Genomic DNA, 111,827 nt, shown 5'->3' on the forward strand with positions numbered 1-111,827 from the left:
TTTGTTGCTGCTCCTGGGCATCGATCCGTTCTTCGACATGGGCCGTACCGCGATCAATGTGCTGGGCAACAGCATCGCCACGGCGTCAGTGGCGAAATGGGAGGGTGACCGTGGCGCTGAAACCGAGCCAGCACCGCCTGTGGGGCGGCCAGCGGGTCCGCACATCGAACCTCTTTCCAATGCATGAAGGGAGAACATCAATGAAAACGGTCGCGTCATCGCAACTGCCTGCGCCGGGCGGGCACTACTCGCAAGGGGTCGTTGCGGGAAACCTGTTATTCGTTTCCGGGCAACTGCCTTTCGATCCTGCGTCGGGCACGTTTGCGGAAGGCATCGACGCTCAATTCCTTCAAGCCATGGCAAACGTCGAAGCGGTATTGGTTGCGGCGAATGCCACCTTGGCGAGTCTGGTAAACGTGCACATCTTCCTCTCGGATGTCGCGCACTGGACCACCGTAAACCAGCACTACGCACGGTTGCTGGGCGACCACAAACCCGCACGGGCGATCATTCCGTGCGGTGAACTTCACTACGGTGCATTGGTGGAAATCACCGCCATCGCCGAACTCATCAACCCTGCACAGGAATAGCTGCCATGAATACGATCCTTGATCCACGCCCACAACCTGTCCAGCCCTCAGCGCCGGTTGAACTGGTGTTGTTTGATTTGCTGACCGCCTTGCTGGATTCCTGGACCCTGTGGAATACCGTGGCCGGTTCTGCGGAGAGGGGGCGGACGTGGCGTATGGCCTATTTGAAAGCGACCTACGGCTGTGGCAGCTACAGGCCTTATGAAACGCTGGTTGAAGAGGCTGCCATAGAGGTCGGTTTGGGGCCGCAGGCCGCGTCGAGTCTGGAGGCGCGTTGGGGTGAGTTGCAGCCGTGGCCAGAAGCCAAGGCGGTGTTGGCCCAGCTCCAGAAGCGTTACAAGCTGGGGATCGTGACGAACTGTTCGGAGAGGCTGGGCCGGATGGCAGCGGACCTGCTGGGCGTGCCGTTTGACGTGATCATCACGTCGGAACAGGCCGGCTTCTATAAACCCGACCCGGCGCCGTATCGGCTTGCGCTGGAAGTGGCAGGCGTCGCCCCCGCCAACGCGGTCTTTGTGGCGGGTTCTGCCTACGATCTGTTTGGCACGGAAAAGGTCGGCCTGCCGACCATCTGGCACAACCGGATCGGTTTGACGGCTCCCGACGGGGCGCCCGCGCCTTTGATCACGCGGCCGACGCTGGAGACGCTGGCGTCAGATATTGCGAGCCTGGCAGGAGCGGATTAAGAACGCTACCGGGCGGCAGTGCGTGCTCGGAGCTGACGTGCGTGGCAGAGCCAGGTGGTTCGGCGAGCAAGCGCTGGTCGTTAACCGCCAATGGCCAGGCATTTTCCCGTTCCCGTCCGCTCCAGAATCCGGGTGACGTCGTTGGAAGCGACCCTGGCCAGCGGGGTCGCAGGATTAGGCATCATCATCGCGTCGGAATGGATGTGCCGCGCCTTTCTCGCGGACGGCTCACTCGTCCGACTTCTTCCGGATTACCGCCTGGACGCGGTGGACGTCCACGCGGTCTTCCTGAAAGGCCGCGTGCCGTCCAGCAAGGTGCGGATGTTCACCGAGTTTCTGATCGAGGTGCTGGCGAAGGCTTGAGGCTGACGGTCGATGGCATCGATTTCCGCAATGCGGACGCTCCATCGATCCGGATATGGGCATAACATGGCGCCATGTCATCTCTTCACTCACACGAGAACCCCTCACCATGCTGGACAGCCTCAGCGGCATCATGGCCTTCGTGCAGGTCGCGGAAACCCGGAGCTTTACCGAAGCCGCCCGTTTGATGGAGATTTCATCTTCGGCGGTAGGCAAGAGTGTGTCGCGCATGGAAGAGCGCCTGGGTGTGCGGCTGTTTCACCGCAGCACCCGCAGCGTCACCCTGACCGCCGAAGGCGAGCTGTTTCTGGAGCGCTGCAAACGCATCATTCAAGAGGCCGAGCAGGCGGAAATCGAGCTGTCGCAGTTGGCGGACGAACCGCGCGGCAAATTGCGCATCAGTGTGCCGTTGCAGAACACGCTGATCTTTCCGCTGCTGACCGGCTTCATGCAGGCGTACCCGCAAATCGAGCTGGACGTGGACCTGTCCGACCGCATGGTGGACGTGATCGAAGAAGGCTTCGATGCCGTGGTGCGCACCGGACAGCCATCAGACTCACGACTCATGGCGCGCAAGCTGGGGGAATACAAACTCGAACTGGTGGCGTCGCCGGAGTATCTCGCCCGCCGGGGCCGACCGACCCACCCGGATCAACTGCGCAATCATGCGTGCTTGCTGCATAAATTCCCTGCCAGCGGTTCTCTTGAGCGCTGGCCGGTGCGCGATCCGGACGCCGACAGCGACCCTGAACTAGGTCGGGTCATCGCCTGCACAACCACTGACGCGCTGACCCACATGGCGTTGGAAGGGCTGGGCATTGCGTGTCTGGCAGACTTCTCGACGATTCAGGCATTGCGGGACGGCAAGCTTGAACGCGTGCTGCCGGAATTCACTGATCATCGAGGCTCGCTGTGGATGCTGTGGCCGTCGAGCCGCAACGCCACGCCGAAGCTGCGGGTGTTTATCGACTATTTCAAACAGCACATCGCGACGGTGGAGCAGCCCTGACGCGACGAAAGGGGATTACAGCCGAATAGTCCGAATTGTTGTGACGGTTGGGCTGTTTATCTCGTTCGGGAAAAGCCTTGTACTACCCGCCAGTGCCCAGGCCTGAAAGCGCTGGCTTTCGGGCGGGCAAGCGTCTTTTCCCTATCCGAACGAGGCAATCATGTCCAAGCTCCATACCCCGGTCACCGTCGGCCCCTTCACGTTTTCCCACCGTGTCGTGCTGGCACCCCTGACCCGCATGCGTGCCGAAGAGGGCGCCCGTCCCGGCGCCTTGATGGCTGAGTACTACGCACAGCGCGCGTCCGAGGGCGGCTTTCTCATTGGCGAAGCGACCATCGCGGCGCCCAACGGCAACGGCTATCTCGGCGCGCCAGGCCTGTTCGATGACAGCCAGATCGCCGGCTGGAAACAGGTCACCGACGCTGTCCATGCCAAGGGCGCAAAAATCTTCCTGCAGCTCTACCACGCCGGTCGCCAGTCCAACAGCGAAGTGCAGCCCCACGGCAGCATCCCGGTCGGGCCGTCGGAAGTGCCCCACGGCGGGGTCGCTTACACCCAGGAAGGCTGGGTGCCGAACACCCCGAACCGCGCGCTGACCGTCGAGGAAATCGCTGAACTGGTCGAGAGCTTCCGCACCGCCGCCGAGCGTGGCGTGAAAGCCGGTTTTGACGGCGTCGAACTGCACGGCGCCAACGGTTATCTGGTGGATCAATTCCTTCAGGACAACAGCAACAAACGCACCGACAACTACGGCGGGTCCTTCGAAAACCGTGCGCGGTTTCTGCTGGAAGTGACGAACGCGCTGATCTCGGTCTGGGGTTCGAACCGCGTGGCCGTGCGCCTTGGCCCAAGCGGCACCTGGGGCGACATGGGCGATGCCGATCCGGAAGGCCTGTTCACTCACGTCGCCCAGCAACTGGCGCCGCTGAACCTCGCGTATCTGCACCTGATCGAGCCGCGCATCCTGGGCAACGTGGAAGATGAAAATGCTGACCCGGCTCCTGTTGCGGCACAGATGATCCGCAAGCATTTCCCGGGCGTGATCGTCGCGGCAGGCGGTTTCGACGGCGAAGGCGCCGAAGCGATCATTCGGGCGGGCGATGCGGACCTGGTGGCGTTCGGTCGCCACTTCATCGCCAACCCGGACCTGCCGGAAAGACTGCGTCTCAAACGGCCACTGAACGCCTACGACCGTCCGACCTTCTTCGGCGGCACGGAAGTCGGCTACGTCGATTACCCGTTCTACGAAGCAGCCGCGGTGGTGTGACAGCCAAGCGGTGCAATCGAGCCGACAGCGATCCTTCGCTGTCGGCTTTTTTGTGGGTACGGCCCGCGGCCAGATGCGAACTCGACTTCGACGCGACCCGCTTCTGCCCGAAGGGCGTAGGAGCAAGCTTGCTCGCGATCGGCTGCGGAGCAGTCGCAAATCCGGTGTCTGCGGTCTGTCTGGCACAACGCCCAATAAAAAGCCCGATGGCAAGCATCGGGCGTTGAGGGGGGAGGCGAGACGTCGCTTCAGTTCACAGTCACCACGATACGGCCAAGGTGCAGGTTCTTTTCCAGCTCACGGTGCGCCTCGACCATCTCGTCGAAGGTGAAGGTCTTGGCGATGACGGTGTGCAACACGCCGGACTTCAACCCCGCGAACACGTACTCGGTGGCCTTGCGTTGACGTTCCGGGTCGGTGGTGGTGCCAAACAGGTTGTAGCCGCGAATCACCGGGGTCTTGGCGATGACCGTTAGCAGCGGCAACGGCGTGATGTCTTCGCTCAAGGCGCCGTAGATGAATACGGTTCCGCCGACGCGCAAAGCCTCCAACAGTTTCGGGAAGGTGGCGCCGCCGACAGGCTCGAACACGATGTCGGCGCCGCGACCCTCGGTGATGCGGTTGACCGCGTCCACCAGGTCTTCTTCGTCGGTCACGATCACGTGGCTCGCACCGGCTGCCAGCAGTTGTTCGCGCTTGGCGCGGGTGCGGGTCAGTGCGACCGGAATGCCGCCCGCCGCCCGCACCACTTGCAAGGTGCCGAGGCCGACGGAGCTGGACGCGGCCGGTACGAGCACGACGTCGCCCGCTTTGAGCAGGTCGTTTTCGATCAGTGCGCCATAGGGCGTGATGAACACGTTCCAGATGGCCGTGGCCTGTTCGTACGACACTGATTCCGGCAGTTTGACCACGGCGTGGGCGGGCGCCAGGACTTCTTCGCCGTACATGCCGTAATCGTTCAGCGAGAAAGACGGCACTGTGCTGACCCGATCGCCGACCGCGACGTGTTTGACGTCGGCACCGACGGCCGTGACAACACCGGCCGATTCGTAGCCCAGGCGGGCGGGGAGGTGGACCGGCTCAACGTAACTGCCTTGCCGCCACATGGATTCAGCGCGGTTCAAGCCGATGGCATGAACCCGGAACAGCACTTCGGTCGCGGCCGGTGTCGGGGTTTCGATGGTTTGATAGCGCAGCACGTCAGGGCTGCCGTATTCGGTGAAATGGATGATGCGAGGCATGGGAATCTCCAGGGAAAGACAGGGGTAGGAAACAACGGTGCCCTCGGGAGCGGGCGATGACGGGAAAGGTGTGTGCCTCAGACGGCACACACCAGGGCTGCACTGCTCGACATTTTTCGTCGGATCAGCAGGTGCAGCATCAGACCGGACAACTCACAGGCTGCCGCCACCCAACCCAGCGCAGTCACCGAGGCAAAGCTCAGTGTCAGCGAACCGAGGGCAGCGCCCAGTGAAAAACCCAGGTACATGAATGAGGCGTTGAGGGACAGCGCGATGGGCGTTCCTTTGAGACCGGCGATGCCGATCAGGCCCGCTTGCTGCGCCGGGTAAAACGACCAGTGGGCAACGCCCCACACCAGCACCCCAACCACGACCGGGACCAGCGCTTGATCGGCATGAAACGTATCGACACTCACGGACAGGATCACGAACGAAGCGATCATCGCCGTCAGGCAATAGGGGATGACCCGGCGCGCGCCGAGGCGGTCTACCAGCTTGCCGCCGACGATTACACCCACGCCCGCGGCGACACCCCAGGCGAAGAACACGTACCCGACTTGCGCGCCAACCAACCGCGTCGTGTCGGTGATGAACAACGCCAAGTAGGTGTAAACGGTGTACGCACCCGTCGCCCAGAGCGTGGTCACCCATAGGCTGAGCAGAATGACCGGACGGCGGGCCGTGTCGAGTCGTTCGCGCAATGAAGCAACCGGCAAGCCCTGACCAATGGCCGCAGGCAGCCCGATGATCAGGCCAAGACTGGCCAGTGCGGACAGCGCCGCCACCCCGGCGAAGGTCATCCGCCAGCCGAGGTGTTCCCCGACGATGGCGCCCAGCGGCACCCCGAACGCGACGGCGAGGGTGATGCCGCCGTTGACGATGGCCAGTGCCGTGCCCCGTTTGTCGGGACCGGCAATCGCACCGGCCAGCGCATTGGCCCCCGGCACGAACAGCCCTGCTGTGAACGCCAGCAACACTCGGGCGATCATCAGCACCCAATAATTGGGGGCCACGAAGGCAATCAGGTTGGCCAGGGTGAAGCCAATCATCGTGACAATCATCAGCGTTCGGCGGCTGAACCGGCCCGTCAACGCCGTAAGGATCGGCGAGCTGAAGGCATACGCCAGCGCAAAGACCGTCACCAGTTGTCCGGCGGCGACGACGGTCGTCGCCAGGTCGGCGGCAATGTCTGGCAACAGCCCCGCGAGCATGAAACTCTCGGTGCCGACGGCGAAGGTGCCCAGGGCCAGCCAATACAAGGGCACGAGTGAAATCGACGGGGTACTCATCGGTGTGATCCTCCTGACAGTGAAGCGCTGATGACGCGGCGGTCAGCGCGGGGTTTGCTCAGCGGCGTATTCGGGAAAGTCGTTGTAGTCCTGGGCCGTGCCGCCCCAGAACGCATCACGCACGTAAGGTGTGAGCGGCCAGTCGTGGCGCAGGCGTTCGGGCAGGTCCGGGTTGGCGCTGAAATGACGACCGAAAGCCACCAGGTCCGCTGCGCCGGATTGCAGAATGGCTTCGGCACCCCCGCGATCAAACCCGCCGGCCGCGATGATCGGACCGTCGAAAAACGGCCGCAAAAAGGCAGCCGCCACGGGTGGTCGGTCAGGCTCGATTTCATCGGTGCCCTTGATACGCGGTTCGATGACGTGCAGGTACGCCAGGCCGTATGTGTTCAGTCGTCGCACGAAATACTCGAAAGTGGCTTCCGGGTTGCTGTCAGAAATCGAGCCCCATTGGCCGCTCGGCGACACGCGCACGCCGACCCGGTCCGCACCCCAGACCGACACCAGCGCGTTGAGCACCTGCAACGGGAAGCGCACGCGGTTTTCGAGGGAGCCTCCGTATTCGTCTGTGCGCTTGTTGGTACCGTCCTGCAGAAAGGTGTCCAGCAGATAGCCGTTGGCATTGTGCAGTTCGACGCCATCGAAGCCCGCATCCAGCGCACGTTGGGCGCTTTCTCGATAGCTTTCGATCAGCGCGGGCAACTCGTCTTTTTCGACAGCGCGGTGAGGCGAAGCTGGCACCCAACCGTCCTGAGTGAAGGCGTTGGTCTCGAACGGCACGACCGAGGGCGCAATCGGCGGCTTGCCGTTGCTCAGGTCGCTGTGGGACTGGCGGCCGTCGTGGCCGAGTTGCAAGAACACCACGCCACCTTTGGCGTGCACGGCTTCGACGATGGGTTTCCAGGCGTCGCGATGGGCGTCGGTGTAAATGCCCGGCGCGCCGAGGTAACCCCGGCTGTCCACCGAGGGGTGGGTTGATTCGACGATCAACAGGCCGCCTTGCGAGGCGCGTTGCTCGTAGTAGCGCAGCATCATACGGCTCGGGCTGTCGTCGCGGTCTGCGCGCAGTCGGGTCATGGGCGCGTGCACCACGCGATGGCTGAGGCGATGGGGGCCGACAACGGCGTCCGATAACAGCTTCAAGGGTGAAGAGGCCATGGTTGTATCTCCAGAAATGGGCTTGGCAATCAGTGATCAGGATTCAAAGGGCGAACAGGGAGCGGCGGCCGGTTTGCGACGAGGCCAGCACGCCGTCGAGCAGCTTGTGCATGCGCACGGCATCGTCGAACGTCGCGGCGGCGTGGGTGCCCTCGGCAAGGTCCTGGGCGTACACGTGGTACAGCTCGGCGAGTTCGAGCACCGAGGACGGCAGGTCTTCGGCCGTTGGAAGGCGCGAGTAGCTGGCGGGGATCGGCAACACCTCCAGCGGCAGGTGATCGCCGTGGGCGCCTTCGATCACATAGTCCTCGCCCACGCCGCCGAACGCCGAAACGTTGGTGATGCGCAAGTCACCTTCGTGACCGGTGATTTCGATCTGCACCCCCGAGCCATTGCGTTTGCCGCCTTCGATGTGAACCGAGAGCAGGGCGCCGTCCTCCAGTTGCCCGGCGAGAACCAGTTGGTCTGGCGCGGTGCCGCTCAATTGCTCACCGGTTTCCTTGATGGTGACGACGTCGAATTGGTTGACCGCCAGCGCGCTGACGTTGACCGGCCAGCCCATGGCGGTGAACAGCATGTCGAGGAAATGGCCGGCGTAGATCGACACCACGCTGGAGAAGTTCTCCACCGGTACGGTCCAGCGCAGGGCGTTCGGGCGCAGCGCCTGGAAGTAATTCATGCTGACGTGGATGCGCACCGAGCGCACTTTGCCGACGTAGCCCTGTTGCAGCAGGTCTTGCAGGTAACGGTTGTGCGGCGCGTGACGGCGCTGCAAACCGACGATGGTGCGCACACCCGCTTGCTTCGCCAGGCAGGCCAGTTCTTGCGAGACTGCGGTGCTGGTGGTCAGCGGCCATTCGCAATAGACGTTCTTGCCAGCCGCGATGGCGGCGCGCACCGCCTCTTCGTGTTGAGGGGCAATCGTCAGGACCACCACCAGATCGACCTCGGGGTGATTGACCAGCTCGTCCAGGGATTCGGCCACATGGGGAATGCCCAGGTGAGCGGCGGCGACTTGCGCACTGTCCAGACGTTGGCTGTAAACGGCAGTGATTTCATATTGAGGCAACAGCGAAAGCACGCGAACGTGGCCGTGCATGGCCCAGTTGCCAATACCGACCAGGCCGACGCGGATAGGGGAAGCAGTAGGGCGCATGACAGACTCCAGAGATTCACGGGACAGGCTTCGAAGTCTAGGGAGCGCAGGGCAGGGGAAAAACAGGCCGGATATCCGAACATTCCGGACAAAAAAGCTTTAATGGCAAAGGAGCAGAGCCAAAGCCCGTGTAGCGAGGGCACCAGCTTGCGGGGGATTTCAGCCTTTTTGTCCACTGTGTTCGGAGGCCTTGCCGGTTTTTCTCGGCACGTCGATTGCCTACCCTGAGGGCTTTCTCACCACATCGCTGGAGGCCCGCCGATGGACCTGTTTTTCGCCATGAAAGTGTTCACCCGCGTGGTGGAATCCAACAGCTTCACGCGGGCGGCGGACACGCTGCACATCCCCAAGGCGTCGGCCACCATCGTCATTCAACAGCTCGAAGCCCACTTGAAGATTCGGCTGTTGCAGCGCACCACCCGCAGCCTCGGACTGACGCCGGACGGGGCGGCGTATTACCAGCGTTGCGTACGAATTCTGGCGGACATCGAAGAGGCGGAACACGCGCTGGTCGCAAAAGCGGACACGCCGCGCGGCACGTTGCGCATCGACATGCCGACGTCGTTGGGCAAGCTGCTGGTACTGCCGGACCTTTATGCCTTCCATCAGCGCTACCCCGACATCGAGCTGATGGCGGGCTTTGGCGACAAGCCGGTGGACCTGATTCAGGACAGCGTCGATTGCGTGATTCGTGTAGGCGAACTGCCGACGTCGAACATGGTGGCGAGGCGCATTGGTTTCTATCGACCGGTCACGGTGGCCAGTCCTGATTACCTCGCACGACACGGCATGCCCACGGCGCTGGACGAGCTCAAGACCCACGTCGCGATCAATTTTTTCTGGGGGCGCCACGGCAAGCTGATGAACTTCAGTTTCACCGTCGCAGACCAGGTCGTCGAAACGCTGTTGCAGGGCAACCTGGCCGTGAACGACACCGACGTCTGGATGCAGTCCTGTCTGAGAGGGTTGGGGATCATTCAGGCGCCACGGTTCATGGCGGCGCCTTATCTGGCGTCCGGGGAGCTGGTGGAAGTATTGAACACCTACGTTCCACCGCCTTTGCCGATTTCAGTCGTCTACCCGCAAAACAGACACCTTGCACCGACGGTGAGGGTGTTTGTCGATTGGATCGCCGAGCTGTTTGCACACCATCCGCTGTTGGTGGAATGAAACATCAGTCCATGTCCACGACTTCGCTGATCTGATACACCGGCGATGCATTGGTGAAGTTGGCGATGTCGTTTTCCAGTTCCTCGCCGTGAGGCGCAATACCGGCTTGAAACGCTTCGACGGATTCACAATACAGATGGCACAGGCCGACGTATAAGGGCGCGCTGTCCGGTTCCATTCCTGACAGCCCCTTGTCGATGCTGTAGGAGATCAGGTGATCCCCCAACCGCCTTTTCACCAACGGCAGGTGCACGTCGCGGTAATAACGATGATTGAAATGAATCCCGCGTCCGGAGGGGTACATCACGCTGATCTTGATCACGTTGTCGCCTCCCCATCAGCGGCTTTTATAAATCGCAGCGAAACGCTTGGCGAAGGCTTCAATGGACGTGCCACCAAACGGCGCTTTCGTTTCGAAGAAGTGTTCGAACAACAGCCCTTTGTCCAACGTGTCGAACATCTCGACGTAGTCGTTCGCCGCGCCCTTGGCGAACCCGTAGCCCAACAGCACTTGGCGGAAGTCTTCTTTCTCGAACTTCTCCCATTTCAGACCCGGGATGCCGATTTCCTTGCCGATCAGTGCAGCAATCTCATCGGTGCCGGTGATATCGCTGATGACGTACTGGTAGCTGTGGCCCTTGAAGTTCTGGGTGGCCAGCGCCGCTGCGGCGGTACGGGCAATGTCTTCAGGGTCGACGACCGTGAAACGGCCTTGCGGGATGGCGAACATGTTGCCCATGTGCCCGGCCTTCTTGATCAGGTCGATGGACAGCAACAGGTTGCTGTAGAAGTAGCCCGTGCGCAGGCTCAATACGTTCACGCCGGAGCCCAGTGTATTCAGCACATCTTCGGCCAGGCCCATGCCGCTGATGGGGCCGGCATCCGTTTGGCGGTCGGCGCCGTAGCTGCTCAGGAAGACCACGTTTTTAACGCCGGTGGCCTCAATGGCGGCCTTGAAGTTATGGGCGTATTCGATGCTTTGTTGCTTCTGGTCCTGCGAGTTCCACATCGGCGGCAGCATCAAGTACACGCCGTCTGCACCCTTCAACGTGTCTTTCAGAAAGGCCACATCTTCCATGTCGCCAATCGCGGCATTCGCGCCTTGTTTGACCAACGCGGCGATGTTGTCAGCGTTGCGGCTGACCACACTCACGTCATGACCCGCGGCCAGAAGCAGTTCGGTCAGAGGTTTGGAGACATTGCCAGCACTGCCTGTTACGACGAATTTCATATCGAGTATCCCGTAGTGAGAGAAGAACATTGCCGTGTCCACATGAGGGAACACTGCAGGGGTGGGCCGACGATACGGGGCCGATGAACCGGGATAAATCGAGGGGCGCGGTAAACAGAATTCATTCGGGCTAAACAATGCATCGATGGGCCCGTGGGCTGGACGGCAAAGGAATAACAGACAAAAACGCCGAAGTGACCGGACTGCCGCGCCGTTTATTGCGAACAACGCTTCGGACATGCTGAAGGTTATCCACTCTGATCGATGAGGTTCACATGAACGGTCTGTTTTCAGCCTTGAAACTGCGGGGGCTCACGTTGCCCAACCGCATCGTCGTGTCACCCATGTGCCAATACTGCGCGGCCGATGGCCTGGCGAATTCCTGGCATGTCGCTCACCTCACACAACTGGCCATTTCCGGCGCCGGCATGTTGACCATCGAGTCCACAGCGGTCGAGCCTGACGGGCGAATCACCCCTGGCGACCTTGGGCTGTGGAGCGATGACACTGAAGCGGCGCTGGGCACGGTCATTCAGGCGATCCGGGATAATTCGCGGACCCCCGTTGCCCTGCAACTCGCTCACGCCGGGCGCAAGGCGTCGAGTTACGAGCCTTGGCGCGGCGGGCAGCTCATCCCGGTGTCCGAGGGTGGTTGGGAGACCGTCGCACCGTCCGCGATTCCTCATAAAGAGGGTGAAGCTGCACCGGTCGAGCTGACAAAAGCTGACATCGTGCGTCTTCGCGAAGCCTTCGTCGCCGCTACCCGGCGCGCGGCCCGCTTGGGCGTGGACGCGCTGGAGTTGCATGGTGGCCATGGCTACCTGATTCACCAGTTCTTGTCGCCGATCTCTAATCAGCGCACCGACGAATACGGCGGCTCGCTGGAAAACCGCATGCGCTTTCTGCTGGAAGTCTTCGACGCCGTGCGCGACGCCTGGCCGGACGAGCGCCCTCTGGGTGTGAAACTGTCGGCCTCCGATTGGGTGGAAGGCGGGCTGGACATCGACGCGACGGTGACCATTTCTCAAGCCCTGAAGGCACACGGTGCGGACTGGGTGGTGTCGTCGTCAGGCGGCATTTCCCCGCTGCAAAAAATCGCCCCAGCCCCCGGTTATCAGGTGCCGTTTGCCGCTCGGGTGAAGCAAGAAGCCGGGCTCGTTTCCACCGCCGTCGGCCTGATCACCGAACCGCGTCAGGCCGATGAAATCATCCGCTCGGGCGAGGCCGATCTGGTGGCCATCGCCCGCGCCATGCTCAACGACCCGCGCTGGCCATGGCGAGCGGCCGCCGAGCTGGGCGCCAAGGTGACGGCACCGCCGCAATACTGGCGAGCGCTGCCCCAAGGCCACGCCGACATTTTCGAGCACCTCGTGTTTGGCGCCCGTTGAGCGGGCGTGACACCGCGAATCAACTCTGGAGAATCCTATGAGCAGCTCTGTCAACAACAGCAACGATGGGCCAGTGGCGCTGATCACAGGCGCGCTGGCGGGTATTGGTCGAGCGACGGCCATTGCGTTCGGGCAGGCGGGCTACCGGGTGGTGATCTCGGGGCGTCGTGAAGAAGCCGGGCAAGCGTTGCTCGCGGAACTGGAAGCGCAGGGCGTGCAGGCGATCTTTCAGCGAGCCGATGTCCGTTATGAAAACGAAATCGAACGCCTCGTGGACGTGACCGTCGCCGAGTTTGGCCGACTGGACACCGCCGTCAACAACGCGGGCGTGGACGGGAAATTTGCGTCCATCCTGGAGGTCACTTCAGCGGAATACGAACAAGTGTTCGCCGCCAACGTGCTCGGCACGCTGCTGTCGATGAAGCACGAGATGCGTGTGATGCGGGCGCAAGGGTTTGGCAGCATTGTCAACCTGTCGTCGAGCATGGGCATCAAGGGCGCGCCCAATGCTTCTCTTTACGCGGGGAGCAAGCATGCGGTGGAAGGGATCACCAAATCGGTGGCCCTGGAAGCCGCGCCGTTTGGCATTCGGGTCAATGCTGTGGCACCCGGCCCCGTGCAAACCGAGATGTTCGACCGCATCACGGGTGACGAAGCGGGAAGAGAACGCATGATCGACGGCGTGCCCATGAAACGGATCGGCACACCGGAAGAAATCGCCCGCATGATCGTGTTCGTCGCCTCGGGCGCCGTGCCATTCATGACCGGCGAGATCGTGCGCGTGAACGGCGGCAAGACGGCCTGAGTGGCGATGATTTTCAAGCAGGAATAGTCGATGGCCAAGGCAGAATGGACGGTGCTGGACAGCGTCGAAAATGACGAGCGCAATCGGTGTGTCGATATTTTCGTGCGCACCGATGGTTCTTACGGGTTCGAAGAATTCCGCTTCGACCCCGAAGACGGCCAGTGGATGAAGACTCGTTACTACGCCGATCAGCGTTTTGTGGCGCTGGATCAGGTCTATTCGGAGATTGAGCGCCGAGTGCCCTGGAGCCACGGAAGACAAAGGGGTTGACTGATGTGCATATACACATATGATGAGCGTCATGAAAGAAATTACCGGCCCCGATCTCTGCCATTGCCTTGCCGTCAGGCGCAATGCGAGGTACCTCACTCGACTCTATGACCGACATCTGGCCAGGACCGATCTGTCGATCTCGCAGTTTTCGTTGTTGGCGATGCTCGTCAAACACCCGGAAATCTCCATCTCGGACCTGGCCGAGATCATGGTCATGGAACGCACGACGTTGGTAAGAGCCCTCAAACCGCTTCAAATGTCAGGATTCGTCCTCAGCCGCACGGAAGGGCCACGGTCGGCCTTGCGGCTGTTTCTCTCCGAAGACGGGAGGGCGAAATTCGAAGAGGCGCTGCCCGATTGGGACGCCGCTCAAGCCGAACTGGAAGCAGAAATGGGCCGGGAGCAAGCGGTGTCGGTTCGGGCGTCGTTATTGGTGGTCGTACCGGAGCTGTGATTTTTTTTGACTCTCTACTGTGTAATTACACACTAACCTCGCGAAGCCGCTGCTTCGCGTTTCTGAATCATCAGGAGCATCCAATGAATATCGCCGGATCAGTCGTGTTTGTAACGGGGGCCAGCCGTGGCCTGGGCCTTGCGCTTGCCAAAGTGGCGTTGGCCCAAGGGGCTTCGAAGGTTTATGCGGGTGTGCGCAACACCGAAGGGTTCGACGTGCCGGGCATCATTCCGGTCAAGGTCGATGTCACCGACGAAGCGTCGGTGCTGGCGGCCGCCGAACGGTGTCAGGACACCACGGTACTGGTGAACAATGCGGGGATTGGCGAGATTCAGGACAGTGCCCTGGCGTCGAACATGATTGAGCTGACGCGACGCATGATGGACACCAACACCTTTGGTATCGTGCGCACGGCCCAGGCCTTTGCCCCGATTCTCGCGCGCAATGACGGCGGTGCCATCGTCAACGTGTTGTCGGACGTGACGTGGTTGAGTCGGCCGATGCTGGCTGCTTACGCGGCGTCCAAGTCAGCCGCCTGGAGCGTGACCAACGCGCTGCGCCTCGAACTCACTGGCCAGAAGACTCAGGTCGTTGCCGTGCACGTGGGCTTTGTCGACACCGACCTCGTCAGAGGCTTCGATGTGCCGAAAACCGACCCCCGCGTTGTGGCTGAAGTGGTGTTCGAGGGCGTGAATGGCGGGGCGCTCGAAGTGCTCGTCGACGAAGGCACTCGACTCATCAAGTCCAGCCTGTCACTGCCTGACGCGGTGTACTTCAACCCGCAGTGACCATGAGGAAAAAGGTATGAGCGACGTCCCGTACATTCTGCTGGTGAACGCAACGGTCAAGCCTGAATACCTGACCGAGGTACTGGAAGCCGCTGCCGTGACATTGGCACACACGCTCAAAGAGCCGGGCTGTGTGGCGTTTCATCAGACTGCTTATGCGCAGGACCCCACGCATCTGTGTTTCTTTGAATACTTTGCCTCGGAAGCGGCCCATGCCGAACACATGGCGCAGCCCTATACCCAGGCCTTCATGGCGCTGCTGGACGGCAAGCTGGTGACTGCACCGGACATGCAGCGATTGACTCTGGCATACGCAGGCTGACGGGATTGGCTGGGCGTGTGATCGGACAGGCCTGTTGCCGGAGCATCAGTGGCCTGCCTGATTACAGCGTGCAATAAAACCTCGCATTGCCCGAGATTCGTTGATCACCTTATCAAGGGCGATGGGCGAACTTCTCGGGCGACTGCGTTTGTTCAAATGCTATTGATGAACCGGTAGAACATAAAATGTTTTTGTTTCAGTGGGGCTTTCGAAATTGACCACTTTAAAGGTCCGATTTCTGTTCCATTGTTTTTTCATATGGGGCTGATGATTAAAAGCCAATGGCTGACAACTCCCGCACTCACCAGTATTCGGAGGCTATTAATAATAAATGAGGAAATAATGTCCATGAGCCATAATCGTTCTCTCTGGAGCGCCTCCGTGCTCGCTGTTGCCATCGCCGCTTCATCTGCCGTTCATGCAGATCAACTCACGCGAGACAGTGGGGCCCCTGTTGGCGACAATCAAAACTCTCAAACGGCAGGCGATGCCGGTCCCGTATTACTTCAAGACTCCCACTTGATTGAAAAACTGCAGCGGTTTGATCGCGAGCGCATTCCCGAACGCGTCGTTCATGCGAGGGGCACGGGGGCCTTTGGAGACTTCGAGCCGACTGCTGATCTGCATGACCTGACCGTCGCGCAAGTCTTTCAAGCCGGCAGCAAAACGCCGGTCTTTGTGAGATTTTCAACGGTCATGGGGTATCGGGGATCGCCTGAACAAGCCCGTGATCCCCGCGGTTTCGCCGTGAAGTTCTACACCTCACAAGGTAACTGGGACATGGTCGGCATTAACTGGCCGATCTTTTTTATCCGCGATGCCATCAAATTTCCCGACTTCGTTCATGCCAACAAACCCAGCGCGGTCACCGGCGTACAAGATCCCAACCTGGCGTTTGACTTCTTCGCGCACACGCCAGAAGCCACCAATATGTTGACTCACCTTTATACCGTCGAGGGCATGCCGGATTCCTATCGTCACATGGATGGCTCGGCGGTCCATGCGTTCAAATTCATCAACGCTGATGGCGTGACCCATTATGTGAAGTTTGCCTGGAAGAGCCAGCAGGGCGTTCATGGTTTCGAACCCAAACAAATCGGTGGTTCCATTGCGAATGACTGGAACTTGATGACCAATGATTTGTATGGCGCCATCAAAAAAGGTGACTTTCCCAAATGGGATCTCTATGTCCAAGTGCTGACGCCGGGGGAGTTGGGCAAGTTTGATTTCGATGCGCTCGACGACACCAAAGTCTGGACCGGTGTGCCGGAACGAAAAGTCGGCACGCTGACGCTGAATAAAATTCCAGACAATTATTTTGAATCCACCGAAGAGTCGGCCTTTGCACCGTCACGTTTGGTCCCGGGAATTGAAGCATCCGAAGACCGCATGCTTCAGGGGCGACTGTTCGCGTATGCGGATACCCAAATGTACCGGCTCGGCGCCAATTATCAGCAACTTCCCATCAACGCGCCGAAAACACCTGTCAGCAATAACAGCCAGGACGGTGCCTTGAATGCGAGTGGTCGTAAAGGCGAGATCAACTACGAACCGTCGGGCATCAAGGAACTCAGCCAGGACCCTAAATACAAAGACGCAGCGACGCCGGTCAGTGGGGTCACTCAGCAGCGCATGACCCAGAAACCGCGAAACTTCTTCCAGGCCGGTGAGTACTACCGGGGCCTGTCCGAGAAGGACAAAGGCTTCCTGATTGAAGCCTTGAGCGCGGACCTGAACCACGTCACCAACGAGGCCAACAAGTACACGATGCTTTCGTACTTCTATAAGGCGGACGCCGGTTACGGCGGGCAGTTGGCGAAGGCGACCCACGCTGACGTCGAGCGCGTCAAGTCACTCGCAACTCGCCTGCAAGACTGAGTCGGCGTTGAGAACGGCCATCGCGTCGGGCACTGACGCGATGGTCTTGAGGAGATGATCCATGCACACCTATTCCCGTCGCCGAATCGGCTTCGTTGTTGCTGCACTGGTGCTGTTGGCGGGTCTTTCGTGGGTGGGACTGCGCGTCAGCCACCTGCTTGTGCCCGATTTCTGGCTGCCCTCGACCCCCGAGCACCTGGTCAGCGAGGAACGCCCCGTGCAGGTGAATCCGCATATCTATGATCAGCAATGGTTCGACGCCGCCCGTGCGGGGCGAACCGACATCAGCCGGGCGCTGATTGACGCCGGTTTTCCGGTGAACAGCCAGAGTGGCGAGGGTTACACCGCGCTGGTGTTGGCGACCTACCACGGACAGACCGACGAGGTCAGGTTGCTGCTCGGCGCCGCCGCCGACCCTTGTATCCCCGACCACAACGGCAACACCGCGCTGATGGGCGCGTTGTTCAAGGGAGAAATGGCCATGGCGAAGTTGCTGGTTGATCGTTGCGCCATCGATCAGACCAACAACAGCGGCCAAACCGCGCTGGCCTTCGCGGCGCTGTTCGGGCGTCTGGATTTCGTGCCCGAGTTAATCGCCCAGGGTGCCGATCTGAACCACCAGGACGCACGGGGCGAAACCGCGCTGAGTATCGTGATGGGGCAGGGCAATGAGATCGCCGCCGCTGCGTTGCGTCGCCGTGGGGCGACGGAATGAAACAACGCGTTCCCGCTCGCTCACTCCATCAGTTTTCGGCTGAATTTGGTTTCCATCACGATATGCGACGAGGTGTGCGCGACGCCCTTGATCATGTTGATCCGGATCAACTCGGCGTTGAGGTCGCTCAGGGTTGAGGTGGCCAAATGAATGATGAAGTCCGACTCCCCCGACACGGCGTAAACGGCTTGCACCGCATCCATTTTGCGCAGGGAAGTCATCACATCGGTGTAGCTCTTGTTGGTGCACGAGGTCATGGTGAAGCAGTTGATGGTCTGTTGGAGACGATCCTGGTCGATGCGCACGCTGTAGCCGGTAATGACCCCGGCTTTTTCCAGACGGGTGATGCGCTCCTGCACGGACGAGCGCGACACGCCCAGCTTGCGTGCCAACGAGGCGGTGGGTTCCCGGGCATTGGCTTGCAAAAGGCTGAGCAGTTGTCGGTCTTTGTCGGTCAGGTTGAACAGCGGACCGGGGGTAGGCGCATCCATGAAAACGTCCTTGGCCTTGCTCTGATTCAGGGGTGAGAAACCGCTTTGCGCTGTGACCGGCTTTCCTGAAAGAAATCCATGATCTTCAGCCCGGCGTAAACCGTTTGGGCCGCCGCGGGCCCGAGAGGACCACCGTTCCATTGCAGTCCGTACGCATCGAACAACCGGTAGCGATCGCTTTCGCCGCAAATGGCTTCGGCGATCACGCGTCCGCCAATGGGCGCAGTGTTCATACCATGGCCGCCGAACGAGGTACAAGCCCAGAGCCCCGTGCCCAGTGAGGCGATGTGAGGCATCTTGTGCCGGGCATAGCCCATCAGCCCCGACCAGGCTTTATCGATCTTCACCCCTTTCAACTGCGGGTAGACGTCGAGAATATCGGCCGTCAACAACTGCCCCAGGCGCTTTTCATCCTGCAGGTTTTTGGTGGTGATGCGCCCGCCCCAGAGCAAACGATCGCCATCAACGACCCGGTAATAATCGGAGGCCCGACGATTGTCGCCCACCGCATCGCGGGTGTTCACTGCTGCCGCCAACCGCGGCCCAAGGTGTTCGGTCAGGACAGCGTAGGTGGCGATGGGCAGAAACGCGCCGCGCAGCTTGCCGAACTCGGGGCCGCCATACCCGCCGCAGCAATACACCACATCGCCGCACTCGACGCTGCCCTTATCCGTGATCACCCGATGCCCGCCGTCCCGGCGCTCGACCCGGACCATCGGCGACTGTTCGTAAATCGCGCCGCCGCTGCGTTCAATGAGCCCGGCCAGGCCGAGGCAATAATTCAAGGGGTGAAAATGGAAACCGTGGGTGTCCCGAAGTGCCTGAAAGTAGCGGTCGGTTTTCAGCCGTTCACGTACCGCATCGCGATTCAGGTAGTCGAGATGAAAGTCGAAGTCCGTGGCCATTTTGTCCTGCAGTCGCCGCAGGCTGTCGGCATCGTCGTAGCGGATCACGCTCAGCTTTCCCGTCGTGGGTGAACAGCCGGGCAGGGCGTGTCGGGCGATGGTCTCACGCACGATATCGACCCCTTCCAGCGACAGTTTGAACAGCGCGGCAGCGGTGGTTTTCCCGCAGCGTCGTTCGATGGCCGACATGCCTTCGGACCAACCCTGAAGCACGAAGCCGCCATTGCGCCCTGACGCGCCCCATGCCACTCGGCCAGCGTCGAGCAACGCGACAGTCTTGCCTCGTGTCAGCAGTGCCCAGGCCGTGCTCAACCCTGCCAGCCCTGCGCCGACCACGCAGACATCGGCGCGCACGTTGCCTGACAGCGCAGGCCGCGAGGGCGTGTCCTGCATCGTCGCGGTGTAATAGTTGTTGTTATAGGTGAACATGAAAACCGTTGTCCTTTTTGCTGGGCGCAGGCGTCCAGGACGCCACGTCGAGGACGGGCGCCTGTACGGTCTGATGGGGGTTATTGCACTTGCGTGAGGTCGGCGCCGTACCATTTTTCGGACAGCTGCTTCAGCGTCCCGTCGGCTTTCATGTCGGCGACGATCTTGGTCAACGTGCTGTTGAACGCTTCATCGCCCTTGTCGACGGCAATGGCCAGCGGTTCGTAGTAAGCCGGTTTGCCCTCCACGCGCACGATGGGATAGCCGTTCTTGACCGCCGCCACGATGGTGGGCAGGGCGGACAAGGTCGCATTCAGCCGGACGCCATTGCCCATTCGCAGATCATCCAGCGGGCCCATGCTGTCGCCATAGGTTTTCACTTCACCGGGCGTGACGTCGTAGGTGAACGACGGCACGTCCGCCGCGTCGATCTTCAGGCGCCGATTGATGTAATCCTCGGACGTCGTTCCCGCTTCGACGCCGATGATCTTGCCGTTCAGGTCCGCAGCCTGGGTGCCGGCAGCATCCTTGTGCACAGCGAATACGTACGGGGTGTAGTAATAGATGGCCGGGAAATCCAGCACGCGACCGCGCTCGGTGGTCGGGGTCATGGAACCGACTGACAGGTCCCAGCGGTTCGACCAGCGCCCGGCCGTGATGACCCCGTATTCGGGAGTCACGAACTCGGCCTTGCTGCCCAACCGTTTGCCGATTTCGTTCGCCACGTCGATGTCGAAGCCTTGCAGTGTGTTGTCCGGACCGAGGAAAGACTGGGGTGGCCAGTTGGCGGCCGTGGCGACCTTGATCACCTTGGTCTGGTGAACCCGGTCGAGGGTCGCGCCTGCCCAGGCGCCTCCGGTGGCCAACATGACGGCAGTGGTGACAGCAGCGGTCGCGAAGAAACGCGTGAACGGGATCATGGGTAAGCTCCTGGTGTCCGAAATGGTTTTTGTTGTTTTCGGTGAACGTTGCAAGGTGCGGTGAAGCCTCTCAGTGGCTGAGAATCTGCGACAGAAACTCCCGGGCACGCGGGTGCTGAGGGTTGTCGAAAAAATCGGTGGGGCGGGCCTGCTCGATGATCGCGCCCTGATCCATGAAGATGATGCGATCGGCCACCCGACGGGCGAACCCCATTTCATGGGTCACGCACACCATGGTGATGCCGTCCTGGGCCAGTTCGCCCATCACATCCAGAACCTCCTTGACCATTTCCGGGTCGAGTGCCGAGGTGGGCTCGTCGAACAGCATGATGCGCGGCCGCATGCAGAGAGCCCGGGCAATGGCCACACGCTGTTGTTGACCGCCCGAGAGCTGGCCGGGGTATTTATCGGCCTGGTTCCTGATCCGCACGCGGTCGAGGTATTCATACGCCAGTTCGCGGGCTTTCGATTCGCTGAGCTTGCTCACAAGGCGCGGCCCGAGCATGAGGTTTTCCAGCACGGTCATGTGCGGGAACAGGTTGAACTGCTGAAACACCATGCCGATCTGGCGACGAATCCCCGCCACGCAGGTGGCATCGCGGGTCAGCTCGACGCCGTCGATGAACACGTGTCCTTTCTGGAAATCCTCCAACAGATTAAGACAGCGGATCAGCGTGGACTTGCCGGAGCCCGAAGGGCCGCACACCACGACGATTTCACCGGGCGCGATGTGCAGGTCGATCCCCTTGAGCACGTGAAAGTCGCCGTACCACTTGTGCATGTCCTGGATCGAGACAGCCGGATACGCCGCCGACGCGAGGGAAACGGAGGGCTGATTCATTGTCGTGCTCCTGATCAGCGATGGGCGCGGTTGAAGTGTTTTTCCATCCGTGCCTGAACCGTTTCCAGCACGATGGACAGCAGCCAATACAGCACGGCAGCGGTGATGAGCATTTCCAGGTGACGGAATTCGGCGCGGCCTTGGGTGCGGGCGAGGAACATCAGCTCCCACACCCCGATTACTGATACCAGCGAACTGTCCTTGAGCATCGAGATGAACTGATTGCCGGTCGGCGGGATGATCAGCCGCATGGATTGCGGGAGGATCACCCGGGTCATGGTCTGGAACGGCGTCAGGCCAATGGCCCGTGAAGCCTCCCACTGTCCACGGGAAATGCTGCTGATCCCCGCGCGGAAAATTTCTGTCATGTAGGCGCCGTAGCACAGCGACAGCGCGAGAATCCCCGCGGGCACTGCGCCGACCACATAGCCCAGCTGCGGGATGCCGAGGTAGATCAGGTAAATCTGAATCAGCAGCGGGACGCCGCGAAAGAACGAGGTGTAAAAACTGGCGATGGCAATGGCGAAGCCGTTGGACGACAGCCGGGCCGTGGCACCCAACAACGCCAGCACGAACGCGATGGCAATGGAAATGGCGGACACGTAGACGGTAGTGAACACCCCTTGGGTGATCATGAAGCCGACCTTGGTGGCGATGAAGCTGTAAGACAGATTGAATGTGTCGAAGAACAGCAGGAACAGCACCAGCAGCTCGCACCAGACCGTGATGATCTGCGCCCGTAGCGGAAAACGGCCGAGCATGAACAGATTCAGCATGGCGGTGAGGGTGAAGGTCCCGCCCACGGCGATGTTGCGTGCCAACGGCGATTCCAGATCGAGAACGATGGGGCCCATCAGGTGCGAGAGCCGGCTTTCGCCAACGCCGCACAGGAGGGTGATGCAGAAAATGACAGCGGCGATGGCGCCCATGAACACGATACTGTCAGTGAAACGAGCCTTGATGATGTGATCCTTGTACATCGCGTGCATGCCTCAGGGTGAACCCCATTTGTTGTTGTGGGGCCATTATGAGGGCGCGATTTGCCGGGCGGCAGCCTACGATTTAACGGTTGTCAGGCTTTGTTATCGAACAATCGCAGGTCAGACCCCTACATCTGACGGTTCGGGGTGTCATGTTGAGTGGGAAAGAGTCGCAGGCTTCACAGCGTCCCGTGTCGAATGCTCAAGCACCCGTTAGCGGGATGCCTGGATGCTCAGCGGTTCAGCACCTCCAACACCGCATCGGCGAACACGGCGGGTGCTTCTTGCGGGACGTTATGACCCACGCCCGGCAGCACCTGTCTGCGCACCTTCGCGCTGAAGCCTTTCACGGCAGCCGCGTCATCCCGCTTCGACGAGACCCCATCATCGGCCCCGCTCAGAATCACGCTCGGCACCGAAATCGGGGGCCGTTGCGCCAGTTGGCGTTCGATCTCGGCGTAACGGGGATCGCCCTCGACCAACCCGAACCGGTGGCGGTAGGAGTGGGTCACGACGTCGACAAAGTCCGGGTTGGAAAACGAATCCGCGCTCGCCTCATAGGTCCCATCGCTGAATGTCCAACTGGGCGACCACTGTTCCCACAGCAGGCGACAGAATGCTTTGCCATTGGCCTTTAGCCCGGTATATCCACGCTCGCCATGGAGGTAATACTGATACCAGAGACGATGCTCGGTCCGGGGTGAAGAGGGCGTGTTGGCGGCGGCAATGTCCTGAATGTTGTAGCCCGGATCACCGCTTACCAGGCCGATCACGCGCTCGGGCCACAACGCTGCGACGACACACGCCGCGCGGCCACCCCAGTCGTAACCCGCCAGCACCGCACGTTCGATGTTCAGCGCGTCAAGCAAGGCCAGCAAATCGGCGCCGAGGGCGGCCTGTTCACCGGAACGAAGCGTGGACCCATCGAGAAAACGCGTGGGGCCGTAGCCCCGCAAGTACGGCACGATGCAACGGCAACCCGCGTCCGCGAGCCGTTTCGCGACCTCGTCATAGGCGCGAACGTCGTAAGGAAATCCGTGCAGCAGCACCACGACTGGCCCGTCGGCAGGGCCGCTTTCGAGGTAGGCGATACTCAGCACGCCTGCTGTGATCTGTTTCATGTGTCGCTCCCATGCTCAATTGACGCGATCAGATTTCCAACATTCCAGACATTTCGGACCGCAGTATCGACCCCGAGCCCGTCTGCTCGGGGGTAATGAGTTGGTCGGTCAGCAGGTCAAAAGGCACGACCCATAAACGCAGATCTTCAGTGAAGTAAAAGGGGGCCAGTGCTTGCGTGAAGCGGTCATGTTTCGGGTAAACCAGAACCAGATCCCCCTTGCCCTCCAAATAGCGTTGACCGTAGGCGAAGAGCTGATACAGATCACTCTGTTTCAGTCCGTATTTATTGTCACGGTCGGTTTGGTCGAGCAGCTTCCATTTCGCGTCAAGCACCCACCTGACACCTTCATGTTCGAGTATGAAGTCTGGTCTGAGTTGAAACAGCGGTTGTCCCTGATGTGAGCAAAGTGAATGCCGGGCGGGCTGTGGCGTTAACCTGGCTGCTGAGGTCAGTGATCGCCTCAACACAGCTTCGAGGTAGCGCTCGAACAGTTTTTCCATAGGGAACAACACGCTGATGCCGTGCCAGTTTCCATGCACCGACAGCGGCGACAGTTCGCCCAGAATCAGTTCGCACCAAGGTTTGATTGGCGTGTAGTGCGTCATGAGTCGGTCGGTGCGCCATCGTTTAAAGTCTTGAGGGATGTTGGTGCTCGCCGGCACCTCATGCAATAGGTGGCGCAACTCGTGGGCCATCCGCCAGTTGTCCGGATCTCGCGTGTGTTCACACACCCGTTCCAATGCCTTGCTCAACAACCGATTCTCCGCGCCGTCGGGCTGAAAAGCGTCGTGGCGAATCTGGAATAGATGTTCTCGCCCAGGTTGCTGACGCATCTGCGCGACGACATTCAGCTGCCCGCGCAAAAACGGCTCCTGCGCTTCAACGGTACGGTAGTCGGAGCGCATACCACGTTTTACGAGATGATCCAGTGCCTGAAGAAACTGGCGCATCACCCACTCAGGGGTCGGAGTGTCAAACCGCTCAAGGCTGGCTGGACCCGCCTGGCGTACAGGTAAGTCCAGTGCGACTTGAATCATCTTTTGTAGCAGGCCCCGGCTTTCTTTCAGGCAATCGTCTCTTAGCCTGTGCTTGGGAAGTATTTCCAGGCGAGTACCGCAGGGTGTTTCGACCACCCCGACGTAGTTGTCCAGCCTGAGCGAGCGTTGGCCATTGCGCTGAACGAGCGATGCGCCATTTTTTTTGAAACTGGCGCTGAGTTCGCATAACCAGTCGAAGGCGCTGGGAGATACCTGCGCACGGTCGAGCGAGGGCGTTACGGGTTCGAGGGTGAGCAGTGCATGCTCACGAACGGTAATGCCGGTCACGGGTTGGGCGCTGCCGGTTCAGGCACCGACGGCAGCGGTGGAAGGCCTGCACGGATGACGCCTGTGTACGCAGAAGTTCGAGTGAACGCCTCGGGATTGGTCCGCCAAGGTCTGTTGTGATCGGACACGTCAACTTTTTCGCCGAACAATTCGCTCAGGCTGACCTTGGTCTGGTAGACGAACCGGTCTGCGTGGTCTGCTTTGCGGTGATCGTTGAGCACCCATTGAATTCGCCGCCAATCCTCGAAAAAGTATTCCTGCAACAGCGGCAGTACTTGATCACGAAAAATCGAGGCCAGACGCTCCAGCGTGGGATCCTCTTTAAGAGGCAGGAAATAGGCGTGGCCCAGGCAATGATCTCGACCCAGAAGCACTTCGATGCGCTGGTTAATCACCGACAACAGGGCCTCGACATTGACACCTGGAACGTTAGCGCTCCGCAGCAAATCGGGTTGAGGCGGCATCTCCTTGAAACTAAAACGGCGGCGTAGCGCGATATCCAACCCCGTCAATGATCGGTCGGCTGTGTTCATGGTGCCGATCAGATACACATTGGACGGGACACTGAATTGAACCTTGGAGTAGGGAAGCTGAACGTGCAACGCCTCCTTCGCCCCGGCGCGCTTTGAGGGCTCCAGCAAGGTGATCAGCTCACCGAATATACGGGAAATATTGCCGCGGTTGATTTCATCGATGATCAGCACGTGGGGTCGCGATGTTGTGGTTTGCACCATGGGAACGGAAGGCGCCGCTTCCAGTTTCACCCCTTCATCCTGAAGCGCCTGCTGTAGCGTCGGCCAGTTGATTCGGTCTAGCGGATAGACCGTTTTCTGTGTAAGACGGACGTCCCGATTGAGCGCCAGGATGTTGAAGTCAATGTGGGATGTCAGCCAGCGCACCGGGAGCACATGGACGAAGTCCTTGCGCACAGGCGCCTCGGTGTGAGGCTCGTAACGGTATTCGTCCGTAACGACGCCAACCCCGCAAATCGACGTTCTGCTTTTCAGGCAAAGCAGAATGTCCCCCGGCACGATCTCACGGCCGAACATTTTCAAGGCGCTTTGTTCATTGGTGCCTAATTCGTAGGCCGGATCGCTCAGTTTGGCCTTGCGAATGTCCCCGACCTGAGGCCAGCCGATCCGTGCCTCACCCTGATCGAAGCAATAATTGCGTGTCTCGCTGTGCCCTGCGTCGTCAATGGAGATTTTCCACACCTGCGCATGGTCACGGACGCCTACTTTATTTTCGTAGGCTTTATCTCTGACAGCATCTTCACATAGCCTGCGAAAAATGCCGGGCTCGACGTCATAGCGCACACCGCCGGTTGAGGGATCGTCGCCTTCGAGGGGCAACGCTCGTATGCCTTCGACAAAGTCTTCGTAACTGAAGCTTTGGTGAAAGGTCACGAAGCGTACCCGCTCTTCATTAGCCAGTTCATCAAAGCGCGCCTTCAGTTTTTCTCGATCACCTGCGGCGTTTTGAAGGGTGGCAGGATCCAGAATTTCCAACGCGGCTTCGATCGTCGCATGGGTTTTGCCGGTTCCTGGAGGGCCGAACAGGATCTGATTTAGAGGCGCGGGCATGATGAGGGTCTACTCGTCGTTGAAAAGCAATGGGACGGTGGAAGCCTCGGTCACATCATAGGCTCCCGCTTATCCGGACAGCTTCGGTTGAAAGACTCCGAATTAGGGCTATCACGTGATGGCATTTTCCCATCAGGTGCGTGAGAATAACTGTTGAGTATCAAGGCGACACCTCAGCCTGCGCAAGCGGCCAGCGAGGTAGCCCAGAGCGGACAGTGATCCGCTCACTCGTCTGGCCGCACACCCAATGCAACATATCGACCGAAAGCATCAATTGCGTGACGTGATGCAAGCACTTCATCCAACTCTACGAAAGGCGCCTCAGCATGGATGCAACCGAAGCTGTCGAACATTTACTGTGTGATCCAAAACTTTCAGACCTTTGTGAAATTTTGAAAATCGGTGATGACATCCTTGATGTCATCACCCTTAGCGAAAACCAGCATTCAGATTTTCTGGCCTGGATGTTTGACCCGCGTGAAGGGCATGGCCAAGGGGATCAAATACTTCGGGACCTCTTGATGAGCGCGTGTGAGGTGGCCGCTGACGTCGACTGTAGACTCGATGGTCGAGGGACTACGGCCAAATTCTTCAGCGAATGGCCACCCTCGAGAATTCGCACGGCCAGTTTTGGCAGCGTATTTACCGCTCGCGAGCTGGGTATGAAAGCATCGGAGCGGGTGGATCTGTTTGTCATCGACCCAATGAACAAGTTTGTGCTGCTCATTGAGAACAAAGCGGGTACCACGCACAGCCAGCCGCAACTCGACGGCTATCGTGCCAGTTGGCAGGAAGCGCTCGCCAATAATCCTCACCTTAAGGAATACAGCAGCGTATTCATTGCGCTCGATCGGGAGTTCGATTTCGAGGAGGGCTCCGATCGTCCATCGACCAGCTATTGGTTGCACCTCGGGTACGAATGGTTGAAGGCCTCGGCAGACAGAGCCTTGCTGCATGTGGAACGCGGCAACGCAGCGGCTCGCCTGGTCGTCAGCTACTGCAATCGTCAGACGGACTGGGAAAGCCCCACAAGTCAGCGCGCGATCAAACTTGCTGCTGAGCTCCATGGCGCACACGGGGTGGCCGTCAAGCATCTCCTCGAATCTTCTCCTGGGCGATTGGAGAAGCGCTGGGTGGAGAACCGGCTCTCAGATCACACACTATTCATGCTGCAAAACAAAGCGGCGCTCGGATTACTGCGTGATACGCAAGGAATGGCCGGCATCAAAGAAATCCTGATGTCTCGACTGCCAGGATTCAAACGCGACTACATCGGTCACGCGCGTGCCTGGCTGGATGCCTGTCCACCGGGATGGGAACGTTATACGGGCGATTATGGATGGCCTGTCTATTTCAAGGTCACTTACTCGGACGGCTCCAAGGCCAAGTACGATTTATCGCTGATCATGAACGCTGGGAATGCCAACACCGACGAAGAGGAAGCGTTGTTGAGGGAGCGGCTGCAACGGTTTGATGTCCGGTTCAACAAACACCAGGGCACTGAGCGGCGCAGAGTGTCGTTGAATAAGGACCTGACGCTCCTGGAGTTGATGACTCGCCTCGGTGAGTATTCCGCCCGCTTGATCAGCGCCTAGCAGTATTGCGAAGGGATGTCTGTCAAACTGCGCGTCGAAGCGGCGTTCGATGCGTGGGGGCGGGAAAATGCGGATTGGCTGTGGTGTGGCGAAGATAACATAAAGTTCGGCGTACGACAGGGTACTGCGCCGTTATGGCATCCCTGCAGACCAACGTTGAGTTACTGCCGTTTTACGATGCTGAGCAGCACGCTGGATTTCGATGACAGCCGTTTGGTCGCCGGGTCGAATTTCTTTCCGAGTGGCCCCCATTCGATGCGCCCCGGATCCTGAGCAACGCGCACGATGGCCAAATCGCCGCGTTCGAGATAGACAGACCGTTCGTTACCAACGATCGACTGACAGCCCAGCAACTGGGTCTCATAAGAAATGACTTTGTCGTCGCGCGCCACGTGATTAAAGAGTGCCGTGCCGACGTTGGTTAACAATGACGAGAAGGGCGGGTTGTAGGAGATGCCTGACTCCTGCGCAGCCTTGATCATCTCCTTGGCGATGGAGGCGTACTTTTTCATGTTATCCGCATCGAATTCGATCACCTCAAGCGTCAGCTTATAGTCGCTGCCGTCATAGACGTCGCTGTAGATCGGTAGGTTTGCAGCGTTAATGTCGACGTTTTTCAGCCGGGAATCCGTCATGTAAACCAGGCGGCGTTCGATAGGAGAGATGACAGTGCCAGGTTTTGACGTGTCCGCTGTCGCCGTTCCCACCTGCGCAACCGTCGCGTTGGTACCGATCTTCGTTTTGTTCACGGTCAGGAACACACCCAGCTCATTGCCAGAGTCGCTGGTGAGTTTCTCCCAAAAACCCTCGAACTCCTGATTCATTTTCAGGCTTTGCAGACGAATATCGAATTGGTCATCCTTCACGATGCAATCAGCCGTTGAAGGGGACCAGAACCGATCCTTGAATTTAGTCGTTTTTACGTCCCAATAGCGGGCCTCGGAAAACCCCACATACCGGGTGTCTTCCGTCCCAACGCTCGAACAACTCGAAATCAGTGCGAGAATGGGGATGTTCAGTGCTTTCATTGCTGCCTTCATGTGCAATTCCTCATGGTGCCGTCATGGCTTCTGAAGAATAGTCAGCTTTGCCCCACGCTGTGCCCCGTCGCCCGCGGGGCACAGAATCTTTCAGGCCGGTGAAGTCAGTCCTTGCCTCAACGCCCCAGACACACCCGCACATCCTCCAACAACCCCGGCCCCTTCGGATTCCACCCCAGCCGTTCCCGTGTCTTGGTGTTCGACGCCGACATGTCCTGTCCCGCGAAGCCCGCCATCCAGCCGAAATGCGCTGCCGCCTGTTCAGGGCTCAGGGAAACGGTCGGCACGCCCAGCCCTTCGCCAATCACCTGCGCGATGTCGCGGAAGGCAATCGTCTGTTCGGCGGTGGCGTTGTAGCGGGCGCCGGGTGCGTGTTTTTCCAGGGCCAGGCGGTAGAGGTGGGCCGTGTCCGCGAGGTGCGCGGCGGACCAGCATTCGAGCCCTTCGCCGACGTAAGCCGATACGCCTTTCTGCCGCGCAAGTTCGATGAGGTAGGTCACCAGACCCTGCTTCACCGGGTTGTGGATCTGCGACAGGCGCATGACCACCACGTTGATACCGCGCTCGCTCAGTGCGTGGCCGGCCAGTTCCGAGGCGGTGCGTGGATGGGGGTGGGCCGAGTTGAAATGGTCCTCGTCCGCAGGCTGGCCGGGGGCGGGGCAACCCATGGCGGTGCCGGAGGTGATGATCAGTGGACGTGTCGAACCTTCCAGCGCAGTGCCCAACGCCGTGATGACGCGGCCATCCTTCTGGCAATTTTCGACGAAGTGAGTGAAATCGTGATCGAAGGCGGTGTGGATCACCGCGTCGCATTGTTCGGCGCCTTTGCGCAGGCTGTCGAGGTCTTCGATGTCGCCTCGGTGAGCGACAGCGCCTACGGCACGCAACGCGCGTTCGCCCTGATCGGAGCGAGTCAGACCCAGAACGTCATGGCCTGCGTCGAGCAATTCCCGCGTGACTTGGGTGCCGATGAAACCTGTGGAGCCGGTGAGAAATACGCGCATGGGGTCACTCTCGCTTTGCTGAAAACACCAGCCTGCGCGTAGTCTGTATCCAGTTAAAGACGTGACGTTATCAGGGTATACACACTAACAGGCTCACCATGTCAGATCAGTCGGTTCAATTGCTGGGTGCGTATTTGAAGGATTGCCGGGGGCGGCTCGACCCGGCGAGTTTCGGCTTTTCCAATGCGCGCAGGCGCACGCCGGGACTGCGTCGCGAGGAAGTCGCCCAGCGCGCCAATATCAGCGCCACTTGGTACACCTGGCTGGAACAGGGCAGGGGTGGCGCGCCGTCCACCGAGGTGTTGAACCGCATCGCCCAAAGCCTGTTGATGACCGAACCCGAGCGTGAACACTTGTTCATGCTCGCGTTCGGCCACCCGCCCGAAGTGATTTACCGGGCGCCTGAAGGCGTGACGCCGCGTTTGCAGCGCCTCTTGGACACCCTTGAGTTCAGCCCCGCGATCATCAAGACGGCCACTTGGGATGTACTGGCCTGGAATCGTGCGGCGGCTGTTGTATTCACCGATTACAGCCTGCTGCCGATGAAGGAGCGCAACATTCTGCGCCTGATGTTCTGTCGGCAGGGCGTGCGCGAACGGCAGGAGGATTGGGCGAGCATGGCGCGGTTCGTGGTGGCGGCGTTTCGCGCGGATGCCATTCGTGCGGGGGCGGCGTCGGAGGTCAGCAAACTGGCAGAGGAACTGTGCGTGTTGAGCGCTGACTTTGCGCGGTTCTGGCGGGACAACGATGTGCGGGTACACGGTGAAGGCAGCAAGCGGCTGCATCATCCGACGATGGGCTTGATCGCGCTGGAGTATTCGGGATTTGCCGTGGATGGCAGGCCGGACCTCGGCATGGTTATTTACAACCCTGCCACTGCTGAGGATACCGACAAGATCCGGGTGTTACTGAAGGGGAATGATTGAGCGTCAGCTCGTGGTTTCGTCGCAACGCTTGTCGACGGATTTGACCAATACGCCGTCCTGGAAGAGTTCCAGGTGAATGTTGCACGCGGCTTCCGGTGGAATGCTCAGGCGCACGAGAGAGGTGCTGGCGCCGGTCTGGATATCGCCCTGCTGGCTGATGCTGGAGGTGCCCGCGGCGCTGCGTTGGCTGATCGCCATGCGGTAACGCAGGGTCAAGGGCGTCGGGTTTTCGATGTGCGGGCGAATCAGCACAGCCGCCCCTTCACGGTGGGTATCGATGGCGACGACCAATTGCGATAAGTCGATCATGGGTCTCACTTCTGCGTGACTGTAGCGTTCATGTTGCTGCCGAACTGCTGGACACTGACCACGCCACCAAACCCGCTTTGGGTGACGTTGGCCTGGTTGTTCTGGCCATACTGCCCGACGTACGCCTGATTATAGGCGCCGCTTTGCACGACGTTGGCCTGGTTGCCGGTGCCCACTTGCGCGATGGCCGCCTGGTTGTAGCGCCCGCTCTGCTCCAGGGTCATAACGTTGTTGTAACCGTTCTGCTGGGCATACGCGGCATTGTAGGCGCCGCTCTGGTTAATGGTCGCCGCGTTGGCCTGGCCCGTCTGGATTTCCACCAGACGCTGGCGTTGGCCACTTTGATCGACCGTGGCGCGGTTGTAGGAGCCGATCTGGCTCAGGTCAACCCGGCTGCCCGACACACCAAGGCCGGAGTAGCGGGCCTCAGACACCAGGTCGGCGGCCGAACACAGCGTACTGCCAAGGGTCAGTAAGGCAGCGAAGGTCAGCAGCGCATATTTATTGTGGTTGCGCACTTGAATCTCCCAAGAGCTTGGTCTGCTCCGCAGAGGTAATTGGCGTATTCATCGTCTGCTCGTCATACGCCTTCAGGTAGCCCGCAAGCAGGGGCTTTTTCAGGTCGTCCGGGTTTTTCAAGGACCAGCTGCCGTCGCGGGCACCTTGGGCAATCAGGTGAATCAGGCCCGCTTCGATGGCTTCACGCACGCACTGCTGAACCGGTTCGTTGCGTGAAAGGCCGGTTTCCACTTCCAGCAGGTGACGCAGCGACACGAACTTGAAGACGCCGAAATCCAGCTGGATAGAAAACACGGTCTTGGTGGTGGTGATGCTCTGGATCACGTCGCCGGTGCGGATGTCCACAGCCCGCAGGTTGATGGTCACCTGATCCTGGCGGTAAATGTCCGACGGGCCGATGCCCAGGTAACGCACGCCGAAACCGCCGGTGCGCACGTTGCTTTCGTAGGCGACGATGGCGCCTTCGATGATCATGTTGGCCGGACGCAGCGGAGGCAGTTGAGTCTGTGCCCGGTCCGATGGCTGCTCCAGCGCTCGAACGATCTTGCGTTCGGTCAGAAGGTCTTGCAGGTTTTCGCGTTCCACCGGTTTGAACCAGCGCGAATCGCGTAACGCCCCGACCAGAAGCGACGCGGCGCCCTGAGTCACTGACGTGGAAAAAGAACTGTCCGGCGAAGGCTTGTACTGGCCGGTCTGGTCACGCATGCCGTACACCGCCACTGGAATCTGACCTGCTGGAAGCGGCAGATTGGCGAGGTCACGGGTGGATTGGGTGGGCGGCGAAATGGTCGCCGGAGAAATGGTGCCCGCCGGGCGCGAAGTGGCACAACCACTCAGGACTACAGCGGCGAAAATCATCAATGAAATCGTGCGGGCGCGCATGATAAAGCTCCGAAAAAACCCGCCGGCGAACCGGCGGGTACGACCTGGATTAGTGCTGATTGATCACAACGTTGTTGTTCAGGCCGCCGGTCTGGGTGACGTTGGCGGTCAGGTAGTTGCCGGACTGAGTAACGCGAGCAGTGTTGCTGAACGCCGAAGCAGTCTGGTTGAGGTCGATCGAGTTGTGGCCGCCAGCTTGCTGAGTCAGCTCAGCCAGGTTGTTGAAGCCAGCCTGGTTGCTGAGGATGCTGTTCTCGTAGCCGTCCTGCGTGGCGACCAGGCGGTTGTTAGTACCGGTCTGGTTGCTGGTGGTGGCGTTGCCGTCACCGGTCTGGGTGATTTTCGCGGACAGATCGTAACCGTTGGTTTGATTGGCTACGACGCGGTTGTACGAACCGTTTTGGGTCGCTTGGATGCTGCCGTCGAACGAGTTTTTCTGAGTCAGCGCGCCGGTGTTGTTGCTGCCAGTCTGCGACAGTGTCGCGGAGGAACCATCAGCGACGTTCTGGTAGATCGTGCCGGTGCTGTTGTTGCCGTTCTGGGTCAGCGTGGCGTGGGTGGTCCAGGTGTCGTTCTGCAGAATCGAACCGGTGTGGCCGTTGCCGTTCTGGGTCAGGTCAGCTGTCGAGTTGCGGGTATTGTTTTCCTGGTTGGTCGTGGCCTGGTTGTAGCCGCCGTCCTGACTGATGGTGGCGGTGACTTTGTAGCTGCCAGTCTGGGTCAGGTTCGACGTGTTGTTGTTGCCGCGCTGAGTGACGGTGCCGGTGGCATCCGTGTTGTTTTTCTGAGTGACGTAGGCGCGGTTGTCATTGTTGTACTGCTTGACGGTGGCGACTGCCTTGTTATTGCCTTCCTGACGGAGCTCGGCCGTATGACCGGAACCGTCCTGGTTCAAGGTGGCGCTGTTTTGTTGGCCCAGGTTGTTTTTCTGGGAGATGTAGCCGGTGTTGTAGCTACCGTCTTGGGTCAGGGTAGCAGTCTGTTTGTTGTCCGAGTTGAAGTTGGTCTTGCCAACCTGCTCGATGGCTGCGTTGTTCTGGACACCGCCACGCTGGGTAGCGTAGGCCGTGTTGTAGGCATTGCTCTGCAGGATGGTCAGGTTGCTGTCACGGGACGCCTGAAGCACCTTGCTGGCTTCGGTACCTGCAACGTTACGGTTGCCAGTCTGGTTGAGGGTAGTGGTGGAGTTGATCGCACCGCTCTGTTCAATGTTGGCGCCGTTGAAGCTACCGTCCTGGTAGCTGTTGACGGTACCGTTGCCAGCGAAAGCTGCGCCTGAGACAGAAGCCAGTACTGCGAGGGCGATAAGGGATTTACGTGCTTGCATGATTAATTCCTTTATTCAATGTTTTAGTTGTTTCTGGGTTTTATGGCAGGCGAGCGACGCCCGCGAGTTATTGCACAAGGCACAACACGTCTTACAGGAGCGTTACAGCGAAATCGTTAGTGCTGAAGCGGTACAGCGACCGTTACTTATTGGTTGATCTGGAACGACGTACTTTGACCGGTGGTTTTATCAGTGGTGGTTATTTGCAATAAGCCTGGCGACAAGTTGACGATGGAAATCGTGAAGTCCGTGGTTTCAACGGTTCCTGGCGTCAACTTGCCGTCGGTGCCGACAATGCTTGATGTCACCGCCGATGAGACGCGGCTCAGAATCGCGCTTTGCAACATACTGTTGAACTGGTTCAGCGTGCTTTGCGTCGATCCTGAGGAAGACGACTTCTCGGTGAACTTGTTTTGCGCGTTCGCCTGGTTCAACAGCACGGGGCCGTTGAGCGGGTTGCCGCCGAAGGATGGGTTGACCGGGACATACACCAGTTCACTGGCAAGGACGCTGGCGAAGGGGCCGGACAGCGAGAGCAGACTGATGAAAGCAAGAGACAAGCGGTTCATGATTAACTCCTTTTAGATCTCATCGCGACCCATGTCAGGGTCCCCGAAGAACTGCGCCAATTGGTAGTCAAGAATGGCCTGGAACACTTGAGCCGCCACGTCTGCACCCAGTCCGGCAATCTGGCTGCGGTTCGGTGGGAGGGCCACCTGAAGCATCCGGCGATTGCCGTAGTTGATGAAAATCTGACTGCCAAGACGTGCGGTGGGGCGCTCCGTGACTGAAACCGTAAAACGACCTTCTTCATCTTTTTCGGCCCAGGCCGAGGCAAAACTGTCGTAAAACGCATGCCCGTTCTGAGTCACTGTCTGCCCGACGACCAGTCCGCCCACTTCAGCGCGATTGAGGGAGCGCTGAGAAGATAAAGCCGGTGTTGTGTTGACGCTTTCTTCGGCAAATGCCGTCGCGGCAAGGCACAGGGGAAGCACCATCATTATCCTTAAAGTGGTGTGTTTCATGGCAGGCACATACAAAGTTTGTTGGAGTTGTCACAGTGTAAATACAAATAATGGGAAAGCGCCACCACGAAACTAAAAATAATGTCATTTATTAATTGGCGTCAAAAATTAGAGTGACTAACAAGTGCGGTTAAAAAAGACTAATCGCGTCGCTAAGTTGGCGTCGGTTTTTCGTGCGGGTCCGCGTATTTTGCGGAGGCTGTCCTGCAAAGCCACAGGGAATGGCCGGTTCAGACAGCGCGCCTGAAAAAAGTATCTTCGGAGGAATAACCCACTTAAGCACGGTTATTTAAAAGCGTTGTTTTCTGTCTCTGTTCTGAGACTTTTACGGGGGTGGCGGTATAACAAAAGTTATAACTGTCAGGAGCCCCTAGGGGGCCTGAGGCGTGCGGAGCGAGGGGGGGTAGGGCATTTTTTGCCGACAAACGGCAGGGGGGGCGGCGTCTGTTTCACGCCGCCAGAATGCTTCTGATGCGTGCGGCAAGGTCGTCCATGGTGAACGGCTTGGTCAGCAAGTGCATGCCGGGCTCCAGTTGTTCTTCCCACAGCAGTGCGTTGTGCGCATAGCCGGTAATAAAAAGCACCTTCAAGTCCGGGCGCACGCTGCGTCCGGCGTCGGCCACCTGCCGACCATTGAGACCGCTTGGCAGACCCACGTCGGTCACCAGCAGGTCAATGCGTTGGTTCGATTGCAGCACCTGAAGACCTTGCGCACCGTCCTCCGCATCCAGGGCGGTGTAGCCCAGGTCTTCCAGCACTTCGGCGATCAACATGCGCACCGTCGGTTCATCGTCGATCACCAGCACGGTTTCCCCCAACCCGGCCAGTGCGCCGGACACAGCGGTCGGCGTCGACACGGTTGCAACGTTGAGCGTGGACCTCGGCAGGTAGAGGGTCATGGTGGTGCCCACGTCCATGCGCGATTCAATGTGAATGCTCCCACCGGACTGGCGCACGAACCCGTAGATCATCGACAGGCCCAGCCCGGTCCCTTTGCCAGTGGGCTTGGTGGTAAAGAAGGGGTCGAAGGCATGGGCCATCACGTCACCGCTCATGCCACTGCCGGTATCGCTGACGCTCAGCGTCAGGTATTCGCCGACGGGCAGCTCCAGGTCTGCCGCGGCCTTGGACGTCAGGTTGCGATTGCCGGTGGCGATGGTCAGCGTGCCGCCTGACACCATGGCGTCACGGGCGTTGATACAGAGGTTGAGAAGGGCGTTTTCCAGCTGGTTCGGGTCCACCTGGGTCAGCCACAGGTCAGCGGTATTCTGGATGTCGATGTGCACGGCTGGCCCGATGGTGCTGCGGATCAGCTCCAGCATGCCGTGGATCAGCGCATTGACGTCGGTGGACGTCGGCTCCAGCGTCTGACGCCGGGAGAACGCCAGCAGACGATGAGTGAGCGCGGCGGCCCGTCGCGAGGCACCCTGAGCGGCCTCGAAATAACGCTCGGTGTCATTCAACCGGCCCTGACCGATGCGCAGCCGTAGCATTTCAAGGCTGCCCATGATCCCGGTCAGCAGGTTGTTGAAGTCGTGGGCCAGGCCGCCGGTCAACTGCCCCACGGCCTCCATTTTCTGGCTCTGTCGCAGCTGTTGTTCCAGCAGCCGTTGAGCGGTCATCTCCACACCCACACCGGTGCGGCGCACGGGGTCGCCTGCGTTGTTGAAATAGGTGTGTCCTCGGGACAGCACCCAGCGAATCGCGCCGTTCGGGTGCAGGATGCGGTATTCGAGTTCCAGGTCGCCGCTGTTGACCAGGCCGCCTGCCATGGTCTTGCGCAAGGCCACCAGATCGTCGGGGTGGACGTTGGCGAGAAAGTCCGTGCGTTTGATGCCCGCCGCCCCCTGAAACGGATCGATGCCGTAGAGCTCGCTGATGCCTTCATCGCAATAGAAGCAATCGTTGGACACTTCATAGGTCCATACCCCGACCCCGCGCACGGCCGACAGGGCCAGTCGAGTGAAGTCCATGGAGTCGTACAGTGCGGTTTCGCCCTGCGCCTCGGCCGCCACGTCGCGCCGGGCCGCGTCATTGGCCTGCATGATGCGCAGGGCGGCACGTCGAGCCTCCTCGTCGGTGGCGTAATGACCCGCGCTGACCTGAGCATCGAGCAGGGCGGAAAGCGCCAGACTCAGGGCCAAGTCCTGGGGTGCGCGGTAGGACATGAAGGGTATTCTCTGCGTGGACAGTTGAGCGCGCGAGTAAATATCACACAACGTCGACCGGGAATAGCCTGTCGCCAGCCGTCGGGCGCTTTAACGTTCAGCGAGCGCCCGTTTCTCCCGGGTTTACACCGCGCGTCGCAGGCCCGACAGGAAAAACCCCTGGCGGGTTTCGAAGCCGAGCCGTTCATATAAGGAGATGGCCGAGACGTTGCTGCTCAGGACATGCAGGAACGGGATCGCGCCCCGAGAGAGAATGTCGCGGCGCAGGGCGTTCATCATGCGCCCCGCCAGTTGCCGCCCGCGATACGCCTCGTCCACGCACACGGCGCTGATTTCGGTGAAGCCATCAAGGCGCATGCGCTCACCCGCCATGGCGATCAAACGGCCATTGTCGCGAACGCCCAGATAGCGGCCCATTTCGATCGTGCGCGGACCGAACGGCCCAGGGCGGGCGCTGGCCGTGAGTTGCAGCATGTCCTGGATATCCGCCGTCCCCAGCGGTTGCAGGTCGGTGTCGTCGGAAGCCAGCGGCGCACTGGGCGCGACCATTTGCACGAGGGTGCCAATCTCGCTCGCGACGAGATTGCGCAAGGCGGGCAGCGGCGCGAGGGTTTGAATCGCCACCTGGCCGTCGTGGGGGATCAGGTCATGCAGGGTGTCGAACGCTTCGGGCGAAGGTTCGATCACCGAGGCGAAGGGCGCGACATCCGGCAAATAACGGCCACTCAGCGCGCCCCGTTCACCGAGGTGGCGCTGGAGGGTATTCAATGCATGCCAGGTGGGGTTGTCGAGCGTGGCGTAGGCGTTGTGCATGAGGAACGAGTCGTCAGGTCGGATGGGTGTGGGCCACTGTTTGTCTGTTATCAGCGGATTCGGGCAGTTTCACACCATGAAATGATAAGAGCAATCCTGTGGGAGCGAATTCAATCGCGAAGGGTGGTTACATCCACAGCATCTCCATCGCCTGACCTCTCTTTCGCGGATGAATTCGCTCCCACAGGTTTCGAGCCACGGCGCGATCAGGTGACGGCGGGGCAGCGACTTCACGGCCCCGCGCCAACAGGCCGCAACCCCAACTCATCCAGCAGCCACTTCTTGAACACTTCCGCCGCTTCATGCCGCGTCCGCCGTTTCGGGTAAACGAGGTAGTGCCCGATGTATTGAATGTCGTGGGTCACGGCGCGGAGCGGGGCGACCAGGGTGCCTTTTTCCAGTTCGGTCTGGGCCAGCAGGGTCGATTCCAGCACCACGCCCATGCCGCTGGTGGCGGCTGCGATGGCCATGATGCTGCGGTCGAAGCGCAGGGCGTAATGGTGCGGGGACATGAGGTGGTTAGCCTCGAACCAGCCTTTCCATTGCAGCATTTGCACATCGCACTGAATCAGCCGGTGTTCGTACAGGTCCTGAGGCGTGCGGATGCTGTCCGCCAGTTCAGGGCTGCACAGCGGCGTCAGGTGCTCCACGGCCAGCGGGATTTTTTCGATGAGGGTGGAGCGCGGTTCGGCGTAGACGATGTCCAGGTCGAAATCATCGTTTTCGAATTGCGCGTAATCGGTGCTGGCGGAGAACCGCAGGTCAATCGACGGGTACGCCTGCACAAACCGAGACAGGCGTGGCATCAACCATTGCATGCCGAAGCTGGGCGCGGTGTGCAGGCGTAGGGGCGGCGGTTCCTCGGTCTTGGCCAGCATGAAACCGCGCTGCATTTCGTCGAGCCCGCGCTGCACGTGTTCCATCAGCAATCGACCCTTGGGCGTCAGGTTGACTTCACGGGTGGTGCGCTCGAACAGCTGGATGTCGATGGACTCTTCCAGCTTGCGGATGGAATGACTGACCGCGCTCGGCGAAATCCCCAGCTCTTGAGCAGCCTGAATGAACGAGCCAGTGCGTCCCGCCGATTCGAAGACACGCAGGGAAGACAGGGGCACTCTGCGCAACTGCTGAATTAGTGAATTCTGTTCATTCATTGCTGTAAAAATGTCTTTTGTAGGGGCTTATTTCTCGATGTTAGCTTGATTGCAAGTCGGACGCAGGCCCTTTGATGAATTCGAAACATCAGTCGTTAGCCTGCTTCCTGCTCTGAATCGTGAACCGATAAAAATAAGCAGGCACTCATAATGACAACAACTCCTCAAGGCGCCGCCGTGGCCACGTCGCCGCTGCAGCGTGTCGCGCACCATGCGTGGCGCATCCGTCGTTTCGCCCTGCGCATGGGCGAAGTCCAGGGTCAGGGTTATGTCGGGCAGGCGCTGGGCTGGGCCGATGTTCTCGCCACCGCTTACTGCCATGCCATGAACGTCAAACCCGACGATCCGCTCTGGGAAGGCCGTGACCGCTTCCTGCTGTCCCACGGGCACTACGCAATCGCCCTCTACGCCGCGTTGATCGAGGCGCAAATCATTCCCGAGAGCGAGCTGGAAACCTACGGTTCTGATGACAGCCGCCTGCCGATGTCCGGCATGGCGAGCTACACGCCGGGCATGGAAATTTCCGGTGGTTCGCTGGGCCAGGGGCTGCCGATTGGTGTCGGCATGGCGCTGGGGCTGCGCATGAAAGGCAACCCGGCGTGGGTCTTCAACTCGATGTCCGACGGCGAACTGGACGAAGGCTCGACCTGGGAAGCCGCCATGTCTGCGGCTCACCACAAGCTGGGCAATTTGATCGCGCTGGTCGACCTCAATAAGCAGCAGGCCGACGGCAACTCCCACGAGATCCTCGATTTCGAACCCCTGGTCGACAAATGGCAGGCGTTCGGCTGGCACGTGCAACGTATCGATGGCAATGACTTGGCTGCGGTCATCGCTGCCTTTGATGAAGCCATGGCGCTTAAAGAGGCGAAACCCCGCGTGATCCTGTTCGACACCCTGATGGGCAAAGGCGTGGACTTCCTTGAAGTGCGCGAAAAGAACCACTTCATTCGCGTCGAGCCTGATGAATGGCAGGCCGCGATCAAGGTTCTGGATGCCAGCTACCAGTCCCATCTGGAATCGGAGAAACGCTGAAATGGATACGCCAACCGCAAACAAACCACGCCTCACCACCTCGGCCATGATCGCCTCGATTGCCAGCGAAGGGCAGCGCACCGAAGCCGCACCGTTCGGTCACGCATTGGTCGCTGCCGCGCAGAAAGACTCCCGCATCGTCGGCATGACCGCCGACCTGTCGAAATACACCGACTTGCACATCTTCGGTCGTGAGTTCCCCGAGCGTCACCTGCAAATGGGCATGGCCGAACAGCTGCTGATGGCCGCAGCAGGGGGCATGGCGAAAGAGGGCATGATCCCGTTCGCCACCACCTACGCGGTGTTCGCCACCCGTCGCGCCTATGACTTCATTCACCAGGTGATCGCCGAGGAAAACCTCAACGTCAAGATCTGCGCCGCGCTGCCGGGCCTGACCACCGGTTACGGCCCGAGCCACCAGGCGACCGACGATCTCGCCCTGATGCGCGCCGTCCCAGGGCTGACCGTCATCGACCCGTGCGACGCGCTGGACACCGCGCAAGCCGTGGCGGCCGTCGCCGAATACAACGGCCCGGTCTACATGCGTCTGTTGCGCGGCAAGGTGCCGATGGTGCTGGACCAGTACGACTATAAATTCGAGCTGGGCAAGGCCAAATTGCTGCGCGACGGCAAGGACGTGCTGATCATCTCCAGCGGCATCATGACCATGCGCGCCCTGGAAGTCGCCGAGCTGTTGGGCGACGGCAGCGCTGATGTGGCGGTGTTGCACGTGCCGACCATCAAGCCACTGGACGAAGCCACCATCATCGAGCAGTGCCGCCGCAGCGGGCGTCTGGTGATCGTCGCGGAAAACCACAGCACCGTCGGCGGTCTGGGGGACGCCGTGGCGCTGGCCCTGTTGAAAGCGCGGGTCAGCCCGGCGTTTCAGCAGATCGCCTTGCCGGACGCCTACCTCGACGCCGGTGCGTTGCCGACGTTGCATGACCGCTACGGGATTTCCACTCAAGTCATGGCGGCCAACATCCGCCAGTGGCTGGCATGAGGAGCGCGCAGATGAACGTTGCATTTATCGGTCTGGGCGCCATCGGCCTGCCCATGGCCCGGCAGATTCAAAAGGCGGGGCACGGCGTTGTCGGCGTCGAATTGAGCGAAGCGAACCGCGCTTTGGCGTTGACCCATGGCATTGAATCCAGTGCTGACTGGCGCGTGGCAATCGATGCCGACGTGGTGGTGGTGATGGTCGCCACCCCCGCCCAGTTGGACGCACTGGTCAGCCAGTGCACCGAACTCAAGCTCGGTCAGCATTGGGTGGTGATGAGCACGGTCGGCCCGGCCTCGGTGCGTGAGCAATCCGTGCGCTTGCTGGAAAAAGGCGTGCAGGTGGTGGACGCGCCGGTCACCGGTGGCGTGGCGCGGGCCGAAACCGGCAGTTTGCTGATTTTCGCGTCCGGCCCTCAGGCCGCTGTCGAGCGCGTCGAGCCGGTGCTGCGGAGCATGGGTGAAGTACGCGACGCGGGCACGGATGTCGGCGACGGGCAGGCGATCAAGGTCGTCAATCAGCACCTGTGTTCGGTGCACCTCGTGGCCGCCGCCGAAGCGCTCAGTCTTTCGCGTTCGCTGGGCCTGGACCCGGCGCGGGTGCTGGATCTGGTGCAAAAAGGCGCGGGCGGCTCGTGGATGTTGTCCGACCGAGGCCCGCGCATGCTCGAAGGCACCGACACCCGAGTCACCAGCATGGTCGACATCTTCGTCAAGGACAGCGGCTTGGTGGCCTCGGAAGCCGAGAGCTGTGGTGCTGTCGTGCCGTTGCTCGACATTGCCCATGCCCGTTTCAGCCAAGCCTCCCAGGCCGGGTTGGGCAAGCGGGACGACAGCCGGGTCATCGAGACCTGGGACTGACGCCCGATACAGATGTAACGACGTTCCAACACTCAGGGCAGGTTCGTGATCTGCCCGCTACAACAACAATAAAAGTTCGGAGTTTGCCATGAGCAGATCCACAGCGGCGTCAAGCCAGACAGACAGCAAAGCCGGAAAAGTCTCCTTCGCTTCCATGGTCGGTTCGGCCGTGGAAAGTTATGACTTCTTCATCTATGGCACGGCGGCGGCCGGCTGGTTTGGCCAAGTATTTTTCCACACTACCGAGCCCATCGTCGGCATCCTCGCGGCGTTCGCCACCATGGCCGTGGGTTTCTTCATGCGCCCGCTGGGCGGCTATCTGGCGGGGCATTTCGGTGATCGGCTGGGCCGCAAGACGGTGTTGCTCTGGTCGTTGCTGGCCATGGGCGGCGCGACGGTGTTGATCGGTGCGTTACCGACCTATGCGCAGGCCGGGGTCATCGCTCCGATCTTGCTGATTCTGTTGCGGATGATTCAGGGCATCGGGTTCGGTGCGGAGTGGGGCGGCGCGGTGCTGATGGCCTGTGAACATGCCCCGGCCCACCGTCGCGGTTTCTTCGGCGCGGTGCCGCAGATCGGCATCCCGCTGGGGCTGTTGATGGCCAACGGCGCGTTTCTGCTCTCGGCCGTGCTGTTCGAAGGCGACTGGGTGTGGCGCGCGCCGTTCCTGGCGTCGGTCGTGATGGTGGCCGTCGGCATGTGGATTCGTCTGAGCGTCAGTGAGTCGCCAGAGTTCGAAAAAGCCAAGGCTGAAAACACCCTGGTCAAACAGCCTGCGCTGCAAGTGATTCGCGAGGACTGGCGCAAAGTGCTGCAAATTGCGGGTCTGCGTCTGGCGGAGACCGGCGGTTATTACCTCGCGACCAGCTTCATGTTGTCGTACGTGGTCCTCTCCGGCATCGCCACCAAACAGAACGTGCTGTGGGGCACGATGATCGGCTCGGCCATCGGCCTGGGCAGCCATCTGTTCTACGGCGCGTTGAGCGACCGGATCGGGCGTAAACCGGTGTTCCTGATCGGCTCGTTGTTCACCATCGTGTTCGGCATCCCGATGTTCATGATGATCAACACCGGGATTGTGCCGCTGATCATTGTCGCGGTGGCCATGGCGTTGATCCTCAGCCACGATCCGATCTTCGCGGTCGAGGCCAGCTGGTTCACCGAGCAGTTCCCGGCCAACGTGCGGTCGTCCGGTATCTCGCTGGGCTACAACTGCGCGTCGCTGGTGGCCGGTACGCTGCCGTTCATTGCCACGGCGCTGTATTCGCAAGTGGGGTGGATGGGGCCTGCGATTCTGTTCAGTTTGCTGGGCGTGGTGTCGACGGCGTGCGCGGTGAAAATGCGGGAGACGGCACCGGCGGTGGCGAAGGATCTTCCGGTGGTCGAGCGAAGTGGAGCGGTAGCGGGGCAGGTGGCGCGGTAAGTGGCAAGGGGCCGGACCGGGAAGGGTCCGGCCTTTTGTTTTCAAGGGAGCGGCAAACGCGTTGCCCCACCGCCAATCAGAAATGCGCCGCTTATTACTGTGGGAGCAGCCGGAGGTTACGACGGCCGCGAAGGCGGGGGATCGATGACAAACCATTTGCCTGACCCACCGCCGTCGCTGCCGTCGTGCCTCCGGCGTCTCCCACAGGATTTCAGGCAACTGCAGATGCGGCGGCGGGCGCGGTTCAGAGGGAGTTCAGGCAACTCCAAATGCAGCGGCGGGCGCAGTTCACAGGGGATACAGACCACTCAAAAACCTGCGGTAGATGCAGTTCTGTGGGAGCCGGCTTGCTGGCGAATACGGTGGGTCAGTGAAGGTGTAGGTGACTGACCCAACGCTTTCGCCAGCAAGCCGGTTCCCACAAGGTTTGCATCTTTCAGGGGATGTGCATCATAGCCAGGGCGCGCACATCGCGCATGCGCGCCCCTTTCAACTCACCCATCACCAACGGCCATACCCGCGGCCATCGTCATGACGGTCATAACCCCGACCGTAATACCCACGCGGTGGCGGCGGGGCGAAGCGGCGGTATTCCACTCGCTGCACTGGCACATACGCCACCGGTTGGTAAACAGGCTGGTAGCGAGGCTGTGGGCGGTAATCACGATACTCGGGACGGTGGTGGTCATGGCCGGAACCGCTGAGCACGGTCGCCAGCACTGCACCGACTGCCGCCCCGGCGATGACGGGCACGACCACATCGCGTTCACTTGCCGACGCTGCACCCGCAGCGACCAGGCAACCGGACAGGATCAAGGCTTTAGTCATCTTCGAAATCATGGTGTCTCCTCAGGCGATGTGTTTGGGTTCGCCATGTGTGTATGAAACACCCGATCCGTGTAAACGAACGTCCAGACTCCGTAAAAATTGAGTAAAGAGTCAGGAATTACCGAGCGGCTTGCGCATGAACACCCGCGCGAAGCCTTGCTGCGTAGCCCGATGGGTTTCCCGGTAGCCGAGCTTGCTGTAGATCGCGAGGTTTTCAGTCATCAATTCGTGGGTGTACAGCCGAATCCCCAGGCAGCCCAGCGCACGGGCGTAATCTTCGCAATAGCTCATCAGCTGCTTGCCGATGCCCTGGCCCTTGCAGCGGTTGGCGACGGCGATGTTGACCAGCAACAGGTCGGTGTCTTCCGGTTGCACCACCAGCACGCCGGTGATCCCGGTGTCGTCCTCGCAGACGTACACCACGGATTCCTCGATCACCTGCGCATAATCGTCGAGCATCGGCCCCGGCTTGCGGCCAATGCGCGGGATGTAGGGCGAATAGGCCTCGTCTACCAGTGATGCAATCCCCATCGCGTCGACGGGTCGTGCCCGGCGAAGGGAAACGGAAGGTGTCGAATCAGCAAATCCCATCAGGTCATTAGCCTTTGTTTGATAAAAGCCCTGTCAGCTGTTCATCAGCTCGCGCACTCGCGACGTCAACGCGTCCACGGCAAACGGCTTAGTCAGCACCCACATGCCCGTTCCCAGATCACCATTGCCGAGGGCTGCGTTTTCCGCATAGCCGGTGATGAACAGGGTTTTCAGATCGGGCCGGACTTCCCGTCCCGCATCTGCCATTTGCCGGCCGTTCATGCCGCCCGGCAAGCCGACATCCGTGATGAGCAAGTCGATGTGCACATCCGAGCGCAACAGTTTCAGCCCCGCCACACTGTCAGCGGCCTCCATCACCGTGTAGCCCTGATCCGCAAGGACATCCATCAGCAACATGCGCACGGTCGGTTCATCGTCCACCACCAGCACGGTCTCGCTGGCTGCACAGGCAGGGCTTTGCGGATCACAGGCCTGGTTTTCTTCGGTCACCGCGTCACCGTTGTAACGGGGGAGGAAGATGCACAGCGTCGAGCCTTTCCCGACCTCCGAATACGCCCGGACCTGCCCGCCTGACTGCTTGGCGAAACCGTAGATCATCGACAGGCCCAGGCCGGTGCCTTGACCGATGGGCTTGGTGGTGAAGAAGGGGTCGAACGCCTTGGACATCACCTCGGGCGACATGCCGGTGCCGGTGTCCGTGACCGACAGCGACACGTAGGGGCCGGGCGGAATGTCGTGGGCAGCGGCGACGTCGGCGTCCAGCCACTGGTTGGAGGTTTCGAGGGTAATCGTGCCGCCTTGGGGCATGGCATCCCGGGCGTTGATGCACAGGTTCAACAGGGCGTTTTCCAGCTGGCCGGCGTCCACCCGCGTGGCCCACAGTTGCGGCGCACCGACGGTTTGCAGATGGATGGCCGGGCCGACGGTCCGCTGGATCATTTCAGTGATCCCCAATACCAGCGCGTTGACGTCCGTGGGGCGCGGGTCGAGGGTCTGGCGACGAGAGAACGCCAACAGCCGATGGGTGAGGGCGGCCGCTCTCCGGGTCGCGGCCTGGGCCGCAATGATGTATTTCTCGACGTCGTTGAAGCGGCCCTGAAGAATCCGGCTGCTCATCAGTTCCAGCGACCCGGAAATCCCGGCCAGCAGGTTGTTGAAGTCGTGGGCGATCCCGCCGGTGAGTTGGCCGACCGCCTCCATTTTCTGCGACTGCCGCAATTTTTCTTCGGCCTGCATGAGGTCGGCGGTGCGTTCGACAACCCGCTGCTCCAGTGTGTCGTTCAGCGCCCGCAATGCGGCCGTGGCTTTGTCGCGCTCGCTCTCCATCGAGCGACGCTCCTCGACGTCGATCAGCACACCGGGGAAACGCAGCGGCGTGCCGTCTTCCGCCAGCTCGACGCGGCCGTTGGCTTCAAGCCAGTAATAGACGCCGTCGGCGCGGCGCACGCGGTACTGGTGAGCGTAGGCCCCGCCCCGGGCAATCGCGGCGGTGATGGCGACCTTCAAGCCTTCCCGGTCTTCGGGGTGAACGGTGGCGATGACTTGTTCAAGGCTCAGGCCTTCCCGGCCCAGCGTGGGGTCGAGGCCGAATGCCCGGGCGAAGGCTTCGTCCACGGCAAAACGATCAGTGGGCAAGTGCCAGTGCCAGGTGCCGATGATGGCCCCGGCGGCCAACGCCAACTGCACGCGCTCGACGTTTTCCCGGGCGATGGCCTCGCTGATCGACAGGCGCTCTTGGGCACGGCGCCGCTCGGTGACGTCGCTGAAGAAGATTGCGATCTGACGTTCCGCCGGGTCCCCGACCCGAATCGCCCGCACGTCGAACCAGCGCTCGAACGCCTCGGCGTAACTCTCGAAATTGGCAGGCTCGCCCGTCTTGGCCACGTGGCCGTAGGTCTCGAACCAGAAGCGTTCGAGGTTCGGCGCGAATTCGGTGACCCATTTGCCTCGCAGGTTGACCCCTGCCTGCTGCTCGAACGCCGGGTTGGCCTCGACGAACCGGTAATCCACGGGAAGGTCGTCGGCGTCGAACTTGACCTCGACAATGGCGAAAGCGGCTTCAATGGTTTCAAGGATCGTGCTGGAGCGTTCGGCGTTCTGCCGCAACGCAGCCTCGGCGCCGCGCGCCCGCGCCAGTTCACTGCGCAGTCGTGTGACTTCAGCGGCCAACTCTTCCCGAGTCTGGTCGTTCAACGCGGCCTCCCATGACACATGGCGATTTTCCTGTGGTGATCAGTGACAGCGCACCCCGAGGCGCCATCAGATCAGAAACGGCGATAACTTGCACTAGCGCCGGGCCCCGCAGACCGTGGCCTGCGTCGATGTTTTTGGAGCGGGACGGCGGCCAGGGGTTCCTTGAAAATCTGCCATCGATCGGGCGTCAGCGATGGCGTCGTCCCCCCGAATTCCTGTACAACGTAGTCTTTATGTACAAACCACCCAAAGGCACCGAACTCCTCGCTGCTTCCGGTGCCAAACCGTCAAGCATTCCGAGTAGCAGCGATTGAATACATCCTTTAAGCCTGAAGCGTCGAACCCTTCCTCCTCGAACCCGCAGCTGGCAAAAGCCGCCACGGGCATCGAGGGGCTGGACGACATTTTATTAGGCGGCATTCCCCAAGGCCGACCGACGCTGGTGTGCGGTGCTGCGGGGTGCGGCAAGACGCTCTTCGGCATGACGTTCCTCGTGAAAGGCGTGACCGACCACGGCGAAAACGGCGTGTTCATGAGCTTCGAAGAGCGCGCCGGTGACTTGGTGCAGAACGTCGATTCCCTGGGCTTCGACCTGCAAACCCTGGTCGATGACAAGAAAATCGCCATCGACCATATCTATGTCGATCGCAGCGAAATCGAAGAAACCGGCGACTATGACCTCGAAGGCCTGTTCCTGCGCCTCGGTTACGCCATCGACAGCATCGGCGCCAAACGCGTGGTGCTCGACACCATCGAGGCGCTGTTCTCCAGTTTCAAGGACACCGCAATCCTGCGCTCTGAACTGCGCCGCCTGTTTTACTGGCTGAAGGAGCGGGGCGTCACCACCATCATCACCGGTGAACGCGGCGACGGTCAGTTGACCCGCTACGGCATTGAAGAATACGTCTCGGACTGCGTGATCTTGCTCGACAACCGCGTGGTCGACCAAATCACCACCCGGCGTCTGCGCGTCGTGAAATACCGCGGTTCGGCCCACGGCACTAACGAATACCCGTTCTTCATCGACGAGCATGGCTTCACGGTCCTGCCGATTACCGCTGCCGGTTTGAATCATCAAGCCCCTCAGGACATCGTTGCCACCGGCATTCGTGGCCTCGATTCAATGATGTCTCGCGGCGGTTATTACAAAGGCGCCAGCGTGTTGGTGTCCGGTCTGGCGGGCACCGGCAAGACCACGTTTGCCGCCAGTTTCGTCGATGCCTGCTGCGCCCGTGGCGAGCGATGCCTGTATTTTTCCTTTGAAGAATCCGCTAACCAGTTGCTGCGCAACATGCAGTCGGTGGGCGTCGATCTGGGCGGTTATCAAGACAGCGGTCTGTTGAAGATCGAATCGGCGCGGCCAAGCCTGTACGGGCTCGAAGTGCACTTGGCGCGCATGCACCGCGAGATCAAGACCTTTCAGCCTCACGCCGTTGTCATCGATCCGATTTCGGCGTTCCGTGGGCCGGAGTCCGAGGTGCACGCGACGTTGCTGCGACTGGTCGATCTGCTCAAATCCCGCGGCATCACCGCTATCTTTTGCAGCCTCGCCGATGTCGCAGTGCGCTCTCCGGGCCTTGAGCGCGAGATTTCCTCGCTGATGGACACCTGGATTTCCTTGACCAACATCGAAGCCGATGGCGAGCACAACCGCTTGCTGTTCGTGTTGAAGTCCCGGGGCATGGGCCACTCGAATCAGGTACGCGAATACCAGATCGGTCATGACGGGATCAACCTGTTGCAGCCTTATATCGGGCCGAACGGCGTGTTGACCGGCACGGCGCGGTTGCGTCAGGAAGCGTTCGAACAGCGTGCGGAAGACGCCCGGATCGAAGCGGTCGAACGGCGCAAGCGGGAGGTCATCAAAAAACGGGCTGAGCTGGAACGGCAGATCGCCGCGATGCAGGCTCAGTTGGAGACCCAGGACCTGGACGAAGCCTTCCTCGCCAGCGATGAGGCCAATCAGGCCAGCGCCGAGGACAGGACCCGCAGGACGCTGGCGTCCGTTCGGGGGTTCACCGAGTGAGTAACGACCCGCAAGCCATCGACCCCGAACAACCCGGCGACACCGGTCACTACGCGCTGCGCCTGTACGTTGCAGGTCAGACGCCGAAATCCATGATCGCGCTGAACAATCTGAAGAGGATCTGCGAAACCTACCTTGCCGGGATCTACAGCATCGAGGTCATCGATTTGCGAGAGCATCCGCAACTGGCGGCCGGTGATCAGATCCTCGCGCTGCCGACCCTCGTGCGGCATCTGCCGACGCCGCTGGTGAAAATCATCGGCGATTTGTCCAACACGGAAAAGGTACTGGTCGGACTCGATATCCGTCCTCGGCAGAACCTCGCGTGAACGGCGCACCCACGGAGGAGGAGGGGCATCTCATGCAGACGCCCGTCCAACACCTCAAGCTGTATATCTCGGGCAATACGTCCCGGTCCTCCTTTGCCGTGCATCAGCTCAAGGCCGTGTGTGAGAAGTACCTGGCAGGGCGCTATGTGCTCGAAGTCATCGACATTTATCAGGACAGCGGCGCGGCCCGGGACGACCGCATCGTCGCGGTGCCGACACTGATGAAACTCGACCCTGATTTCAGCCGTCGGTTGATCGGTGACCTGTCGGACGTGGAAAAACTGAAGCTGTTCCTGGGGATTGCCCCGGGCACTGAGAGCGCGTCTTGATCGCCCGGCCCGTCGGCATGACGGACGCCCAGTACATCGAACTCCTGAGCCGTCGCTTGCAGGAGGCCGACGATGTGCTGGAGGCGATCAGGACCGGCAGCGTCGATGCATTGTTCATTCAGGGCGAACAGGGCGAGACCGTCTACACCCTCGACAACGCTGACAAGCCCTACCGCCTGCTCGTCGAACAGATGCAGGAGGGCGCCGTGTCTATTTCCGCTGACGGCACGATCCTTTATGCCAACCAGCGCTTCAGCGAGATCATTGGCGCGCCCCTCGAACAGATCTTCGGGCATGCGTTTCAGGATTACCTGACCCGTGCCGATGCCGATCATTTCAGCGTGTACCTGTCCACGGACAGCGATAAGGCCATTCGCCGCGCCGCTTCATTCAATCGCCCCGATCAAACGGTGTTTCCCGGTCATCTGTCGTTCAGCAAACTGCCGGACGACTTCTCCGGGGAAGCGATCTTCTGCGGGGTGATCACCGACCTGACCGATCAAAAGCTGATGGAGGCCCGCCTGCATCAGTCGCAAAAAATGGAAGCACTGGGGCAGTTGACCGGTGGCCTCGCTCACGACTTCAACAACCTGTTGCAAGCCATTCAAGGCAGTTTCGACCTGATCATCCGTCGTCCGGATTCGGAGAAAGTCACGCGCTGGGCGGAAAGCGGCTTGAGGGTGGCAGACCGGGGCGCCAAGCTGACGTCGCAACTGCTGGCGTTCTCTCGCTCGCAGAAACTGGAATTGAAAGTCTGCTCGGTCAATGCCGTGATTCACGGCATGTCGGACCTGCTCATCACGACCTTGGGACAGGGCATCAAGCTGGTGTTCGAACTCGACGTGACCGACAGCCACGTCCTCACCGACCCGGTGCAGCTCGAACTGGCGATCCTCAATCTGGCGATCAATGGCCGGGATGCCATGGGCGGCTCGGGCCAATTGCTGATCGGCACGCGTCATCTGCAACGCCATGAATTCCTGTCGTCTGCATCCGGTTTTCTGGAAGTGCGCGTCGTCGATACCGGCGCGGGCATGAGCGAGCAGACGCGCCTCAACGCCTTCAACCCGTTCTTCACCACCAAGGACGTAGGGCAGGGCACAGGGCTGGGTCTGGCGCAGGTCGAGAGCATCGTGCAACAGTCCAGCGGTGCGGTCAGCATTGAATCGGAGCTGGGCAACGGCACGAGCATTTGCCTGGCCTTTCCGTGCGTGGACGACGCGAGGGTGCCTGAGGAGCACCTGCCATCGGCATTGGCCGACGCGGCAGGTGACCTGAAGATTCTGGTGGTCGATGACGATGACGAGGTGCGCCGGACCCTGGTGGACATGCTTGACATGTTGGGCCATGAGGTGGTTGAAGCCGCCAGCGGTCCCGCCGGGCTCGACGCCATCGGGCAACAGGCGTTTGACTTGGTGATTCTCGATTTCGCCATGCCTGGCATGAATGGCGCCCAAGTCGCACTGGAAATCCACCGCTTGGACGCCCTCAAGCCTATTGTGTTTGTCAGCGGCTATTCCGACACCGACCAGCTCCGGCCTGTGATGAACACCAACACCGCGCTCCTGCGCAAGCCGTTCACCCTCGACGGGTTGAAGGCCACGCTGCAGGCGATGGTGCAGCACTAAACACGTTTCGCTTTGCCTTCCAGCAACTCCGCCACCGCCGTCAACGCCATCCGGTAACCCAGCGCGCCCAGCCCGGCGATCACGCCGGTGGCGGCCTTCGACACGTACGAGTGATGCCGAAAGCTTTCGCGCTTCCAGATGTTGCTCATGTGCGCCTCGATGATCGGGCCGTCGAACGCGAGCAGGGCGTCCAGAATGGGAATCGAGCTGTAGGTCAGCCCCGCCGCGTTGATGATCACCGCGTCGGCGCGCAGACGGGCTTCCTGAATCCAGTCCACCAGCACGCCCTCGTGATTGCTCTGGCGAAACGCCAGGGTCAGGCCCAGCGCGTCGGCGTGTTTCTGGCAGCCTGCTTCGATGCTGGCGAAGCTTTCCGTGCCGTAGGTGCCGGACGTGTCCAATCCATACAGGTTGGCGTTGGGGCCGTTCAGGAAAAATACGGTGTAGGGCATGGTGGCTCCGAGGCGTTATTCAAAAGGGCGGGTGGCGCGCATGGCCGGGTGTTGGTCGAACGCGGCGAACCAGTCAGCGGTCGCAGGGTGCGCCGCTCGCCAGTCCAGGTGCGGGAAACGGAAATCCAGATAGCCGAGGCCGCAGCCCAGGGTGATCAGTCCGATGTCATCGGGGGTGCGGCTGAACTGCGCGGCGTGGGTTTCAACGTCCGCGAGGACGGCGCGGACTTTGGTCAGTTGGCCGTCGAGCCAGCGGTCCCATTGCTTGTCCGGTGGCCGTGCGATGGTCTCGTAGCGGGCGAGCAGGGTGGCGTCCAGCAAACCATCGCCCAATGCGTGTCGGGTCAGGCTGACCCAACGCCGCTGGCCGTGTTGGGGAAACAAAGTGCCCCCGGCGTGATCGTTCAGGTATTCGCAGATCACCCGGCTGTCATAGAGCGACAGGCCGTCAGCGGTTTGCAGGGCGGGTACTTTCGCCAGCGGGTTGAACACGGCGATGCGCTCATCACGATTGACCGGGTGCGCCGTCGAATCGAGGCGTTCGATCTGCCCGTCCAGCCCCAGGCAATGAGCGACCACCATCACCTTGCGCACGTAGGGCGAGGTCGAGGCGTAATACAGTTTGAACATCGGAGCCTCTCGGGTCATGACAGTGCGTCGATGATCAACAACACCTTGCCCAGATTAGCGTTGCTCTCCAGCAGCCGATGGGCCTCGGCCGCCTGATCGAGGGGCAGGCGCGCATGGATCTGCGGCCTGACCTGCCCGGACGCGAGCCAGGGCAAGACGTGCTCACGAATGCACGCGGCCAGCCGGGCTTTTTCCTCGGGGCTCTTGGGGCGCAACGTGGACGAGGTCAGGCTCAAGCCCTTGCGCATCACCGTTTGCAAGTCCACTTCCACTTTCGCGCCTTGCAGGAACGACAGGCTGACGTGGCGACCGCCCATGGCCATCGCCTGAAGATTGCGCGCCACGTAAGACCCGCCGACGTTATCGAGGACCACGTCGACGCCACGGCCCTCGGTGCAGGCTTCGATCACCGCGGCGAAATCCTCGGTGTGGCGATCCACCGCTCGCCAGACGCCCAAGGCCTCCAGCATCGCGATCTTTTGCGCGCCGCCCGCCGTGGCAATGACCCGCGCACCGGCGGCCCGGGCGCATTGCACCGCAAAACTGCCGACGCCACTGGCGGCGCCATGGATCAATACCGTGTCGCCTGCCTGCAACCGGCCCAATTCGAACAGGTTGTGCCACACCGTAAACGCGGCTTCAGGCACGCCAGCGGCATCGATCAGCGACAACTCGGCAGGAACGGGCAGGCACTGATCCGCCCGTGCGACGCACAATTCCGCGTAGCCACCGCCGTTCAACAGCGCCATGAGCCGATCCCCCACGGCCACCCCGACCACGTCACTGCCGAGCGCGACGACGGTGCCCGACACCTCCAGCCCCAGCACGTCCGTGATGCCTGGCGGGATGGGTATGCCGCTGCGTTGCATCAGGTCGGGGCGGTTCACGCCAGCGGCGGCTACTCGTATCAGCACCTCGCCAGCGCCGGGTCGAGTTAGCGGGCGCTCGATCAAGGTCAGCACCTCAGGGCCACCCGGCTCGCGGGCGATCACGGCCCGGAGCGTGTCGGGCAAGGCGTTCATGAGCGACGCTCCGTAGGACGAACGCGATGAGCGATGCAGGCAAAGGTTGTCATGGAAAATCCGAAATCAAAGAGAAGAGGGGAGTTCAGCGGCCAACGCCGTGAGCCCCTGAACGTCAAAACTCAACCCGGCCGCTGCGCCCACGGGCCAACGGCTCAGGGCGTCGTGACCCGAATGGCGCACGAACAGATTTGACCCCAGTGCTGGAACGTCCAGCTGGATATCGACATGGTCGCCGTAGACCGCATGGGCGATGACGGTAGCGCTGAGCAGGGTGTCTGGCCCCAGCGCGTCGAGGCGAATGCTCTCGGGGCGCAGAGAGATCATCAGGCGTTCGCCGACCTCGGCCTGCACCCGCTCAAATGGCACCCGCAGCAACGCACCGCCGAATGCCAGCACGGCCCCGTCGTCACGGCTTTGGTAACGCCCGGAGAGCCGGTTGATGCCATCGGCGGCAGGGTGCGTCGATGTTGCAAATGGCGTGTTGTGTGGGCTGGCCATGGGAGGCTCCGGTGGCGAGGAAACGCAGGAATCAGGCGGCGGTCCAGTCGTCCGGGATCACGGCGATGACGTCGATTTCCATCAGCCATTCCGGCTGGCCCAACCCGGAAATCACCAGGCCGGTGGAGATCGGGAACACGCCCTTGAGCCACTTGCCGACTTCGCGGTACACCGGCTCGCGGTAGCGCGGGTCGATCAGGTAGGTGGTGGTCTTGACGATGTGCGAGAGGTCCGAACCGGCCTCTTCCAGCAGTTGCTTGACGTTTTTCATCGCCTGTTCGGCCTGTGCCCGTGGGTCGCCCAGACCCACGAGATTGCCAGCAAAGTCGGTGCCGATCTGGCCCCGGACGTACACCGTGTTGCCAGCGCGCACGGCCTGGCACAGGTCGTTGTCCAGCGACTGATTGGGGTAGGTCTCTTTGGTGTTGAACATGCGGATGCGAGTGTGGGTAGGCATGGCGTAGCTCTCGTTGAAATAGCGCTCGTTGAAATAGATCGCGTGAAAACAGGTCGCGGGACAACCGTGAATGGCCCCAGCTTCACACTGCCCCCAACAGGGCGAAACCAGCATTTGCGTGGGGCAGTGATTAGGAAAAACCGAAGGGCCTGTAAACCCTTATCCGGCGCGACGTTTCGTGGGTCAGCGCCGGCCAGCCATTCAGTCTCAGGAGCGCTCGTAGGTCATGTAGCCGTTCTGCAGCACGATGTGGTCGGCGATGTATTTCGCGTCGTGCCACACGCCGTAGATGAACGAGGACGCGCGGTTCACCAGGTTCGGCAGGCCGAGGAAATAAATCCCGCTTTCCGCGCAGATGCCGCGCTTGTGGAAGGGTTCGCCCTTGTCATCGAAGGCGTTGACCTGCAACCAGCTGAAGTCGAATTTGAAACCGGTGGCCCAGAGAATCGTGGTGATGCCTGCGGCTTCCAGATCGAGGCTGAGGATCGGGTTGATCAGGCAGTCCGGGTCGGGCAGCAATTCCCAGGCGTCGGGCTCCGGCGGGAACGGCAGGCCGTTCTGTTCGATGTACGCATCGGCATCGCGCAGCACGTCGAAGTACGCGCGGTCGCCTTCGGCCACGTTGGCGGCCAGGCCTGGTTCGAAGCTCATCACGCCGTTATCAAAGGCCTTCGTCAGCCCCACCAGATTGATCCCTTGGTGCGCCAGACGACGGAAGTCCACGGTTTTGCCGCCTTCATAACCGCTGACCGCAAACGCCACGTGCTTCTTCTTCGGCGTGATCCGCACTTCGTCCCACAGGCCCAGCGCGCCCAGCCACCAGCAGTAATCGCGGCCACGGTAAGCGCGGGGAGGGCGGTAGTGTTCACCCACCGAGAGGTAGACGGTCTTGCCGGCCTTTTGCAGTTCTTCGGCGATCTGCGAGCCGGAAGCACCGGCACCCACCACCAGCACGGCACCCTCGGCCAACTGGCCCGGGTTTTTGTAGCTGGAGGAATGCAACTGCTGAACCTTGGCGGTCTCGGGCACGATGTTCGGTACGGCAGGGCGCTGGAACGGGCCGGTCGCGGCCACCACGTTGTTGGCTTCGATCACGCCTTGGGAGGTGGTCACCTTGAAGCCGGGGCGGCCGACGTGGCGCTCGACTTTCAGCACCTCGACGCCGGTGCGCACCGGGGCCTTGAGCATGGCAACGTAGTCTTCGAAATAGTCGGCCATGCGCTCTTTCGGCGGGAAGGCTTCCGGCGACACGTCGCTGAATTTCAGGCTCGGAAAACGATCGTGCCAGGCCGGGCCGTTGGCGACCAGCGAGTCCCAGCGCTCGGAGCGCCAGCGTTCAGCGATGCGGTTGCGCTCCAGGACGATGTGCGGCACTTCCATCAACGAGAGATGCTCGCTCATGGCGACACCCGCCTGGCCTGCGCCGACCACCAAGGTGTTGATTTTTTCGACTGACATGTGAACTTCCTAAAGAGAGCGACCTTGATCGGTTGGGCCGATGCCTGGGCACCGACAGCGTGTCGAGAAGGCACAGGCGCCTAGCAGACGTCGTCCATCTGCGAGGGCAGTGTGATCAAGGGGCTGTCGTATAGGAATTCTGCTTTTTGAACGTAGAGCTTAGGAAAAACCGAACCCTGCTTCGGCACCCCGCACTGGATGATGGCACTTCGTCGCATGCTGCCAGGGTCACCAATGACCCGGCATGAAGCGTGCAAATGCAGTCAGTCGAGGGGCCGCGCAATCCTGCGCCCTGTCGTCAACATCGCGGAGGGCGTGATGCTCAGTCGTATTACTCAGCGTCAGTTGGAGTACTTTGTCGCATCCGGGGAAGCGGGCAGTATCAGCGCCGCGTCGGAGCGCATTCACGTGTCGTCGCCGTCCATTTCGGCCGCCATCACCCACATGGAATCCGAGCTGGGCATTCAGTTGTTCGTCCGGCATCACGCCCAAGGCATCTCGCTGACGGCCGTGGGGCGGCAGGTGATGCAAGAGGCCAAACTCATCCTTGAACAGATGAGCAACCTTTATACGATCGCGTCGGAATCCTTGAACACCGTGCGCGGGCCATTGCGCGTCGGCTGCATGCATTCGCTGGCACCGATGATCACCCCCGAGCTGGTGTTCGGCTTTGGTCGGGCGTTTCCGGGCGTGCGCATCAGCCAGGTTGAAGGCGACCATGAACAACTGCTGGACAAGCTGCGCAGCTCTGAAATCGACATCGCGTTGACCTACGATTTGATCGCCAGTGAGGGCATCGATTTTCAACCGCTGGCGAAGCTGCCGCCGTACGTGATGGTCGGCGAACACCACCCCTTGGCCAACGTCTCAGCGGTGGGGATTCAGGACCTCGAACCCTATCCCATGGTGCTGCTGGACATTCCGTGGAGCCGGGAATATTTCCTCAGCCTGTTCATTCCCGCCGGCGTCACGCCCAACATCGTGATGCGCTCCAGCAACCTCGAAACCGTGCGCGCTTTGGTCGGCAACGGCATCGGCTACAGCATTGCAAACGCCCGGCCCAAGGGCAACATTTCCCAGGACGGCAAGCGCCTGATCCGCATCCGTCTGGCCGGTGAACAGCACGCCTTGCAGCTGGGTTACGCCACCGCCAGCAACGCTCAGCCGTCCCGCGTGGTGTCCGCCTTCATCGAGCGCTGCCGGATGTTCGTGTCGGACCAGTACATCCCCGGCATGGCCGCGCCAAGCTTCTTCGATCCCCACGCCGTGCGGGCCGCCGCCGACGCCGAGTGATCGACCGCGCACCACGGTCGATCATCCCGCGCCGCCTTCGTTGCTTCGGATTTTCTCGCCCCACTTCCAAGCCAGAAACGAATTTAACCGACGCCACCGTGCCTGCAGACTGCAGTCACAGGATGAGCCCAAGGACGATCACGGACACGCCGCACTGAAATGTGGCGCCCGCCGGAGCGCGGCCTGAGTGATGCTCCATTGCGGGGCGTTTCCGGTGCACGCTGATCGAGTGCGTTCCATCGCACATTTTTTGATCGCACGGCTGCATCGGATCTGCCTACTCACTGGTCCGGTTAATCCTAATTGACCGTTAGCGCGTCTCTCCCCGAATCTCGTTTCAACGGTGCAGCCGTGAGACGGGGTCGAGTGAGACGCCCGGTTGGACTTTCTGATTTTTTGGTAGAGCGCGGCGACGATGACATTCGACTGGAATTACATGTTTGGTTTGCTTTTCGATGCCGAGTTCTGGCGTGCGACGTGGACCGTCATCAAGCTGAGTTTCGTGACTTGGCTCGTCAGTATCGGCCTCGGATTTTTCGTGGCGCTGGCCAAGCAGTCCAAACGCCCGTTGCTCAGTGCCCCGGCCCGCGCCTACATCTGGCTGTTCCGCAGTGTGCCGCTGCTGGTGCTGCTGATCTTCGTCTACAACATCCCGCAGGCCTTTCCCGCGGCGTCAGTGGTCCTGGGCGACCCGTTCTGGGCCGGCTTGCTGGCGATGGTGATGTGTGAAACGGCATACGTGGCGGAGATTCATCGCGGCGGGTTGCTCTCGATTCACAAGGGTCAGACCGAAGCCGCACGGGCCCTCGGGCTGCGCTTTCTCGGCACCCAATGGCGGGTGGTGATTCCACAGGCATTGCGGGTCGCGTTGCCGTCGCTGGCCAATGAATACATCTCCATCGTCAAGCTCAGCTCGCTGGTGTCGGTGATCTCGTTGACCGAAATACTCATGGTCGGTCAGCGCCTGTATTCGCAGAATTTTCTGGTGATGGAAACCATGGCGGCGGTGGCGTTCTATTACGTGCTGATCGTCACCGTGTTCGACTTCCTGCTCAAGCGGCTGGAGACATACCTCGACGTCAACCAGCGCAACGTGTCCCGCGTCCCCGATGCCGCCGTGCTGGCACTCGCCACGCAGCAACGTGAAGCCGTGCAGCGACCGATCACCACGGGTTTGCAAGCTCCGGCGTTGCAGGCCAACCGGTTGCACAAGGCCTACAACAACGTCGAAGTGCTGGGGGCGGTCAGCCTGAAGATTCAGCCCGGGGAAGTGGTGTCGGTGATCGGCCCGTCCGGTTCCGGCAAGACCACGCTGATTCGCCTGCTCAATGGCCTCGAGCAGATCGACAACGGCGACATCCAGATCAACGGCCAGCCGTTCATTCACCTGAACAAACAGGGCGCGCAAAAGCCGCAATACGTGGAGCACGCCGAGCACCGGTTGAACATCGGCATGGTGTTCCAGAGCTTCAACCTGTTCCCGCACCTGACCGTGCTCGACAACCTGCTCATGGCGCCGCGTTACCACCGCCTGGGTCGTCTCGATGACCTCAAGCAGCAGGCCTATGCCTTGCTGCACAAAGTCGGGATGCTCGACCACGCCTGGAAATACCCGAGCCAGTTGTCGGGCGGTCAGCAGCAACGCGTGGCGATAGCCCGGGCCTTGATGATGCGCCCGCAAATCATGCTGTTCGACGAGCCGACCTCCGCGCTCGACCCGGAAAAAGTCAACGAGGTGCTACAGGTCATCGAAGCCCTCGCCCAGGAAGGCATCACCATGGTGATTGTCACCCATGAAATGAACTTCGCCTTCAAGGTGTCCGACCGGATCGTCTTCATGGAGAAGGGCCGCGTGGTGTGCGACGACGAGCCCCAGGTGCTGCGCAACGGCCATAACCCACGTGTCGACGCATTCCTCAAGGATGTCTCGCTGGCGTGATCCCCCCATCGTCCAAATTTGAAGAAAGGTAAGCAGATGATCGAGCAAGCGCAGATTGAGCAGTTCCACCGCGACGGCGTTCTGGTGGTGGAAGGGGTCCTCTCGGCGGAGGAAGTGGCGGCGTTGCAGCACGACTTCGACCAGTGGGTGGAGGAGAGCCGCAGCCACGAGCAGGGCTGGGGCGAAACCATCGACGGCCGGGCGCGTTTCGACCTCGAAGGCGACCACCGTGCGGATCACCCGTCGCTGCGTCGGGTCAGTTCGCCCACGGAAATTTCAGCCGCCTATTTCCAGGTCGCGCTGCAATCGCGGATGGCGCAAATCGCTGCGCAATTGATCGGTGGCAACGGCACGCGCTTTCACCACAGCAAGATCAATTCGAAGCTGCCCCACACCGCGACTCAGGTGAAGTGGCACCAGGACTTTTTGTTCACGCCCCACAGCAACGACGACATCGTCACCGCGCTGTTGATGGTCAGCGAAGTGACCCCGGAAAACGGTCCGTTGAATGTCATCCCCGGCAGCCACAAGGGGCCGCTGTGGTCCCACTGGCATGACCAGCGTTTCACGGGTGCCGTGGACGACGAGGTCGTCGATGAGCACTGCCAGACGCCCGTGGCCTGCTTCGGCCCGGCGGGTTCCGTCTGCTTCATGCACACCCGTTTGCTGCACGCTTCAAGCCCTAACGAGACCGAACTGCCGCGCACCCTGTTCATCGGTGTTTACGCCGCTGAAGACGCGCTGCCATTCGGCGAAAACCCTCTGCCCAGTGAGCACGCCGGCCTGATGGTGGCCGGTCAGGAAAGTGGCCTCGTGCGCTCCACGGCCAACCACATGCGGTTGCCGCAGAAACCCCGTGGCGCTTCTTTTTTCGTGCAACAGGCCGGGCAAGACCGAGCCACTGCCTAACTTCTCTTAACCTTGCGGGGATTCACCATGACAGCGTTGCACCAGATTGTTCGCCCTATTGCCCTGAGCCTGGTTGGCGCAGCGGTTGCGATGACCTCGTTGGCGGCCTCGGCCTTCCAGCAGGATGGCAAGATCATTGCCGGTTCCGATGTGACATTTTTCCCGTATGAGTACATGGACAACAACCGTCCTGCCGGCTTCGACATCGAGCTGATGGATGGCTTGGGCAAGGTCATGGGGCGCAAGGTGGAAACCCTCGACACGCGCTTCCCGAACCTGATCACGGGTCTCCAGGGCGGTCGTTTCGACGTTACCAACTCGTCGATGTACATCACCGGCGAGCGGGTGAAAGTCATCGACATGATCCCTTACCTGAAAAGCGGCGAGTCGATCCTGGCAGTCAAAGGCAGCGCCTATCAGCCCAAGCGTCCGGAAGACTTCTGCGGCCACAAGATCGGCTCCATGGCCGCCACCTCGTGGTTGCAGCAGATGCACAAACTCTCCGACGAGTACTGCGTGAAAAACGGCCTGCAGCCGATCGCGATCAGCGAATACGCCACCGACCCGCAGACCACTCAAGCGATGCTCGCCCACGCCGTCGAAGCGCAAATCACCGACGCCGCCGTGGCCCGTGGCGTGGTCGACAAGCTCGGCACCCGCGTGGTGATTTCCTCCGACACCCTGATCTACCCGGTGCTCAACGGCTTCGGCGTGAAGAAGGGCAACGACCAGATCAAGACGGCGTTGGTGGATGCACTGGCCAAGTACCGCGCGACCCCGGAATACGCGGCGTTGCTGAAGAAGTACAACTTCGAAGCCCCGACCGACGAAGACATCGCGGCACTGATGCCGAAACCCTGACACGAGCCTGTCGCGTGAGCCGCATCCCACGGTGCGGCCACGCCCTGTGGAGACCTGATTCATGGCGTTATCACTCGAAGAGCAGGCGCGCATCGACCTGGCCGCGACCTTTCGCATCGTCGCCCACTTGGGTATGCACGAAGCGGTTGCCAACCATTTCAGCGCCGCCGTTTCGGCCGATGGCAAGCAATTCCTGATCAACCCGAAGTGGAAACACTTCTCCCGCATTCGCGCCAGCGACCTGTTGCTGCTGAACGCCGATGACCCCGCCAGCGCCGAGCATCCCGACGTCGATTCGACCGCGTGGTCGATCCACGGACAGATTCACCAGCGCCTGCCGGAAGCCCGCGCCGTGCTGCATCTGCACCCGGTCTACACCACCGCCGTGGCTTGCCTCGCCAAGCCCCAAGTGCTGCCGATCGACCAGAACACCGCCCGCTATTTCAACCGCATCGCCGTGGACGACATGTACGGCGGCATGGCCGACACCGAAGCCGAAGGCGCACGCCTCGCCGGGCTACTCGACGGCAAACGCCGCCTGCTAATGGGCAACCACGGCGTCATGGTCATCGCCCCGAACATCGGAGAAGCATTCGACGACATCTGGACCCTGGAACGCGCCTGCCAGATCTACGTGACAGCCCTGTCCACCGGCCAGCCGCTGCGGGTACTGTCAGATGACGTGGCGGAAAAGACGGCGAAAGGCTGGGAGAAGATTACTGATTTTTCTCGGCGGCATTTTGAAGAGATGAAAGAGCTGATGATTGAGCAGGACCGCTCGTTGTTGGATTGAATCCGTGAGTGGGCGCCGGTTGCTCTTACACGGTGAACGGCGCCCAGGCGGGTTCAGGTGCTTGCCCCAGTGCGTTCGAAGTCTGCGTTCTCTTGCACCCGCCAGCCCTGAGCAATCCCGAACGCCACCTCAAACACAGTAAAGCCCAGCAGCAAAAAGCTCGCCCCATGGGCCACGGCATAGAGTTGCCACACGGCGAACAACCCGCGGGCCAGCGCATCGTAGAGGCCAACGATTCGGCTGGCATGTCTCAAGCGCCACAGGGACCAGACCACCACCACACTGCCGAGCAGATTGGCGAGCAGCATGGCCGTGACGTCCAGCGTCGGTATTGGGCGATCCAGCCCCAGCGTGTCGGACATTTTCGCAAACCCCTCGAACACCCACGTCGCCGTCCAGGGCGTCATGAAGCCTGCCGTCACCACCAAGTCATATCCGGCGCTGGCCCGGACGATCTGTTTATTGCGCTTTACGCTGACCATCGTCATCCCTCACAGTTTGAGCCCGCAGGCTAAAGCCTGGTCCTAAGTCCAGAGTCAATACGGGCGTCGAGCATCATGAGAATTGGCGAAGTGGCAGCGCTCACCGGGGTCTCGGTGGATGCGTTGCGGTTTTACGAAGAGAAGCAGTTGATCAAGCCACAACGGACGGCCAACGGTTATCGGCTGTACCCCGAGCAGACCGTGCAGTTGGTGGGGTATATCAAGCTGGCGCAGCAGTTGGGGTTTTCACTGGCAGAGATTGGTGAAAATTTGCCGCTCTTGTGGAACAGCGAGGCGGTGTCGGCGCAGGTGCTGGCGCAGCTGTTCGCCGAAAAGATCGCAGTGCTGGACGCTAGGATCGCGCAGATGAGCGTGTTGCGCGGGTTGTTGGTGGAACGGGCAGGGCAGGTGTGTCCGTTGTTGGCGTCGAACTGAGAGGGTTCTTCGGCACGCCGCGAATCCCTGTAGAAGCGAATTCATTCGCGAAAGGATTTGGCAAGCGACACATCTGCGTCGGATGTACGGCCTTCGCGAATGAATTCGCTCCCACAGGGTTATGTGGATCGTCAGGATTTTGTGAACGACGCCATGCCTCTGTAGCGGCACGGCTTGCCGGCGGTGGCGCACTCACGATCGCTGCCGCCGGCAAACAGGACGTTTACGGAATCACAACTTCGGCAATTGCCCGATCCGTCCAAACATCTCGGTCACGATCTGCAAGTCCAACAAAAACTGCTCGGTGGTCTTGAACTCGCTGTCGGTGTGGCCGGTGTATTTGACGTCGGGGCGGGCCAGGCCGAATTGCACGCCGTTGGGCAGTTCGTGGACCGAGGTCGCGCCCGCCGAAGTGCCAAACGTGTGCGGCATGTTCAGGTTTTCACTGGCCACGGTCAGCAGCGCCTTGACCCATTCGCCTTCCGGATTGCGGTACATCGGCTCGGCAATCGACACGTCGAACGCCGGAGTGATGCGCGCTTTCTCGGTCCAGGCGTCGAGTTTTTTACCGATCTCGGCCTTGAGGCTTTCCGGCGACTTGCCCTTCGGCACGCGCAGGTTGACCGCCAGTTTGAACGCTTTGTCGTCCTGCGCCACGTAGGTCAGCGAAGCCGTCAGCGGGCCCATGAACGCATCCGAGAAACCAACGCCCAATTTTTCGCCGAGATAATCCAGCCCCCAGTTGTCCGTCGCATAACGGGCCGCGTCGGTGATCGCGTTGTGTTTGAGCGCGACTTTGCCGTCGAGGCTGTTGAGGAAACCCAGCATCCGCGCCACCGGATTCACACCCGATTCTGGCTCCGATGAGTGCGCCGACACGCCGGTCACGGTCAGGCTGACACCCTTGCCCTCGACCTTGGTATTGATGTCGAAATTGCCGCCGTTGCGCTGCACGTAATCGACCCCGGCTCTTTGCAGCTCGGCTGCCAGCGCTTCGGGTGTGTCGGTGACGAAGGTGGCCACCGAGCGCGACGGAATCTGGTTCGTCGCCATGCCGCCGGTCATCGACGTCACCTCGGCGCCTTGACCTTCAGCGGCACGGCGAGGAAAGGTCGCCATGACCGTCCCGTAACCTTTCTCGGCGATCACCACCGGGTAGCTGCCGTCCAGCGCGAGGTTGTATTCCGGCACCGGGTTGCGCTCGAAATAATAGGGAATCGCGTCGCCTGCGGTTTCTTCCGTGGTGTCCACCAGCAGCTTGAACGTACGGGCCAGCGGCAGCTTTTCTTCCTTGATGATCTTCATCGCGTACAGCGCCACGACGATGCCGTTCTTGTCATCCTCGGTGCCGCGGCCATACATGCGGTCGCCGATCAGCGTGACCTTGAACGGGTCGAGGTGCGTGCCGTCTTCCAGCACCCAGTTCTCCGGGGTGACCGGCACCACGTCGGCGTGGGCGTGAATCCCGACCACGTCCTTGCCCGCACCTTCGAGGGAAATCTCGTAGACCCGGTTGTCGATGTTGCGGAAATTCAGGTGGAAGGATTCGGCGAGGCTTTTGATCTTCGCCGCGATCTCGATGAACGCGGGGTTCTCGTGCTGTGGCACGCCGTCCTGGCGAACGGTGGGGATCGCCACCAGCTCACGCAACGTCTCAGTGGCCGCCGCGCCGTATTTAACGCGGGCATACAGGCCGAGCAAACGGTGGATCTCGTTCTGCTGTTCAGCAGTCAGGGGCTTGTTGGCGAGGAACCCAGTGATGGCGGGCGTGAGTGTGTCGGTTTTTGCGAGGTCGCTCTTGCCGACACGGTCGAGGAACTGCCTGAAATCCTTGACCGATGCATCGTTGAACGAAGAGAGAATCGCGGTGCCCTGTTGGGGAGTAAGGTTGGCGAACGCGGCAGGGCTGAACGACGAAAAACTCGCCAGCACTAGCGTGGCCGCAGCCAGGTGCTTGAGGGAAACATTCATTGCGTAGGGCATTCCTTTGCAGGCGTTTTTGAGGGATTTCTGATCGCTTGATCAGAATGATCTGCACGCTAACAGCGCAGGGGAGGAGGGGAAACCTTTGTCAGCTGATGTGTCGCGATGATGAGAGGAAGTGGCGCAGATTTGAAAAAAAGCACGCTATTGGTTGGGCTGCCTCTGTAGGAGCGAATTCATTCGCGAGGGGCCGGTACGGCCGATACACAAATATCGCCTGTGCTGCCGTCTCGCGAATGAATTCGCTCCTACAGGGAGTCCGTGTATTCAAGGGCGTGCCGGGAATAAGCGATTTCCCTGTAGCAGTCCCACCGCTGTGCGATGCGATCAATCCTGTAGGAGCAGCCGGAGGTTACGACGGCCGCGAAGGCGGTGTATCAGATAGCCTGAAGCGCGCTGATACACCGCAGATCTCCTTTACTCGTTGATCCGCGGATGCTGCTGCACCAGCTCTTTACGCTTGGCTTCCAGCTCCGCGATCTGCTGATCGAGGTCTTCGATCTTCTGTTCGATGTTGTCGTGGTAGTCCTCCAGCAGCTCCTTGGCTTCTTCAAGGTTGGAGGCTGCCGGGGCTGCGCCGCGCAGGGGTTTATTGGCGGTTTCTTTCATGGTCAGGCCGGTCACCAGACCGATGACCGCGACCACCATCAGGTAGTACGCCGGCATGTACAGGTTATTGGTGGTTTCCACCAGCCAGGCGGCGAGGGTGGGGGTGACGCCCGCGATCAGCACCGAGACGTTGAAAGCACTGGCCAGCGCGCTGTAACGGATGTGCGTGGGAAACATCGCGGGGAGGGTGGACGCCATCACACCGATGAAGAAGTTGAGCACCACGGCGAGGATCAGCAGCCCGGCGAAAATCAGGCCGATCTTGCCGCTGATGATCAACATGAACGCTGGAATCGCCAGGATGAACAGCGCGATGCTGCCGACGATGATGAAGGGTTTGCGGCCGATCTTGTCGCTGATGAAACCGATCAGGGGCTGCACGAACAGCATGCCGACCATGATCGCAATGATGATCAGCACACCACGGTTTTCGCTGTAGTGCAGGTTGTGGGACAGATAGCTCGGCATGTACGTCAGTAGCATGTAGTACGTAACATTGGTCGCGACCACGATGCCGATGCAGGTCAACAGGCTACGCCAGTGCTGGACGGCGACTTCCTTGAACGAGACTTTCGGGCCGTGGGACAGGCCCTCGCGGTCACCCTGTTCGAGCTTCTCCACGTGCTGCTGGAACGCCGGGGTTTCTTCGAGGGCGTTTCGCAGGTACAGGCCGAGCATGCCCAGCGGCAGGGCGAGGAAGAACGGCAGGCGCCAGCCCCATTCCTGGAATTTGTCTTCGCCGATGACGGCGGAAATCATCACCACGATGCCCGCGCCCAGCACGAAACCGGCGATGGAACCGAAGTCCAGCCAACTGCCGAGGAAGCCGCGTTTGCGGTCGGGGGCGTACTCGGCGACGAAGATCGACGCGCCGGTGTACTCACCACCCACCGAAAAGCCTTGGGCCATTTTCGCCAGCAACAGCAGGATCGGCGCCCAGATGCCGATGGAGGCGTAAGAGGGGATCAGGCCGATGGCCGTGGTGCTGAGCGACATGATGACGATGGTCGCGGCGAGGACTTTCTGTCGGCCGTATTTGTCACCCAGTGCGCCAAAAAACAGGCCACCCAGTGGGCGAATCAGGAAGGGCACCGAGAAGGTCGCCAGCGCGGCAACCATTTGCACGCCAGGCGAGGCGCCGGGGAAAAACACTTTGCCGAGCACGTAGGCGACGAAGCCGTACACGCCGAAGTCGAACCATTCCATGGCGTTACCGAGGGCGGCTGCGGTGATCGCCTTACGCATCTTCGCGTCATCGACAATCGTGATGTCCTGCAGCCCAATCGGTTTGACTTTTTTCTTGCCTAATTTCATACGGGTCACTCAGTTGCGGAATCGGTCTAGCCTGCAGATGCCATCGTAGTGGTGGCACCGCTCTACCCGATCAGATACATGAGGACACGAAATAATTCAGCGAGGGGGGGGGATTTTTCGGAAAGCCGGTGGCAGGCGCCAACTCCTGTACCTGTGCTGCTACAGCGAGCCATGTTGTTCGAAACCTTCCTCTACACCGCGCACCCTGTGGGAGACGCCGGAGGTTACGACGGCAGCGATGGCGTCGGGACAGGGTTGAATGCATCCCCTGACACACCGCCTTCGCGGCCGTCGCACAGCTCCGGCTGCTCCCACGGGTTCGGTGTCGGCCGCAAACCGTTAGCCACTCCGCTTCCTGGAGCAGCACGGCTTGTCGACGGTTGCGTGTATGAAATCGCACCGTCGACAAGCGGCGCTGCGACACGACGCCCGCTCAACGCATCAAGGACGAATGTCAGCCTTGAACCATTTCTCGGACAGACGTTTCACGGTGCCGTCTGCGAGGGCTTCTTTCAGGGCCCCGTCGAATTTCTCGCGCAGGTCGTTATCCGCCTTGCGGAAGCCCAACGCTTCGCCCGGGCCCCAGATGTCACCACCGATTTTCGGGCCGATCATTTTCACGGCGGCGTTATCCGGGGTTTCAAGGGCGGAGGTGAAGAAGGTCACGTCGTCGAACGCGAAGTCGATGCGACCGGCGTTCAGATCAAGCAGGTGCTCAGCGGACTTGGCGTAGGTGCGAATGTCCGCCACGCCGGTGAAGTTGTCCTCGACGAATTTGGTGTACGCCGTGCCGGTCTGGATACCGAGGGTTTTGCCCTTGAGCATCACTTTCATTTTGTCGATGGCGGCTTTGTCTTTCGTCGGATCGCCGCTCAGTTTGAGCACTTCGTTGCTCGGCATGCTGGCGATGATCTTGGGATCGGCGCTGACGAACACGGCCTGGGTGTTGGCGTAAGGGATGGAGAACGCGATCTCGTTCTGACGCTCGGGGGTGATGACGATGGCGTCCATCAGCACGTCGAATTTGCCCGCGTTAAGGCCGGCGATCATGCCGTCCCAGTTTTGCGCTTGCAGCTTGCATTCGAGCTTGATGCGGGCGCAGACGTCTTTCAGCAACTCAGGCTCGAAACCGGAAATCTCACCGCTGGGCAGGGTGATGTTCCAAGGCTCATAGGCGCCCTCGGTCGCAACGCGAACCGAAGTCCATTCCTTGGCGGAAGCCGCTCCGCCGAAAACCAGGCTGCCGCCCAGTGCTGCACACGCGAGGATTTTTTTAGTGACGTTATAGGTGTGGCCCATGTGTTTCCCCATCTGGTTGAAAGGACTGGCAGGGTCAAGCTAGATCAAAAGCCGCGAATCGTCTGTTTTTATTATGCTGCTGTGTTTTCGGTATTTGGCTGGGCCGCACGCCCATAAAAACCGATCTGCTCTTCGGCGCTGAAGATCACGCCAGGCTTTTCGTAGTACGAGAACACCGCGACCATCCGTTCGCGTTGACCCTGTACCGGCGTCACCCGGTGCGCGGTATTTTTCCCACGAAACACATTGAGAGTGCCAGCGCTCAGACGCAGTTTCTGCACCTTGGGGTCGTTTCCACGCAACAAGTCGGCCACGCCGTCGTAATTGGGATCGTCCGCCGTGCGCAGGTCGGTGCGGTATTCGAACTCACCTCCGGCTTCCGGCGCCTGGAGCATCAAGGTGGTGGTGAACTCCGAACGGTCGAAGTGCCAGTTCAGGGTTTCGCCTTCGCGGTAGCTCATCACATTGACCCGCGCCAGAGGGTCGGCCATGACGTACAGCGCCGGTTTTTCCATCACCGCGCTGAGGAATGCCACCAGCGGCGGGTATTCGTAAACCTCGGTGACGACCGTGCTGGCAAGCTGATCGCCGCACAGGGTGTGGCTGACCGTCTCGACCTTTTTCAAGGCCGGGTGATCGGCGGGCAATTCCGGGATCTCCGGTTTGAAATAGATGTTGTGCGAGCGTTTGTGCGTGTGGGATTCGGCGTCCATGGTCGGTTGAATCTGCCGAGCAGCCAGTCCGACGTGTTCGTCCTGAATGAAGCCTTCAAGGCTGAACATGCCGTTGCGGGCCAGTTCGTCGCGGGCCTTGTCGACCAGCGCGGTCCATTCCTCGCTGCCGACGCGGTCGAGCGGGTAGCGCTGAAGATTGATGACGGTGTTCATGTCGGCACTCCTTGTTGAAGGGCGGCCTGTTTATGCGAGGCCGCTGAGGTATGGCCTAAAGCTAACGTGGGGAAATCTTCGCAACAACGGCAAAAATTGTTAGCCTCCCCCTAGAAAAACTTGGGGAAGACGCTCATGAAACGATTGCCACCCTTGAACGCCGTGCGCACCTTCGAAGTGGCGGCGCGATTGGCGAGCTTCGTCGCGGCCGGGAAGGAGCTCGGGGTTTCCGCCGCAGCGGTGAGCCAACAGGTGCGCCATCTGGAGGAATACTTCGGCAAGAAGCTCTTCGTGCGCAGCGGTAATCGCCTGTCGTTAACCGACGCCGGGCTGGCCATTTTTCCGCAGACCTCACGGGCGCTGGACGACATCGCTGCCATGACCGTTCGCCTCCTTGAAGGGGAAATGCGCACACGATTGATCGTCAGCGTGCCGTTCTCCCTGGCGGAGGTGTGGCTGGCGCCGAAGCTTGCGGCCTTGCTCGAAGGCTATCCGCAGTTGTCGGTGGACGTGCGGGTCGAAGACGATCCCGTGGACCTGGCCCGGCACGACGTCGATATCCGTGTCAGCTATGGCGACTATCACTACCCTGGCCTTGAAGCGATTCCCTTGGTGCACGATCACGTCGTGCCGCTGTGTGCACCGGAATGGTGGTATCGCCACGGCAACAGCGAATTCGACCTCACGCGCATTCACGAAAGCCTGTTCATTCACACGCAATGGGGGCCGAATTACGCGTCCCATCCGACGTGGAGCGACTGGTACGCCAGTGAGATCGGGCAGCCGTCGCCGGACCCGGCACTGGGCCGACGCTCCGGGCTGTCGAGCCTGTCGATCACCTTGGCAAAGCTCGGGTGCGGGATTGCGCTGGGGCAAAAGCTCATCGCCCAGCCTGATCTGGCGGCGGGGCGGTTGATCGTGTTGTCTGCGCGTTCTCTGCCGCTGGGGCACCCGTACTGCGCGTTTGTGCCGACCGAGAAACGCAAGCGAGCGAATGTGCAGAGTTTTCTGGGGCTCTTGTCTGACGCATGAGGTGATATCGAGACAACCCCGCAGGGCATCGCTTTGGCGATCCTACGTGTTACACCCTGACGCACTCCAATGGCGCCAGATGTTTCCCACCGCCCCAAACCGATGCGTCCTACGCAGCCTGAACAAAATACCCACATACCCCATTACGGAACCTTATCCCCCTTCAAACGCCTGAACAGAGGGGTTGCAACCCGATCGGCGACGATCCCAAACGATCTGGCAATCAAATTGCATATGCTTGTAAAGACAAGTATGTATGAGTTGGGGGTGTCGTCAGACACCGGACCTTGAACTGTTTGCGGCGGGAATGACGCTATGGATCTCTTACAGCTGCTCAGCTTCGGTAACGGCGGGTGGGGCGCGGCCTTGCTCAAGGCCGCAGGCATGACGGTGGTGCTGACATTGGCGGCGTTGCTGGTGGGGGCGGTGGCCGGGAGTGCCGTTGCGGCGGCCAAGCTCTCGCGCCGTCGCTCGTTGCGTTACCTCGGCGACGCTTATTCGATCCTGTTTCGCGGGATTCCCGAATTGCTGGTCATCTACCTGTTCTACTTCGGCGGCGCCACCGTGATGGGGGCCGTCAACCATTGGTTCGGCGGCGAAGGGTTCGTCGACACGCCACCGTTTCTGGTCGGCGCGCTGGCGGTCGGGCTGATCTCCGGCTCCTATCAGGCGGAAGTCTACCGGGGCGCCTACCTCGCCATTGTGAAGGGCGAACTTGAAGCCGCGCTGGCTATCGGCATGACCAAGGGCATGCGCATCCGTCGCGTGCTGATCCCGCAAGTGTGGCGTTACGCGCTGCCGGGGCTGGGCAACGTCTGGCAGATGACCCTCAAGGATTCGGCACTGATTTCGGTGATCGGCCTCGTCGAACTGATGCGCGCCAGTCAGGTGGCAGCCGGTTCCACGCGCCAATACTTCACGTTCTACATCGTCGGCGGCGCGTGTTACCTGATCCTCACCGGGCTGTCAGGACGCCTGTTCAACATTGCCGAAAACCGCGTGCAGCGCACCCAGCGCCGCAACCCGAACGCCTGAGAGGGGAACCACGATGATCGATTTTGCCTTTCTCAGTGACACGATGCTCAAGCTGCTGGCGGCGTTGCCCACCACCCTGAGCCTGTTCTTCGCCAGCCTGTCCATCGGCCTGTTGCTCGCCGTGGGCGTGGTCTCGTTGCGCGTCAGCCGCTGGCCATTTCTGAGCTACCCGGCACGCTTTTACATCTGGCTGTTTCGCGGCACGCCGCTGCTGATCCAGATGTTCCTCATCTATTACGGCCTGGGCCAGTTCTCGGCCATCCGCAGCAGCTTCATGTGGGAAATCCTGCGCTCGCCCTATGGTTGCGCGGTGGTCTCGCTGGCGATGTGCACGGCGGGTTACACCGCTGAAATCCTGCGCGGCGGACTGCTCGCCGTGCCTCAGGGCCAGATCGAAGCGGGCAAGGCCGTGGGCATGAGCCGCTGGACCTTGCTGTACCGGGTGATTGGTCCGGTCACCTTGCGTCAGGCCTTGCCGGCCTATTCGACCGAAGCGGTGTTGATGGTCAAATCCACGGCCATTGCCAGCCTGGTGACGGTGTGGGACGTGACCGGCGTCGCGCAGCAGATCATTCAGCGCACCTACCGCACGATGGAAGTGTTCCTCTGCGCGGCGGTGATTTATCTGGTGCTGAACTTCCTCATCGTTCGCTTCATGTCGTGGATCGAGTACCAACTCTCGCCGCACCTGCGCGAACGCCCTGTACAGCCGGTGGCCACCCCGGCCGCTGAAACGCCTCCATCCCTTTGAACACTGCGGAGCCCGTCATGAATTCAACCATCGAGACCGCGCTGTCGGTCACCAACATCTGCAAATCGTTCGGCTCGGTTCAGGTGCTCAAGGGGATTTCGCTGGACGCCCATCGCGGCGACGTGATTTCCATTCTGGGGGCCAGCGGCTCGGGCAAGAGCACTTTCCTGCGCTGCATCAACCTGCTGGAATCTCCTGACGAAGGCCGGATCGTGCTGGGCGGTGAAGTCATCGAGATGAAGCAGAACGGCAGCGGGCGACTGATGCCCAGCAACACCAAGCAGGTCGAGGCGATGCGCAGCAAACTGGGCATGGTCTTTCAGAGCTTCAACCTGTGGTCGCACATGACCGTGATGCAGAACATCATCGAAGGCCCGATGCGCGTGCTCAAACGCTCCCGCGCCGAGTGCGTCGAAGAAGCCGAACAACTGCTGCACAAGGTTGGCCTGTACGATCGCCGCGATTATTACCCGGCGCACCTGTCGGGCGGTCAGCAGCAACGGGTGGCGATCGCCCGCGCGCTGGCGATGAACCCGCAAGTGATGCTGTTTGACGAGCCGACTTCGGCGCTGGATCCTGAACTGGTGGGCGAGGTGTTACGGGTCATGCGCTCGCTGGCGGAGGAGGGCCGCACGATGCTGGTGGTGACCCATGAGATGGGCTTCGCTCGGCATGTGTCGAATCGTGTGGTGTTCATGGCCCAGGGCCTGATTGATGCCCAGGGCACGCCGGATGAATTGTTCGAAGGCTTGCCGACCGAGCGTTTCCGCCAGTTCGTCGCCAGCCACAACCAGCGCGCCGCCGAGTGATCGCTGCCTGGCGCCCCGCGCATTTGCTGGGGCGCCAGGAGCGCCGTAAGCTAGCGCCTTTCCCACGCGAGGCCCGGCCATGGCGACGAACATCATTACCAGAGAAGGCCACACTGCCTTGAAGGCGGAGTTGGACCATCTGTGGCGGGTGTATCGCCCGGAAATCACGCAGAAAGTGGCCTGGGCGGCGTCCCTCGGCGACCGCAGTGAAAACGCCGATTACCAATACAACAAAAAGCTGCTGCGCGAGATCGACCGCCGCGTGCGCTACCTGCGCAAGCGGCTGGAAGACGTCAAGGTCGTGGACTATTCGCCGGAACAGGAAGGGCGGGTGTTCTTCGGCGCGTGGGTCGAGATCGAGAACGACGACGGCGAAGCCAAACGCTTTCGCATCGTCGGGCATGACGAGATCTACGGGCGCCTGGATTACATCTCCATCGACGCGCCCATGGCCCGCGCGTTGTTGAAAAAGGAAGAGGGCGATGAGGTCACGGTTCAGACGCCGAGTGGCGAGGCGATCTGGTATGTGAGTGGGATCAAGTACGGCGCGGAGGGATAAAGCTGCGAACCCTTCTGACCGACTGCAGCTCGCTAACGGGTGCGGCCGCTGGCTCTTCATCGCCTGACCCACCTTCGCGAATGAATTCGCTCCCACAGGAGGTAGTGTCGCCAGGCAGTTCTGGGCCTAGCTCCTACAGATTCAATCTCGGGGCTAAGCCTGCAAAACCTCCCGCCGATACTGCCCCGGCGATTTCCCATGCACTCGCCGAAACGCCACCCCGAATGCCGCGTCGGAAAGGTAACCCAAGGACGCCGCAACGGTGGCGACACTTCCGGTGCCAGTGGCCAATCGTGCAGCGGCCACGCGCATGCGCCAGCGGGTGGCATATTCCACGGGCGGCTGGCCGACCCGGGCCTTGAACAGGGCCGCGAAGCTCGAACGCGAAAGGCAGGCGATGTCGGCCATCTCGGCCAGTTTCCAGGACTTTTCCGGGGCGTTGTGGATCGCGCGCATGACGTTGGCAATGGCCGGTTCCCGCAACCCCGCCAGCCAGGCGAGATCAGCGACGTTGGCGGTGCTGATGTGATGGCGCAGCGTGTGAACGAAGATCAGCCGCAGCAGGTCGTTGCACATCGTGTACGCCCCGGCTAGCGCCGATTGCCACTCCCGGTCCAGTTCATCCAGCAGCCAGGCGAAGGAAGATGCTCCTCCGGACTCGGCGCGGATGATGATCGCCGGTGGCAACAGCGCCAGCAAATCGCTCGCGCCGGGGCTGACCAGCGAGACGCTGCCACCCAACAGCTCCACCTCATCCCCGACGCCAAAACTCGCCGACGCACCCGACGGCCCGAAAACCTCGGACGCATTCACGGCTTCAAGTTCGGGGGCGCTCGCCAGCACGAACGGCGTGCGGGACACCACAAAACAATCCCCCGCCTGCAAGCGGCGGGGCGGCTGATCCGGCAGGCACAGCCAGCATTCGCCCCGACGCACCACGTTGAATTTCAGCTCGATGGGCCGGAAGCGCAACGCCCATTCGCCACCGGCTTGCAGCCGCACGGAACACGCCGCGCGCAGGCCCGCCAGGGAAAGGATGTCGGAGAGAGGATCGGACACGGGGCTTTGGATGATCACGACAGAAAACCGGATGATATGAACTGGTTCGTCCCGGCAGCTTAAAGAAGAATCGAGCGCTCCGATACCCACCGAGGACATACCCATGACGACCCTTCAACAACCGCTTCCTTCACCGTTCAACGCCGCGAGCACTGCCGACGACGTGATGACAGGCATCAACCTGAGCGGGCGCCTTGCCATCGTTACCGGCGGGTATTCCGGCCTGGGCTTGATCACCACGAGAAGTCTCGTAAACGCCGGGGCGCAAGTCATCGTGCCTGCCAGAGACGTCGAACGTGCCCAGGCTGCATTGGCGGGCATCAAGGGTGTCAGCGTTCAGCCCATGGACCTGATGGCCCCGGCGTCCATCCGGACCTTTTGCGAGCGCATCGTCCAGCAGGGCCAACCGCTTTCTCTGCTGATCAACTGCGCGGGCGTCATGGCATCGCCCCTTGTCCGGGACGCCGACGGCCATGAAAGCCAGTTCGCCACCAATCACCTCGGCCATTTCAGCCTGACCTGCGGCCTGTGGCCGGTGTTGAAGGCAGCAGGTTCAGCGCGGGTAGTGTCCGTTTCATCCCGAGGCCATCAGATCGCGGGCATCGATTTCGACGACATCGATTTCAACCGTCGCCCGTATGACAAGTGGGTTGCCTACGGCCAGTCAAAAACCGCTAACGCGCTGTTCGCCCTGGCGCTGGACGCTCGCAGTCGTGACCTTGGCATTCGCGCGTTTTCGCTGCACCCGGGCCAGATTCTGACCGACCTCGGGCGCCATTTGAGCCGCGCCGAGATCGACGCATTTGACGTATTCGATGAAAACGGTCAGCAGAAAATCGCCCCTGAACTCGGCCTCAAAACCCTTGAACAGGGCGCGGCGACCGGCCTGTGGTGCGCGACCAGTTCGCTGCTGGACGGCAAGGGCGGTGTGTATTGCGAAGACTGCAACATCGCGCCGGTGAACGATCCCGCGTCAGGCCGCAAAGGCGTTGCACAATGGGCGGCCGATCCCGAACTCGCTGAGCGCTTGTGGCGCGTGTCGGAGCAGTGGACAGGTGTGACGCTCTGACGCCCGACACGCGCACCTCAACGCGATTCCGGTGCCCCTCGGCCACTGTCATCCCGAGGCGTGCGGCCGAAAAACGCCTTGTACGCCCGGCTGAACGCGGCTTCGGATTCGTAGCCGATGGTGAAGCCGATTTCCCCGATGCGACTGTCGTGCCGGGCCAGCATGGTCTTGGCCAGTGTCAGCCGCCATTCGTTCTGGTAACGCAGCGGTGAGCGGCCTACCAGCGCGGTGAAGCGGTCGCAGAAACTGGAGCGCGACATACCGGCCACATCGGCGAGCGCGTCGATGCGCCACTGTTGACCGGGTTTTTCGTGAATCGCGCGAAGGGCGCGGGCGATGCGTTCATCCGACAATCCGCCGAGCCAGCCCGACGCCAGGCCTTGTTGAACCCACGTGCGCAGGATGCGAATGACCACCAGGTCGATCAGGCGCGAGATCATCAAGGCGCCGCCCGGCTGGGTGTCGTTGGCCTCCAGCAGCATGAAATACAGAATGCCTTCCGACCACGGCGCGGCGTCGGCGTGGCGGATGTGAATCAGCCACGGCATGGCGAACAGCATCGCCTGAAAGCTGCCCGCATCGAACCAGAACCGGCAAATGACCAGCGTCGCGGGGCCATCGGTGGCCGTGATGGTCAACTGCGATGGATCATGGGGCAGCAGTAGAATGTCGCCCTGTTCGACGACGATGGCCTGTCGATCCGTCCCCTCGATGCGCAACTGCCCGGTTTGCAGCACGCAGACGTGGGCACTTTTTTCATCCAGATTCAGACGTTCCCCCTGCGCCACGCTGGACGAATAGACCCGATCCCCGGTGAGGCGAATCTGCGCCAATACCTGAGACAGCAAGTCACCTGCCGCCAACCCCTCCAGTTGCATTTCCGGAAGAATGATCAAATTTTCCAGTAAATCCGTCATGTCCGTTCGACCGCGCCTTCAATAACCTGAACGCCGGAATCATAACGCTTCAGCGCCGACAAACCGAAACGCTCTCGTCGTTTTTCGGTGTCGAGCCGTTGTGCACATCATCCAACAAAACAGGACGCACCCCATGTTCGGCATTTCTCCCCTCGGCTGGGTACACACCCTCGGCAGCCTGCCCGCCATTCCGCTGGCGGCGTACATGTTCATCAAGCACGGGCGCATCGTGCCGAGGTCAGGACCGGGCCTGGCGTACTTCCTCTTCATGCTGCTCGGCGGCAGCACGGTGTTCCTCGTGGCGAAACAACCCATCAGCCCGGTGATTGGCGCAATCACGCTGGTGTTGCTGTTCGCGGGGTACGGCGTCGGCTTCGTCAGCGCACTGGGCCGGGCGCGGGTGTACCTGGAAACGGTCCTGCTGAGCCTGACGGCGTTTTTCCTCATGGTCCCCAGCGTCTCCGAGACCCTGCGCCGTGTGCCGGACGGCCATCCCATCGTCACCGACCCTGAGTCGCCGCTGCTGAAAGGCGCGCTGGGGTTCATCGCCCTTGCGTTGGTGGTGGGCGTCGTCGGGCAGATGATTCATCTGCGCCGGGAAGGCAAGCGAAACGCCCGCAGTGGCACGTCGGAGGCGAGCGGGGCGACGAAGATGTCGTGACGGGAGGTTAAGGCAGAAGCGGCGGGGCGACGTCACGCCCCGCTTGACTTATTACCCTTCGCGCAACACCGTCAACGGGCTGGCATTCAGCGCACGCCGGGTGCCGAACACGCCCGCGCCGCCGACCAGCAGGGCGCCAATCAGCGGCAACAGCAGCAGCCACGGATGCGGCGACCACTCAAGGCTGAACGCGTAGCGGTACAGGACGAAACTCACCAGCTCGCACCCCAGCGCCGCCAACACCCCGCTGACCGCACCCAACAGTCCGAACTCGATGCGCCGCGCCTTGATCAGCAACGCACGATTGGCCCCCAGCGCCCTCAGCAGCGCGCCCTGACGAATGCGCTCGTCCAGCGTGGCCTGCAACCCCGAGAACAGCACCGACAAACCCGCCGCCAACACGAACAGCAACACGTACTGCACCGCCAGCGTGACCTGATCGAGGATGCTGCGCAGCTGCTCCAGCAGCGCTTCCACTTGCAGGATCGTCACCGCCGGAAAGGCGCGGGACAGCTCGACAATCTGCTGATCGTGGCCGGGGGCGAGGTAGAAACTGGTCAGGTAGGTGGTCGGTACATCCTCCAGCGTGCCGGGCTGGAAGATCACGAAGAAGTTCGGCTGAAAAGTGTCCCAGTTGATGTCGCGCAGGCTCGTGACCTTCACCTCGTGAGTGGCGCCGCCGATGACGAAACTCAGGGTGTCGCCGAGTTTCATGTTCAGGCTCTTGGCGAGTTTGGCCTCCACCGACACGCCGGGAACGACGTCGGCAGCGGGCGGCTGATCGCCCCACCACTGGCCTTCGGTGACGCTGTTCCCTTCCGGGAGATTGGCAGACCACGTCAGGTTAAGGTCGCGCTGGGTGGCGTTCTCGCCGCGGGAGTCCTTGGTCACGAACTTGCTCACTGGCTCGCCGTTGATGCTCATCAGGCGCCCCGGAATCATCGGGTACAGCGGCGCGCTGTGGGTTGACAGCTGGCTCATGCGCTGGGCGAAGTTGTCGCGCTCGGTGGGCAGGATGTTCAGCGCGAAATAGTTCGGCGCGTCCTTGGGCAATTGGTTTTGCCACGTGTCGAGCAATTCGCCGCGCAGCAGCGCGATCAGTCCCATCGACAGCAGAATCAGACCGAACGCGAGGGATTGACCGGCCGCCGCCATCGGGTGACGCAGCAACTGGCCCAATCCCAGCCGCCACGGCAGCGAGGCATTGGCCAGCAAGCGACGCAGGCTTTGCAGCGCCAGCAACAGCACACCGCCGAGGATCGCCGCAGCGATCAGCCCACCGCCGAGCAGGGCGAAGGTCAGCACGAGATCGAGGCTCAGGCGCCACATGATCAGGCCCAGCGCCAGCAGCGCGGCGCCGTAGACCAGCCAGGTGCTCGCGGGGATCGGCAGCATGTCGCGGCGCAATACCCGCAATGGTGGCACGCGACCCAGCGCCGCCAACGGCGGCAGGGCGAAACCGGCCAGCGCGATCAACCCGGTGCTGATCCCCGCCAACGCCGGTAGCCAGCCGCCGGGTGGAACTTGCGCGGGCAGCAGGTTCTCCAGCAGGTAGAACAGGCCGAGTTGGGCGAACCAGCCGAGGAGGGCGCCCGTCACGCTGGCCACGATCCCCAGCATCGCCAATTGCAGGCTGAACAGCACCAGCGCCTCATTGCGCGAAAGACCCAGGCAGCGCAGCAAGGCACTGGCGTCGAAGCGCCGAACCGCAAAGCGCGCCGCCGACAGCGCCACCGCGACCCCGGCCAGCAACACGGCGACCAGGCTCGCCATGTTCAGGTAACGTTCGGCCTTGCCCAGCGCGCCGCCGATCTGCTGATTGCCGTCACGGGCATCGTCGATTTTCTGGTTCGGTGCCAGGTCAGGCTCGATGGACTTGCGGTACGCCGCCAGATTCTCGGGCGTGCCGCGCCACAGGTCACGGAAATTGACCCGGCTGCCCGGCTGCACGACTTTGGTGGCTTCCAGGTCGGCCATGTTGATCAGAACCCGAGGCGTCAGGCTGTAGAAATTCCCGGCGCGGTCCGGTTCGTAGGTCAGCACGCGGGTGAGTTTCAGTGTCGTGGAGCCGACATCGATGCTGTCGCCAACCTTGAGGTTCAGCGCCGCCAGGATCCGCGATTCTGCCCAGGCTTCGCCTTGCTGCGGTTCGCCGCCACTGACTTCAGGCTGATAGGGCGCTTCGGCGCTTTTCAGCTCGCCGCGCAACGGGTAGGCCGCGTCCACCGCCTTGACGCTGGCCAACTGGATGCCGTTGTCGGTGGCGACCACGCTGGAGAAGATCACGATCTGCGAATGATCCAGCTTGAGGGCAGTGCCCGCTTCGATCTGTTCGGGTTTGGCGGGGGTCGAGCCGCTGAGAATCAAGTCCGCGCCCAGGAATTCGGTGGCCCGCAACAGCATCGCGCTGTTCAGCCGTGAGCCGAAGTAACCAATGGCGGTGCTGGCGGCAACCGCAATCACCAGGGCGAAAAACAGCACCCGCAACTCCCCGGCGCGGGCGTCGCGCATCAGTTGGCGGGCCGCGAGGCTCAGCAAACGGGCAAACGGCAAGCGTGCCATCAAGGCTCCATGGGGGTGACCAGTCGGCCACCTTCAAGACGGATCAGGCGCCGGCAACGATGGGCCAGGCGTTCATCGTGGGTCACGAGCACCAGCGTGGTATTGCGTTCCTGGTTCAGTTCGAACAGCAGGTCGCTGATGCGCTCGCCAGTGTGGCTGTCGAGGTTGCCGGTGGGTTCGTCTGCGAACAGCACGTCGGGGTCGGCGGCAAAGGCGCGGGCGATGGCCACGCGTTGCTGTTCACCGCCGGACAGCTGTTTCGGGGTGTGGGTCAGGCGCTGGCCGAGACCGACCCGCTCCAGCAGGTGCCGCGCGCGTTCGCGAGCGTCTTTGCGGCCTTCCAGCTCCATCGGCAGCATGACGTTTTCCAGGGCGTTGAGGCTGTCCAGCAATTGAAAGGACTGAAACACGAACCCGACGTGCTCGGCGCGGACGCGGGCGCGCTGGTCTTCATCCAGTTCGCTGAGGTTGCGCCCGGACAGCGTCACGGCACCTGCACTGGGCAGGTCGAGACCGGCGAGCAGGCCGAGCAGGGTGGATTTGCCGGAACCGGACGCGCCAACGATGGCCAGGGTGTCGCCCTTGTTCAGTTCCAGAGAAAGTTCGTGCAGGATGGTCAAGTCACCTTCGGTGCTTGGGACCACTTTGCTGAGGTTCCGAGCACTGAGAATACTTTCGCTCATGGAGAATCCGATGCGTGCGTGGTTTTTAAGTGCTGGCCTGGGGTTGCTGCTGTTGTCTCAAGGAGCGATGGCAGGCACGGTGCTGATCGTGGGGGATAGTATCAGCGCGGCTTTCGGCCTGGATACCCGTGTGGGTTGGGTCAGCCTGCTGGAAAAGCGCCTGGCAGAGCAGGGCTACACAGATAAGGTGGTGAACGCGTCGGTCAGCGGCGACACCAGCGCCGGGGGCCAGGCGCGGCTGCCGGCGCTGCTTGCGCAGCACAAACCTGACCTGGTGATTCTCGAACTGGGCGGCAACGACGGCCTGCGCGGGCAGCCACCGGCGCAATTGCAACAGAATCTTTCGTCAATGATCGACAGTTCCCGGGCTGCCGGGGCGAAAGTGCTGCTGTTGGGTATGCAGATTCCGCCGAATTACGGGGCGCGTTACACCGAAGCGTTCAAGGCGGTGTACGGCAATCTCGCGACCGAGAAGAAAGTGGCGCTGGTGCCGTTCATGCTGGAAGGCGTGGGCGGAGTGCCGGAGTTTACTCAGGCCGATGGGCTGCACCCGGCGGCGAATGCGCAGCCGCGGTTGCTGGACAACGTCTGGGCAGAGTTGAAGCCGCTTTTGTAGTGGGCTCAGGCCCACCTCGAAAATCAACCCGCATCCGCCAAAATTAAAGGCCTCCAGCCCTTTTCCGGACGAGGCCTTTCGGCTAATGTGGCGCCCCCGATTCGGAGCCCCCCGATGCGCCGCCCTGCCTGGTCCCTGTTTGCCTATCAACTGATCGAACCCGATGAGCAACTCGACCTGTTCGCGTGCCAGGAAGTGCGTGTGCACCTGGTCGCCCGGCAACTGGAGCTGGCCGGTTCCGCCGACCGTACCCTCTGCGGCACTTTGCTCCCGGCGCAGCCGCGCTGGTCCGACGTCCAGCAGGGCATCTACCAGGACGAACGTCTATGCCCCCTGTGCCGGGCGATCATCGACGCCCAACGCCGGGGCTGGCACCCGATCTGGCCCGAGCTGGACCAGACACTCTAAATTTCGCTTCATGTTGCACACCGTCGCGCCTACTCCCGAAGGCCGTGGGGTGGGTGTACAATCGCGGCCATTCAAGCCTCCCGTTTATCCAAGGACTTCCCGGATGTTGTCGCGCATTCCAGCTTTCGCCCGCTGTCTGTCGCTTGCTGCACTGTGTGCGGCCGGCCCTGTCTCCGCTCTGGAGTTTCCGTTGCCGCCGCCCGGTGAAGACATCATCGGCCAGGTGCAAACCGTCACCGCCAAGTACGAAGACACCTTCGCCGACCTCGGCACGAAGTACGATCTGGGCTATCTGGAAATGATCGCCGCCAACCCTGGCGTCGATGCGTGGCTGCCGGGCGCGGGCACTCAGGTGATCCTGCCGACCCGCTTCATCCTGCCGCCCGGCCCGCGTGAAGGCATCGTCATCAACCTGGCCGAGTACCGTTTGTACTACTACCCGAAAGGCCGGAACGTCGTGTACACCTTCCCGCTGGGTATTGGCCGCGAGGGCTGGGGCTCGCCGGTGTCGACCACCAAAGTCACCGCCAAAACCCCGAACCCGACCTGGACCCCACCGGCGTCGGTCAAGGCCGAACACGCCGCCGACGGCGACATCCTGCCCAACGTCGTGCCGGCCGGCCCGGACAACCCGCTGGGGCCGTTCAAGTTCGGTCTGGGCTTGCCGGGTTACCTGATCCACGGGTCGAACAAGAAGTTCGGCATCGGCATGCGCACCAGCCACGGCTGCTTCCGTATGTACAACAACAACGTGCTGGAGATGGCGGACATGGTGCCGGTCGGGACCACCGTGCGCATCATGAACGAGCCGTACAAGTTCGGCATCAGCGGTGGCAAGGTCTATCTGGAAGCGCACACGCCGCTGGATGAGAGCGGTAATCCGTCGGTGGTCGACAAGCACACGGCCGTGATCAATGCCTTGCTCAAGCGCGAAGACCTGGCCAACAACCTGCGGATTCAGTGGGATTCGGTGCGTGACGTGGTGGCGGCAGAAGATGGCATGCCGGTCGAGATCGCGGTGCCGGGCGTAGCAACCCCTGCGGTGAGCCCTGCGCCGGTGACCATGCAGTAAACCGGAGCGGTCTCTGATACCCGTTCACCGGGCCTCGCGAGGCAGGGTGAACGGGTTTTTTATTGCCTGAAACATCGCCGGTGAGGGCGCCTCAAGGGACGTCAGGCAACAAAAAAGCCGATCCGAAACCGGACCGGCTTATCAATAATCCCGAGGGACTATTACTTGCGGCTTGCCTTGTCGAGCATGCGCAGAGCGCGCTCGTTGGCTTCGTCAGCAGTTTGCTGAGCTTTTTGAGCAGCAGCCAGAGCTTCATCAGCCTTGCGGTAGGCTTCGTCAGCACGGGCTTGGGAGCGAGCGGCTGCGTCTTCAGTTGCAGTCAGACGAGCTTCAGTTTCTTTGGATGCGCTGCTGCAACCGGTAGCCAGAACTGCGGCCAGGGCCAGAGCAGAGAATTTCAGAACGTTGTTCATCGTGTTCCCCTTAAAGGACTTCTATCAAAATTAGTCATCTCTCGAAAATGAGAAAATGACCGGCGTACATACTACCCATTGTTTGTAGTAAGTAAACGGACTATGCGCAAGAACCGCATAAAATTCTTTGGTTTGAACGTGTTCCGTGCAACTCCTCACGCTTTTTATACGCAAAAAATCCTTCACCGTCAGACGATTACGGTCGTGGGTGAGACCGGTTAAAACCCTCGAATCGGCGTACGTTCATGCGCGTCAAACAGGGCTGGTTACCCTGGAACAACATGACGCCCGTTCGGAATCCCGCGCCTCTCAGCCTTTTTTGTATAGACGATGATTGGCAAGAGTGCTTGTTCTGACGTGCTTTAAGTGACTCAAGCGCACCGTTAGCGTCTCAATGGACATTCGTCGGCGGCGTCAGGTTCAACCCGAGTGGTGTCAGATGTGCGGCAGTGCATATTCTCCCCATTTCCTTGAGCGGATTCAGCAATCGAGCCTACTATCTGGGGGTGCTCATTTGTTTGAGAAGCCAAAGCCTTCTCGGTGTCCAAATCAGGCACGGGGTGGCGGATCAGGCGGTTTGAAACCGTAGCGAGCGAAGACAAGACAAGGCAAAAAACGGCGGGAAACGGCCGGGGTCGCGACCGACTCTAGGTTCTAAATGAGCATTTCCCGCCGTTTTTTAACGCCGTATTGTTGAGCGCAGTAGGTTTCACCCGCCTGATAGTTCCTTCGCCGGACAAACATGGGTAAGGTAGGGGTCAAATTTTAAGACCCGCGAGGAGTAGTGATGAGCGAGGCGTTGTCCATACACCATGACAAGACCGGTCACCAGTTCGAAATCAACATCGACGGTCACCGCGCTTATCTGACGTACATGGATCTGGGGAAACAGACCCTGGACATTTATCGTACGTTCGTGCCGAACGCATTGCGGGGGCGGGGTATCGCTGCGGCGTTGACCGAAGTCGCGCTCGATTATGCCGAGAGCAACGGTTACACCGTCATTCCATCGTGCTCTTATGTCGAGCGCTATATGGAACGCAACCAGCGTCAGGCCGCGAAGATCTGACCGGTCTAAAAAACACAGCTGCAATAGAAAACGCCGAGCAAATGCTCGGCGTTGTCGTTTTCGGCCTTCGGATCAGCCGCGCTTACGGTTCGGCAACACGTCCTTGAGCTTGGCATGCATGCTGCGCAGGGTCTTCTCGGTGGTTTCCCAGTCGATACACGCGTCGGTGATCGACACGCCGTATTCCAGGTCCGCGAGGTCTTTTGGAATCGACTGCGCGCCCCATTTCAAGTGGCTTTCCACCATCAGGCCGATGATCGACTCGTTGCCTTCCAGAATCTGGTTGGCGACGTTTTCCATGACCAGCGGTTGCAGCGCCGGGTCTTTGTTGGAGTTGGCGTGGCTGGCATCGACCATGATGTTCGGCTTGATCTTCGCCTTGTTCAGCGCTTGTTCACACAGCGCGACGCTGACCGAGTCATAGTTCGGCTTGCCGTTGCCGCCGCGCAATACCACGTGGCCGTAGGCGTTGCCTTTGGTGGTGACGATGGACACGCCACCTTCCTGGTTGATGCCCAGGAAACGGTGCGGGCTGGAGACCGACTGCAGCGCGTTGATCGCCACGGTCAGGCCGCCGTCGGTGCCGTTCTTGAAGCCCACAGCCGAGGACAGGCCCGAGGCCATTTCGCGGTGCGTCTGGGATTCGGTGGTGCGGGCGCCGATGGCCGACCAGCTGATCAGGTCCTGCAGGTATTGCGGGGAGATCGGGTCCAGCGCTTCGGTTGCGGTCGGCAGGCCTTTCTCGGCCAGGTCCAGCAACAGCTGACGGCCGATGTGCAGACCGTCCTGAATCTTGAAGGAGTCGTCCAGGTACGGGTCGTTGATCAGGCCTTTCCAGCCGACGGTGGTGCGCGGCTTTTCGAAATACACGCGCATCACCAGATACAGGGTGTCGGACAGCTCGGCCGACAGAGCCTTCAGGCGCTCGGCGTATTCGTGAGCCGCCTTGATGTCATGGATCGAGCACGGCCCGATCACGATGAACAGGCGGTGGTCCTTGCCATCGAGAATGTTGCGGATAACTTCGCGGCCCTTGCTCACGGTCGCCTGCGCAGCAGGGGTGAGGGGAATTTCGCGTTTGAGCTGATCCGGAGTGATCAGTGTCTCGTTGGAGGCAACGTTGAGGTCGTCAATCGGTAAATCAGCCATCGTGTTACTCATCAGGGTCACGGTGCCAGGCGCCAAGTGTGGCGGGCCCGGCAGTATTGAGGGCAGGGGGAGCGGAACCTTAGCGCGTTAACCCGTACTTCGACAATGGGTAAACGAGGCTTTTGTCCAACGGTTCCGGGATTGTGGGCCGGAAGTTTGGAAAGGGGCACGCGGGTGCGGATATAGTGTGCGGCAGACCTGGGGGACATCGGCGTGGATCAACTGCAACTGACGGATTTTGACGTCGATCAGCAACTGCTGGCATTGCCCGGCGTCTCTTTATTGATCTTCACCAGCATCGGCTGCTCCAGCTGCCGCTGGGCGCGGCATCACCTACCTGAACTGTCACTGCCCATCGACCGGCTGTGCTGGATCGACGCGGAAGAAAACGGTGGGGCCGTGCAGCGTTACGGCGTTTTTCATCTGCCGACGCTGTTCGTCATCCGCGACGGCGAGTTTTACGGGACGTTGCGTGTCACGTTGTCCCTGGACGCCATCGTTGCCGGTCTCGAACAGGCGCTGGCGCAGGCACCGGGCGATCTGCCCTGAGTGAGTCACGGACAGAAGCAGTCATGAACATGTAGCCATCGACGAGGAAAGCATGAGCGAAACCACACAAAAGCCCCGCATCGGGATCATCGGCACCGGCGCCATCGGCGGTTTCTACGGCGTGATGCTGGCCCGCGCCGGTTTCGATGTGCATTTTTTACTGCGCAGCGAATTCAGCGCGGTGTCAGCAAACGGCCTGCGCATAGACAGCCAAGTGCACGGCCACCTGACGCTGGACAACGTTCAAGCCTATTCCTCGGCCGCCGACATGCCGCCTTGCGACTGGCTTCTGGTGGGCGCAAAGAGCACCGGCACTCACGGCGTTGCACCGGCGATTATCGAGGCGGCGGCACCTGGCGCCAAGGTGCTGATGCTGCAAAACGGCCTTGGGGTTGAAGAAGACTTACGGGCCGCGCTCCCGGACAGTCTGCACCTGCTAGGCGGCCTGTGTTTCATCTGCGTTCATCGCACGGCACCGGGCCAGATCGCTCACCAGGCGTTCGGCGCCGTCAACATCGGCTATCACAGCGGTCCAGCGCCCGACGCTAAAGCCAGCCTCGCTATCGTGCAAGACGGCGCAGCGCTGTTTCACGCTGCCGGGATCGAGTCGGTGCCCATGGACAATCTGCACAAGGCCCGCTGGCAGAAACTGGTCTGGAACGTGCCGTACAACGGGTTGTCGGTCTTGCTCAACGCAAGCACCACCCCATTGATGGCCGATCCCGACAGCCGCGTGCTGATTCAGGGGCTGATGGACGAGGTGGTCGAGGGGGCTCGGGCCTGTGGTCATGTGTTGCCGGAAGGTTACGCGCAGCAGTTGTTCAACGTGACAGGCGGGATGCCGGATTATCGCCCGAGCATGTACCACGATTTCATCGAGAAACGCCCGCTGGAGCTGGACGCGATCTACGCCAACCCGCTGGCTGCGGCGTTGGCGGCAGGGTGCGACATGCCGAAGATTCGGGCGCTGTATCACGCGCTAGGCTTCATTGACCGCGCCAACCGATAGGCCATTTTTGCCTGGTTTCGATCAGGCTAAACACTGGGTAACCTTCGATCACGCTTGGGGAACACGATGACCACCGATCTGACGCTGAAAAACGCGGGCAACAAGCTGGTCCTGGCGATTTCTTCGCGGGCGCTGTTCGACCTTCGGGAAAGCCATGCGATCTACATGACCGACGGGGTCGCCGCGTATCGCAAGTACCAGATCGATCACGAAGACGAAGTGCTGGAGCCTGGCGATGCCTTCCGGCTCGTCGAGAAACTCCTGAGCCTCAATACCCGCCTGACGCAATCCCGGGTCGAGGTGGTGCTGGTGTCGCGTAACAGTGCCGACACCGGCTTGCGCGTCTTCAACTCCATTCAGCATTACGGGCTGGACATCTCGCGGGCCGCGTTTGTCGGCGGTCGCAGCCCGTTTCCCTATCTGGCGGCCTTTGGCAGCCACCTGTTTCTTTCGACCCACGCCGAGGACGTGCGCAGCGCACTCGACGCGGGATTTGCCGCTGCAACCATTCTGTCCGGCGGTGCCCGACGCGCTGCCAGTGCCGAACTGCGGATCGCGTTCGACGGCGATGCCGTGCTGTTTTCCGACGAGTCCGAGCGCATTTATCAGTCGGGTGGGCTGCAAGCGTTTCAGGCCAGCGAGCGCGAGGCGGCGCGTTTGCCGCTGCCTGGCGGTCCCTTCAAGCCCTTTCTGGCCGCCTTGAATCTGTTGCAGCGGGAATTTCCCGAAGAGTCCTGCCCGATTCGCACGGCACTGGTCACGGCCCGGTCGGCCCCCGCCCATGAGCGGGTCATCCGCACCCTTCGCGAGTGGGACATCCGCCTGGACGAATCACTGTTTCTGGGCGGGCTGGAAAAAGCGGCCTTTCTGGAAGCCTTCGCCGCCGATGTGTTCTTCGACGACCAGCCGGGCCATTGCGAGAAGGCGAGGGAGGTGGTCGCCACTGGCCACGTGCCTCACGGCATCAGCAATGAGCTAAAACCGTGAACCTTTAGACCGGAAAGCTGTATAGAACCGGTCGAATTTCTCATGCGCTGCTACGCTGAATCATGTCTCCACCTGTCATGGTCGCCTGGAGGTCACATGATTCGCTCGATGCTGTATGCCACGGATCTCGGTCTTTACGCGCCCTACGTCCTGCAACACGCCTTGTCCCTGGCGCGAACGTTTGAGGCTGAGTTGCACGTGATTCACGTCGTTGAGCCCATGGGGCTGTTCGCCGAGTCCGTTCTGCAAAGCTACCTCGCTGAGGACGTGCTCCGGGAATTGCACAGCGAAGGCGTCAACTCTGTGATCGAGGGCATCGAGCTACGGGTGCTGGCCGGGTTTCGTGACGAACTGGGGGAAGATAATCAGGACCTGGCGTTGATTCACAGTGTGCGGGTGGTGCAAGGCGATCCGTCCAACGTCATCCTCGAACAGGCACAGCGCCTGGAAGTCGATCTGCTGGTGGTGGGCAGCCATAGCCACGGGGCTGAGGGGGACACACCGATCGGGCGCACGGCGGCGCGGGTGCTGCAACTGTCCGAAGTGCCGGTGTACATGGTGCCCATGCTGCAAAACCGCTCGGGGAGATGAGTGCGGCGTGAAATTCGTCGCGCCAATGCAAAAGCAGCGTGCCATTACTGAATAAAAGTGATAAAAAGTTCTAGCTTTGCCTTTGGGACCATTAATCCAGTTATATACCGTCGCTGATGCCCGTGGCGTCTTCCGGCTTTGAGGGATACATATGAAGCTTCAACAATTGCGCTACATCTGGGAAGTGGCGCACCACGACCTCAACGTCTCGGCGACGGCGCAGAGCTTGTACACATCGCAACCGGGCATCAGTAAGCAGATCCGGTTGCTGGAAGATGAATTGGGGGTCGAGGTTTTTGCCCGCAGCGGCAAGCACCTGACTCGCGTGACCCCGGCCGGGGAACGGATCATCACCACCGCAGGCGAGATTCTGCGCAAGGTCGAGAGCATCAAGCAGATCGCTCAGGAGTTCTCCAACGAGAAGAAAGGCACGCTGTCCATCGCCACCACCCACACCCAGGCGCGATACGCCTTGCCGCCGGTGATCAGCAATTTCATCAAGCAATACCCGGATGTCGCGCTGCACATGCACCAGGGTTCGCCGATGCAGATCGCCGAGATGGCCGCTGACGGCACCGTTGATTTCGCCATTGCTACCGAAGCGCTTGAGCTGTTCGGCGATCTGGTGATGATGCCGTGCTACACGTGGAACCGCTGCGTGGTCGTGCCGCAAGGCCACCCGCTGACCAAACTGCCGAAGCTGACCCTGGAAATCCTCGCCGAATACCCGATCGTGACCTACGTGTTCGGTTTCACTGGCCGTTCCAAGCTCGACGAAGCCTTCAGCCATCGCGGCCTGACGCCGAAGGTGGTGTTCACCGCCGCCGACGCCGACGTGATCAAAACCTACGTTCGCTTGGGCCTGGGTGTCGGGATCGTCGCCAAAATGGCCGTCGACCCGAAACTGGACAGCGACCTGGTCGTGCTCGACGCCAGCGAACTGTTCGAAGCCAGCATCACCAAGATCGGCTTCCGTCGCGGCACGTTCCTGCGCGGCTTCATGTGCGACTTCATCGAAAAGTTCGCCCCACACCTGACGCGCGACGTCATGGCCAAGGCGATCCAGTGCCACAACAAGCAAGAGCTGGAAGAGCTGTTTGAAGGGGTCGTGCTTCCCGAGCATTGAGGGCAGCGTCAAGCTGCGAGCTTCAAGCTACAAGAGAAAGCAGTCCGAGTGAGGGCTGCTTTTTTCTTGGGGCTTTAGAAACAGCGTTAACCTCAGATTGCAAAGAAAAGTGGCTTCAGTGAGGTCTGGCTTTTGCTTGCAGCTTGCAGCTCAACCCTCGCGGCTGCTCTTGATAAGGTTGCCGGAATGCAACCCGCATTCTTTCTGCGTTGCTTCTTCCCACCACCAACGCCCTTCGCGTTCGTGCTGATTCGGCAGGACAGGGCGGGTGCACGGTTCGCAGCCGATGCTGATGAAGCCGCGCTCGTGCAGGCTGTTGTACGGCAGTTCGAGCATGCGGATGTAGTTCCAGATGTCCGCGCTGCTCATCTGTGCCAGCGGGTTGAATTTGTAGAGCGGGCGCTCAGGGGTGGAGAAGGCGCTGTCGATTTCCACCACCGCCACGCTGTTGCGCGTGCTCGGGCTTTGGTCGCGACGCTGGCCGGTGGCCCAGGCCTTGACGTCGGTCAGTTTGCGGCGCAGCGGCTCGATCTTGCGCACGCCGCAGCATTCGCCATGGCCGTCTTTATAGAAGCTGAACAGGCCCTTTTCCTTGACGAACGGCTCCAGTTTTTCCCGGTCCGGCGACACGATGTCGATGGCGATGTTGTACTGCTCGCGTACCTGATCGATGAAACGGTAGGTCTCTGGGTGCAGGCGACCGGTGTCGAGGCTGAATACTTTGACGTTCTTATTGATCTTCCACGCCATGTCCACCAGCACCACGTCTTCCGCGCCGCTGAAGGAAATCCACAGCTCGTCACCGAAATGCTGGAAGGCGAATTTGAGAATGTCCTGGGCGGACTTGTTGGCGTAGGTCGCGGCGATATCGGCGACGTCGAACGGATGGCTCATCGGGCGGTTTCCTGATCAGGGAGTGGCGCTAGGGCGCTCTTGATGGCGCGAATGTTACCAAAAAGCACCGCGCAATGGCCTGAAACCTGTGTTTGCGCCGCCCTCTGCACATTGGGTCGTACGCTGTGATAGACGTCGGCGTGGCTTCGGCGGCGCTGAGTCACAGTGTTTCCAGGGTCTGGAGCAGGACCCGCACCTTGGTCATGGATTCCTGATATTCGGCCTCCCAATCCGAGTCGGCCACGATGCCGCCGCCGCCCCAGCAGGCGACCTGGCCATCTTGCGCCAGCAGGCTGCGGATGGCGATGGAGCTGTCCATCTCGCCGCGAACGTCGAGGTACAGCAGTGATCCGCAATACAGCGCCCGACGGGTCGGCTCCAGCTCATCAATGATCTGCATCGAGCGAATCTTCGGTGCACCGGTAATCGAACCTCCAGGGAAACTGCCGCCAATCAGGTCCAGCGCGTCCCGGTCGTCCGCCAGCTCGCCAGTGACCGCGCTCACCAAGTGGTGCACGTTCGGGTAGCTTTCGAGGCTGAACAACTCCGGCACCCGCACTGAACCAATGCGGCAGGTGCGCCCCAGATCGTTACGCAGCAGGTCAACGATCATCAGGTTTTCAGCACGGTCCTTCGGGCTGGCCAGCAATTCGTCGGCGTAGGCCTTGTCTTGGGCCGCGTCCTTGCCCCGAGGCCTCGTGCCTTTGATGGGCCGGGTTTCAACCTGGCGCTGACTGACCTTGACGAAGCGCTCAGGGGACAGGCTCAGCACCGCGCTTCCTTCGGGCAGGCTCAGGTAACCGGCGAATGGGGTAGGGCAGGCGACGCGCAGTGCTTGATAGGCGGCCCAGGGATCGCCGCGGTACGGGGCGCGGAAACGCTGGGCAAAGTTCACCTGGTAGCAATCCCCGGCCTCGATGTACGCGTGAATGTTGGCGATGGCCTGCTGATATTGGTCGGCGCTGGTGTCGGCGTTGAACGGGCGGGTCAGTCGAAAGGTGGCATGGTCGTTGGCCGATGGCTGTTCGAACAGGTCGATCAGACGCTGGCGTTCTTCCGCGTTCAATGAAGGGTGAAACACCAGTTGGCTGGTGCTTTGCTGGTGATCGCTGATCAATGCCCAGCCGTAGAGACCCAAGCGCGCCGACGGTAAATAAAGGTCATCGACCGCCAGGCTCGGCAAAGGCTCCAGCAAACGACCAAAATCGTAGGCCAGATAACCGATCAGTCCGCCCGCGAATGGCAATGGACTGTTTTCCGGCAACTGTGCCTCGCCAAGCGCGGCGAGTCTGTCGCGCAAGCGTTGAAGAAACGCCGTTCCACTTTCGTCCATTTCTGGCGAAAGGGTTTCGACGGGCCAGGCACTCAGGATGTCGAACCGGCCGCGATCCGCTTCGGGACGCCCGCTGTCGAGCAGTACGGCACCGGGGGCGTGGCGAACGAGAGAAAAGTACCCGGCCGGGTTAACGTGATAGGCAAGCGGGTGTACGGAACAGATTGGCATGAGAACAGAAAACAGTCGTGGCACGCGGACGGCGATTGTAGTCCTCCGGTGATCTGGCTCCTAGGGGGGTGTCGGAATTGGATGAGTGCGCGCCGTTGTCATGGCGGCGATCAACCTTTAGGGGCGAATTTATCCGCGAAAGTCGATCAGGCGATGCAGTGTGTCGGCTGGAACACCATCGCGAATGAATTCGCTCCCACAGGAAATCACTTCCGCAGAATGTCATCGGTTGCCGTCAAACGTGCCCGAACAATTCCTGCACGAACTTCACGCGTTCTTGAGGGCTGTCATGCCGCCCCTCAGCCACCAACGCTTCCAGTCGTTGTTCCACGGCCAGGGTGCGATGGGTCAAGCCGCAGTCGTTGGCGATCTGGATGTTCAGGCCGGGGCGGGCGTTGAGTTCGAGAATCAACGGGCCGCGATCCTGGTCCAGCACCATGTCCACGCCGATGTAACCCAGTCCGCACAGTTCATAGCATTCGGCGGCCAAATGCATGAAACCGTCCCAGTTCGGCAGTTGCACCCCGTCCACGGCGTTGGCGGTGTCAGGGTGTTTGCTGATGATGTTGTTCAGCCAGGTGCCGTGCAGGGTCATGCCGGTGGCGAGGTCGACACCGACGCCAATGGCGCCCTGGTGCAGGTTGGCCTTGCCGCCGGACTGCCGTGTCGGCAGGCGCAGCATGGCCATCACCGGATAGCCCATCAGCACAATGACGCGGATGTCCGGCACGCCTTCATAGCTGATGCTTTTGAAAATCGGGTCCGGCGTGACTCGGTATTCGATCAGCGCCCGGTCGCGATGACCACCCAGGGAATACAGGCCGGTGAGGATGCTGGAAATCTGGTGCTCGATTTCATCGCGACTGATGATGCGCCCCGAAATGGTCCGGAAACGCCCCTCGAAACGGTCGGCAATCACCAGAATGCCGTCACCCCCGGCCCCCTGTGCAGGTTTGATCACGAAGTCGTCGCGACCGCCAATGATGTCGTCGAGGCGGCTGATTTCCTTTTCGGTGGAAATGATCCCGTACATTTCCGGCACATGAATGCCGGCCGCGATAGCCCGTTCCTTGGTGATGATCTTGTCATCGACGATGGGGTACAGGCTGCGCTTGTTGTACTTGAGCACGTAATCGGCGTTACGCCGGTTGATGCCCATGATCCCTTTGGCTTCGAGGGCCTTCCAGGTTTTCCACCAGCCGATCATTTGGCGTTTTCCCGTTCGGCGTCTTCCTTGATGAAGGCCTTGAAGCGGATCAGTTCCGTCAGGCGATAGCCGCGATAACGACCCATCGCCAGCATGAAGCCCACCAGAATCAGCAAGATCGCCGGGAAGGTGAATACGAAGTAGATGAACTCCGGCACGCTCATGATGATGTGCGCCAGCGACGCAGCGAAGAGCGTGCCGATAGCGACTTTCATGGCGTGGCCCCCGCCGCGCTCTTCCCAGGTGATCGACAGCCGTTCGATGGTCATGGTCAGAATCACCATCGGGAACAGTGCAACCGACAGGCCGCGTTCCAGGCCAAGCTTGTGGCTCAGCAGGCTGATCGCGGCGATCAGCACCACAACGAACGTCAGCACCACGGACAACCGGGGCAGCATTTGCAGTTTCAGGTGTTCAAGGTAGGAGCGCAGCGAAAGGCCCAGAGCCGTGATGATCGTGAACAGCACGATGCCGAACCCCAGCTGCGTCTCGCGAAACGCCAGTGCGATCAGCACCGGCGTAAACGTGCCGAGTGTCTGCAGGCCGATCAGGTTGCGCAGGATCAGGATCACCAGCACGCCAATCGGGATCATCACCATGATCATGAATGTCTGCTGGGTTTGCAGCGGCAGGCCGTAGAGCGAGTATTCGAGGAAGTCGGCGTCGGTGTTCTCGTCGGTCAGCTTGGCCAGGCGGATGGCGTTCATCTCGCTGTTGTTCAGGCTGAAATTCACGGTGGCCTTTTTGCCGCCCTCGACAGTAATCAGGTTGTCATCCCCCACCCACCACAACAGGCGGTCCTGTGGCAGCCCGGCTTCACCGGTTTCCGGGTTGAAATACAGCCAGTCCTTGCCGTTGAAGCTGCGCAGCCAGAGTTCCGGCATCTGCGGCTGATCGGCCACCAGGCGAATGGTGTGGACCTTTTCCACCGGGACGTGGGCGACCGACAGCAGGATTTCGGTGATGCGGGCCTTGTTCTGGACTGACGTGTCACCGGCCAGCAGCAGCTTGACGTTGTCGTCGCTCAGATTGTTGACACGCCGAATGGCCTCGCTGACGAAGGTTTCGACGTCGGCCGAGTGTTGGCGAATGGGGGCGAGCAGGGCGTCGGCGGCGATCTTTTCCGGGCCTTCCACGGCAATGCTGTCACGGAAGATCGGGCCTTTGACCTTGGCTTTCTCACCGCTGTAGCGCTTGGTCAGCACCAGCCGGTAATACAGCGTCTGATTGCCGGTGGCGCGGCGGGCGGACCAGGTGACCTTGCGGTTGCCGTCGGCGCGGTTGACGTTCACGCCGTAATTGTTGGAGATAAAACTTTCGTTGAGGCTGATGTAATCCCGCGACAGCGGCGGAACGTACATCTGCACCTTGACCGAGTCTTTCGGGTTGGCGACGAATTCGACCTTCGCGTCGATGTTCCACAGGTCGTCGGTTTCGTCTTCGGTCACCGGGATGCCGAGCACCAATATCTGATAAGCCGTGATGGCGATGCCCAGGGTGACCAGGGTCGCGATCAGGATTTTCAGATGGAGGGTAAGAGAGCGCATGTCATTACTCTGCGGTTTGAGCATCGGTGATGCAGGCGGGTTTGCCCGCTGCATATTTAAGGCTTGGATCGACCAGCGCATCGAAGTGCTTGAGGGCTTCGGAGCCAATCAGAAGCGGGTATTGGAATGCACTTCGGTCGGTCAAGTTCACTTCTATGGTTCGCGATGCATTACCCATGCACACGTCGAGGCTGATGACGGGGCGTGAGGTGTATTTCTTTTCGTCGTCAGGGTCGACGTCACCCGCCCGGCGCTTGATCTTGCTGAGCCGTGCGAGCGGCCGTTCGATGGGGTGTTCGTGGGCGTCGTCGATGGCCAGGTAAAAGCGCACCCAGGATTCGCCGTCGCGCTTGAAACGCTTGATGTCGCGGGCACTGAGGGAGGCGGTTTTCGCGCCGGTGTCCAGTTTCGCCGCCACTTGCAGGTCGATCCCCGCCAGTTCGGCATACTCGTTCAGGCCATAAACGGTCTTGCCGGCCGCCATGCACAGATCGCTCAGGAACAGCCCCGGCAGGTACAGGCATAAAAGAAAGAGGAGAGGGTGGCGGCTCATAGGTCCTGGCGCGGTGAGGGGAAACAGGAGCGATTTGACGTCAGCTCGGGGTGTGAGTGTGTTGCGGGCCGCGGCTAGCAGGTGCGTCCGTGTGGCCCGAGACGACGGGCAGATGCGGTCGGCATTCTAGCATGAAGGTTTTATGGCGCCAGCGAAGGGCGCGCCGACAGTGATCGTAGGAGCAATCTTCATACCTGTGAGTTATGAGCGGATTGTCGACAGTCCTGAAATTGTCTTTGACGAATAGGGGTTGTTTCGATAGCTTTGGCGGCATTGAGATGAAAGGTGTCGACAATGCTGGATGCCGCTGAAGTAAACATTGCCAGTCCCGTGGATTCGGAAACGCTGTCCGAAAACGTGTTCCGCCGGATTCAGGCCGCCATCGTCAAGGGCGACATCGCCCCCGGCAGCAAGATTTCAGAGCCGGAACTCGCCCGGACGTACGGCATCAGCCGTGGCCCGTTGCGCGAAGCGATCCATCGCCTGGAAGGTCAGCGTCTGTTGGTGCGGGTGCCTCACGTCGGCGCGCGCGTCGTGTCCTTGAGCCATGCCGAGCTGGTGGAACTCTATGAAATCCGAGAATCGCTGGAAGGCATGGCCTGCCGTCTGGCGGCTGAGCGCATGACCGCCGAGGAAGTCGATGAGTTGCGCCGGGTGCTGGAGACCCACGAGCGCGATCCGGCGTATCAGGCGGGTGTCGGCTATTACCAGCAAGAAGGCGACTTCGACTTCCATTACCGGATCATTCAGGGCGCGCGTAACAGCACGCTGACCCAGATGCTCTGCGGCGAGCTCTATCAACTGGTGCGCATGTACCGCATTCAGTTCTCGACCACGCCCAATCGCCCCCGCCATGCCTTCACCGAACACCACCGCATTCTGGACGCCATCGCCGACCGTGATGGCGAACTGGCCGAACTGTTGATGCGTCGCCATATCGGCGCGTCGAAACGGAACATCGAACAGCGTTATCAAGAACACGCTCATCAAGCGACTACTGCCCGAGGTGAACAATGACTTCAAGAACGACTCCCGGCCAACGTTTCCGCGCTGCCGTGGCGAACGAGCATCCATTGCAGGTGGTAGGCGCGATCAACGCCAACCACGCGCTGCTCGCGCAACGTGCCGGGTTCAAGGCGATTTACTTGTCCGGTGGCGGCGTGGCCGCTGGCTCGCTGGGCGTGCCGGACCTGGGCATCACCGGGCTGGATGATGTGTTGACGGACGTGCGCCGCATCACCGACGTCTGCGACCTGCCGCTGCTGGTTGACGTGGACACCGGTTTCGGCGCCTCGGCGTTCAACGTGGCGCGTACCGTGAAGTCGATGATCAAGTTCGGTGCGGCGGCTATGCACATCGAGGATCAGGTGGGCGCCAAGCGCTGCGGCCATCGTCCGGGCAAGGAAATCGTTTCGCAGCAGGAAATGGTCGATCGCATCAAGGCCGCCGTCGATGCGCGGACCGACGACAGCTTCGTGATCATGGCGCGCACCGATGCGCTGGCCGTCGAAGGCCTGGAATCGGCGCTGGATCGCGCCGCCGCGTGCATCGAGGCGGGCGCTGACATGGTGTTCCCGGAAGCCATCACCGAACTGGAGATGTACAAGCTCTTCGCCTCCCGCGTGAAAGCGCCGATCCTGGCGAACATTACCGAATTCGGCGCTACGCCGCTGTTCACTACAGACGAGCTGGCCTCCGCCGAAGTGGCGCTGGTGCTGTATCCGCTGTCGGCGTTCCGGGCCATGAACAAGGCGGCGGAAAACGTCTACACCGCGATCCGCCGCGACGGTACGCAGAAAAATGTGGTCGACACCATGCAGACCCGCATGGAGCTGTATGAACGCATCGATTACCACGCTTTCGAACAGAAACTGGACGCACTGTTTGCGCAGAAGAAGGGCTGAATGCATGTCCGCATTCCTGTAGGAGTGAGCTTGCTCGCGATGGCGGTTGTGCAGTTGGCATCCATGTAACCTGCCGGGACCCCATCGCGAGCAAGCTCACTCCTACAAGGGAACGTGGTCATCAAAACGGAATTGCCGATTCCCTTAAAACGACAAGATTTGGAGAGAGCAATGGCTGAAGGAAAAGTATTGAGCGGCGCTGGCCTGCGTGGCCAGGTGGCCGGACAGACTGCCCTGTCCACCGTGGGCCAGGCCGGTGCCGGTCTGACCTACCGTGGTTATGACGTACGGGAATTGGCGGCCGACGCCCGTTTCGAAGAAGTCGCCTACCTGCTGCTGTACGGCGAGCTGCCGACCCAGAGCCAGCTCGACGGCTACCTGAGCAAACTCAAAGGGCTGCGCGATCTGCCCCAGGCGCTGAAAGAAGTGCTGGAGCGCATCCCTGCCGACGCCCACCCGATGGACGTGATGCGCACTGGTTGCTCGATGCTCGGCAACCTGGAACCGGAAACCAGCTTTGAACACCAGGTCGATTCAACTGACCGCTTACTCGCCGCATTTCCGGCGATCATGTGCTACTGGTACCGCTTCAGCCACGAAGGCAAACGCATCGACTGCGTAACCGACGAGCCTTCCATTGGCGGCCATTTCCTCAAGCTGCTGCTGGACAAGACCCCAAGCGAATTGCATCGCAAGGTCATGGACGTGTCGCTGATCCTCTACGCAGAGCACGAATTCAACGCCTCGACGTTCACCGCCCGGGTCTGTGCGTCGACCCTGTCGGACCTGTTCTCCTGCATCACCGCCGCCATCGGCACCCTGCGCGGCCCGTTGCACGGCGGCGCCAACGAAGCGGCGATGGACATGATCGAGAAGTTTTCGTCTGCCGAAGACGCGGTTCAGGGCACGTTGGGCATGCTGGCGCGCAAGGACAAGATCATGGGCTTCGGCCACGCGATCTATAAGGACAACGACCCGCGCAACGAGGTGATCAAGGGCTGGTCGAAAAAGCTCGCCGATGAAGTGGGAGACACCGTGCTGTTTCCGGTTTCCGAAGCTATCGACAAGACCATGTGGGAACAGAAGAAGCTCTTCCCGAATGCCGACTTCTACCACGCATCGGCGTACCACTTCATGGGCATTCCGACCAAGCTGTTCACGCCGATTTTCGTCTGTTCGCGCCTGACGGGCTGGGCCTCTCACGTGTTCGAACAGCGTGGCAACAACCGCATCATCCGTCCGAGCGCCGAATACATCGGCGTCGAACAGCGCAAGTTCGTGCCAATCGAACAACGCTGAGTGGTGGGAGGGCTGTACCGGATCTGGATACACCGCGGGCTCTGTAGGAGTGAGCTTGCTCGCGATGGCGTTCATCAGGTGACATCTCCGTCGCCTGGGAAAATGCCATCGCGAGCAAGCTCACTCCTACAAGGGCGGTGGGTGTCCGGATTCGGCGGGCCTGCCTCTTGAAACAAACCGTGACCGAGTCCCGACGATGAACACTGAATTCCGCAAACCGCTGCCCGGCACTTCGCTGGATTACTTCGACGCCCGCGCGGCTGTCGATGGGATCAAGCCGGGGGCCTACGCCACACTGCCGTACACCTCTCGTGTTTTGGCGGAAAACCTGGTGCGCCGCTGCGACCCGGCGACCCTCAAGGCCTCGCTGACGCAACTGATCGAACGCAAGCGCGACCTCGACTTCCCCTGGTTTCCGGCCCGCGTAGTCTGCCACGACATCCTCGGCCAGACCGCGCTGGTCGACCTCGCTGGTCTGCGCGACGCCATCGCCGACATGGGCGGCGACCCGGCGCAAGTCAACCCGGTGGTGCCGGTGCAGTTGATCGTGGACCACTCGCTGGCCGTCGAATGCGGCGGGTATGACCCGGATGCGTTCAACAAGAACCGCGCCATCGAAGACCGTCGTAACGAAGACCGTTTTCACTTCATCAACTGGACCAAGCAGGCGTTCAAGAACGTCGAAGTGATCCCGCCGGGCAACGGCATCATGCATCAGATCAACCTGGAGCGGATGTCGCCGGTGATCCAGACGCTGAATGGCGTGGCGTTCCCGGACACCCTCGTGGGCACCGACAGCCACACCCCTCACGTCGACGCGCTGGGCGTGATCGCCATCGGTGTCGGCGGATTGGAAGCTGAGAACGTGATGCTGGGCCGCGCCTCGTGGATGCGCCTGCCGGACATCATCGGCGTCGAGCTGACAGGTCGCCCGCAACCAGGCATCACCGCCACCGACGTGGTGCTGGCGCTGACCGAATACCTGCGCAAACAGAAGGTCGTCGGCGCGTACCTGGAGTTCTACGGCGAAGGCGCTCGTGCCCTGACCCTGGGGGACCGGGCGACCATTTCCAACATGGCCCCGGAATACGGTGCCACCGCTGCGATGTTCGCCATTGATCAGCAGACCATCGATTACCTGACCCTGACCGGGCGCGACGACCAGCAGGTCAAGCTGGTCGAAATCTTTGCCAGACACACCGGCCTGTGGGGCGACAGCCTGGCCTCTGCGGAGTACGAGCGCGTGCTGAGCTTCGACCTGTCCAGCGTCGTGCGTAACATGGCCGGCCCCTCGAATCCTCATGCGCGGGTCGCGACCTCCGATCTGGCGGCCAAAGGCATCGCCAGCGCCTGGGAGGAAACCCCGGGCCTGATGCCGGATGGCGCGGTGATCATTGCGGCCATCACCAGTTGCACCAACACCAGCAACCCGCGCAACGTCATCGCGGCGGGGCTACTGGCGCGCAACGCCAACAAGCTCGGCCTGGCCCGCAAGCCGTGGGTCAAATCCTCGCTGGCACCCGGCTCGAAAACCGTCGCGCTGTATCTCGACGAAGCGGGTCTGACCTCCGAACTCGAACAACTGGGTTTCGGCGTTGTGGCCTTCGCTTGCACCACCTGCAACGGCATGTCCGGCGCGCTGGACCCGGTGATCCAGCAGGAGATCATCGACCGCGACCTGTACGCCACCGCCGTGCTGTCGGGCAACCGCAACTTCGACGGGCGCATCCATCCCTACGCCAAACAGGCCTTTCTCGCCTCGCCGCCACTGGTGGTGGCCTACGCCATTGCGGGCACCATCCGCTTCGACATCGAGAAGGATGTGCTGGGCGTGGGCGCCAACGGTGAAGACATCCGCCTGAAAGACATCTGGCCGAGCGACGAGGAAATCGACGCGGTGGTCAAGGCGTCGGTCAAGCCGGAGCAGTTCCGTCAGGTCTACATCCCGATGTTCGCCATCCATGAGGACACCGGCCCCAAAGTCGATCCGCTGTACAACTGGCGCCCGGCGAGCACCTACATTCGTCGTCCACCGTACTGGGAAGGGGCGCTGGCCGGGGAGCGCACGCTCAAGGGCATGCGTCCGCTGGCCGTGTTGCCGGACAACATCACCACCGATCACCTGTCGCCGTCCAACGCGATCATGCTCGACAGCGCGGCGGGCGAATACCTGGCGCGCATGGGCCTGCCGGAAGAAGACTTCAACTCCTACGCCACGCACCGGGGTGACCACTTGACGGCCCAGCGGGCGACGTTCGCCAACCCGAAACTGTTCAACGAAATGGTCCAGGAAAACGGCAAGGTCAAGCAGGGTTCGCTGGCGCGGATCGAGCCGGAAGGCCAGGTGACCCGCATGTGGGAGGCGATCGAGACCTACATGGACCGCAAGCAGCCGCTGATCATTATCGCGGGGGCCGACTACGGTCAGGGTTCGTCCCGCGATTGGGCAGCGAAAGGCGTGCGTCTGGCGGGCGTCGAGGCCATCGTCGCCGAAGGCTTCGAGCGCATTCACCGCACCAATCTGGTGGGCATGGGCGTGCTGCCGCTGGAGTTCAAACCCGGTACCAACCGCACCACCCTGGGCATCGACGGCACCGAAACCTTCGACGTGATCGGCGAGCGTACGCCACGGGCCACGCTGATGCTGGTGATCCAGCGCAAGAATGGCGAGCGCGTGGAAGTGCCGGTCACCTGCCGACTCGATACCGGCGAAGAAGCGTCGATCTACGAGGCAGGCGGCGTATTGCAGCGCTTTGCCCAGGACTTCCTCGAATCGTCCGCAGTGGCGTGACGACCTCTGGGCGCGACCTGTGGGTCGCGCCCAGGCTTCTATAAAGGAAAGCGATTTCATGGCTCATACCGCACAAATCAAAATCCCCGCGACCTACATGCGCGGCGGCACCAGCAAAGGCGTGTTCTTCCGCTTGCAAGACCTGCCCGAAGCGGCGCAGGTGCCAGGCCCGGCCCGCGACGCGCTGCTGCTGCGCGTCATCGGCAGCCCCGATCCTTACGCCAAACAGATCGACGGCATGGGCGGCGCGACGTCGAGCACCAGCAAGACCGTAATCCTTTCGAAAAGCATCAAGGCTGATCACGACGTCGATTACCTGTTCGGTCAAGTGTCCATCGACACGCCGTTCGTGGACTGGAGCGGCAACTGCGGCAACCTGTCAGCGGCGGTCGGTCCGTTCGCGATCAGCAATGGTTTGATTGATGCCAGTCGGGTGCCGCAAAATGGCGTGGCGGTGGTGCGCATCTGGCAGGCGAACATCGGCAAGACCATCATCGCCCACGTGCCGATCACCGATGGTGCGGTGCAGGAAACCGGCGACTTCGAACTGGATGGCGTGACCTTTCCCGCCGCAGAAGTGCAGTTGGAGTTCATGGACCCGGCGGCAGAGGAAGAGGGCGCGGGGGGGGCGATGTTCCCCACTGGCAATCTGGTGGACGATCTGGAAGTGCCGGGTGTTGGCACGTTCAAGGCGACCCTGATCAACGCGGGCATCCCGACGATTTTCGTCAATGCCAGCGACATCGGCTACACCGGCACCGAGCTGCAGGACGCCATCAACAGCGATCCGCAGGCGCTCGCCCGCTTTGAAACGATCCGGGCCTACGGGGCCGTGCGCATGGGCTTGATCGCCAACGTCGAAGACGCCGCCAAACGTCAGCACACCCCCAAGGTCGCTTTTGTCGCAAAACCGAGCGAGTACGTATCGTCCAGCGGCAAGCGCGTATCGGTGGACGACACGGATTTGCTGGTCCGGGCCATGTCCATGGGCAAGCTGCACCACGCCATGATGGGGACGGCGGCGGTGGCCATTGGCACGGCGGCGGCGATTCCTGGGACGCTGGTGAACCTCGCGGCGGGCGGTGGCGAACGCAGCGCTGTCCGGTTCGGGCACCCGTCCGGCACGTTGCGAGTGGGGGCTGAGGCTGAAGTCGTCAGTGGGGAATGGTCGGTCAAAAAAGCCATCATGAGCCGCAGCGCGCGGGTGCTGATGGAGGGCTGGGTGCGCGTGCCGGGCGATTGTTTCTAGCCTCGCACGCCCTTCTTCTGTAGGAGTGAGCTTGCTCGCGATTGCGAAGTGTCAGTCAGTGTTGACGTCCATGGCCCACCGCGATCGCGAGCAAGCTCACTCCTACAGCCGTCTGAACGTCATGATGGTGGTCGCGATCTACTTGAAACGCCGCTCCACTCCTTTCTCCACCAAGACTTTCGCGGAGATTTCTTCCACCGAAAAGTGCGTGGAGTTGATGTTGGGAATGTTCTCCTTGCGGAACAGATTCTCGACTTCCCGCACCTCGAACTCGCATTGGGCAAAGCTCGAATAGCGGCTGTTGGGCTTGCGCTCGTGGCGAATGGCGGTGAGGCGGTCCGGGTCGATGGTCAGGCCGAACAGTTTGGCCCGGTGCTGTTTCAGTGCGGCAGGGAGGGTCAGCCGCTCCATGTCGTCTTCGGTCAGCGGATAGTTGGCCGCGCGGATGCCGAATTGCATGGCCATGTATAGACAGGTAGGCGTCTTCCCGCAGCGCGAAACCCCCACCAGAATGATGTCGGCCTTGTCGTAGTAATGGGTGCGGGCGCCGTCGTCGTTGTCCAGCGCGAAGTTCACCGCCTCGATCCGCTCCATGTAGTTGGAGTTGTGGCCGATGGAGTGCGATTTGCCCACCGAGTAGGAAGAGTGTGAACTAAGCTCCTGCTCCAGCGGGGCCAGGAAGGTCGAGAAGATGTCGATCATGAACCCGTCGGACGTCGCCAGGATCTCGCGAATGTCCTGGTTGACGATGGTGTCGAAGATGATCGGACGGACCTCGTCCTTCTCGGCCGCCTTGTTGATTTGCGCGACCATGGCCCGGGCTTTCTCGACGCTGTCGATGTAGGGGCGCGTGAACTTGTTGAACGTAATGTTTTCAAATTGCGCTAGCAGGCTCTGGCCAAGGGTTTCGGCAGTGATGCCGGTGCCGTCGGAGATAAAGAAAGCGGATCGTTTCATTTGCGCCTTGGGCCTTAAGCTGGTGACGATTCTTGGATATGATAGGCGGGCTTGCGTGCCTTCACTGGCCGCATTCTAACTATTTTCAGGGTCCAGACCACAAGCGCGCAGGATCCGTTTTACCTGTGGTTCCAGCGCCAACGCTTTTCCCAACAACAAATCGGTTAGTGGAGAGATCACCTTGGTAGAGTACGTAGTTTCCCTCGATAAGCTCGGCAAGCATGATGTTGAGCATGTGGGGGGCAAGAACGCATCCCTCGGCGAGATGATCAGCAACCTGGCGGGCGCAGGCGTTTCCGTCCCCGGTGGCTTCGCCACTACAGCTCAGGCCTATCGTGATTTTCTTGAGCAGAGTGGTCTGAACGATCAGATTCACGCGGCACTCGATGCCCTCGACGTCGACGACGTCAACGCACTGGCGAAAACCGGTGCGCAGATTCGTCAGTGGATCATGGAGGCTGAATTCCCCGAGAAACTCAACGCTGAAATCCGCACTGCCTTCGCTGCCCTGTCGGCAGGCAATCCGGACATCGCCGTTGCCGTGCGTTCTTCCGCCACCGCAGAAGACCTGCCTGACGCGTCCTTCGCCGGTCAGCAGGAAACCTTCCTCAACATTCGCGGCGTCGACAACGTGATCCGCGCCGCGAAAGAAGTCTTCGCGTCGCTGTTCAACGATCGCGCCATTTCCTACCGTGTCCACCAGGGTTTCGACCACAAACTGGTGGCCCTGTCCGCTGGCGTTCAGCGAATGGTGCGCTCCGAAACCGGCACTGCAGGCGTGATGTTCACCCTGGACACCGAATCCGGTTTCCGTGACGTCGTGTTCATTACCGGCGCCTACGGCCTGGGCGAAACCGTGGTACAAGGCGCGGTCAACCCGGACGAGTTCTACGTTCACAAAGGCACTCTCGAAGCCGGTCGTCCTGCGATCCTGCGCCGCAACCTGGGCAGCAAGGCCATCAAGATGATCTACGGCGAAGAAGCCAAGGCCGGGAAATCGGTCAAGGTCATCGACGTCGACGCGGCAGATCGCGCGCGCTTCTGCCTCAGCGATGAAGAAGTGAGCAACCTGGCGCGCCAGGCGATGATCATCGAGAAGCACTACCAGTGCCCGATGGACATCGAGTGGGCCAAGGACGGTGACGACGGCAAGCTCTACATCGTTCAGGCCCGTCCTGAAACCGTGAAGAGCCGCACCTCGGCCAACGTCATGGAACGCTACCTCCTGAAAGAGAAGGGCACTGTTCTGGCGGAAGGTCGCGCCATCGGCCAGCGCATCGGCGCGGGCAAGGTGCGGATCATCAAGGACGTGTCCGAGATGGACAAGGTCCAGGCCGGCGACGTGCTGGTCTCTGACATGACCGACCCGGACTGGGAACCGGTCATGAAACGCGCCAGTGCTATCGTCACCAACCGTGGCGGCCGTACCTGTCACGCGGCGATCATCGCCCGTGAACTGGGCATCCCGGCGGTCGTCGGTTGTGGCAACGCCACCGAACTGCTGAAAGATGGCCAGGGCGTGACCGTTTCCTGCGCCGAGGGCGACACCGGTTATATCTTCGAAGGCGAGCTGGGCTTCGATATCAAGCAAAGCTCCGTCGACGCCATGCCGGAACTGCCGTTCAAGATCATGATGAACGTCGGTAACCCTGATCGTGCCTTCGATTTTGCCCAGCTGCCAAATGCCGGTATTGGTCTGGCGCGTCTGGAATTCATCATCAACCGCATGATCGGCGTGCACCCCAAAGCGCTGCTGAACTACCCGAACCTGCCGCTGGACGTCAAGGAAAGCGTCGACAAGCGCATCGCCGGTTACAGCGATCCGGTCGGTTTCTATGTCGAGAAGTTGGTCGAGGGCATCAGCACGCTGGCGGCGGCTTTCTATCCGAAAAAGGTCATCGTGCGTCTGTCGGACTTCAAGTCCAACGAATACGCCAATCTCATCGGCGGCAAGTTGTACGAGCCGGAAGAAGAAAACCCGATGCTGGGCTTCCGTGGTGCTTCGCGTTACATCAGCGAAAACTTCCGAGACTGCTTCGAACTGGAATGCCGTGCCCTCAAGCGCGTGCGCAATGAGATGGGTCTAACCAACGTTGAGATCATGGTGCCATTCGTGCGCACCTTGGGCGAGGCGAGCCAGGTGGTCGATCTACTGGCCGAGAACGGTCTGGCCCGTGGCGACAATGGCGTCCGTGTGATCATGATGTGCGAGCTTCCATCGAACGCCTTGATGGCGGAGGAATTCCTCGAGTTCTTCGACGGTTTCTCCATCGGTTCCAACGACATGACTCAACTGACGCTGGGTCTGGACCGTGATTCCGGGACTATCGCGCACCTGTTCGACGAGCGTAATCCGGCGGTCAAGAAATTGCTGTCCAACGCCATTCAAGCCTGTAACAAGGCCGGCAAGTACATCGGCATCTGCGGTCAGGGCCCGTCCGATCACCCGGATCTGGCACGCTGGCTGATGGAGCAGGGCATCGAAAGCGTTTCGCTGAACCCGGATTCGGTGCTGGAGACCTGGTTCTTCCTGTCCGAAGAAGAAGCACCAAAATGAGGTAAGATGCGGGCCCGTTTCGGCGGGCCGGTCCACATGAAGAAGGGCGGTCTCGATGATTCCGCCCTTTTTTCATGACATTTTTTTCATTCGGGATTCGTCCCGGAACTTCAGCGCTGCGACAGCCTCAGCATGCTATCCCTGATGCGGCGCCATTTTCGAGTCAAGCAAACGCAATATGCAAAGCAGCAGTCTTCTCTTTCCTGTGGCCTTGATCAGTGCCGAGCGACGTGGCGATCTGATTGAGGACGTGTACCGCCTCAAACCCGGCAACAGCCTGGATTTCACGGTCGAATTGGCCGTGACGCGCCTTGGTCGGGTGGTAACGCCCGATGTGCGCGGCGTGCCGGTCATCCTGCTGCATGGCAGCTTTTCCAACCGCCGCTTCTGGTATTCGCCGAAAGGCATCGGCTTGGGCGCTCATCTGGCTCGCGCCGGGTTCGACGTATGGATTCCGGAAATGCGCGGCCATGGCTTGTCGGCCCGCAACGAGGCGTATCGCCACAACCGCGTGGCCGACTACGCTCGCTACGATCTGCCTGCCATCGCTGCCTTCGTCGCCGAACAAAGCGGTCAAGTGCCACACTGGATCGGGCACTCGCTCGGGGGCACCACGCTGGCGGCAGCCCTCGGCGGCCATTACATGGACAGCAGCCATGCCGCGTCGGTCGCATTGTTCGGCAGCCAGATCACCCGCAATTACTGGCCGCTCAAGGTCCCACCGTTGACCTGGAGCGCGCGCTTGCTGCTCAAGCGCTTCGAGCATGTGTCCGGTCCCCGCTTCAAGCGCGGTCCTGAAGACGAGCCCATGGGCGTCATTCTTGAAAGCCTGCGCTGGCACGGTCTTTTCGGCCGCTTTGGCGACAAAAAGGACGACTGGTGGTCCGGCCTTCGTCATGTCGATGTGCCGACCTTGTGCGTGGCTGCTGTCGGTGATCATCAAGACCCCGAGTGGGCCTGCCGCGAGTTGTTCGAGCAGTTCGGTTCAGAAGACAAGGCGTTTCTCCTTCTAGGACGCGAGCAGGGGTTCACCGAAGACTTCGGCCATGTGCAAATGTTAGTGAGCAAGGCTGCCCAGGCGCAGGTCTGGCCTCGGGTCGTGGAGTGGCTGAATCGTCGAATCGATGCCGTACAGCCTGAATCAACGCTGAACATGTCGGCAACTTCTTGATGAAGGAGGCGTCAGGCATTTCTATGTCGGGCGTCTGGGGCTAAGCTACACGCGGTTGAGTGGATGACCGAGGCGATGCGGTACACAGCACTCGTCGGTCAGGTTTTTGTTCTATATAAGGAAGCATTGCGATGGCGGGCGCGGTCAGACGTGCGAGCCATCCGGATCTGCCTCGGCGGGTCACCCTTGGAAACGATGCCTTCACTGACAGGAGCTTCTCATGCACTACATCACACCGGATTTGTGCGACGCCTACCCTGAGCTGGTTCAGGTGGTCGAGCCGATGTTCAGCAACTTTGGCGGTCGCGACTCTTTCGGGGGCCAGATCGTGACCCTCAAGTGTTTCGAGGATAATTCGCTGGTGCGTGAGCAGGCCGAACAGGATGGCAAAGGCAAGGTGCTGGTGGTTGATGGCGGTGGTTCGCTGCGACGCGCCTTGCTGGGTGATCTGCTCGCAGAAAAGGCCGCGAAAAACGGCTGGGAAGGCATGGTCATCTACGGCTGCGTACGTGATGTCGATGTCCTGGCACAGACCGATCTCGGTGTGCAGGCATTGGCCAGCCACCCGCTAAAGACCGACAAGCGCGGCCTCGGTGATCTGAATGTCGTCGTGAGCTTCGGCGGTGTGACGTTCCGCCCGGGTGAATACGTGTATGCCGACAACAACGGCATCATCGTCTCGCCAAGCCCGCTGACAATGCCGGACTGATCGAATTTTGATGCGGTCCACCCACGCAAGGATTGGAATGTTCGACGAAGACAACGCGCAATGGGGGCTGGTACATGCCCTGGTGCTGGACGGGAAAGGCGGTGCGCGTTCAATCGCCCGGACCGATCTGGATGGCCTGCAGTTGGAGCCTCACGAAAGCGTGTGGCTCCATTGGGATCGCAGCCATCCGCAGACTCAGACGTGGTTGCGCACGGCCAGCGGCCTCACGCCGTTCGTCTGCGACCTCATGCTTGAAGAGAACACACGGCCGCGACTCCTGCCACTGCCGGACAACGAATTGCTGCTGTTTTTAAGGGGCGTCAACCTGAACCCCGGGGCTGAGCCCGAAGACATGGTGTCGGTGCGCATCTTTGCCGAAGCGCAACGGGTCATTTCCCTGCGCCTTCGGTCGTTGCGCGCCACCGACGAAATGATCGACTTGCTCAGAGAAGGGAAGGGGCCGAAGACCGCGTCCGAACTGCTGGTGTATTTGGCTCAGTTGCTCACTGACAAGGTTCAGGCGGTGGTCAGCGAGTTGACCGAATTGGTCGACGACATGGAAGAACGCATAGACGCCGACGAACGGTACATGCCCGAACACGGCAACATGGTGCACATCCGCCGACGGGCTGCGGGCATGCGTCGTTTTCTCGCGCCGCAGCGTGAAATCTACGCACAGTTGACCCGCAGCAAGATGCCCTGGTTTGTCGAGGACGATGCTGATTACTGGAACGAGTTGAACAACAGCCTGACCCGGTATCTGGAAGAACTCGAATTGACCCGCGAGCGCGTGGGGCTGGTGCTGGAGGCCGAAGATAGACGCCTTAACGAGCGCATGAACCGGACCATGTACCGCTTCGGGATCGTCACCGGGATCTTTTTGCCGATGAGCTTTCTCACCGGTTTGTTGGGGATCAACGTGGGGGGTATTCCCGGGTCGGAGAACCCCCACGGCTTTATGCTGGCATGCGGTCTGATGGTCGTGGTCGCGGTGGGGCAAATGTGGTTGTTCAAGCGTCTGCGCTGGGTATGAGAGGGCAAAAAAAGGCGTTGATCCGGTTTCGTCGTGTGACTCGTGCAAAACTGCCTGCGTCTTCCAGTGACATCACGTGAGGTGCCCATGCACGACCCGTTTGAAGAATCACTGAGAGACATGCTCAATTCTTCGTCCTCCAGCCGGGACGATGACGCGGTGCTGGGGCGAGTTTTGAAGACAGCGAACCGCCAGGTCGGTGCCGGTGACCTGTTCGGCCTGCTCGGCCGTTGCACGCAAGCCCTGATGATTGCCGTGAACAACGGTTCGGCTCACGTTTCACCTGTTTCCCGTCGCAAGGCGACGATTGCCGGCACCCCGTTTGACGGTGCTCAAGACAAGGCTGATTGAATATGGAATTGGATCTCTGGACACAGAGCCTGGTCACCGCAATGACTGCGTTGTGGACCAAAGTCGCGAACTTCATCCCGAACCTTTTCGGGGCTCTGGTGGTTGTTCTGCTGGGTTTCGTGGTCGCCAAGCTGCTCGACACCCTGCTGTCCAAGTTGTTGGCAAAACTGGGGCTGGACCGCCTAATGGGCGGCACCGGCCTGACCAAACTGATCAGCCGCGCAGGGATTCAAGTCCCGATTTCGACGCTGATCGGAAAGATTGTGTATTGGTTCGTGCTGTTGATTTTTCTGGTGTCGGCGGCAGAATCCCTCGGCCTTGAGCGGGTCTCGGCGACACTGGACATGCTGGCGCTGTATCTGCCGAAAGTGTTCGGCGCGGCGCTGGTGTTGCTGGTGGGGGTTCTGCTGGCGCAGTTGGTCAACGGTATCGTCCGGGGCGCAGCGGAAGGCGTCGGTCTGGATTACGCGGCAGGGCTGGGGCGTATCGCCCAATGGCTGGTGATCATCATCAGCATTTCGGTGGCGATCAGCCAGCTGGAGGTGAAAACCGACCTGCTGAACCACGTCATCGTGATCGGATTGATTACCGTTGGTCTGGCCGTGGCGCTGGCCATGGGGCTGGGAAGCCGCGAAATCGCGAGCCAGATCCTGGCAGGAATTTACGTGAGAGAGTTGTATCAGGTAGGGCAACAAGTGCGTGTTGGAGAGGTCGAAGGGCAGATCGAAGAGATTGGCACGGTGAAAACCACGCTGCTGACCGAGGAAGGTGAACTGGTGTCGTTGTCGAACCGAATCCTTCTCGAACAGCGGGTGAGCAGCCGCTGAACCGGCAAATCTGCTAATGTATGCCGCCGCAAATTCCCGGAGAACCGAGACGCGGTGGACATTTACCTGACTGTCGGCACGGCCTGTTTTGAATAAACCCCAACCGCTCTCACAGCGATACGACCCCCGCGAGCTCTCCGATGAGGAGCTGGTGGCGCGCTCGCACGCCGAGTTGTTTCACGTGACTCGGGCCTACGAGGAGCTGATGCGGCGCTACCAACGGACACTTTTTAACGTCTGTGCGCGATATTTGGGGAACGATCGCGATGCTGACGATGTCTGTCAGGAGGTGATGCTTAAGGTGTTGTATGGATTGAAAAATTTCGAGGGAAAATCGAAATTCAAAACCTGGCTCTACAGCATCACGTATAACGAATGCATTACGCAGTACAGAAAGGAGCGTCGGAAGCGTCGGTTGATGGACGCTTTGAGTCTCGACCCACTCGAGGAAGCGTCTGAAGACAAGACGCCAAAACCAGAAGAAAAGGGCGGGCTCGGTCGATGGCTGGTGCACGTGAACCCGATTGACCGGGAAATCCTGGTGCTGCGATTCGTCGCAGAACTGGAATTTCAGGAGATCGCAGACATAATGCACATGGGCCTGAGTGCGACGAAAATGCGCTACAAACGAGCACTTGATAAATTACGCGAGAAATTTGCAGGCGTGACCGAAACTTAACTCGGAGCAAATATCTCTAACGAGCAGGCAAGTTCTGATAGACTTGCCGATGAGTTGTCTCCTGATAAGGGAGACCGCTTTACAATCACCAGATGGGGATTTAACGGATGAAACTGAAAAACACCTTGGGCTTGGCCATTGGTACTATTGTTGCCGCAACTTCGTTCGGCGCGCTGGCACAAGGCCAAGGCGCAGTCGAAATCGAAGGCTTCGCCAAGAAAGAACAGTTCGACAGCGCTCGTAATTTCAAAAATAACGGCAACCTGTTCGGCGGTTCTGTAGGCTACTTCCTGACTGACGACGTTGAATTGCGTCTGGGCTACGACGAAGTGCACAACGTGCGCAGCGACGATGGCAAGAACATCAAGGGCGCGAACACCGCTCTGGACGCTCTGTACCACTTCAACAACCCGGGCGACATGCTGCGTCCATACGTCTCGGCTGGTTTCTCCGATCAGAGCATCGGTCAGAACGGCAGCGGCGGTCGTAACCGTTCCACCTTCGCCAACATCGGCGGCGGTGCCAAGCTGTACTTCACTGACAACTTCTACGCCCGTGCTGGCGTTGAAGCTCAGTACAACATCGACCAGGGTGACACCGAGTGGGCGCCAAGCGTCGGTATCGGTGTGAACTTCGGCGGCGGCTCGAAGAAAGTTGAAGCAGCACCGGCTCCAGTAGCTGAAGTGTGCTCCGACAGCGACAACGACGGCGTGTGCGACAACGTCGACAAGTGCCCAGACACCCCGGCCAACGTTACCGTTGACGCCAACGGTTGCCCGGCAGTTGCCGAAGTCGTACGTGTTGAGCTGGACGTGAAATTCGACTTCGACAAGTCGGTCGTCAAGCCAAACAGCTACGGTGACATCAAAAACCTGGCTGACTTCATGAAGCAGTACCCACAAACCACCACCACTGTTGAAGGTCACACTGACTCCGTCGGTCCTGACGCTTACAACCAGAAACTGTCCGAGCGTCGTGCAAACGCCGTTAAGCAAGTTCTGGTTAACCAGTACGGTGTTGGCGCTAACCGCGTGAACTCGGTTGGCTACGGCGAATCCCGTCCAGTTGCTGACAACGCAACCGAGGCTGGCCGCGCTGTTAACCGTCGCGTAGAAGCACAAGTCGAAGCTCAAGCTAAGTAATTAGCCCCGCTTTGCAGAAGAACCCGGCCTCGGCCGGGTTTTTCTTTTCTGGAGTCTGAACGGTTTGGTATGTGGCGAATTGTCGCACCCATGTATCGGTATTGAAGCCAATGAACTGCCTGGTTAGTGGCAATTTAATAGCGGGTATTGTTGGCAAACTTCGCAAGACACCACAGTGGAAACCGCAGTGTCACCAGCAATAACAACCACACCCATGCATACACCGCGTCAACGCCATCATTCTGCAAATTGACAAAGAGCTTCACCGGGATACCCTGCGGGAAATAGGCGAACACCATCACAATGCCAAACTCGCCAATCACCCGGCCCCAAGTGATAGCAAGCCCCGTTGCCAAGGCTCGACGCGCCATCGGTAAGGTCGGCGGCAGAACGTTTCCCACCCTGTGCAGCCCTGACTGCGCGCCGCTTCATCCAGTGTTCGAGGCACGCTTGCAAAGGCTAAGTGGCCGATAACACGAAATACGCTAAACCCCATACACCTGAGCCAGCACATCGGCGAGCATCAGGCTGAAGATGATGTTCTGGCCCTGGGGATCGACGCCACCACGGCGTCTTGGCACTGGGTTGATTGCTGTCCGTTGAGCGACATAAGATCGCCCTCAGTGCTTGATCACCCAGACCCACAGCAGCATGTTCA

General features: G+C 60.7%; 113 protein-coding genes and 1 pseudogene (2 of these 114 cut by a window edge). 60 read left to right on the plus strand and 54 right to left on the minus strand.

Translation table 11 applies throughout. The features are described from left to right. The 6 genes from AAEO81_RS13915 to AAEO81_RS13940 all read left to right on the plus strand — a co-directional run. Positions 1 to 187: the end of a dicarboxylate/amino acid:cation symporter gene (locus AAEO81_RS13915; RefSeq protein ID WP_341964168.1), read on the plus strand. 1,106 nt of this gene lie to the left of the window's left edge; the window shows 187 of its 1,293 coding nt (coding positions 1,107–1,293); the start codon falls outside the window, past its left edge; it ends in the stop codon at positions 185 to 187. A 13-nt stretch (positions 188 to 200) separates the two neighbouring features. After that, positions 201 to 590, plus strand: coding sequence for a Rid family hydrolase (locus AAEO81_RS13920; protein ID WP_341964169.1), 390 nt, complete (start codon positions 201 to 203; stop codon positions 588 to 590). 5 nt (positions 591 to 595) lie between these two features. Further along, the gene (locus tag AAEO81_RS13925) at positions 596 to 1,276 is read left to right on the plus strand and encodes an HAD-IA family hydrolase (protein ID WP_341964170.1); all 681 of its coding nucleotides are present in this window, start codon (positions 596 to 598) and stop codon (positions 1,274 to 1,276) included. Between the two features lie 90 nt (positions 1,277 to 1,366). Then, positions 1,367 to 1,639, plus strand: a complete 273-nt coding sequence (locus tag AAEO81_RS13930) for a LysR substrate-binding domain-containing protein (RefSeq protein WP_341964171.1) — start codon at positions 1,367 to 1,369, stop codon at positions 1,637 to 1,639. 112 nt (positions 1,640 to 1,751) lie between these two features. Then, complete coding sequence (locus tag AAEO81_RS13935) at positions 1,752 to 2,648, plus strand: LysR family transcriptional regulator (RefSeq protein ID WP_341964532.1); 897 nt, start codon at positions 1,752 to 1,754, stop codon at positions 2,646 to 2,648. A gap of 160 nt (positions 2,649 to 2,808) precedes the next feature. Continuing rightward, positions 2,809 to 3,915: an alkene reductase gene (locus AAEO81_RS13940; RefSeq protein WP_341964172.1), complete on the plus strand. Its 1,107-nt coding sequence runs from the start codon at positions 2,809 to 2,811 to the stop codon at positions 3,913 to 3,915. Between the two features lie 248 nt (positions 3,916 to 4,163). On the opposite strand, the gene AAEO81_RS13945 is transcribed toward AAEO81_RS13940, so the two are convergent. From AAEO81_RS13945 to AAEO81_RS13960, 4 genes are all read right to left on the minus strand, one after another. Next, positions 4,164 to 5,156, minus strand: a complete 993-nt coding sequence (locus AAEO81_RS13945) for a zinc-dependent alcohol dehydrogenase family protein (protein WP_341964173.1) — start codon at positions 5,154 to 5,156, stop codon at positions 4,164 to 4,166. A gap of 77 nt (positions 5,157 to 5,233) precedes the next feature. Beyond that, complete coding sequence (locus tag AAEO81_RS13950) at positions 5,234 to 6,445, minus strand: MFS transporter (RefSeq protein WP_341964174.1); 1,212 nt, start codon at positions 6,443 to 6,445, stop codon at positions 5,234 to 5,236. A gap of 42 nt (positions 6,446 to 6,487) precedes the next feature. Next, positions 6,488 to 7,603 carry an alkene reductase gene (locus AAEO81_RS13955; protein ID WP_341964175.1) on the minus strand — a complete coding sequence of 372 codons (1,116 nt, stop codon included), beginning with the start codon at positions 7,601 to 7,603 and terminating at the stop codon, positions 6,488 to 6,490. A gap of 43 nt (positions 7,604 to 7,646) precedes the next feature. Beyond that, positions 7,647 to 8,759: a Gfo/Idh/MocA family oxidoreductase gene (locus AAEO81_RS13960; protein ID WP_341964176.1), complete on the minus strand. Its 1,113-nt coding sequence runs from the start codon at positions 8,757 to 8,759 to the stop codon at positions 7,647 to 7,649. A 261-nt stretch (positions 8,760 to 9,020) separates the two neighbouring features. Here AAEO81_RS13960 and AAEO81_RS13965 point away from each other — a divergent pair, with 261 nt between their 5' ends. Next, positions 9,021 to 9,929, plus strand: coding sequence for a LysR substrate-binding domain-containing protein (locus AAEO81_RS13965; RefSeq protein WP_341964177.1), 909 nt, complete (start codon positions 9,021 to 9,023; stop codon positions 9,927 to 9,929). Between the two features lie 4 nt (positions 9,930 to 9,933). Here AAEO81_RS13965 and AAEO81_RS13970 read toward each other — a convergent pair whose 3' ends face one another. After that, complete coding sequence (locus AAEO81_RS13970) at positions 9,934 to 10,251, minus strand: EthD family reductase (RefSeq protein WP_341964178.1); 318 nt, start codon at positions 10,249 to 10,251, stop codon at positions 9,934 to 9,936. A gap of 15 nt (positions 10,252 to 10,266) precedes the next feature. Beyond that, positions 10,267 to 11,160 (minus strand): NAD(P)H-binding protein, encoded by an 894-nt coding sequence (locus AAEO81_RS13975; protein WP_341964179.1) that lies wholly within the window; start codon positions 11,158 to 11,160, stop codon positions 10,267 to 10,269. 275 nt (positions 11,161 to 11,435) lie between these two features. Here AAEO81_RS13975 and AAEO81_RS13980 point away from each other — a divergent pair, with 275 nt between their 5' ends. The 8 genes from AAEO81_RS13980 (at position 11,436) to AAEO81_RS14015 (ending at position 17,783) form a co-directional block, all read left to right on the plus strand. Further along, positions 11,436 to 12,548, plus strand: coding sequence for an NADH:flavin oxidoreductase/NADH oxidase (locus AAEO81_RS13980; RefSeq protein ID WP_341964180.1), 1,113 nt, complete (start codon positions 11,436 to 11,438; stop codon positions 12,546 to 12,548). A 37-nt stretch (positions 12,549 to 12,585) separates the two neighbouring features. Further along, a complete protein-coding gene (locus tag AAEO81_RS13985; RefSeq protein ID WP_166595386.1) occupies positions 12,586 to 13,353 on the plus strand; it encodes a glucose 1-dehydrogenase in 768 nt (255 codons plus the stop codon). A 30-nt stretch (positions 13,354 to 13,383) separates the two neighbouring features. Then, positions 13,384 to 13,623, plus strand: coding sequence for a hypothetical protein (locus AAEO81_RS13990; protein WP_341964181.1), 240 nt, complete (start codon positions 13,384 to 13,386; stop codon positions 13,621 to 13,623). Positions 13,624 to 13,654: 31 nt separating this feature from the next. Then, positions 13,655 to 14,080, plus strand: coding sequence for a MarR family transcriptional regulator (locus AAEO81_RS13995; protein ID WP_341964182.1), 426 nt, complete (start codon positions 13,655 to 13,657; stop codon positions 14,078 to 14,080). Between the two features lie 83 nt (positions 14,081 to 14,163). Beyond that, complete coding sequence (locus AAEO81_RS14000; RefSeq protein ID WP_341964183.1) at positions 14,164 to 14,868, plus strand: SDR family oxidoreductase; 705 nt, start codon at positions 14,164 to 14,166, stop codon at positions 14,866 to 14,868. A 16-nt stretch (positions 14,869 to 14,884) separates the two neighbouring features. Further along, entirely contained in the window at positions 14,885 to 15,190 is a 306-nt protein-coding gene (locus tag AAEO81_RS14005) for a putative quinol monooxygenase (RefSeq protein WP_341964184.1), read from the plus strand. A 348-nt stretch (positions 15,191 to 15,538) separates the two neighbouring features. Then, on the plus strand, positions 15,539 to 17,068 hold the full coding sequence (locus AAEO81_RS14010; protein ID WP_341964185.1) for a catalase: 1,530 nt from the start codon (positions 15,539 to 15,541) through the stop codon (positions 17,066 to 17,068). 61 nt (positions 17,069 to 17,129) lie between these two features. Then, complete coding sequence (locus AAEO81_RS14015; protein ID WP_341964186.1) at positions 17,130 to 17,783, plus strand: ankyrin repeat domain-containing protein; 654 nt, start codon at positions 17,130 to 17,132, stop codon at positions 17,781 to 17,783. A gap of 20 nt (positions 17,784 to 17,803) precedes the next feature. Here AAEO81_RS14015 and AAEO81_RS14020 read toward each other — a convergent pair whose 3' ends face one another. From AAEO81_RS14020 to AAEO81_RS14055, 8 genes are all read right to left on the minus strand, one after another. Then, positions 17,804 to 18,274: an Lrp/AsnC family transcriptional regulator gene (locus AAEO81_RS14020; RefSeq protein ID WP_166595394.1), complete on the minus strand. Its 471-nt coding sequence runs from the start codon at positions 18,272 to 18,274 to the stop codon at positions 17,804 to 17,806. Positions 18,275 to 18,300: 26 nt separating this feature from the next. Next, on the minus strand, positions 18,301 to 19,608 hold the full coding sequence (locus AAEO81_RS14025) for an FAD-binding oxidoreductase (protein WP_341964187.1): 1,308 nt from the start codon (positions 19,606 to 19,608) through the stop codon (positions 18,301 to 18,303). 80 nt (positions 19,609 to 19,688) lie between these two features. Beyond that, on the minus strand, positions 19,689 to 20,528 hold the full coding sequence (locus AAEO81_RS14030; protein ID WP_341964188.1) for a transporter substrate-binding domain-containing protein: 840 nt from the start codon (positions 20,526 to 20,528) through the stop codon (positions 19,689 to 19,691). Between the two features lie 70 nt (positions 20,529 to 20,598). Further along, on the minus strand, positions 20,599 to 21,369 hold the full coding sequence (locus AAEO81_RS14035; RefSeq protein ID WP_341964189.1) for an amino acid ABC transporter ATP-binding protein: 771 nt from the start codon (positions 21,367 to 21,369) through the stop codon (positions 20,599 to 20,601). A 14-nt stretch (positions 21,370 to 21,383) separates the two neighbouring features. Next, positions 21,384 to 22,349, minus strand: coding sequence for an amino acid ABC transporter permease (locus tag AAEO81_RS14040; RefSeq protein ID WP_341964190.1), 966 nt, complete (start codon positions 22,347 to 22,349; stop codon positions 21,384 to 21,386). Between the two features lie 233 nt (positions 22,350 to 22,582). Further along, a complete protein-coding gene (locus AAEO81_RS14045; protein ID WP_341964191.1) occupies positions 22,583 to 23,470 on the minus strand; it encodes an alpha/beta hydrolase in 888 nt (295 codons plus the stop codon). 28 nt (positions 23,471 to 23,498) lie between these two features. Continuing rightward, on the minus strand, positions 23,499 to 24,797 hold the full coding sequence (locus AAEO81_RS14050; protein WP_341964192.1) for an McrC family protein: 1,299 nt from the start codon (positions 24,795 to 24,797) through the stop codon (positions 23,499 to 23,501). Next, on the minus strand, positions 24,794 to 26,380 hold the full coding sequence (locus AAEO81_RS14055; RefSeq protein ID WP_341964193.1) for an AAA family ATPase: 1,587 nt from the start codon (positions 26,378 to 26,380) through the stop codon (positions 24,794 to 24,796). The genes AAEO81_RS14050 and AAEO81_RS14055 overlap by 4 nt, the downstream gene beginning before the upstream one ends. A gap of 326 nt (positions 26,381 to 26,706) precedes the next feature. Here AAEO81_RS14055 and AAEO81_RS14060 point away from each other — a divergent pair, with 326 nt between their 5' ends. Beyond that, entirely contained in the window at positions 26,707 to 27,975 is a 1,269-nt protein-coding gene (locus AAEO81_RS14060; RefSeq protein WP_341964194.1) for a PD-(D/E)XK nuclease family protein, read from the plus strand. 161 nt (positions 27,976 to 28,136) lie between these two features. Here AAEO81_RS14060 and AAEO81_RS14065 read toward each other — a convergent pair whose 3' ends face one another. Further along, positions 28,137 to 29,015, minus strand: coding sequence for a hypothetical protein (locus AAEO81_RS14065; RefSeq protein WP_341964195.1), 879 nt, complete (start codon positions 29,013 to 29,015; stop codon positions 28,137 to 28,139). Positions 29,016 to 29,131: 116 nt separating this feature from the next. After that, positions 29,132 to 30,019 (minus strand): SDR family oxidoreductase, encoded by an 888-nt coding sequence (locus tag AAEO81_RS14070; RefSeq protein ID WP_341964196.1) that lies wholly within the window; start codon positions 30,017 to 30,019, stop codon positions 29,132 to 29,134. Positions 30,020 to 30,117: 98 nt separating this feature from the next. On the opposite strand from AAEO81_RS14070, the gene AAEO81_RS14075 reads away from it, so the two are divergent. Beyond that, positions 30,118 to 30,945, plus strand: coding sequence for a helix-turn-helix transcriptional regulator (locus AAEO81_RS14075; protein WP_341964197.1), 828 nt, complete (start codon positions 30,118 to 30,120; stop codon positions 30,943 to 30,945). A 3-nt stretch (positions 30,946 to 30,948) separates the two neighbouring features. Here AAEO81_RS14075 and csgH read toward each other — a convergent pair whose 3' ends face one another. From csgH to AAEO81_RS14120, 9 genes are all read right to left on the minus strand, one after another. After that, entirely contained in the window at positions 30,949 to 31,254 is a 306-nt protein-coding gene (gene csgH, locus AAEO81_RS14080) for a curli-like amyloid fiber formation chaperone CsgH (protein ID WP_341964198.1), read from the minus strand. Positions 31,255 to 31,259: 5 nt separating this feature from the next. Then, entirely contained in the window at positions 31,260 to 31,772 is a 513-nt protein-coding gene (locus AAEO81_RS14085) for a curlin-associated protein (RefSeq protein WP_341964199.1), read from the minus strand. Beyond that, entirely contained in the window at positions 31,756 to 32,655 is a 900-nt protein-coding gene (locus AAEO81_RS14090) for a CsgG/HfaB family protein (protein WP_166595403.1), read from the minus strand. Before AAEO81_RS14090 ends, AAEO81_RS14085 begins: the two co-directional genes overlap by 17 nt. A 49-nt stretch (positions 32,656 to 32,704) precedes the next feature. Beyond that, positions 32,705 to 33,982 carry a hypothetical protein gene (locus AAEO81_RS14095; protein ID WP_341964200.1) on the minus strand — a complete coding sequence of 426 codons (1,278 nt, stop codon included), beginning with the start codon at positions 33,980 to 33,982 and terminating at the stop codon, positions 32,705 to 32,707. A 146-nt stretch (positions 33,983 to 34,128) separates the two neighbouring features. After that, complete coding sequence (locus AAEO81_RS14100) at positions 34,129 to 34,551, minus strand: curli assembly protein CsgF (RefSeq protein WP_341964201.1); 423 nt, start codon at positions 34,549 to 34,551, stop codon at positions 34,129 to 34,131. Between the two features lie 12 nt (positions 34,552 to 34,563). After that, a complete protein-coding gene (locus AAEO81_RS14105; protein WP_341964202.1) occupies positions 34,564 to 34,980 on the minus strand; it encodes a CsgE family curli-type amyloid fiber assembly protein in 417 nt (138 codons plus the stop codon). A 476-nt stretch (positions 34,981 to 35,456) separates the two neighbouring features. Beyond that, a complete protein-coding gene (locus AAEO81_RS14110) occupies positions 35,457 to 37,175 on the minus strand; it encodes an ATP-binding protein (RefSeq protein WP_341964203.1) in 1,719 nt (572 codons plus the stop codon). Positions 37,176 to 37,298: 123 nt separating this feature from the next. Then, a complete protein-coding gene (locus tag AAEO81_RS14115; protein WP_341964204.1) occupies positions 37,299 to 37,988 on the minus strand; it encodes a GNAT family N-acetyltransferase in 690 nt (229 codons plus the stop codon). Positions 37,989 to 38,218: 230 nt separating this feature from the next. Then, positions 38,219 to 39,103 (minus strand): LysR substrate-binding domain-containing protein, encoded by an 885-nt coding sequence (locus tag AAEO81_RS14120; RefSeq protein WP_341964205.1) that lies wholly within the window; start codon positions 39,101 to 39,103, stop codon positions 38,219 to 38,221. 189 nt (positions 39,104 to 39,292) lie between these two features. Here AAEO81_RS14120 and AAEO81_RS14125 point away from each other — a divergent pair, with 189 nt between their 5' ends. The 4 genes from AAEO81_RS14125 to AAEO81_RS14140 all read left to right on the plus strand — a co-directional run bounded on the left by AAEO81_RS14125 (position 39,293) and on the right by AAEO81_RS14140 (position 43,460). Then, a complete protein-coding gene (locus AAEO81_RS14125; RefSeq protein ID WP_341964206.1) occupies positions 39,293 to 40,177 on the plus strand; it encodes a transketolase in 885 nt (294 codons plus the stop codon). Position 40,178: 1 nt separating this feature from the next. Then, positions 40,179 to 41,180 carry a transketolase C-terminal domain-containing protein gene (locus AAEO81_RS14130; protein ID WP_341964207.1) on the plus strand — a complete coding sequence of 334 codons (1,002 nt, stop codon included), beginning with the start codon at positions 40,179 to 40,181 and terminating at the stop codon, positions 41,178 to 41,180. A gap of 11 nt (positions 41,181 to 41,191) precedes the next feature. After that, positions 41,192 to 42,037: an NAD(P)-dependent oxidoreductase gene (locus tag AAEO81_RS14135; protein ID WP_341964208.1), complete on the plus strand. Its 846-nt coding sequence runs from the start codon at positions 41,192 to 41,194 to the stop codon at positions 42,035 to 42,037. An 88-nt stretch (positions 42,038 to 42,125) separates the two neighbouring features. After that, positions 42,126 to 43,460 carry an MFS transporter gene (locus tag AAEO81_RS14140; protein ID WP_341964209.1) on the plus strand — a complete coding sequence of 445 codons (1,335 nt, stop codon included), beginning with the start codon at positions 42,126 to 42,128 and terminating at the stop codon, positions 43,458 to 43,460. Positions 43,461 to 43,961: 501 nt separating this feature from the next. Here AAEO81_RS14140 and AAEO81_RS14145 read toward each other — a convergent pair. The 3 genes and pseudogenes from AAEO81_RS14145 to AAEO81_RS14155 form a co-directional block, all read right to left on the minus strand. Continuing rightward, complete coding sequence (locus AAEO81_RS14145; protein WP_341964210.1) at positions 43,962 to 44,300, minus strand: hypothetical protein; 339 nt, start codon at positions 44,298 to 44,300, stop codon at positions 43,962 to 43,964. 99 nt (positions 44,301 to 44,399) lie between these two features. Beyond that, on the minus strand, positions 44,400 to 44,879 hold the full coding sequence (locus AAEO81_RS14150; RefSeq protein ID WP_341964211.1) for a GNAT family N-acetyltransferase: 480 nt from the start codon (positions 44,877 to 44,879) through the stop codon (positions 44,400 to 44,402). 33 nt (positions 44,880 to 44,912) lie between these two features. Continuing rightward, positions 44,913 to 46,979: pseudogene (locus tag AAEO81_RS14155) on the minus strand (ATP-binding protein); the annotation flags it as partial. A 364-nt stretch (positions 46,980 to 47,343) separates the two neighbouring features. Between AAEO81_RS14155 and kaiC the strand changes: the two are divergent. The 4 genes from kaiC to AAEO81_RS14175 are packed head-to-tail and all read left to right on the plus strand — an operon-like array spanning position 47,344 to position 51,345. Continuing rightward, positions 47,344 to 49,059: a circadian clock protein KaiC gene (gene kaiC, locus AAEO81_RS14160; protein ID WP_341964212.1), complete on the plus strand. Its 1,716-nt coding sequence runs from the start codon at positions 47,344 to 47,346 to the stop codon at positions 49,057 to 49,059. After that, positions 49,056 to 49,388 (plus strand): circadian clock KaiB family protein, encoded by a 333-nt coding sequence (locus tag AAEO81_RS14165; RefSeq protein WP_341964213.1) that lies wholly within the window; start codon positions 49,056 to 49,058, stop codon positions 49,386 to 49,388. Before kaiC ends, AAEO81_RS14165 begins: the two co-directional genes overlap by 4 nt. A 32-nt stretch (positions 49,389 to 49,420) precedes the next feature. Beyond that, positions 49,421 to 49,717: a circadian clock KaiB family protein gene (locus AAEO81_RS14170; protein WP_166595418.1), complete on the plus strand. Its 297-nt coding sequence runs from the start codon at positions 49,421 to 49,423 to the stop codon at positions 49,715 to 49,717. 17 nt (positions 49,718 to 49,734) lie between these two features. Further along, complete coding sequence (locus AAEO81_RS14175) at positions 49,735 to 51,345, plus strand: response regulator (RefSeq protein ID WP_341964215.1); 1,611 nt, start codon at positions 49,735 to 49,737, stop codon at positions 51,343 to 51,345. Here AAEO81_RS14175 and AAEO81_RS14180 read toward each other — a convergent pair. The 6 genes from AAEO81_RS14180 to AAEO81_RS14205 form a co-directional block, all read right to left on the minus strand. Beyond that, entirely contained in the window at positions 51,342 to 51,797 is a 456-nt protein-coding gene (locus AAEO81_RS14180; RefSeq protein ID WP_341964216.1) for a type II 3-dehydroquinate dehydratase, read from the minus strand. The genes AAEO81_RS14175 and AAEO81_RS14180 overlap by 4 nt on opposite strands. A 15-nt stretch (positions 51,798 to 51,812) precedes the next feature. Further along, on the minus strand, positions 51,813 to 52,427 hold the full coding sequence (locus tag AAEO81_RS14185) for a glutathione S-transferase (protein ID WP_341964218.1): 615 nt from the start codon (positions 52,425 to 52,427) through the stop codon (positions 51,813 to 51,815). Positions 52,428 to 52,441: 14 nt separating this feature from the next. Beyond that, positions 52,442 to 53,449, minus strand: coding sequence for an NAD(P)H-quinone oxidoreductase (locus AAEO81_RS14190; protein ID WP_341964219.1), 1,008 nt, complete (start codon positions 53,447 to 53,449; stop codon positions 52,442 to 52,444). Between the two features lie 66 nt (positions 53,450 to 53,515). Next, the gene (locus AAEO81_RS14195) at positions 53,516 to 53,950 is read right to left on the minus strand and encodes a TOBE domain-containing protein (RefSeq protein ID WP_341964220.1); all 435 of its coding nucleotides are present in this window, start codon (positions 53,948 to 53,950) and stop codon (positions 53,516 to 53,518) included. Positions 53,951 to 53,981: 31 nt separating this feature from the next. Next, entirely contained in the window at positions 53,982 to 54,407 is a 426-nt protein-coding gene (locus AAEO81_RS14200; RefSeq protein ID WP_341964221.1) for a RidA family protein, read from the minus strand. A 207-nt stretch (positions 54,408 to 54,614) separates the two neighbouring features. Further along, entirely contained in the window at positions 54,615 to 55,865 is a 1,251-nt protein-coding gene (locus AAEO81_RS14205) for an NAD(P)/FAD-dependent oxidoreductase (RefSeq protein WP_341964222.1), read from the minus strand. Positions 55,866 to 56,183: 318 nt separating this feature from the next. Between AAEO81_RS14205 and AAEO81_RS14210 the strand changes: the two genes are divergently transcribed. The 5 genes from AAEO81_RS14210 to AAEO81_RS14230 all read left to right on the plus strand — a co-directional run bounded on the left by AAEO81_RS14210 (position 56,184) and on the right by AAEO81_RS14230 (position 61,660). Continuing rightward, positions 56,184 to 57,158 carry a LysR family transcriptional regulator gene (locus tag AAEO81_RS14210; protein ID WP_166595425.1) on the plus strand — a complete coding sequence of 325 codons (975 nt, stop codon included), beginning with the start codon at positions 56,184 to 56,186 and terminating at the stop codon, positions 57,156 to 57,158. Between the two features lie 415 nt (positions 57,159 to 57,573). Next, positions 57,574 to 59,097, plus strand: a complete 1,524-nt coding sequence (locus AAEO81_RS14215) for an amino acid ABC transporter permease/ATP-binding protein (RefSeq protein WP_341964223.1) — start codon at positions 57,574 to 57,576, stop codon at positions 59,095 to 59,097. Positions 59,098 to 59,133: 36 nt separating this feature from the next. Next, complete coding sequence (locus AAEO81_RS14220) at positions 59,134 to 60,006, plus strand: phytanoyl-CoA dioxygenase family protein (RefSeq protein WP_341964224.1); 873 nt, start codon at positions 59,134 to 59,136, stop codon at positions 60,004 to 60,006. A gap of 27 nt (positions 60,007 to 60,033) precedes the next feature. Then, entirely contained in the window at positions 60,034 to 60,867 is an 834-nt protein-coding gene (locus AAEO81_RS14225) for an ABC transporter substrate-binding protein (protein ID WP_166595428.1), read from the plus strand. 61 nt (positions 60,868 to 60,928) lie between these two features. Next, positions 60,929 to 61,660: a class II aldolase and adducin N-terminal domain-containing protein gene (locus tag AAEO81_RS14230; protein WP_341964225.1), complete on the plus strand. Its 732-nt coding sequence runs from the start codon at positions 60,929 to 60,931 to the stop codon at positions 61,658 to 61,660. Positions 61,661 to 61,713: 53 nt separating this feature from the next. On the opposite strand, the gene AAEO81_RS14235 is transcribed toward AAEO81_RS14230, so the two are convergent. Continuing rightward, positions 61,714 to 62,142 (minus strand): hypothetical protein, encoded by a 429-nt coding sequence (locus tag AAEO81_RS14235; RefSeq protein WP_341964226.1) that lies wholly within the window; start codon positions 62,140 to 62,142, stop codon positions 61,714 to 61,716. A gap of 75 nt (positions 62,143 to 62,217) precedes the next feature. Here AAEO81_RS14235 and AAEO81_RS14240 point away from each other — a divergent pair, with 75 nt between their 5' ends. Beyond that, positions 62,218 to 62,577 carry a MerR family transcriptional regulator gene (locus tag AAEO81_RS14240; RefSeq protein ID WP_341964227.1) on the plus strand — a complete coding sequence of 120 codons (360 nt, stop codon included), beginning with the start codon at positions 62,218 to 62,220 and terminating at the stop codon, positions 62,575 to 62,577. Positions 62,578 to 62,808: 231 nt separating this feature from the next. Here the strand turns inward: AAEO81_RS14240 and AAEO81_RS14245 are convergent, their stop codons facing one another. From AAEO81_RS14245 to AAEO81_RS14265, 5 genes are all read right to left on the minus strand, one after another. After that, entirely contained in the window at positions 62,809 to 64,548 is a 1,740-nt protein-coding gene (locus AAEO81_RS14245; RefSeq protein ID WP_341964229.1) for a dipeptidase, read from the minus strand. A 429-nt stretch (positions 64,549 to 64,977) separates the two neighbouring features. Beyond that, positions 64,978 to 66,483 carry a glycine betaine/L-proline transporter ProP gene (proP, locus tag AAEO81_RS14250; protein WP_166595443.1) on the minus strand — a complete coding sequence of 502 codons (1,506 nt, stop codon included), beginning with the start codon at positions 66,481 to 66,483 and terminating at the stop codon, positions 64,978 to 64,980. Between the two features lie 224 nt (positions 66,484 to 66,707). Next, the gene (locus AAEO81_RS14255; RefSeq protein ID WP_341964230.1) at positions 66,708 to 66,830 is read right to left on the minus strand and encodes a hypothetical protein; all 123 of its coding nucleotides are present in this window, start codon (positions 66,828 to 66,830) and stop codon (positions 66,708 to 66,710) included. Between the two features lie 94 nt (positions 66,831 to 66,924). Next, entirely contained in the window at positions 66,925 to 67,782 is an 858-nt protein-coding gene (locus AAEO81_RS14260; RefSeq protein WP_341964231.1) for a transporter substrate-binding domain-containing protein, read from the minus strand. Positions 67,783 to 67,853: 71 nt separating this feature from the next. Further along, positions 67,854 to 68,669 carry a 2OG-Fe(II) oxygenase gene (locus AAEO81_RS14265; RefSeq protein WP_341964232.1) on the minus strand — a complete coding sequence of 272 codons (816 nt, stop codon included), beginning with the start codon at positions 68,667 to 68,669 and terminating at the stop codon, positions 67,854 to 67,856. Between the two features lie 135 nt (positions 68,670 to 68,804). On the opposite strand from AAEO81_RS14265, the gene AAEO81_RS14270 reads away from it, so the two are divergent. The 5 genes from AAEO81_RS14270 (at position 68,805) to greB (ending at position 72,855) form a co-directional block, all read left to right on the plus strand. Further along, positions 68,805 to 69,701 (plus strand): LysR substrate-binding domain-containing protein, encoded by an 897-nt coding sequence (locus AAEO81_RS14270; RefSeq protein ID WP_341964233.1) that lies wholly within the window; start codon positions 68,805 to 68,807, stop codon positions 69,699 to 69,701. A gap of 315 nt (positions 69,702 to 70,016) precedes the next feature. Continuing rightward, a complete protein-coding gene (locus AAEO81_RS14275) occupies positions 70,017 to 70,736 on the plus strand; it encodes an ABC transporter permease subunit (RefSeq protein WP_341964234.1) in 720 nt (239 codons plus the stop codon). Between the two features lie 13 nt (positions 70,737 to 70,749). After that, positions 70,750 to 71,487: an ABC transporter permease gene (locus AAEO81_RS14280; protein WP_166595448.1), complete on the plus strand. Its 738-nt coding sequence runs from the start codon at positions 70,750 to 70,752 to the stop codon at positions 71,485 to 71,487. 17 nt (positions 71,488 to 71,504) lie between these two features. After that, on the plus strand, positions 71,505 to 72,296 hold the full coding sequence (locus AAEO81_RS14285; RefSeq protein ID WP_166595449.1) for an ATP-binding cassette domain-containing protein: 792 nt from the start codon (positions 71,505 to 71,507) through the stop codon (positions 72,294 to 72,296). A gap of 79 nt (positions 72,297 to 72,375) precedes the next feature. Further along, positions 72,376 to 72,855 carry a transcription elongation factor GreB gene (gene greB / locus AAEO81_RS14290; protein ID WP_341964235.1) on the plus strand — a complete coding sequence of 160 codons (480 nt, stop codon included), beginning with the start codon at positions 72,376 to 72,378 and terminating at the stop codon, positions 72,853 to 72,855. A 153-nt stretch (positions 72,856 to 73,008) separates the two neighbouring features. On the opposite strand, the gene AAEO81_RS14295 is transcribed toward greB, so the two are convergent. Next, complete coding sequence (locus tag AAEO81_RS14295; RefSeq protein WP_341964236.1) at positions 73,009 to 73,932, minus strand: AraC family transcriptional regulator; 924 nt, start codon at positions 73,930 to 73,932, stop codon at positions 73,009 to 73,011. Between the two features lie 85 nt (positions 73,933 to 74,017). Here AAEO81_RS14295 and AAEO81_RS14300 point away from each other — a divergent pair, with 85 nt between their 5' ends. Next, positions 74,018 to 74,983 (plus strand): oxidoreductase, encoded by a 966-nt coding sequence (locus tag AAEO81_RS14300; protein WP_341964237.1) that lies wholly within the window; start codon positions 74,018 to 74,020, stop codon positions 74,981 to 74,983. 17 nt (positions 74,984 to 75,000) lie between these two features. Here the strand turns inward: AAEO81_RS14300 and AAEO81_RS14305 are convergent, their stop codons facing one another. After that, positions 75,001 to 75,900 carry an AraC family transcriptional regulator gene (locus AAEO81_RS14305; protein ID WP_341964238.1) on the minus strand — a complete coding sequence of 300 codons (900 nt, stop codon included), beginning with the start codon at positions 75,898 to 75,900 and terminating at the stop codon, positions 75,001 to 75,003. 133 nt (positions 75,901 to 76,033) lie between these two features. On the opposite strand from AAEO81_RS14305, the gene AAEO81_RS14310 reads away from it, so the two are divergent. Continuing rightward, positions 76,034 to 76,561, plus strand: a complete 528-nt coding sequence (locus AAEO81_RS14310) for a hypothetical protein (protein ID WP_341964239.1) — start codon at positions 76,034 to 76,036, stop codon at positions 76,559 to 76,561. A gap of 51 nt (positions 76,562 to 76,612) precedes the next feature. On the opposite strand, the gene AAEO81_RS14315 is transcribed toward AAEO81_RS14310, so the two are convergent. Both AAEO81_RS14315 and AAEO81_RS14320 read right to left on the minus strand, forming a co-directional pair. After that, positions 76,613 to 79,123: an ABC transporter permease gene (locus AAEO81_RS14315; protein WP_341964240.1), complete on the minus strand. Its 2,511-nt coding sequence runs from the start codon at positions 79,121 to 79,123 to the stop codon at positions 76,613 to 76,615. Next, a complete protein-coding gene (locus tag AAEO81_RS14320) occupies positions 79,123 to 79,806 on the minus strand; it encodes an ABC transporter ATP-binding protein (protein WP_166595465.1) in 684 nt (227 codons plus the stop codon). The genes AAEO81_RS14315 and AAEO81_RS14320 overlap by 1 nt, the downstream gene beginning before the upstream one ends. Positions 79,807 to 79,816: 10 nt before the next feature. On the opposite strand from AAEO81_RS14320, the gene AAEO81_RS14325 reads away from it, so the two are divergent. The 3 genes from AAEO81_RS14325 (at position 79,817) to AAEO81_RS14335 (ending at position 81,902) form a co-directional block, all read left to right on the plus strand. Beyond that, the gene (locus AAEO81_RS14325) at positions 79,817 to 80,422 is read left to right on the plus strand and encodes an arylesterase (RefSeq protein WP_341964241.1); all 606 of its coding nucleotides are present in this window, start codon (positions 79,817 to 79,819) and stop codon (positions 80,420 to 80,422) included. Between the two features lie 114 nt (positions 80,423 to 80,536). Further along, the gene (locus tag AAEO81_RS14330; protein WP_166595467.1) at positions 80,537 to 80,830 is read left to right on the plus strand and encodes a hypothetical protein; all 294 of its coding nucleotides are present in this window, start codon (positions 80,537 to 80,539) and stop codon (positions 80,828 to 80,830) included. 103 nt (positions 80,831 to 80,933) lie between these two features. Continuing rightward, entirely contained in the window at positions 80,934 to 81,902 is a 969-nt protein-coding gene (locus AAEO81_RS14335) for a L,D-transpeptidase family protein (protein WP_341964242.1), read from the plus strand. Between the two features lie 161 nt (positions 81,903 to 82,063). Here the strand turns inward: AAEO81_RS14335 and oprI are convergent, their stop codons facing one another. Then, positions 82,064 to 82,315, minus strand: coding sequence for an outer membrane lipoprotei OprI (gene oprI / locus AAEO81_RS14340; protein ID WP_003199355.1), 252 nt, complete (start codon positions 82,313 to 82,315; stop codon positions 82,064 to 82,066). 787 nt (positions 82,316 to 83,102) lie between these two features. Between oprI and AAEO81_RS14345 the strand changes: the two genes are divergently transcribed. Beyond that, on the plus strand, positions 83,103 to 83,384 hold the full coding sequence (locus AAEO81_RS14345; RefSeq protein WP_166595469.1) for a GNAT family N-acetyltransferase: 282 nt from the start codon (positions 83,103 to 83,105) through the stop codon (positions 83,382 to 83,384). Positions 83,385 to 83,456: 72 nt separating this feature from the next. Here AAEO81_RS14345 and AAEO81_RS14350 read toward each other — a convergent pair whose 3' ends face one another. Next, on the minus strand, positions 83,457 to 84,533 hold the full coding sequence (locus tag AAEO81_RS14350) for a 3-deoxy-7-phosphoheptulonate synthase (RefSeq protein ID WP_166595470.1): 1,077 nt from the start codon (positions 84,531 to 84,533) through the stop codon (positions 83,457 to 83,459). Between the two features lie 213 nt (positions 84,534 to 84,746). On the opposite strand from AAEO81_RS14350, the gene AAEO81_RS14355 reads away from it, so the two are divergent. The 5 genes from AAEO81_RS14355 to cysB all read left to right on the plus strand — a co-directional run bounded on the left by AAEO81_RS14355 (position 84,747) and on the right by cysB (position 88,795). Next, a complete protein-coding gene (locus AAEO81_RS14355; RefSeq protein ID WP_341964245.1) occupies positions 84,747 to 85,082 on the plus strand; it encodes a thioredoxin family protein in 336 nt (111 codons plus the stop codon). 52 nt (positions 85,083 to 85,134) lie between these two features. Continuing rightward, entirely contained in the window at positions 85,135 to 86,091 is a 957-nt protein-coding gene (locus AAEO81_RS14360; RefSeq protein WP_341964246.1) for a putative 2-dehydropantoate 2-reductase, read from the plus strand. Between the two features lie 66 nt (positions 86,092 to 86,157). After that, complete coding sequence (locus tag AAEO81_RS14365; RefSeq protein ID WP_341964247.1) at positions 86,158 to 87,078, plus strand: 5'-nucleotidase; 921 nt, start codon at positions 86,158 to 86,160, stop codon at positions 87,076 to 87,078. A gap of 96 nt (positions 87,079 to 87,174) precedes the next feature. Continuing rightward, the gene (locus AAEO81_RS14370; RefSeq protein ID WP_166595473.1) at positions 87,175 to 87,669 is read left to right on the plus strand and encodes a universal stress protein; all 495 of its coding nucleotides are present in this window, start codon (positions 87,175 to 87,177) and stop codon (positions 87,667 to 87,669) included. Positions 87,670 to 87,820: 151 nt separating this feature from the next. Further along, positions 87,821 to 88,795, plus strand: a complete 975-nt coding sequence (gene cysB, locus AAEO81_RS14375) for an HTH-type transcriptional regulator CysB (protein WP_081566102.1) — start codon at positions 87,821 to 87,823, stop codon at positions 88,793 to 88,795. 150 nt (positions 88,796 to 88,945) lie between these two features. On the opposite strand, the gene AAEO81_RS14380 is transcribed toward cysB, so the two are convergent. From AAEO81_RS14380 to AAEO81_RS14400, 5 genes are all read right to left on the minus strand, one after another. Continuing rightward, a complete protein-coding gene (locus AAEO81_RS14380; RefSeq protein ID WP_341964248.1) occupies positions 88,946 to 89,689 on the minus strand; it encodes a phosphoadenylyl-sulfate reductase in 744 nt (247 codons plus the stop codon). 160 nt (positions 89,690 to 89,849) lie between these two features. Next, the gene (gene pabB, locus AAEO81_RS14385) at positions 89,850 to 91,193 is read right to left on the minus strand and encodes an aminodeoxychorismate synthase component I (protein WP_341964249.1); all 1,344 of its coding nucleotides are present in this window, start codon (positions 91,191 to 91,193) and stop codon (positions 89,850 to 89,852) included. 235 nt (positions 91,194 to 91,428) lie between these two features. Further along, positions 91,429 to 92,397 (minus strand): alpha-L-glutamate ligase-like protein, encoded by a 969-nt coding sequence (locus tag AAEO81_RS14390; RefSeq protein ID WP_341964533.1) that lies wholly within the window; start codon positions 92,395 to 92,397, stop codon positions 91,429 to 91,431. Further along, complete coding sequence (locus tag AAEO81_RS14395; RefSeq protein ID WP_341964250.1) at positions 92,397 to 93,947, minus strand: inactive transglutaminase family protein; 1,551 nt, start codon at positions 93,945 to 93,947, stop codon at positions 92,397 to 92,399. Before AAEO81_RS14395 ends, AAEO81_RS14390 begins: the two co-directional genes overlap by 1 nt. Before the next feature lie 4 nt (positions 93,948 to 93,951). After that, entirely contained in the window at positions 93,952 to 94,431 is a 480-nt protein-coding gene (locus AAEO81_RS14400) for an ATP-dependent zinc protease (protein ID WP_256665204.1), read from the minus strand. Positions 94,432 to 94,794: 363 nt separating this feature from the next. Here AAEO81_RS14400 and AAEO81_RS14405 point away from each other — a divergent pair, with 363 nt between their 5' ends. From AAEO81_RS14405 to prpF, 5 genes are all read left to right on the plus strand, one after another. After that, entirely contained in the window at positions 94,795 to 95,517 is a 723-nt protein-coding gene (locus tag AAEO81_RS14405) for a GntR family transcriptional regulator (protein ID WP_341964251.1), read from the plus strand. Beyond that, positions 95,514 to 96,404 (plus strand): methylisocitrate lyase, encoded by an 891-nt coding sequence (prpB, locus tag AAEO81_RS14410; RefSeq protein WP_341964252.1) that lies wholly within the window; start codon positions 95,514 to 95,516, stop codon positions 96,402 to 96,404. The genes AAEO81_RS14405 and prpB overlap by 4 nt, the downstream gene beginning before the upstream one ends. A 171-nt stretch (positions 96,405 to 96,575) precedes the next feature. Beyond that, on the plus strand, positions 96,576 to 97,703 hold the full coding sequence (prpC, locus tag AAEO81_RS14415; protein WP_341964253.1) for a 2-methylcitrate synthase: 1,128 nt from the start codon (positions 96,576 to 96,578) through the stop codon (positions 97,701 to 97,703). A 196-nt stretch (positions 97,704 to 97,899) separates the two neighbouring features. Beyond that, positions 97,900 to 100,494, plus strand: coding sequence for a Fe/S-dependent 2-methylisocitrate dehydratase AcnD (gene acnD / locus AAEO81_RS14420; protein WP_341964254.1), 2,595 nt, complete (start codon positions 97,900 to 97,902; stop codon positions 100,492 to 100,494). A 58-nt stretch (positions 100,495 to 100,552) separates the two neighbouring features. Then, positions 100,553 to 101,743, plus strand: a complete 1,191-nt coding sequence (gene prpF / locus AAEO81_RS14425) for a 2-methylaconitate cis-trans isomerase PrpF (RefSeq protein ID WP_341964255.1) — start codon at positions 100,553 to 100,555, stop codon at positions 101,741 to 101,743. Positions 101,744 to 101,881: 138 nt separating this feature from the next. Here the strand turns inward: prpF and AAEO81_RS14430 are convergent, their stop codons facing one another. After that, entirely contained in the window at positions 101,882 to 102,700 is an 819-nt protein-coding gene (locus tag AAEO81_RS14430; RefSeq protein WP_341964256.1) for a pyruvate, water dikinase regulatory protein, read from the minus strand. A 181-nt stretch (positions 102,701 to 102,881) separates the two neighbouring features. On the opposite strand from AAEO81_RS14430, the gene ppsA reads away from it, so the two are divergent. The 8 genes from ppsA (at position 102,882) to AAEO81_RS14470 (ending at position 111,169) form a co-directional block, all read left to right on the plus strand. Next, positions 102,882 to 105,257 carry a phosphoenolpyruvate synthase gene (ppsA, locus tag AAEO81_RS14435; RefSeq protein ID WP_341964257.1) on the plus strand — a complete coding sequence of 792 codons (2,376 nt, stop codon included), beginning with the start codon at positions 102,882 to 102,884 and terminating at the stop codon, positions 105,255 to 105,257. Between the two features lie 178 nt (positions 105,258 to 105,435). Next, the gene (locus AAEO81_RS14440; RefSeq protein WP_341964258.1) at positions 105,436 to 106,428 is read left to right on the plus strand and encodes an alpha/beta fold hydrolase; all 993 of its coding nucleotides are present in this window, start codon (positions 105,436 to 105,438) and stop codon (positions 106,426 to 106,428) included. Between the two features lie 220 nt (positions 106,429 to 106,648). Next, positions 106,649 to 107,137: a ribonuclease E activity regulator RraA gene (gene rraA / locus AAEO81_RS14445; RefSeq protein ID WP_341964259.1), complete on the plus strand. Its 489-nt coding sequence runs from the start codon at positions 106,649 to 106,651 to the stop codon at positions 107,135 to 107,137. A gap of 37 nt (positions 107,138 to 107,174) precedes the next feature. Beyond that, complete coding sequence (locus AAEO81_RS14450) at positions 107,175 to 108,170, plus strand: zinc transporter ZntB (RefSeq protein WP_341964260.1); 996 nt, start codon at positions 107,175 to 107,177, stop codon at positions 108,168 to 108,170. 87 nt (positions 108,171 to 108,257) lie between these two features. Next, complete coding sequence (locus AAEO81_RS14455; RefSeq protein WP_166595488.1) at positions 108,258 to 108,521, plus strand: CrfX protein; 264 nt, start codon at positions 108,258 to 108,260, stop codon at positions 108,519 to 108,521. Between the two features lie 2 nt (positions 108,522 to 108,523). After that, positions 108,524 to 109,348: a mechanosensitive ion channel domain-containing protein gene (locus AAEO81_RS14460; protein WP_341964261.1), complete on the plus strand. Its 825-nt coding sequence runs from the start codon at positions 108,524 to 108,526 to the stop codon at positions 109,346 to 109,348. Between the two features lie 88 nt (positions 109,349 to 109,436). Beyond that, positions 109,437 to 110,027, plus strand: coding sequence for an RNA polymerase sigma factor SigX (sigX, locus tag AAEO81_RS14465; RefSeq protein WP_341964262.1), 591 nt, complete (start codon positions 109,437 to 109,439; stop codon positions 110,025 to 110,027). A gap of 107 nt (positions 110,028 to 110,134) precedes the next feature. Next, positions 110,135 to 111,169 (plus strand): OmpA family protein, encoded by a 1,035-nt coding sequence (locus AAEO81_RS14470; RefSeq protein ID WP_166595491.1) that lies wholly within the window; start codon positions 110,135 to 110,137, stop codon positions 111,167 to 111,169. A gap of 134 nt (positions 111,170 to 111,303) precedes the next feature. On the opposite strand, the gene AAEO81_RS14475 is transcribed toward AAEO81_RS14470, so the two are convergent. Further along, complete coding sequence (locus AAEO81_RS14475) at positions 111,304 to 111,570, minus strand: hypothetical protein (protein ID WP_341964263.1); 267 nt, start codon at positions 111,568 to 111,570, stop codon at positions 111,304 to 111,306. A 219-nt stretch (positions 111,571 to 111,789) separates the two neighbouring features. Then, positions 111,790 to 111,827, minus strand: the end of a protein-coding gene (locus tag AAEO81_RS14480) for a bifunctional protein-serine/threonine kinase/phosphatase (RefSeq protein ID WP_341964264.1). It continues 1,657 nt past the right edge of the window; only the last 38 of its 1,695 coding nucleotides appear in the window; its start codon lies beyond the right edge, outside the window — the gene reads right to left on this strand; its stop codon occupies positions 111,790 to 111,792.

The organism is Pseudomonas sp. RC10, from assembly GCF_038397775.1.
GTDB lineage: Bacteria > Pseudomonadota > Gammaproteobacteria > Pseudomonadales > Pseudomonadaceae > Aquipseudomonas > Aquipseudomonas bambusae.

What these genes read in the sequence shown, in the direction of transcription:
- AAEO81_RS14360 (WP_341964246.1), top strand. Translation starts at nt 85,135, where the DNA reads ATGAGCGAAACCACACAAAAGCCCCGCATCGGGATCATCGGCACCGGC.
- AAEO81_RS14220 (WP_341964224.1), top strand. Translation starts at nt 59,134, where the DNA reads ATGATCGAGCAAGCGCAGATTGAGCAGTTCCACCGCGACGGCGTTCTG.
- rraA (WP_341964259.1), top strand. Translation starts at nt 106,649, where the DNA reads ATGCACTACATCACACCGGATTTGTGCGACGCCTACCCTGAGCTGGTT.
- proP (WP_166595443.1), bottom strand. Translation starts at nt 66,483, where the DNA reads ATGAAATTAGGCAAGAAAAAAGTCAAACCGATTGGGCTGCAGGACATC.
- AAEO81_RS14205 (WP_341964222.1), bottom strand. Translation starts at nt 55,865, where the DNA reads ATGTCAGTCGAAAAAATCAACACCTTGGTGGTCGGCGCAGGCCAGGCG.
- AAEO81_RS14090 (WP_166595403.1), bottom strand. Translation starts at nt 32,655, where the DNA reads ATGCGCGCCCGCACGATTTCATTGATGATTTTCGCCGCTGTAGTCCTG.
- AAEO81_RS14195 (WP_341964220.1), bottom strand. Translation starts at nt 53,950, where the DNA reads ATGGCCAGCCCACACAACACGCCATTTGCAACATCGACGCACCCTGCC.
- AAEO81_RS14260 (WP_341964231.1), bottom strand. Translation starts at nt 67,782, where the DNA reads ATGGGCCACACCTATAACGTCACTAAAAAAATCCTCGCGTGTGCAGCA.
- AAEO81_RS14100 (WP_341964201.1), bottom strand. Translation starts at nt 34,551, where the DNA reads ATGAACCGCTTGTCTCTTGCTTTCATCAGTCTGCTCTCGCTGTCCGGC.
- AAEO81_RS14430 (WP_341964256.1), bottom strand. Translation starts at nt 102,700, where the DNA reads ATGAAACGATCCGCTTTCTTTATCTCCGACGGCACCGGCATCACTGCC.
- AAEO81_RS14210 (WP_166595425.1), top strand. Translation starts at nt 56,184, where the DNA reads ATGCTCAGTCGTATTACTCAGCGTCAGTTGGAGTACTTTGTCGCATCC.
- AAEO81_RS14040 (WP_341964190.1), bottom strand. Translation starts at nt 22,349, where the DNA reads ATGTACAAGGATCACATCATCAAGGCTCGTTTCACTGACAGTATCGTG.
- AAEO81_RS14095 (WP_341964200.1), bottom strand. Translation starts at nt 33,982, where the DNA reads ATGCAAGCACGTAAATCCCTTATCGCCCTCGCAGTACTGGCTTCTGTC.
- AAEO81_RS14315 (WP_341964240.1), bottom strand. Translation starts at nt 79,123, where the DNA reads ATGGCACGCTTGCCGTTTGCCCGTTTGCTGAGCCTCGCGGCCCGCCAA.
- AAEO81_RS14450 (WP_341964260.1), top strand. Translation starts at nt 107,175, where the DNA reads ATGTTCGACGAAGACAACGCGCAATGGGGGCTGGTACATGCCCTGGTG.
- AAEO81_RS13990 (WP_341964181.1), top strand. Translation starts at nt 13,384, where the DNA reads ATGGCCAAGGCAGAATGGACGGTGCTGGACAGCGTCGAAAATGACGAG.
- AAEO81_RS14190 (WP_341964219.1), bottom strand. Translation starts at nt 53,449, where the DNA reads ATGAACGCCTTGCCCGACACGCTCCGGGCCGTGATCGCCCGCGAGCCG.
- AAEO81_RS14460 (WP_341964261.1), top strand. Translation starts at nt 108,524, where the DNA reads ATGGAATTGGATCTCTGGACACAGAGCCTGGTCACCGCAATGACTGCG.
- AAEO81_RS14370 (WP_166595473.1), top strand. Translation starts at nt 87,175, where the DNA reads ATGATTCGCTCGATGCTGTATGCCACGGATCTCGGTCTTTACGCGCCC.
- oprI (WP_003199355.1), bottom strand. Translation starts at nt 82,315, where the DNA reads ATGAACAACGTTCTGAAATTCTCTGCTCTGGCCCTGGCCGCAGTTCTG.
- AAEO81_RS14065 (WP_341964195.1), bottom strand. Translation starts at nt 29,015, where the DNA reads ATGAAGGCAGCAATGAAAGCACTGAACATCCCCATTCTCGCACTGATT.
- prpF (WP_341964255.1), top strand. Translation starts at nt 100,553, where the DNA reads ATGGCTCATACCGCACAAATCAAAATCCCCGCGACCTACATGCGCGGC.
- AAEO81_RS14380 (WP_341964248.1), bottom strand. Translation starts at nt 89,689, where the DNA reads ATGAGCCATCCGTTCGACGTCGCCGATATCGCCGCGACCTACGCCAAC.
- AAEO81_RS14405 (WP_341964251.1), top strand. Translation starts at nt 94,795, where the DNA reads ATGCTGGATGCCGCTGAAGTAAACATTGCCAGTCCCGTGGATTCGGAA.
- greB (WP_341964235.1), top strand. Translation starts at nt 72,376, where the DNA reads ATGGCGACGAACATCATTACCAGAGAAGGCCACACTGCCTTGAAGGCG.
- AAEO81_RS14115 (WP_341964204.1), bottom strand. Translation starts at nt 37,988, where the DNA reads ATGCACAACGCCTACGCCACGCTCGACAACCCCACCTGGCATGCATTG.
- AAEO81_RS14075 (WP_341964197.1), top strand. Translation starts at nt 30,118, where the DNA reads ATGTCAGATCAGTCGGTTCAATTGCTGGGTGCGTATTTGAAGGATTGC.
- AAEO81_RS14000 (WP_341964183.1), top strand. Translation starts at nt 14,164, where the DNA reads ATGAATATCGCCGGATCAGTCGTGTTTGTAACGGGGGCCAGCCGTGGC.
- AAEO81_RS14055 (WP_341964193.1), bottom strand. Translation starts at nt 26,380, where the DNA reads ATGCCCGCGCCTCTAAATCAGATCCTGTTCGGCCCTCCAGGAACCGGC.
- AAEO81_RS14440 (WP_341964258.1), top strand. Translation starts at nt 105,436, where the DNA reads ATGCAAAGCAGCAGTCTTCTCTTTCCTGTGGCCTTGATCAGTGCCGAG.
- AAEO81_RS13930 (WP_341964171.1), top strand. Translation starts at nt 1,367, where the DNA reads ATGGCCAGGCATTTTCCCGTTCCCGTCCGCTCCAGAATCCGGGTGACG.
- AAEO81_RS14020 (WP_166595394.1), bottom strand. Translation starts at nt 18,274, where the DNA reads ATGGATGCGCCTACCCCCGGTCCGCTGTTCAACCTGACCGACAAAGAC.
- csgH (WP_341964198.1), bottom strand. Translation starts at nt 31,254, where the DNA reads ATGATCGACTTATCGCAATTGGTCGTCGCCATCGATACCCACCGTGAA.
- AAEO81_RS14350 (WP_166595470.1), bottom strand. Translation starts at nt 84,533, where the DNA reads ATGGCTGATTTACCGATTGACGACCTCAACGTTGCCTCCAACGAGACA.
- AAEO81_RS14300 (WP_341964237.1), top strand. Translation starts at nt 74,018, where the DNA reads ATGACGACCCTTCAACAACCGCTTCCTTCACCGTTCAACGCCGCGAGC.
- AAEO81_RS14265 (WP_341964232.1), bottom strand. Translation starts at nt 68,669, where the DNA reads ATGAACACCGTCATCAATCTTCAGCGCTACCCGCTCGACCGCGTCGGC.
- AAEO81_RS14235 (WP_341964226.1), bottom strand. Translation starts at nt 62,142, where the DNA reads ATGGTCAGCGTAAAGCGCAATAAACAGATCGTCCGGGCCAGCGCCGGA.
- AAEO81_RS14240 (WP_341964227.1), top strand. Translation starts at nt 62,218, where the DNA reads ATGAGAATTGGCGAAGTGGCAGCGCTCACCGGGGTCTCGGTGGATGCG.
- AAEO81_RS13980 (WP_341964180.1), top strand. Translation starts at nt 11,436, where the DNA reads ATGAACGGTCTGTTTTCAGCCTTGAAACTGCGGGGGCTCACGTTGCCC.
- AAEO81_RS13925 (WP_341964170.1), top strand. Translation starts at nt 596, where the DNA reads ATGAATACGATCCTTGATCCACGCCCACAACCTGTCCAGCCCTCAGCG.
- prpB (WP_341964252.1), top strand. Translation starts at nt 95,514, where the DNA reads ATGACTTCAAGAACGACTCCCGGCCAACGTTTCCGCGCTGCCGTGGCG.
- AAEO81_RS14335 (WP_341964242.1), top strand. Translation starts at nt 80,934, where the DNA reads ATGTTGTCGCGCATTCCAGCTTTCGCCCGCTGTCTGTCGCTTGCTGCA.
- AAEO81_RS14140 (WP_341964209.1), top strand. Translation starts at nt 42,126, where the DNA reads ATGAGCAGATCCACAGCGGCGTCAAGCCAGACAGACAGCAAAGCCGGA.
- acnD (WP_341964254.1), top strand. Translation starts at nt 97,900, where the DNA reads ATGAACACTGAATTCCGCAAACCGCTGCCCGGCACTTCGCTGGATTAC.
- AAEO81_RS14230 (WP_341964225.1), top strand. Translation starts at nt 60,929, where the DNA reads ATGGCGTTATCACTCGAAGAGCAGGCGCGCATCGACCTGGCCGCGACC.
- AAEO81_RS14180 (WP_341964216.1), bottom strand. Translation starts at nt 51,797, where the DNA reads ATGCCCTACACCGTATTTTTCCTGAACGGCCCCAACGCCAACCTGTAT.
- AAEO81_RS13960 (WP_341964176.1), bottom strand. Translation starts at nt 8,759, where the DNA reads ATGCGCCCTACTGCTTCCCCTATCCGCGTCGGCCTGGTCGGTATTGGC.
- AAEO81_RS14395 (WP_341964250.1), bottom strand. Translation starts at nt 93,947, where the DNA reads ATGCGCTCTCTTACCCTCCATCTGAAAATCCTGATCGCGACCCTGGTC.
- AAEO81_RS14105 (WP_341964202.1), bottom strand. Translation starts at nt 34,980, where the DNA reads ATGGTGCTTCCCCTGTGCCTTGCCGCGACGGCATTTGCCGAAGAAAGC.
- AAEO81_RS14030 (WP_341964188.1), bottom strand. Translation starts at nt 20,528, where the DNA reads ATGATCCCGTTCACGCGTTTCTTCGCGACCGCTGCTGTCACCACTGCC.
- AAEO81_RS14305 (WP_341964238.1), bottom strand. Translation starts at nt 75,900, where the DNA reads ATGACGGATTTACTGGAAAATTTGATCATTCTTCCGGAAATGCAACTG.
- AAEO81_RS14275 (WP_341964234.1), top strand. Translation starts at nt 70,017, where the DNA reads ATGGATCTCTTACAGCTGCTCAGCTTCGGTAACGGCGGGTGGGGCGCG.
- AAEO81_RS14455 (WP_166595488.1), top strand. Translation starts at nt 108,258, where the DNA reads ATGCACGACCCGTTTGAAGAATCACTGAGAGACATGCTCAATTCTTCG.
- AAEO81_RS14225 (WP_166595428.1), top strand. Translation starts at nt 60,034, where the DNA reads ATGACAGCGTTGCACCAGATTGTTCGCCCTATTGCCCTGAGCCTGGTT.
- AAEO81_RS14470 (WP_166595491.1), top strand. Translation starts at nt 110,135, where the DNA reads ATGAAACTGAAAAACACCTTGGGCTTGGCCATTGGTACTATTGTTGCC.
- AAEO81_RS14185 (WP_341964218.1), bottom strand. Translation starts at nt 52,427, where the DNA reads ATGTTCAAACTGTATTACGCCTCGACCTCGCCCTACGTGCGCAAGGTG.
- AAEO81_RS13975 (WP_341964179.1), bottom strand. Translation starts at nt 11,160, where the DNA reads ATGAAATTCGTCGTAACAGGCAGTGCTGGCAATGTCTCCAAACCTCTG.
- AAEO81_RS14070 (WP_341964196.1), bottom strand. Translation starts at nt 30,019, where the DNA reads ATGCGCGTATTTCTCACCGGCTCCACAGGTTTCATCGGCACCCAAGTC.
- AAEO81_RS14215 (WP_341964223.1), top strand. Translation starts at nt 57,574, where the DNA reads ATGACATTCGACTGGAATTACATGTTTGGTTTGCTTTTCGATGCCGAG.
- AAEO81_RS14005 (WP_341964184.1), top strand. Translation starts at nt 14,885, where the DNA reads ATGAGCGACGTCCCGTACATTCTGCTGGTGAACGCAACGGTCAAGCCT.
- AAEO81_RS14330 (WP_166595467.1), top strand. Translation starts at nt 80,537, where the DNA reads ATGCGCCGCCCTGCCTGGTCCCTGTTTGCCTATCAACTGATCGAACCC.
- pabB (WP_341964249.1), bottom strand. Translation starts at nt 91,193, where the DNA reads ATGCCAATCTGTTCCGTACACCCGCTTGCCTATCACGTTAACCCGGCC.
- AAEO81_RS14325 (WP_341964241.1), top strand. Translation starts at nt 79,817, where the DNA reads ATGCGTGCGTGGTTTTTAAGTGCTGGCCTGGGGTTGCTGCTGTTGTCT.
- AAEO81_RS14060 (WP_341964194.1), top strand. Translation starts at nt 26,707, where the DNA reads ATGGATGCAACCGAAGCTGTCGAACATTTACTGTGTGATCCAAAACTT.
- AAEO81_RS14110 (WP_341964203.1), bottom strand. Translation starts at nt 37,175, where the DNA reads ATGTCCTACCGCGCACCCCAGGACTTGGCCCTGAGTCTGGCGCTTTCC.
- AAEO81_RS14045 (WP_341964191.1), bottom strand. Translation starts at nt 23,470, where the DNA reads ATGAAACAGATCACAGCAGGCGTGCTGAGTATCGCCTACCTCGAAAGC.
- AAEO81_RS14150 (WP_341964211.1), bottom strand. Translation starts at nt 44,879, where the DNA reads ATGGGATTTGCTGATTCGACACCTTCCGTTTCCCTTCGCCGGGCACGA.
- AAEO81_RS14170 (WP_166595418.1), top strand. Translation starts at nt 49,421, where the DNA reads ATGCAGACGCCCGTCCAACACCTCAAGCTGTATATCTCGGGCAATACG.
- AAEO81_RS13940 (WP_341964172.1), top strand. Translation starts at nt 2,809, where the DNA reads ATGTCCAAGCTCCATACCCCGGTCACCGTCGGCCCCTTCACGTTTTCC.
- AAEO81_RS14285 (WP_166595449.1), top strand. Translation starts at nt 71,505, where the DNA reads ATGAATTCAACCATCGAGACCGCGCTGTCGGTCACCAACATCTGCAAA.
- prpC (WP_341964253.1), top strand. Translation starts at nt 96,576, where the DNA reads ATGGCTGAAGGAAAAGTATTGAGCGGCGCTGGCCTGCGTGGCCAGGTG.
- AAEO81_RS13950 (WP_341964174.1), bottom strand. Translation starts at nt 6,445, where the DNA reads ATGAGTACCCCGTCGATTTCACTCGTGCCCTTGTATTGGCTGGCCCTG.
- AAEO81_RS14010 (WP_341964185.1), top strand. Translation starts at nt 15,539, where the DNA reads ATGAGCCATAATCGTTCTCTCTGGAGCGCCTCCGTGCTCGCTGTTGCC.
- AAEO81_RS13955 (WP_341964175.1), bottom strand. Translation starts at nt 7,603, where the DNA reads ATGGCCTCTTCACCCTTGAAGCTGTTATCGGACGCCGTTGTCGGCCCC.
- AAEO81_RS14015 (WP_341964186.1), top strand. Translation starts at nt 17,130, where the DNA reads ATGCACACCTATTCCCGTCGCCGAATCGGCTTCGTTGTTGCTGCACTG.
- AAEO81_RS14130 (WP_341964207.1), top strand. Translation starts at nt 40,179, where the DNA reads ATGGATACGCCAACCGCAAACAAACCACGCCTCACCACCTCGGCCATG.
- AAEO81_RS14200 (WP_341964221.1), bottom strand. Translation starts at nt 54,407, where the DNA reads ATGCCTACCCACACTCGCATCCGCATGTTCAACACCAAAGAGACCTAC.
- AAEO81_RS14025 (WP_341964187.1), bottom strand. Translation starts at nt 19,608, where the DNA reads ATGTTCACCTATAACAACAACTATTACACCGCGACGATGCAGGACACG.
- AAEO81_RS14135 (WP_341964208.1), top strand. Translation starts at nt 41,192, where the DNA reads ATGAACGTTGCATTTATCGGTCTGGGCGCCATCGGCCTGCCCATGGCC.
- AAEO81_RS14125 (WP_341964206.1), top strand. Translation starts at nt 39,293, where the DNA reads ATGACAACAACTCCTCAAGGCGCCGCCGTGGCCACGTCGCCGCTGCAG.
- AAEO81_RS14270 (WP_341964233.1), top strand. Translation starts at nt 68,805, where the DNA reads ATGAAACGATTGCCACCCTTGAACGCCGTGCGCACCTTCGAAGTGGCG.
- AAEO81_RS14400 (WP_256665204.1), bottom strand. Translation starts at nt 94,431, where the DNA reads ATGGCGGCCGGCAAGACCGTTTATGGCCTGAACGAGTATGCCGAACTG.
- AAEO81_RS14365 (WP_341964247.1), top strand. Translation starts at nt 86,158, where the DNA reads ATGACCACCGATCTGACGCTGAAAAACGCGGGCAACAAGCTGGTCCTG.
- AAEO81_RS13985 (WP_166595386.1), top strand. Translation starts at nt 12,586, where the DNA reads ATGAGCAGCTCTGTCAACAACAGCAACGATGGGCCAGTGGCGCTGATC.
- AAEO81_RS14245 (WP_341964229.1), bottom strand. Translation starts at nt 64,548, where the DNA reads ATGAATGTTTCCCTCAAGCACCTGGCTGCGGCCACGCTAGTGCTGGCG.
- AAEO81_RS14345 (WP_166595469.1), top strand. Translation starts at nt 83,103, where the DNA reads ATGAGCGAGGCGTTGTCCATACACCATGACAAGACCGGTCACCAGTTC.
- cysB (WP_081566102.1), top strand. Translation starts at nt 87,821, where the DNA reads ATGAAGCTTCAACAATTGCGCTACATCTGGGAAGTGGCGCACCACGAC.
- AAEO81_RS13995 (WP_341964182.1), top strand. Translation starts at nt 13,655, where the DNA reads ATGAAAGAAATTACCGGCCCCGATCTCTGCCATTGCCTTGCCGTCAGG.
- AAEO81_RS14320 (WP_166595465.1), bottom strand. Translation starts at nt 79,806, where the DNA reads ATGAGCGAAAGTATTCTCAGTGCTCGGAACCTCAGCAAAGTGGTCCCA.
- AAEO81_RS13945 (WP_341964173.1), bottom strand. Translation starts at nt 5,156, where the DNA reads ATGCCTCGCATCATCCATTTCACCGAATACGGCAGCCCTGACGTGCTG.
- AAEO81_RS14280 (WP_166595448.1), top strand. Translation starts at nt 70,750, where the DNA reads ATGATCGATTTTGCCTTTCTCAGTGACACGATGCTCAAGCTGCTGGCG.
- AAEO81_RS14310 (WP_341964239.1), top strand. Translation starts at nt 76,034, where the DNA reads ATGTTCGGCATTTCTCCCCTCGGCTGGGTACACACCCTCGGCAGCCTG.
- AAEO81_RS14175 (WP_341964215.1), top strand. Translation starts at nt 49,735, where the DNA reads ATGACGGACGCCCAGTACATCGAACTCCTGAGCCGTCGCTTGCAGGAG.
- AAEO81_RS13920 (WP_341964169.1), top strand. Translation starts at nt 201, where the DNA reads ATGAAAACGGTCGCGTCATCGCAACTGCCTGCGCCGGGCGGGCACTAC.
- AAEO81_RS14145 (WP_341964210.1), bottom strand. Translation starts at nt 44,300, where the DNA reads ATGATTTCGAAGATGACTAAAGCCTTGATCCTGTCCGGTTGCCTGGTC.
- AAEO81_RS13965 (WP_341964177.1), top strand. Translation starts at nt 9,021, where the DNA reads ATGGACCTGTTTTTCGCCATGAAAGTGTTCACCCGCGTGGTGGAATCC.
- AAEO81_RS14035 (WP_341964189.1), bottom strand. Translation starts at nt 21,369, where the DNA reads ATGAATCAGCCCTCCGTTTCCCTCGCGTCGGCGGCGTATCCGGCTGTC.